Consider the following 112,387-nt stretch of genomic DNA (forward strand, 5'->3'; position numbering starts at 1 on the left):
GGCGCCAGGGTGGCAGACTGGTGATTCGGCAGAGCTGACGCACAAGCGGCTGACATGCAGGCGAGCGGCCGCGCAGGCCCGGGACACCACTCCGGGCCGGGCAGGCAGAGAAAGAGACGCGGGTGAACGAGAAGGACATGGGCACCGACCTTCAGGCGGTGCTCCTCACCAAGGAAGAGATCGACGCAAAGCTCGTCGAGCTGGCCGCGAAGATCGACGCGGAGTACGCGGGCAAGGACCTGCTCATCGTCGGCGTCCTCAAGGGCGCAGTGATGGTGATGGCGGACCTGGCGCGCGCGCTGTCCACCCCCGTCACCATGGACTGGATGGCCGTCTCGTCGTACGGCGCGGGCACCCAGTCGTCCGGTGTCGTCCGGATCCTCAAGGACCTGGACACCGACATCAAGGGCAAGCACGTCCTGATCGTCGAGGACATCATCGACTCGGGTCTGACGCTGTCCTGGCTGATGTCGAACCTGGGCTCGCGTGAGCCCGCCAGCCTGGAGATCTGCACCCTGCTGCGCAAGCCGGACGCGGCGAAGGTCGCGCTCGACTGCAAGTGGGTCGGCTTCGACATCCCCAACGAGTTCGTCGTCGGTTACGGCCTGGACTACGCGGAGAAGTACCGCAACCTGCCGTTCGTCGGGACGCTCGCCCCGCACGTCTACGGCGGCTGACCGGCCGCAACCCCTCCTTCCCGGGCCCGCATCCGACGCGGGCGGGCCGCCGGGGAACGCTTGACCGCCGCTCGGCGTTGAAGACTTCGAAGGCACGTTTGACAGACGTCCTCGGCGGTCACGGGTGACAATGCTGGGGTACCGTCCGAAGAACAGTCTTTTCTCACAGCAGCATTCAGCAGCATTTACCTACGGGCAGGAGGGACGGGGCGACTTCGCTCCGTATGGATGGACGTGAAGCGATACTTCCGTGGGCCGGTCATGTGGATCGTGCTGGCCGTCCTCGCCGTGGTCGTGCTGATGCAGGTCGTCGGCTCGTCGGGCGGCTACAAGACGGTGGACACCGGCAAGGTGATCCAGGCGATCAGCAAGGACCAGGTGGAGCAGGCCAAGCTGACCACCGGTGACGAACAGATCCTCAAGATTGAGCTGAAGGACGGCCAGAAGCTCCCGGGCGAGTCCGGCAGCAAGTTCCAGGCGAGCTACATCGGTGACCAGGGTGTCCAGCTTGCCGACACACTGCAGAAGAAGTTCGAGAGCGGTGACATCGAGAAGGGTTACACCGTCTCGCCGTCGAAGCAGTCGCCGTTCATCTCGATCCTTCTCTCGCTGCTGCCCTTCGTCCTGATCGTGGTCGTCTTCCTGTTCCTGATGAATCAGATGCAGGGTGGCGGCTCCAAGGTCATGCAGTTCGGCAAGTCCAAGGCCAAGCTGATCACCAAGGACACTCCGAAGACGACGTTCGCCGATGTGGCGGGGTCTGACGAGGCGGTCGAGGAACTCCACGAGATCAAGGAGTTCCTCCAGGAGCCGGCGAAGTTCCAGGCAGTCGGGGCCAAGATCCCCAAGGGCGTCCTGCTGTACGGGCCTCCCGGTACGGGCAAGACGCTGCTCGCACGCGCCGTCGCGGGCGAGGCGGGCGTCCCGTTCTACTCGATCTCCGGTTCCGACTTCGTCGAGATGTTCGTCGGTGTCGGTGCCTCCCGGGTACGTGACCTGTTCGAGCAGGCCAAGGCGAACGCCCCGGCGATCGTCTTCGTCGACGAGATCGACGCCGTCGGTCGGCACCGCGGTGCGGGTCTCGGCGGTGGTCACGACGAGCGCGAGCAGACCCTGAACCAGCTGCTCGTCGAGATGGACGGATTCGACGTGAAGGGCGGCGTGATCCTGATCGCCGCCACGAACCGGCCGGACATCCTCGACCCGGCGCTGCTGCGTCCGGGCCGCTTCGACCGGCAGATCGCGGTCGACCGGCCGGACATGCAGGGCCGTCTCGAGATCCTCAAGGTGCACCAGAAGGGCAAGCCGGTCGCCCCGGACGTCGATCTCGGCGCCGTGGCCCGTCGTACGCCCGGCTTCACCGGTGCCGACCTGTCGAACGTGCTGAACGAAGCGGCGCTCCTCACGGCGCGCAGCAACCTGAAGCTGATCGACAACGAAATGCTGGACGAGGCGATCGACCGCGTCGTGGCCGGCCCGCAGAAGCGGACCCGGATCATGTCCGACAAGGAGAAGAAGATCACCGCGTACCACGAGGGCGGACACGCCCTGGTCGCGGCGGCTTCGCCGAACTCGGACCCGGTGCACAAGATCACGATCCTCTCCCGCGGCCGCGCCCTCGGTTACACGATGGTGCTGCCCGAGGAGGACAAGTACTCCACGACGCGCAACGAAATGCTCGACCAGCTTGCCTACATGCTGGGCGGGCGCGCGGCCGAGGAGCTGGTCTTCCACGACCCGACCACCGGCGCTGCGAACGACATCGAGAAGGCCAGTGCCACGGCCCGCGCGATGGTCACGCAGTACGGCATGACGGAGCGGCTCGGCGCGATCAAGTTCGGCGGCGACAACACCGAGCCCTTCCTGGGCCGGGAGATGGGCCACCAGCGCGACTACTCGGAAGAGGTCGCGGCGCTCGTCGACGAAGAGGTCAAGAAGCTCATCGAGACGGCGCACAACGAGGCCTGGGAGATCCTCGTCGAGAACCGCGACGTTCTCGACAACCTGGTCCTCCAGCTGCTGGAGAAGGAGACCCTCGGCAAGGAGCAGATCGCCGAGATCTTCGCCGGGATCGTGAAGCGTCCGGCTCGCCCGGCGTGGACCGGCTCCGCACGGCGTACGCCATCGACGCGGCCTCCGGTGCTCTCGCCGAAGGAGCTCGCTCTCACCAACGGCGTCACCACGGCCAACGGGTCGACGCCGACGGACACCGCCCCGGCCGCCCCGGCAACCGAGGTGATCCCGGAGGAGCGTCCGGAGAGCTAGTACGGACCCGGTGTGGCCCCCGTCACGGGGGTCCACCGACCCGGAATGGATGCCGTGCCCCCCAGGTTTTAGCCTGTGGGGCACGGCTTTTTGGTATGCCCGCGCGATGCCGCGCAGGTGACAGCTGAAGGAACGAGGCACAGATGACCGACCCGGTGACGCTGGACGGCCAGGGTTCGATCGGTGAGTTCGACGAGAAGCGGGCCGAGGCCGCGGTGCGTGAGCTTCTCATCGCCGTCGGGGAGGACCCGGACCGGGAGGGGCTGCGGGAGACGCCGGGACGGGTGGCGCGGGCGTACAAGGAGATATTCGCGGGCCTGCACCAGGCGCCCGAGGACGTCCTGACGACCACGTTCGACCTCGGTCACGACGAGATGGTGCTGGTCAAGGACATCGAAGTGTTCTCGACCTGTGAGCACCACCTGGTGCCGTTCCGGGGAGTCGCGCACGTCGGGTACATCCCGGCGACCACCGGAAAGATCACCGGTCTGTCGAAGCTGGCCCGGCTGGTCGACGTCTACGCCCGGCGCCCGCAGGTCCAGGAGCGGCTCACCACGCAGATCGCCGACTCGCTGATGCGGATCCTGGAGCCGCGCGGAGCCATCGTCGTCGTCGAGTGCGAGCACATGTGCATGTCGATGCGCGGGATCCGCAAGCCGGGCGCGAAGACGCTGACGTCGGCGGTACGCGGCCAGCTGCGCGACCCCGCGACGCGCGCGGAGGCAATGAGCCTGATCATGGCGCGCTGAGGGCCGGTTGCCGGTGCTGCCGTGGATGGTGCCGGTGTGCCGGACGGGCACGGCGCGTCAGGCGGAAGCGGCGCTCTTGTCGTCGTCCTTGTCGTCCGGGAGCTTGCAGACGCGCTCCAGGAACAGGGCGGCGGCAACCACTCCGATGCCCGCCAGCACCGCCAAGCCGGCGTAGATCGCCTGGTCGCGGCGGGCAGGAACGTCGAGCGAGCCGAGCAGGAAGACTCCCACGCCGCCGTACAGGCCGGCGACCAGTGAGACGACCAGAGCACTGGCCTGGCCGAACACCACGGCGCGGGCCGCCATCAGCGGCTCGACGCCCTTCGCGCCCGGGCGGCGCTCACGCTGGGCGCGCAGCCGGGAGCGGATGGAGAGCGCCGTCGCGAGCAGGATGACGGCGATCACCGCGAGCACGACGGGCGCGGCGAGAGGCACGCTCGGCAGTGTGTCGAGCGAGTCCCAGAGGCGGGCACCGCCCCAGGACAGCACGCCTGCCGCGACGAAGATTCCGGCCAGTACCCCGAGCCGTAGTTGCCTCACCGCGAGAGCCGCCCTTCGCCGCCGGTCGACCGATCGTCGGTCTCTGTGTCCGTCTGTCTGTTCTGTGCCGTTGCCGGCCTGCCCTGAGCCTAACGACTACTCGGGCAGGCGGAGTTCCAGATCGGGCCGGGGCTGTATGCCCTCGCGTCCGACGCCGTTGAGCAGGTCGGCGACCGGACCGCGGCCGGGCAGCTGGGCCTCGGGGTCGATGTCGTGCCACGGGGCGAGGACGAAGGCGCGCTCATGGGCCCGGGGGTGGGGGAGGGTGAGGACCGGGTCGTCGGAGACCACGTCCGCGTACGCCACGATGTCGACGTCGATGGTGCGCGGGCCCCAGCGCTCCTCACGGACCCGGTCGAAGGCCTCCTCGATGGCCTGGCCGCGCTCCAGGAGGGAGGACGGGGGAAGCGTCGTCTTCACGACGATCACCGCGTTGAAGTACGACGGCTGGGAGCCGGGGGCGACGCCCCAGGGCTCCGTCTCGTACACCGGGGAGACCGCCTTGACCCGGAGGCCGGGGGTGTCCTCCAGCGCGTCGATGGCGCCCTGCAGGGTCTCCAGCCGGTTGCCGAGGTTGGAGCCGAGGGAGAGCACGGCTCGTTTGGGGTTCGAGAGAGTGATGTCCGCGGCGTCCACCTGCTCGACCACGGAGGCGGGAACCGGCTGTACGGTCGGGTCGCTCTGCCCCTCGGTAGAAAATGCAGTCATGCTCGGCTCCGGGTGATGGTGATGGTCACATCGTCGAACGGAACGGTGATCGGCGCATCCGGCTTGTGGACGACGACCTCCACCTCCTCGACACCTTCGTGCCCCAGGCATTTCTGGGCGATGCGTTCCGCGAGTGTTTCGATCAGATCGACCGGGTCTCCCTGCACGATTTCGACGACTTCCTCCGCGACCACGCCGTAGTGCACGGTCTTCGTCAGGTCGTCGGCGGCTGCCGCGGGACGGGTGTCGAGGCTGAGCACCAGGTCCACGATGAAGGTCTGGCCCTCTTCCCGCTCCCGCGGAAAGACACCATGGTTCCCACGGGCCCTGAGGCCGCGCAGCGCGACACGATCCACGCGAATCACTCCTGCTGTCGTTGGTCGTAGAGGCCCGGGGCCGCGTGCGGGCGGCGAGGTGCCCTCATTCGAATCTACCTGCGAGCACCGACAGTGCTCGCCCGCGGGGCTATGGACAAGGCCGTGCTGGGCTGGTAGCCGCCTCCCCTACCCGTGGTCCCGGATTCCATTCCCTTCGGAGGCATACCCGCTCAGGAGGGCGTGTCCTCGTCGTCGTCTTCATCGGAGTCGGCCAGCACCGGCGACCCGTGGTGGGACCACAGCTTCCAGCCGTCCACGGTGCGGCGGAACACATTGGTGGCGACGACGAGTTGGCCGACCAGCGGCCCGAGCTCGCCGCCGTCCTCCGCCGGGCCGCCGCTGAGGATGTTCTCGGTGCAGGTCACCAGGGCCGTGTCACCGGTCATCGAGACCCCGACATCGGTCAGGAAGAACTGGATGTACTCGGTGTTCGCCATGATCAGCGCATAGCTGCGCAGCACCTCGCCGCGGCCGCTGAGCACCGGCCAGCCGGGGTGGACGCAGGAGATGGTGAGGTCCTCGCCGGGCAGCCAGAGCCCGGAGAGCTCGTCCAGATCGCCGCGTTCCATCGCCTCGTAGAAAGCGGTGTTGGCCTGCTCGACCGCCGCGATGTCGGCGGCGGCCTCCGCCTGGTCGTCGTGGCGCTCGCTCACGCGGCTCCCTCGACGGCGCGGGCGACCCGTACGGCGTCGGCGGTGGCCCGGACCTCGTGGACCCTGACCGCCCAGGCGCCCGCCCGGGCGGACAGGGCGGAGATCGCGGCGGTGGCCGCGTCGCGTTCGCGGGCGGGCGGCGGGGCGGCGCCCTCGCGGGCCAGCACATGGCCGAGGAACCGCTTGCGGGAGGCGGCGACCAGCAGCGGACGGCCGAGGGCGCGCAGCTCGTCGAGGTGGGCGACGAGGGCGAGGTCGTGGGCGGCGTCCTTGGCGAAGCCGAGGCCCGGGTCGACCACGATCCGTTCGGGGGCGACACCGCCCGCGACCACGGCGTCCATCCGCATCCGCAGCTCCGCGACGACCTCGGCGACGACGTCCTCGTACACCGCGCGGCTGTTCATGGACTCGCTGAAGCCGCGCCAGTGCATGACGACGAACGGCGTGCCGGACGCGGCGACGACCGGGATCATGTCCGGGTCGGCGAGCCCGCCGCTCACATCGTTGACCAGGGTCGCACCGGCGGCGACGGCCTGTTCGGCGACGCGCGCCCGCATGGTGTCCACGGAGATCGTGACGCCTTCCCGGGCCAGCTCCCGGACGACCGGGACCACGCGCCGCAGCTCCTCGGACTCGTCCACCCGGCTGGCGCCGGGGCGGGTCGACTCGCCGCCGACATCGACCAGGTCGGCGCCCTCGGCGACCAGGTCGAGGCCGTGCTTGATCGCAGCCGTGGTGTCGAACCAGCGGCCCCCGTCGGAGAAGGAGTCCGGGGTCACATTGACGACGCCCATGACCGCACAGCGGTCCCACTCCGGCAGGCCTTGGACCGTGCCTCGTCCACGCAACGTACTCATGCGACCAGCGTAGGCCCGTACCGAGCGGTGTTATGCCGTGCGGGCACCGTGCTCCTGGCCGACGGCCGGTGCGTGGGCGCAGGGGAGGGGCCGGGCGGACGCGAAGCGGCGGGCGAACGGACGGGGCAGTCCGACGTTGACGAAGCCCTCGGCCTGCATTGCGGCGAACGAGATCCGGGGCAGGTCGCGGCCGGTGCGGTAGACGACGAAGCGGGGCTCCCAGCGGGGCCGGAACTTGGCGTTGAACTTGTACAGCGACTCGATCTGGAACCAGCGCGACAGGAAGATCAGCAGGCCGCGCCAGCCCCGGAGCACCGGGCCCGCACCCAGTCGCTCGCCGCGGGCGAGCGCCGAGCGGAACATCGCGAAGTTCAGCGAGATGCGCTCGATGCCGAGCCGGGGCGCGTCCTGGAGGGAGGCGACGATCAGCAGCTCGTTCATACCGGGGTCGGCGGAGCGGTCGCGGCGCATGAGCTCCAGGGACATGCCGTCCGTACCCCACGGGACGAAGTGGATCACGGCCTTCAGGTCGCCGTACGGGGAGTCGGCGGTGCGCTCGTCGGTCTTGTAAGCGGTGGCGATGACGCAGTCGCCGTCGGCCGGGTCGCCGATCCGGCCGAGCGCCATGGAGAAGCCGCGCTCGGTGTCCGTGCCGCGCCAGTCGGCGGCGGCCCGCCGGATGCGGGCCAGCTCGGTCTCGCCGATGTCGCGGACGCGCCGGACGCGGGTCTCGTAACCGGCCCGCTCAATGCGCTTCACCATCTGGCGCACGTTGCGCATCGCGCGACCGGCGAGGGAGAAATCCGCGACATCCACCACCGCCTCGTCACCGAGCTCCAGCGCGTCGAGCCCGGTCTCGCGGGTCCAGACCTCGCCGCCGGTCTCGCTGCAGCCCATCACCGCGGGTGTCCAGGAGTGCGCCTTGGCCTCGTCCATGAACCGCTCGATGGCGCCCGGCCAGGCCTCCACGTCGCCGATCGGGTCGCCGCTGGCCAGCATCACGCCGGACACGACGCGGTAGCAGACGGCGGCCTTGCCGCTGGGGGAGAAGACGACGCCCTTGTCGCGGCGGAGTGCGAAGTGGCCGAGCGAGTCGCGGCCGCCGTGCTTGTCGAGGAGGGCGCGCAGCCGGACCTCGTCCTCCTCGGTGAGGCGGGCGGCCGGATGTTCGGGGCGGAACGCGAGATAGATGGTGGTGACGGCGGTCAGCAGACCGAGTGCGCCGAGCGAGTACGCCACGGTCCAGGAGGTCACCCCGGCGTACTCGACGGGACCCTCGAAGCCGAACATTCCGTACAGGACGTGCTGGAGCCGGTCGGCGATGGAGGGGTTCCCGACGACCCGGCCGGGGTGGACGGAGACGATGACCAGCCCCAGTCCGAGCGAACCCGCTCCGAGGAGAACGAAGTTGGCCAGTGCCCACCAACGGCTCCGCGGGTCGGGGAGTGCGGTGAATTCATTCCGGTGGCGGACCAGCAGGTAGCACAGCGCCAGTGAGACGACGGTGCCGATGACCGAGTGCCGGTAGGCGAACTGCGCCGCCGCACCGGCCGGCAGGAGGGCCACGGCGGCGCGCCAGGCCCGCCGCTTGCGCCGCTTGAGGCCGTGTGCGAGGAGCAGCAGCAGCACTCCCGCGCTCAGCGACAGCGCGGCGGCGAAGGGGCCGAGGGCCCCGGGGAGCACTTCGGCGAGCGTGTGCATCCGGCTGTGCCTGAAGCGTGGGAACACGCCTGCGGCGACGTCGATCAGGCCGACGAACGTGCAGGCGGTGCCGACGAGTGCCGGAACGGCCTCCGGACGCGGTCCGCGTACGAGCTTGCGTACAGCACGCGGAACCGAACCCGATTTATCCCCATCTAGCGTGACAGACATCGCTTCCCGTGGCTCCGCGAGAGATTCCTGAGTCCGTCGGCCGAAGCGCCCCGGACGATGTGCGACCTCTAGGACGAGGCTTCCGGGCAGCGGGTTCACCCGCATCCCGGAAATTTCCTGACAAGAAAGCTCACCCACTATGGGGCTCACCAGTAAGGCAGTTCTGGCCCTGGCCATCGGGCTGGCTGTCGTCCTGTTCGCCGCCACGGTCTGTTTTTGGCCGCGGCTCGCCCGCCGCAGTGTGTCCGCGGTGTTCGGCCGGGTCGGCCTGTTGCTGGCCACCCAGGTGATGCTCTTCGCCTCGGTTGGCCTGCTGGCAAACAACTCCTTTCAGTTCTACAGCTCCTGGGCCGACTTCTTCGGTCGGCAGCAGGAACCGGGCGTGGTGGCGGACGGTGCCACCGGGGCGTCGGCATCGCAGAACATCGTCCGGATCGGGATGGAACGGCCCGATGTCCGGGGCGAATCGCGGCCCACGGCCGTCGGCCGGATCGACAAGGTGGTCGTCGCGGGACGGCGGTCGGGAATCGAGAGCTCGGCGTATGTGTATCTGCCGCCGGAGTACTTCCAGTCCGAGTACGCCCGCCGGACGTTCCCCGCGGTCGTCGTCCTCACCGGCTACCCGGGTACCTCGGAGAACCTCCTGAAGGGTCTTCAGTACCCGCGGACGGCACTCGATCGGGTGAGAGCCGGCCGGGCGCAACCGATGATTCTGGTGATGCTGAGGCCGACGGTCGCGCCGCCGAGGGACACCGAGTGCGTGAACATAAAGGGTGGTCCCCAGACCGAGACGTTCTTCGCGAAGGACCTGCCGCAGGCGGTCTCGGACGCGTACCGAATCGGGAAGCGGGCGCGGAACTGGGGCATCATCGGCAACTCGACCGGTGGCTACTGCGCGCTGAAGATCGGCCTGCACCACCCGGACAGGTTCTCGGCCAGCGCCGGTCTGTCCGCGTACTACAGGGCGGCCGAGGACCCGACGACCGGTGATCTCTTCCACGGGAGCCGGCAGGCCCGTGAGCGCGCCGATCTGCTGTGGAGCCTGGACCATCTGCCGCAGCCCGACTCGTCCTTCCTGGTGACCACGTCGCGGCACGGCGAGGGGAACTACTGGGGTACGCGGCACTTCATGGCGAAGGTGAAGGCACCCGCGCAGGTGTCGTCGATCGTGCTGGACAGTGGCGGGCACAACTTCAACACGTGGCGGCGGGAGATCCCTTCGGCGCTGGAGTGGATGAGCAGCCGGCTGAGTGAGAACTGAGCGTTCGTCGCCGGCTCAGCGAGTGCCGGTCCTGGCAACGGTCGCCACGGTTTCCACAGCCACCTCGGCGCGGGGCACGTCCTGGGCGTCCGCGTCGATCGAGCGGCGCAGCGCTTCATGGAGACGAGCCGGGGTGAGCACCCCGAGGAACCGGCCGGTGCTCTCCTTGTCGATGACCGCTATCCAGCCCGCGTCGTGCTGGAGCATGGTGGCGAACGCCTGCTTGAGCGGGGCGCCGACGGGGAGCCAGGCCTCCATGCGGCGGGCGTGTTCACGGACCGTGCCCTTGGCCTCGGTGGGGGCGGTGCCCGCCGGGATCCAGCCGTGCAGTTTGTCGTCGCCGTCCAGGACTACGGCCCAGCGCGCACCTTCCGCGCGCAGCCGCTCGGTCGCCCGGGAGAGCGGGTCGTCCAGATGCACGACGGGAGGCTGGTCGAGGTCGCTCTCCTCGATGGGGGTGACGGAGAGCCGCTTGAGACCGCGGTCCGCGCCGACGAAGTCCGCGACGTACGGGGTGGCGGGTGCGCCGAGTACGGTCGCCGGGGAGTCGAACTGCTCGATGGAGCCCTGTCCGTAGACGGCGATCCGGTCGCCGAGCCGGACGGCTTCCTCGATGTCGTGAGTGACGAAAAGAACGGTTTTGCGGACCTGCGCCTGGAGCCTGAGGAATTCGTTCTGCAGGCGTTCACGGACGACCGGGTCGACCGCGCCGAAAGGTTCGTCCATCAGCAGTACCGGCGGATCCGCGGCCAGTGCCCGTGCCACTCCGACGCGTTGGCGCTGACCGCCGGAGAGCTGGTCCGGATATCGGTCACCGTAAACGGACGGATCGAGCCCCACGAGGTCGAGGAGTTCGGCGGCGCGCTCCCGGCCCTTTCCCCGTTTCCAGCCCAGGAGATGGGGAACGGTCGCCGTGTTCTCCAGCACCGTCTTGTGCGGGAAGAGACCGACCTGCTGGATCACGTAGCCGATACGGCGGCGCAGTCGGACGGGGTCGATGGAGGATATGTCGTCCCCGTCGAGGAATATCCGGCCCTCGGTCGGTTCGATCAACCGGTTCACCATCTTCATGGTGGTGGTCTTGCCGCAGCCCGACGGCCCCACGAGCGTGACCAGTTCACCCTCGGCCACGTCGAAGGAGAGATCGTCGACGGCGGTCGTGCCGTCCGCGTACCGCTTGGTGACGTGCTCGAATCGGATCATGGTTCCCCATTGTGGCGCGTGTTCTGTGAAGGACATGTTGCTGGAATACAACGGCCTCGGCGATTGTCAGTGGTCGAGGATAGGGTCGCCAGACATCGGTCCGACACGGCAAACGGGAGGTGGGGGGACGGATGGCCGGACAGAACTGCCTGGTGGCGAACGACTGGATCTGTGGGGAGTATCTCCGCTCCCGCAGCCAGGAGTTGACCGATGCGACCGTCCAGCACATCTGGATCACCGCGGTATCGGTGGTGATCGGACTCCTGGTGGCATTTCCGCTGGCGCTGCTCGCGCGCCGCAGCCGGCGGCTGGCGGGACCGGTGCTCGGACTGACGACGGTGCTCTACACCGTGCCTTCGCTGGCGATGTTCTCGCTGCTGCTGCCGCTGTTCGGACTTTCCGCCGCGCTGGTGGTCACCGGCCTTGTGCTGTATTCGCTGACCATTCTCGTACGGAACATCCTGGCCGGGCTCGAAGCGGTGCCGCAGGAGGCGAAGGAAGCCGCGAAGGGCATGGGGTACGGGCCGGGGAGACTGTTGTGGGAGGTCGAACTCCCGCTGGCGCTGCCCGCGTTGATGGCCGGGGTCCGCATCGCCACGGTCTCCACGATCGCACTGACGACCGTCGGATCGATCGTGGGCCGAGGCGGCCTCGGCAACCTCATCGAGGATGCCCTGCCGAGCTTCTTCAAGGCGCAGGTGCTCACCGCGTCGGTGCTCTGCGTCCTGCTCGCGGTGGTCGCCGACCTGCTGCTGCTCGGGGTGCAGCGGTTGCTGACGCCCTGGACCCGGATACCGAGGGCCCGCGACGCCGTGGGCACGGGCGCTACGGCAGAGGCGGTCTGACGCATGGGAGTTCTCGCAGAGGCCTGGACCTGGCTGACCACCGGCGCCAACTGGTCGGGGGAGAGCGGGGCGGGCCACCGGCTCGGCGAGCATCTGTACGTCAGCGGGGTGTCGCTCGCGCTGGCCTGCGTGATCGCGCTGCCGTTGGCCCTGTATCTGGGGCACATCGGGAAGGGGGGCGCGCTGGCCGTCAACATCTCCAATGTGGGGCGGGCGATCCCGGTCTTCGCGGTGCTGGCCCTGTTCATGGTGTCGCCGCTGCGCAACGCCGGATATGTGCCGACGGTCATCGCGCTGGTGCTGTTCGCCGTGCCGCCGCTGCTGACCAACGCCTATGTCGGGATGGCGGAGGTGGACCGGTCGGTGGCGGAGGCGGCGCGAGGCATGGGGATGTCCGGCGGCCAGCTCTTCGTACGGGTCGAGCTCCCGCTGGCCTATCCGATGATCATGACCGGCCTGCGCTCGGCGGCGGTCCAGGTCGTCGCCACGGCCACGATCGCCGCGATGGTCGGCCAGGGCGGTCTCGGCCGGATCATCACCGCCGGATTCAACACGTACAACACACCGCAGGTGGTCGCGGGCGCGCTGCTCGTCGCCGTGCTCGCCCTGCTCGTCGAGGCGGTGCTGGTGGGGCTGGACCGGGTCCTGTCGCCGCTCCGCCGTCGGCGGACCGCCTGATCAGCTGATCCCATTCATATGCCCAACGCACCTCGCAAACAGCCCTGTTGCTGTGGACGGAGAACAACATGAGCAAGACCTCGCGCATAGCGGGCGCGGTCATCGGCATGGTCGTGCTGGCCGGCTCGCTCGCAGCCTGCGGCGGCGACAGCCTGGAGAAGGACAAGGGCGGTTCCGCCGCGTCCGGTGATTCCGGGAAGAAGGGCTCACTCGTCGTCGGCGCCGCCGCCTTCACCGAGTCCAAGGTGGTCGCCGAGCTGTACGCGCAGATTCTCGGCGACGCCGGATACAGCACCTCGGTCACCACCGTGAAGAACCGGGAACTGTACGAGCCGTCCCTGGAGAAGGGCGAGATCGACGTCGTACCGGAATACGCCGCGACGATCGCCGAATTCCTCAACGCCAAGGTGAACGGGGCGAAGGCGGCCGAGGAGAAGCCGGTTGCCTCCGGGGATGCGGCGGCCACCGTCGCCGCGCTGGAGAAGCTCGCCACCCCGCGCGGATTGAAGGTGCTTCCGGCCGGTGACGCCGTCGACCAGAACGCCTTCGCGGTGACCAAGGAATTCGCCGACAAGAACAAGCTGAAGACTCTTTCGGACCTCGGCGCTTCCAAGCTGAAGGTGAAGATCGCGGCGGGTGACGAGTGCGAGGTGCGGCCGTTCTGCGCACCGGGTCTGAAGAAGACGTACGGCATTGATGTCACCGGTATCGACCCCAAGGGAGTCGGTACCCCGCAGGCCAAGCAGGCCGTGAAGGACGGCAAGGACCAGCTGGTCCTCACCACCACCACGGACGCGGTGCTGGACAGCTACGGCCTGGTGTTCCTGGACGACGACAAGAACCTCCAGAACGCGGACAACGTCCTTCCGGTTCTCAATGCCAAGGACGCCGGCGCACCGGACATTGCCGATGCGCTCGGCAAGCTCACCAAGGTGCTCACCACGGAGGACCTCGCGGAACTGAACCGTAAGGTCGACGCCGAGCGTGCCAAGCCCGCCGATGTGGCCAAGGACTATCTGCAGTCGAAAGGCCTGATCAAGAAGTAGCAGATGACGACTTAGGAGGCCGCCGGTAAGCCCGTCAGGTAACTGCCGGGGAACAGATTGCCGGGCGGCCTCCCAAGTGACCCCTACGCACGGTAAATTTCAGGCCATGCCACGTGGACGTCATCGCCATTCGCCACCTCTGCACAGAATCCTTCCTCCTTCGGTCGTCGCCGGAGCGGCAGTCGTCTGTGCGGCGGGTGCCTGGCTTCTCGCCGAACCCCTGATCCTGCGCGCACTGGTCGCCGCCGCGGCGGCCGCCGCCGTCACCGGGGCGTATCTGATGCGCGCCTGGGACCGGGAAGCGGGCCGCCGCGTCGCGGACCTGACGCGCGCCCGTGCCAGCGACGAATGGAAGACCGAGGAGCGCATAGCGGAGCTCGAGGCCGACCTCGACGAGTCGCGGACGCTGCGCGTCCGGCTCGAGACGAAGCTTCGCCGCAAGCGCGTGGAGCTCGCCGGTCTGCGCGGTGAGCACGCCGCACTGCTGCGCCGGTATGCCAACGCCGAGACCGAGCGGGCCAGCGCGCTGGAGGGTCGCAGGCAGCTCGCGATCGAAGCGGCCGCCACGCCCCGGGAGCTGCCCACCGCCCGCTCCACGCCGACGCCGGCCGCGTATCTGCGCGCCGCCCAGGCCCTGCAGGACCTCAGCCGCAACGCCGCGCTCCAGGAGGCCCGCCGCACCGCCGAGCAGGCCAGGAAGCGCGACCTGGAGGAGCGCGCCCGGGAGGCCGAGGAGCCGCAGGGGAAGCATGCGGCGACCGCGGCACCGGGCACCGAGCAGCGCCGCCCGCAGGCCGCCCTGCCCCCGGCCCGCCGCCCGTCGACGGTGCTCCCGGCGCCGCGCACGGTCCCGGCCGCCAGTGCGGTCGTTCCCTACGCCGCGTCCCGCCGTCATCCGGTGCCGCAGGGAAGCTTCGACTTCTTCGGTACGCAGAAGGCGCACGCCGCGATCGAGTCCGTGCAGAACGAGGACCTCGCGGACGTGGTCGGCGAGGAGGCGCTGGCCGCGCACCGCACGGGCACGGCCGAGAACCGCACGGTCGGCAAGGTCATCGACCTGACGGCGCACGACGAGACCGAACAGCTGGACGTCGCCGGACTGCGCAGTGCCATCTCGTAGCGGGCGGCAGATCTCGTAACGGGTGGGCGGCAGCGGTCCCAGGGCCCTGTCGGCTACTTGTCGATGTCGCCGACCACGAAGAACAGCGAGCCCAGGATCGCCACCATGTCGGCGACGAGCGTCCCCGGCAGCAGCTCGGTGAGCGCCTGGATGTTGTTGTACGAGGCGGAGCGGAGCTTCAGCCGGTACGGGGTCTTCTCGCCCTTGGACACCAGGTAGTAGCCGTTGATGCCGAGCGGGTTCTCGGTCCAGGCGTAGGTGTGGCCCTCGGGGGCCTTGAGCACCTTGGGGAGCCGCTGGTTGATCGGACCGGGCGCCAGGTCGGCCATCCGGTCCAGGCAGGCGTCCGCCAGCTCCAGCGCGTTGTGGGTCTGTTCCAGCAGGCATTCGAACCGGGCCAGGCAGTCGCCCTCGGTGCGGGTGACGACCTTGAGGGTGTCCTGCAGGTCCCCGTACGCGAGGTACGGCTCGTCGCGTCGCAGATCGAAGTCGACCCCGGAGGCGCGGGCGATCGGACCGGACACCCCGTACGCGTGCACGGTCTCGGCGGACAGCACACCGACACCGCGGGTTCGGCCCCGGAAGATCTCGTTGCCGAGCACCAGCCTGTCGTACACGTCCATCCGCGAGCGGACCGACGCGATGGCGTCCCGCGCGCGACCCAGCCAGCCCGCCGGGAGGTCCTCCTTGAGGCCGCCGACCCGGTTGAACATGTAGTGCATCCGGCCGCCGGACACCTCCTCCATCACGGCCTGGAGCTCCTCGCGTTCCCGGAAGGCGTAGAACACCGGGGTGATACCGCCCAGTTCGAGCGGGTACGAACCGAGGAACATCAGATGGTTCAGCACCCGGTTCAGCTCGGCGAGCAGGGTCCGCGTCCAGACCGCGCGCTCCGGGACCTCCATGCCGAGCATCCGCTCGACGGCCATCACGACGCCCAGCTCGTTGGAGAACGCCGACAGCCAGTCGTGGCGGTTGGCGAGCATCACGATCTGCCGGTAGTCGCGGGCCTCGAAGAGCTTCTCCGCGCCGCGGTGCATATATCCGATGACCGGCTCGGCGTGCTGGATCCGCTCGCCGTCGAGGACGATCCGCAGACGGAGCACGCCGTGGGTCGAGGGGTGCTGGGGCCCGATGTTGAGCACCATGTCGGTGCTCTCCGCCGCGCCGCCGATGCCGACTGTCGTCTCCGTCATACGGCCAGTATTCCCTGAGCGCCGGGGGTGGTGCGGGGTGGGGCGCCTGCCGGGGGCCCGTCCCCTACGCGCCCCTTCCCGCGCCGCACCCCGCGCCGCACCCCGGTCCGCAACACCGGGCGGGCCGAAAGATGCACTCAATCGCCGGACGGGCCGGTCGTGCCGGACGAGCCCGCCGGATACGGCCGCCGTGTCACCCGTTGCAGCAGCCAGCCGAAGTCGCCGAGCCCGCCCCGCGCGGTCAGCTCAGCCGCCTCACCCGCCGACGCGAGCGCGCGCACGTATCCCGCCGGATCGGTCGAGGCCAGGGCGAGCGACGGCCGCTCCCCGCTGATACCCAGCCCCCGCAGCGCCTCCCGCTGATCCACCACCTCGGGCTCCTCGCCGTCCACAGTCCCGGCCGCCGCGCACGCGTCCAGCGCCACATGCGAGGTGAGGTCGCAACTGCCGTCCGGCACCGGCCGCACCTCGCGCCCCGCCCGGAAGCCGGTCAGCGTGCCGAACGGCGGCCGCGCCTCCCGTACGTGGGCGTAGTCGACAGCCACCGCGAGCCCTGCGGACAGGGTGGAGACCGCCCGCGCCCACGCCTCGTCGCGCGGTCGGCCGATCTCCGCGCGGCTGCCCGGCCCGGCCGACGGCCACCAGCGCCGCAGCCAGGCGGCGTCCGCCCCGGTCACCGGTTCACCCAGCCGCTCCGCGCCGTCCGCCGTCCTGACGAGGACATAGCGGTCGATGCCGTCCGCATCGGTCTCCGCGACCGGCGTCGGGACGTTGTCCAGCCACTCGTTGGCGAAGAGCAGCCCCCGCGCCCCCGGCGGCGGCTCGGCGCACCACTCGATCCGGGGGTCCAGGCCGGCCGGCCGCCCGGCGATCTCCACGGCGTACGCCCGTACCGAAACCCCCGCCGGGGCGAGGCCGGGCAGCGCCGCGAGCACCCCCGTCACCAGCTCTCCCCGCCCGGCCCCCAGATCCACCAGGTCGACCGCGTCCGTCCCCAGCTCCCGCGCCGTCCTGACCAGCAGCCGGGCCACGGCGGCGGCGAAAAGCGGAGACGCGTGCACGGACGTACGGAAGTGTCCGGCCGGCCCTTCGAAGCTCCGGTAGAACCCCCCGTCCCCGTACAAAGCGGCCTCGGCCGCCTCCTGCCACCCACGCCACTCATCCGTCACGGGGCCAAGTCTCCACCTTGGGGAGTACGGTCCCTGGAACCGGATCGGCCCTCCGGCTGACCCACCCACCTGCCGCCTGTCCCTACGCTGGGTTACGTGCAGCGCCTCTACGACTTCATCCGCAGACACCCGACGGGCGTCGACATCTTCTGGGCTGTCGTCCTCCTCGGGCTCTCCGGCGTGTCCGTCGTGGGCGACCAGGGCCGCGGCACACCGCGGCTGGCTGCCGTGCCGGTCGCCATCGGCCTCTGCCTGGTCGTCGCGCTGCGCCGCAGGGCGCCGGAGAAGATGCTGCTGCTCGCCGTCGCGGCGGGCGTCGCGCAGCTGATGCTCGACGTCAGGCCGAACGTCGCGAACTTCGCCATGCTGGTGATCACCTTCACGGTGGCCACGGTCGGCGAGCGATGGGCCTCACGGCTCGCACTGGTCTGCAGCCTGTGCGCGGCCGGTCTCTCGCAGCTGCGCTGGCCCAACGACACCCGGGGCGGCTGGGTCCAGGAGGTCTTTGTCGTCGTCGTCATGACCGTGCCGTTCGTCCTCGCCTGGGTGCTCGGCGACTCGATGCGGACCCGGCGGGCGTACTTCAGTCAGCTGGAGGAGCGGGCCGCCCGGCTGGAGCGGGAGCGCGAGGCGCAGTCGAAGGTCGCCGTGGCTGCCGAGCGGGCCCGTATCGCCCGCGAACTGCACGATGTCGTCGCGCACAACGTCTCGGTGATGGTGGTGCAGGCCGACGGGGCGGCGTACGTGATGGACGCGGCGCCCGACCAGGCCCGGCAGGCCCTGGAGACCATCTCCAGCACCGGCAGGCAGGCCCTCGCCGAGATGCGCCGGCTGCTCGGCGTGCTGCGCACCGGCGACAGCCAGGAGAGCGGGGAGTACGTCCCGCAGCCCGATGTCGGGCAGATCGAGGACCTGATCGAGCAGGTCCGCCGGACCGGTCTGGCGGTGGACTTCAAGATCGAGGGCACGCCGCGCCCGCTGCCCAGCGGCGTCGAGCTGACGGCGTACCGCATCGTGCAGGAAGCCCTGACCAACACCCGCAAGCACGGCGGCCCGGATGCCGGGGCCAGCGTGCGGCTGGTCTACTTCGACGACGGGCTCGGTCTGCTGGTCGAGGACGACGGCCGGGGCGCGGCGCACGAACTGTACGAGGACGGCGGCGCCGACGGCGCAGGTCACGGGATGATCGGTATGCGCGAGCGGGTCGGCATGGTCGGCGGCACGCTGGACGCCGGGCCGCGGCCCGGTGGCGGCTTCCGGATCAGCGCACTGCTGCCGCTCAAGCCCGCCCACTAGCCCACTGCCCTTGCTGGACAGGAACAGGAGACAAGGACCCTCATGGCGATCCGCGTGATGCTCGTCGACGACCAGGTGCTGCTGCGCACCGGCTTCCGGATGGTGCTCGCGGCGCAGCCGGACATGGAGGTCGTCGCCGAGGCCGGCGACGGCGCGGAGGCGGTCGAGAACCTTCGCTCCACCGCCGTCGACGTGGTGCTGATGGATGTGCGCATGCCGAGGCTGGACGGTGTCGAGGCGACCCGGCGCATCTGCGCCCGGCCCGATGCGCCCAAGGTGCTCATCCTGACCACGTTCGACCTGGACGAATACGCCTTCTCCGGTCTGAAGGCCGGGGCCAGCGGTTTCATGCTCAAGGACGTGCCGCCGGCCGAACTGCTCGGCGCGATCCGTTCGGTGCACAGCGGCGACGCGGTCGTCGCCCCGTCCACCACCCGGCGGCTGCTCGACCGCTTCTCGTCCATGCTGCCGAGCAGCACCGACGAACCCAAGCACAAGGACATCGGCAAGCTCACCGAACGCGAACGCGAAGTGATGCTGCTGGTCGCGCAGGGCATGTCGAACGGCGAGATCGCGGCGCGGCTGGTGCTCTCCGAGGCGACGGTCAAGACGCACGTCGGCCGCATCCTCACCAAGCTGAACCTGCGCGACCGGGTGCAGGTCGTCGTGCTCGCGTACGAGACGGGACTGGTGCGGGCCGGCGGAGGCGGGGCGGGCTGACAGGCGCGCGCCGGTCACCTCACCGCAGCACGCCCTCCAGGAAGTCGCTGCCGAGCCGGGCCACCACCGTCAGGTCCAGCTGGTGCAGTACGTACCGGCCGCGCCGCCGTGTGGTGACCAGACCGGCCTTCTTCAGTACCGAAAGATGCCGGGAGACCTCGGGCGGCGTGATGCTGTGCGAGTCGGCGAGCTCACCGGTCGTGTACGGAGAACGGGCGAGGTTGCGGCACAGCCGCATCCGCATGGGGTGGGCCAGCGCCTCCAGCCGCAACTGGAGTATTTCGACGGAGGCGGGGGAGGGCAGTTCGGGGCGGCGCACCGGATAGTGGATCACCGGGCGCCAGCCCGGCGCGTGCAGCACCATCAGATGCGGCCAGCCGAAGCTGGTCGGGATGAGCGTGAGCCCGGCGCCGACGGCCGGGTCGGTCGCGGTGGTCGAGCCCTCCGTCATCTTGTCGGCGCTGATCCTGCACGCGCCTTCGTCGAGCGAGAGTGCGGCGGACACCGCCCCCAACGCCTCACCGGCTCCCTTGCGCCGCAGCAGATCCGTCTTGTGCCGGGCGTCGGCGACCAGCTGGACCTGGACCCGCCGCCAGGTGTCCGCGAAGAACGCCTCGTCGCAGTCCTCGAAGAGACGCCGGACCCAGCGGCGTACGGGTACGGGGTCGGCCAGCAACTGCCGGGTGAACTCCACCTGCCGCGGACCGCGCGCCGCCGCCATGTCCAGTGCGCGGGCGCGCATCAGCGGGTCGCTGAGCGGGGAGGGTGCGCCGGTCCCGTACAGGCTGGCGCAGGTGAACTCCAGGGCGGCGGCGACGAACCGTTCGTCGTCGAGCCGGTCGAGGATGTCCAGATCCTCGGCGAGCGTCGCCCCGGTCCGGCCGTCGCCGCCGCGCACCCCGGCGAACGGCATGAAGACGTCGGAGAACGTGTTGCGCCACAGGAACTCGGCCTCGTGCAGCCGGTCGGCCAGGTCGGGCTCCAGCGAGGCGGCGGTCGCCGTCGCCCAGCCGTGAAGTCCGGGATGGTGCCCCGGCTCGGAGAGCGCATGCAGAGCCAGCCCCAGCTCGGCGAGGGGCGAGGTCTCGAAGACGATGCGCTCGGGCGGCAGTCCCGCGATGTCGATGTTCACGCTCACCCCTCAATAGTGCGGGGTGCGGCGAAGGCGTCAGGCGCCATTTGACGGTGGCCGTCAATCGTCGCGCGGGACCGCCGGGACCGGCCCACGCTGAGTTCATGGACGCCATTCAGCAGCACATGATCGACAGCTATCGCGCAGCCCAGCACGGGGAACTGCCGCCGCCGCTGCCCGGCCGGCACGACTGGGCGGTGGTACGGGACGTACGCGACCTGCGCCGCTTCGACGCGGTGACAGCGGGCCTCCCGGCACGCCGCCGCCGGCGCACGGCACTACGAGAACTGTTCGCCCACGGTCACCACTCCGCCCCGCCGGACAACTCCACCCCGCCGGACAACTCCAGCCGCTCCGGCGCTTGAGGACAGGGCGGCCGCCGGACGGCCCCGGTGCCCGCCGCTAACCCAGCCGGTTCACGAACTCCCCCACCGCCACCCGCACATCCCGCGCGGTCCACTCCAGCCCCGCCTCCGACACCGTGACCTCCGTGTAGGACACCCCGGGCGGTCCCGCCGAAGCCGGGTGCCACCTGCGGAAGAGCGCCACGCCCGTCTCCTCCGCCTGCCGTACCGCCGCCTCGGTCAGGGCCTCTGCCCCGTACGGCAGCCATACCTGGAACTGGTGCGTGTGCGGCGGTTCCGGATGTACCCGGAACCACGGAACAGCGGACTCCGTAAAGCCCTCGGCCAGGGCGCCGGCCACCACCTGCGCCTGCGCCACGTAGGACGACAGCTTCGGCAGCTCCCGGTCCAGGCCGACCAGCGCCGAGAGCGCCGCCGGGAACTGCTGGTAGAGCTGGCCGCCGTACCGGTGGCGCCAGATGCGGGCCTCCTCGATCAGGGACTCCGGACCGGCGAGCGCGGCTCCGGACAGCCCGCCGAGCGTCTTGTAGAACGACACATACACGCTGTCCGCGAGCGCTGCGATCTCCGGCAGCCCGCGCCCGAAGCGGGGGGCGCACTCCCACAGTCGCGCGCCGTCGAAGTGCACCACTGCATCGCGTTCGCGGGCGGCCGCCACCACGGCCTCCAGCTCCTCCCACTCCGGCAGCACGAAACCGGCGTCGCGCAACGGCAGCTCCAGCATCAGCGTGCCGAAAGGTTCGGCGAAGTCGCGGATCTCCTGCGCGGTGGGCAGCCGCGGCTCGGACGTCGGGTGGACGGTACGCAGCCCGCTCACCGACCCCAGAGCACCGCGCTCGTGCACCTCCGGATGCGAGAGCGGGTGCAGTGCCACGGTCGGGCTGCCGGTGCGCCCCGCCCAGCAGCGCAGCGCGACCTGCTGAGCCATCGTTCCGGTCGGGAAGAAGGCCGCGGACTCCATTCCGAGCAGATCGGCGATGCGCTGCTCCAGTACGGCGACGATCCCGTCGCCGTAGATGTCCGCAGGCCGGTCCAGATCGGCCACGGAACCGGCGTACGCGCCCAGGTCGGCCAGTTGCTCGCCGAGCGTGCGATCGACGGGCGGCCGCCAAAGGCTCCGCTCGGCGCGGCGCCAGGCGGCGATCCGCCGGAACCGTTCAGCCGTTTCGCGGTCCGGCTCTCCGTCCCGTATCCCGTCCCCCGCCCGGTCCCGGACCTCGTCCCGGATCTCGCCCTGCGCCTGCGCTCGTGCCTGCTCGTGCCTGTCTGCCATGGGACGATCATCACGCAGAAGGCGGCCCCCGCCCACACGGTTTCGTGGTCCCCGCCCCGGCGGCCGTCCACGCATTCGTCCACAGCCTGTGGACGGCCAGGAGTCTGCGCGAAACGCTGGCGTAGCATGCAGAGAAATCGTCCGGTACCCCCCGCGGACTGGAACGGAAGGCCATCGCCGCGTGAACGCAACAGCACCCAAGGAGCCCCTCGACGCGAGGGACCGCCCCGCCCGCCTCACCGTGGGTGTCGTGGGCGCGGGCAGGGTAGGCCCTGCCCTTGCCGCGTCCCTGCAGCTTGCCGGGCACCGCCCGGTCGCCGTGTCGGGCGTCTCCGACGCGTCGGTGCGCCGGGCCGCCGCGCTCCTGCCCGACGTGCCCCTCGTATCGCCCGCCGAGGTGCTCGCGCGTGCCGAGCTGGTCCTGCTGACCGTGCCCGACGACGCCCTGCCCGGCCTCGTCGAGGGCCTCGCCGAGACCGGAGCGGTCCGCCCGGGGCAGCTGATCGTCCACACGTCGGGGCGTTACGGGACACGGGTCCTGGACCCCGCCCTGCGGGCCGGTGCGCTGCCGCTCGCCCTGCACCCGGCGATGACGTTCACCGGCACGAGCGTCGACGTCCAGCGGCTGGCCGGCTGCTCCTTCGGCGTCACCGCGCCAGAGGAGCTGCGGCTCGCCGCCGAGGCACTCGTCATCGAGATGGGCGGCGAGCCCGAATGGATCGCGGAGGAGTCCCGTCCGCTCTACCACGCGGCGCTCGCTCTCGGCGCGAACCACCTGGTCACGCTGGTCGCCCAGTCGATGGAGCTGCTGCGCACGGCAGGGGTCGAGGCCCCCGACCGGATGCTCGGCCCGCTCCTCGGCGCCGCTCTCGACAACGCCCTGCGTTCCGGTGACGCCGCGCTGACCGGCCCGGTCGCCCGCGGCGACGCGGGCACGGTCGCCGCTCACATCGGCGAGCTGCGCAGGCACGCCCCGCAGACCGTGGCCGGTTACCTCGCGATGGCCCGCGCCACCGCCGACCGGGCGCTGGCGCACGGTCTGCTCAAGCCGGAGCTCGCGGAGGACCTGCTCGGCGTCCTGGCCGACGGGGCCGCGGGCGCGGGTACCACGGGCAGCACCGGACCGGGAGAGACCCGATGACCGAAACCTCCACCACCCTGCTCGGTACGGCCGCCGAACTGGACGCGTCCGGCGGGCGCAAGGGACCGCGGGCCGTCGTCATGACCATGGGCGCCCTGCACGAGGGGCACGCCGGCCTGGTCCGTGCCGCCCGCGCCGCCGCGGGCCCGGACGGTCAGGTCGTCGTCACCGTCTTCGTCAACCCGCTCCAGTTCGGGGAGGCCGCAGACCTCGAGCGCTACCCCCGTACCCTCGACGCCGATCTCGCCGTCGCGGGCGCGGCCGGTGCCGACGTGGTCTTCGCCCCGTCCGTCGACGAGGTCTACCCCGGCGGTGAGCCGCAGGTCAGGATCGCCGCGGGCCCGATGGGCGAGCGGCTGGAAGGGGCGTTTCGGCCCGGCCATTTCGACGGGATGCTGACCGTCGTCGCCAAGTTCCTGCACCTCACCCGCCCCGATGTCGCGTTCTTCGGGCAGAAGGACGCCCAGCAGCTGGCGCTGATCCGCCGTATGGTGCGCGACCTGAACTTCCCGGTGGAGATCGTCGGCGTGGAGACGGCCCGTGAGCCGGACGGCCTCGCGCTCTCCAGCCGCAACCGTTTCCTCGACGCCCAGGAGCGCCACACCGCCCTGGCCCTGTCCCGGGCCCTGTTCGCGGCCCGCGACAGGCTCGCCGCCCAGCAGGCGCTGCACGCCCGCGCGCAGACCACCCCGGCGACGACGGACCGTGCCGCCGCACTCACCCGGCTCGGCGAGGCCCGCGCGGCCGCCGACACCCAGGCGGTGGCGCGGGCCAGGCCGGACGACGGACCCGCGGCGGTGCGCGCCGCCGCGCGCATGATCCTCGACGACGCGGCCGCCGAACAGCCCCCGCTCGCCCTGGACTATCTGGCGCTCGTGGACCCGGCGGACTTCACCGAGATCCCCGACGACCGGACCACCGGTGACGCGATCCTCGCCGTCGCCGCGCGGGTGGGCGCCACCCGCCTCATCGACAACATCCCGCTGACCTTCGGAGCCGACACGTGACCGGAATACGGCTGACCGCCCCCGCCCCCGGCTGGGCCATCGACGCGGATGTCGTGGTGGTCGGCTCCGGCGTCGCCGGCCTCACCACCGCGCTGCGCTGCGCGGCCGCGGGCCTCGCCACCGTCGTCGTCACCAAGGCCCGGCTCGACGACGGCTCCACCCGCTGGGCGCAGGGCGGTATCGCGGCAGCCCTCGGTGAAGGCGACACCCCGGAACAGCACCTGGCCGACACCCTCGTCGCGGGGGCGGGCCTGTGCGACGAGTCGGCGGTACGGACCCTGGTCACCGAGGGCCCCGACGCCGTACGCCGTCTGATCAAGACCGGCGCGCACTTCGACACCACCGACACCGGCGACATCGCGCTCACCCGCGAGGGCGGCCACCACCGCCGCCGGATCGCGCACGCGGGCGGGGACGCGACGGGCGCCGAGATCTCCCGCGCCCTGGTCGAGGCGGTCCGCTCCGCAGCCCTCCACACCGTGGAGAACGCCCTGGTCCTGGACCTGCTGACGGACGCCGAAGGCCGCACCGCCGGCGTCACCCTGCACGTCATGGGCGAGGGCCAGCACGACGGCGTCGGCGCGGTCCACGCCCCCGCGGTGGTCCTCGCCACCGGCGGCATGGGCCAGGTCTTCTCCGCCACCACCAACCCGCCGGTCTCCACGGGCGACGGCGTCGCCCTCGCGCTGCGGGCCGGCGCGGAGGTCTCCGACCTCGAATTCGTCCAGTTCCACCCGACGGTGCTCTTCCTCGGCGCCGACTCCGAGGGCCAGCAGCCCCTCGTATCGGAAGCGGTACGGGGCGAGGGCGCCCACCTCGTCGACGCGTCCGGAACCCGGTTCATGGTCGGGCAGCACGAACTGGCGGAACTGGCGCCGCGCGACATCGTCGCCAAGGCCATCACCCGCCAGATGCAGCTGCACGGCACCGAGCACATGTACCTCGACGCCCGCCATTTCGGCGCCGAGATGTGGGAACAGCGCTTCCCCACGATCCTGGCGGCCTGCCGCGCCCACGGCATCGACCCGATCACCGAACCGATCCCGGTCGCCCCCGCCGCGCACTACGCCTCCGGCGGCATCCGTACCGATCTGCGCGGCCGGACGACGGTCCCGGGGCTGTACGCGTGCGGCGAGGTCGCCTGCACGGGCGTGCACGGGGCGAACCGGCTGGCGTCCAACTCGCTCCTGGAGGGCCTGGTCTTCGCCGAACGCATCGCGGCGGACATCGTCGAGGACCGGCCGCGCGCGACGGAGGCGGCAGCCCCTGTGACGAAGGCAGCGACCCTGGTGGCGGACCGGGACACCGAACGGGAGACCGACCCCGCCCCCTCGCCGCTGCTCGCCCCCGAGGCGCGGACCACGATTCAGCGGATCATGACCCGGGGCGCCGGCGTCCTGCGTTCCGCCGCCAGTCTCGTCACCGCCGCAGACGATCTCGAGGCCCTGCACAACAGTGCGGCCGCCGACGCCTGGGCGACCGGGCCGAAGCGCGCGGAGCCCGGCGTCGAGGCGTGGGAGGCCACCAACCTGCTCCTCGTCTCGCGCGTCCTGGTCGCCGCCGCCCGGCAGCGCGAGGAGACCCGCGGCTGCCACTGGCGCGAGGACCGGCCCGAGCGGAACGACGAGACCTGGCGCCGCCACCTCGTCGTGCGGCTCACCCCGGACCGCCGGCTCGTCCTCAGCCGTACGGAATCCGAGGCATTCCCGCCCGTACACCCGGCGGGGGCACCAGACTGCGCAGCAGCAACCACGACCCACCCCACCCCCGAGGAGCCGTAACCGTGAGCACGCCCGAAGAGAATCCGCGCCCCACACCCGTGGACGTACCGCTGATCCAGATCGGCGCGCCCGCACCGTCCGCGGGCGGCTGCGGGGACGCCTGCGGCTGCGGCGGGGACGACGGCTACGAGCTGGACCCGCTGGAGTGCGGCCTCGACCCCGACCTCGCCCAGCTCATCGCCGACGCGGGCCTCGACCCCGTTCAGGTCGAGGACATCGCGCACGTCGCCATCGAGGAGGACCTCGACCACGGCGTGGACGTCACAACCGTCGCGACGGTCTCCGAGGAGGCCATGGCCACCGGTGACTTCACCGCCCGCGAAGCCGGTGTCGTCGCCGGTCTGCGGGTCGCCGAGGCCGTCCTCTCCATCGTCTGTACGGCCGAGTTCGAGGTCGAGCGCCATGTCGAGGACGGCGACCGCGTCGTCCCCGGCCAGAAGCTGCTGACGGTCACCACCCGCACCCGCGACCTGCTCACCGGCGAGCGCAGCGCGCTCAACCTGCTCTGCAGGCTCTCCGGCATCGCGACCGCGACCCGCGCCTGGGCCGACGTGCTCGAAGGCACGAAGGCCAAGGTCCGCGACACCCGGAAGACCACTCCGGGACTGCGCGCCCTGGAGAAGTACGCGGTGCGCTGCGGCGGCGGCGTCAACCACCGGATGTCGCTCTCCGACGCCGCGCTGGTCAAGGACAACCATGTCATCGCGGCGGGCGGTGTCGCCGAGGCTTTCAAGCGGGTGCGGGACGAGTTCCCGGACGTCCCGATCGAGGTCGAGGTCGACACCCTGGACCAGGTCCACGAGGTCCTGGCGGCGGGCGCCGACCTGATCCTGCTGGACAACTTCACCCCGGCCGAGACCGAGGAGGCCGTAGCGGTCGTCGGCGGCCGCGCGGCCCTGGAGTCCTCCGGCCGTCTCACCCTCGACAGCGCCCGCGCCTACGCCGACGCGGGCGTCGACTACCTCGCCGTCGGTGCGCTCACCCACTCCTCACCGATCCTCGACATCGGCCTGGACTTCCGCGACACCGACGGGGCCGGCGTCTGATGCTGCTCACCATCGACGTCGGCAACACCCACACCGTCCTGGGCCTGTTCGACGGTGAGGAGATCGTCGAGCACTGGCGGATCTCCACCGACGCCCGGCGCACCGCGGACGAGCTCGCGGTGCTGCTCAACGGCCTGATGGGCATGCACCCGCTGCTCGGCGAGGAGCTGGGCGACGGCATCGAGGGTATAGCGATCTGCGCCACCGTCCCGGCGGTGCTGCACGAGCTGCGCGAGGTCACCCGTCGTTACTACGGGGATGTCCCTGCCGTACTCGTGGAGCCCGGCATCAAGACGGGGGTGCCGATCCTGGTGGACAACCCGAAGGAGGTCGGCGCGGACCGCATCATCAACTCGGTCGCCGCCGTCGAGCTCTACGGCGGTCCGGCGATCGTCGTCGACTTCGGCACCGCCACCACTTTCGATGCGGTCTCCGCCCGTGGCGAGTACGCGGGCGGGGTCATCGCCCCCGGCATCGAGATCTCGGTCGAGGCACTCGGCGTCAAGGGCGCCCAGCTCCGCAAGATCGAGCTGGCCCGGCCGCGCAGCGTGATCGGCAAGAACACGGTCGAGGCCATGCAGTCGGGCATCGTGTACGGCTTCGCGGGCCAGGTCGACGGCGTCGTCGAACGCATGAAGAAGGAGCTGGCGGCCGACCCGGACGACGTCACCGTCATCGCGACCGGCGGGCTTGCTCCGATGGTGTTGGGCGAGTCCTCCGTGATCGACGAGCACGAGCCCTGGCTCACGCTCATCGGCCTGCGTCTGGTGTACGAGCGCAACGTGGCCCGGATGTAGGCGCGGCGCCGGGCACCTGCGGGAACGGTGCGGCGGCGGGGCGACCGCCGCCGCGCCGCCGTCGGCCAGCTAAGCCGATTTTGTCCATTTAGCACGTATTGTCGCGCTATGCCCACGCCTTACGGATCACGCGGCGGTATGGCGTTCAGCGCGGACGAGCTGCGAGTGCTCCGACGCGCCCTCGCCAACGCCCTCCACCCCGCGCCCCTGCCCGACGACGATGTCCAGGACTGCCTGCGGCTTGCGGGCTCCGTCGACGAGGTGGCCGGCGAGGCGGGACGGCTGCGCGCGTTCCTCCTCGCCGACCTCGTCCGCTACCGAGACGCCCTTCCCGGCTCCGCCACCGGCTATCTGGAACTGCTCCAGGACGCCCTGGCCGCCGGTTACGACCCCCGCCCGGAGGATCTGGCCGCACTGCGCCTCCAGCGCGGCAGACCGGTCGCCGCAGCGCTCCTGGAGCGCTGCCAGGTGCTCGCCGAACGGTCGGTACGGGCGCGGCTCGCCGGCCGGGCCGTACCCGCGACGACCCCTGCCCCGCGCAGCCGCCTGCTGGCACTGCCCGGCGGCCGGGCGGCGGCCCCCGAACCCGAACGGCCGAAGGCCCCGCCGGCCCCGGCCCGTCCGGTGCCACAGCCCGAGCGCCCCGCACCGAAGCCCTCGGAGGTCTTCCCGCCCCGCCGCCGCCCGGCCCCGCCGGCCCCGCCTGCGCAGCAGCGCGCCGCGGGGTAGCCACGCCGGACGGCGGAGGGGGCACGCGAAAGCCCGTACCGGGCTCGCTACTCTGGACGCCATGGACTACGTATCCGCGCTCGTGCCCCCCGTGGTAATGGCTGCCTTCTTCATCGGCCTCGTCGTGACGATCGTCAAGAGCCAGGGCGGCCCCAACAAGGCCAAGGAGGACGCGGCCGTGGACTCGGCGATCAGCCGCGCCGAGGCGGTGCGGAAGACCCCGCGGACCGACGGGGTCTGACCGGTACCTCGCGTGCTGCCACTGCACAGCACTGGATCGCACCGCACTGCACTGAGCGAAGGGCGTGCGGCTCATCATGAGCCGTACGCCCTTTTGCTGTGTAAATAACCTGCCATTCCAGACATCTAGCACTATGGTGACGCTGTGCCCCGCCAATTGGGAGAGCTGGAAGACGCCGTGATGACGCGGGTCTGGCAATGGAACCGTCCGGTCACCGTGCGGGAAGTCCTTGAGGACCTTCAGCAGGAACGGTCCATCGCGTACACGACCGTCATGACGGTAATGGACAATCTCCATCAGAAGGGCTGGGTGCGCAGGGAAGTCGAGGGCCGCGCATATCGATATACGGCGGTCTCCACCCGCGCCGCCTACTCGGCCGCACTGATGAACGAAGCCTGGTCGCACAGTGACAACCCGGCCGCCGCTCTTGTCGCCTTCTTCGGCATGATGTCCGCCGAGCAGCGCGACGCTCTCCGCGATGCGATGCGGATCGTATCCCCGGACGCCCCGGACGCCCCGGAGGTCGGGGATCACCCGGCTGATGACGCGGGCCCGGAGACCGGGCGATAGCGTCGGGGCATGTCCTCAGAGCTTCCGCATACAGATTTCCGTACCGAACCGTCGGTTATAAACGCAGCCATCACTGTCCGCCGTGCCAGGACGAGCGATGTGCCCTCGGTCCGCCGTCTCCTCGACGGGTACGTACGCGAAGGCATCCTGCTCGACAAAGCGACGGTGACGCTTTACGAGGACATCCAGGAGTTCTGGATCGCGGAACGCGACGCGGATGCCCGGGTCATCGGCTGCGGTGCACTCCATGTGATGTGGGAAGACCTCGCCGAAGTCCGTACTCTCGCGGTCGATCACAGCATCAAGGGTGTCGGAGTGGGGCATCAAGTACTGGACAAGCTGTTGCAGACCGCCCGTTGGCTGGGTGTGCGCCGGGTTTTCTGTCTCACCTTCGAAGTCGACTTCTTCGCCAAGCACGGCTTCGTGGAGATCGGAGAGACACCGGTCGACACAGATGTCTACAGCGAGCTGCTGCGTTCCTATGACGAGGGCGTAGCGGAGTTCCTCGGTCTCGAACGAGTGAAGCCGAACACCTTGGGCAACAGTCGGATGCTTCTGCACCTGTGACCGCCGGAAGAACCCGGAACCCTATGTCCGAATCGCGCATGTTTCCCGCGTTCTTGCACTCCTGAACCTCTCCCAGGGGTTTGTGTTTTCCGGAGAAAAGCGGTTTCCTTTCCGCGTACTGCATTTTCGATGAAAGGAAATCCGGTGGCACAGAAGGTTCAGGTCCTTCTTGTCGATGACCTCGACGGTGGCGAGGCGGACGAGACAGTGACGTTCGCTCTGGATGGCAAGACGTACGAGATTGACCTCACCACGACCAACGCGGACAAGCTCCGCGGTCTTCTTGAGCCGTACACCAAGGGTGGCCGACGCACCGGTGGCCGTGCCGCGGCCGGCCGTGGCAAGGGTCGCGCCGTTCCCGGTGGCAACAAGGACACCGCCGAGATCCGTAAGTGGGCGCGCGAGAACGGTCACAATGTGAATGACCGCGGTCGTGTTCCGGCAGAGATCCGTGAGGCTTACGAGAAGGCCAACGGCTGAGCCGTCGACTGATCGGCCGCGCATCCCGTTGCCGGCCATCCTGTTCCGGCACGCATCAACCGGGCCCGGTGGCATTCCGTTGCCATCGCGTCCACGAGCCGTACGAGATCGGGAGCATCCCCACCCCTGCTCCCGAGGCCGGCGAGGGCCGGGAGCTCCGCCTCCCCCTCGTGCCGCAGCTCGGGGGGCCGCAGCCATACGGCGGCCCCCGGCGAGCCGGCCGCCCAGCCGGGCGGTGCCGGCGCGATGATCCGCCCGCCCGTACCGACGGCGGTCAACGTGAGGGCCACCCCGCCCCACTCCAGCCAGTCGAGCAGCCCCGGCAGCTCGTCGGCGCTCCCCGGGGCCACCAGTAGCCCCATGGTCTGCCCGGTCAGTGCCACCGGCCCGGTGCGTCCCACCCGCCGCAGTGCGGCGTGACCCGCGACCGCGGGCAGTTCCAGGACGTCGAACCGCAGCCCGGTCAGCAGCCGGACCGGAGCGGTGCCCGTCGTCGCCCAGTCGAGTTCGCGCTCGTACCACTGCGCATGGTCGCCATGGCCGTCGCGGTCGTCGGCGAGCGGCGAGCGCGGGGGCGGGACGGTGAGGGCCATGCCGGAAGAACTGCCGAAAGGCCCCCGGAGTTACGCAGAGTCTTCAATTGCATGCGCAGCGTGTCCGGAATGGAGGCGCACGAGCGCATTTCGCAGCGCAAGGATGTTCGCCCGTAGCGGAGGGAACCGGCGTGCGCCGCATGGACTGTCTGTAATTGCGGGTAAGACATCCCTAGTGGGGAGGGGCGACACGCAGGCCGAGACGTCTCACGTTCGCCGTCGGCGTACTGGCGATAGGGGTATCTGCCTGGCCTGCGGGAACATCGTCTCGCACCATCGGGTTGGAGCAGTTGTCGGCGTTCGGGGCAGGAGGCCAAGGACGGGTGTCGGCAGTTGGAATGAGCGGTCCCCGCTTGCGGGACTAAGCTGCGGAAGGACAGGGAGGGGACCGACCCCTTACTGCCTGACCGCTCTGAGGAGCGATTAACGATGTTCGAGAGGTTCACCGACCGCGCGCGGCGGGTTGTCGTCCTGGCTCAGGAAGAAGCCCGGATGCTCAACCACAACTACATCGGCACCGAGCACATCCTCCTGGGCCTTATCCACGAGGGTGAGGGTGTCGCCGCTAAGGCCCTGGAGAGCCTCGGGATTTCGCTCGAGGCGGTCCGCCAGCAGGTGGAGGAGATCATCGGTCAGGGCCAGCAGGCCCCGTCCGGGCACATCCCCTTCACTCCGCGAGCCAAGAAGGTCCTGGAGCTGTCGCTCCGCGAGGCTCTTCAGCTCGGCCACAACTACATCGGTACCGAGCACATCCTGCTCGGCCTGATCCGCGAGGGCGAGGGCGTCGCCGCCCAGGTACTCGTGAAGCTGGGCGCCGACCTGAACCGCGTGCGGCAGCAGGTCATCCAGCTGCTCTCCGGGTACTCGGGAGGCAAGGAGGCGGCCACTGCAGGCGGCCCCGCGGAGGGCACGCCCTCCACGTCCCTGGTGCTCGACCAGTTCGGCCGGAACCTCACCCAGGCCGCTCGCGAATCCAAGCTCGACCCGGTCATCGGGCGCGAGAAGGAGATCGAGCGGGTCATGCAGGTGCTGTCCCGCCGTACCAAGAACAACCCGGTTCTCATCGGCGAGCCCGGCGTCGGCAAGACGGCGGTCGTCGAGGGCCTGGCGCAGGCCATCGTCAAGGGCGAGGTGCCCGAGACCCTCAAGGACAAGCACCTCTACACCCTCGACCTCGGCGCGCTGGTCGCCGGCTCCCGCTACCGCGGTGACTTCGAGGAGCGCCTGAAGAAGGTCCTCAAGGAGATCCGCACCCGCGGCGACATCATCCTGTTCATCGACGAGCTCCACACCCTGGTGGGTGCGGGCGCCGCCGAGGGCGCGATCGACGCGGCAAGCATCCTCAAGCCCATGCTGGCGCGAGGCGAGCTCCAGACGATCGGTGCGACGACGCTCGACGAGTACCGCAAGCACCTGGAGAAGGACGCGGCCCTCGAGCGCCGCTTCCAGCCCATCCAGGTCGCGGAGCCGTCGCTGCCGCACACCATCGAGATCCTCAAGGGTCTGCGCGACCGCTACGAGGCCCACCACCGCGTCTCCATCACGGACGAGGCTCTGGTCCAGGCCGCGACGCTGGCCGACCGCTACATCTCGGACCGCTTCCTGCCGGACAAGGCGATCGACCTGATCGACGAGGCCGGTTCCCGGATGCGCATCCGCCGGATGACCGCGCCGCCGGACCTCCGCGAGTTCGACGAGAAGATCGCGGGTGTCCGCCGCGACAAGGAGTCGGCCATCGACTCCCAGGACTTCGAGAAGGCGGCGTCTCTCCGCGACAAGGAGAAGCAGCTGCTGGCGGCGAAGACCAAGCGGGAGAAGGAGTGGAAGGCCGGCGACATGGACGTCGTCGCCGAGGTCGACGGCGAGCTGATCGCCGAAGTCCTGGCCACGGCCACCGGTATCCCGGTCTTCAAGCTGACGGAGGAGGAGTCCTCCCGTCTGCTGCGCATGGAGGACGAGCTCCACAAGCGCGTCATCGGCCAGAAGGACGCCATCAAGGCCCTCTCGCAGGCGATCCGCCGTACGCGAGCCGGCCTGAAGGACCCGAAGCGCCCCGGTGGCTCGTTCATCTTCGCCGGCCCGTCCGGTGTCGGTAAGACGGAGCTCTCCAAGACGCTCGCCGAATTCCTCTTCGGTGACGAGGATGCGCTGATCTCCCTCGACATGTCGGAGTTCAGCGAGAAGCACACGGTTTCCCGCCTCTTCGGTTCTCCCCCCGGTTACGTGGGTTACGAAGAGGGCGGCCAGCTCACCGAGAAGGTGCGCCGCAAGCCGTTCTCCGTCGTCCTCTTCGACGAGGTCGAGAAGGCCCACCCCGATATCTTCAATTCCCTGCTCCAGATTCTGGAAGACGGTCGCCTGACCGACTCCCAGGGCCGGGTCGTGGACTTCAAGAACACGGTCATCATCATGACGACCAACCTCGGGACCCGGGACATCTCCAAGGGCTTCAACCTGGGCTTCGCCGCCCAGGGTGACGTCAAGACCGGCTACGAGCGGATGAAGAACAAGGTCAACGAAGAGCTCAAGCAGCACTTCCGGCCCGAGTTCCTCAACCGTGTCGACGACACGGTCGTGTTCCACCAGCTGACCGAGGAAGACATCATCCAGATCGTCGACCTCATGATCGCCAAGGTGGACGAGCGCCTGAAGGACCGCGACATGGGCATCGAGCTCAGCGCGGAGGCCAAGTCGCTCCTGGCGAAGAAGGGCTACGACCCCGTGATGGGCGCCCGGCCGCTGCGCCGGACGATCCAGCGCGAGATCGAAGACATCCTCTCCGAGAAGATCCTCTTCGGTGAGCTGCGGCCCGGTCACATCGTGGTCGTGGGCACCGAGGGCGAGGGTGAGGAGAAGAAGTTCACCTTCCGTGGCGAGGAGAAGTCGGCACTGCCCGACGTCCCGCCGATCGAGCAGGCGGCAGGCGGCGCCGGCCCGAACCTGACGAAGGACGCGTAAGGGCGCATCGAGCGTCTGAGCATGTGAAGGGGCTGCCCCGGACCGTTCCGTACGGTTCCGGGGCAGCCCCTTTTCCTGTGCGGTTCGGGATCAGCGGGTGATGCGAAGGCCGTCGGTGCCGAGGACGTGGACATCGGTGTCCTCGACCTCGACCTCGACATCGAGACCGGGCAGGACCTGGAGCGGCGTGCGGCCTGGCGGCGCCGACGACCGCTTCCTGTCCTGACACCGGTCGCCTCCCTCCCCGGCCTGTGCCAGGTGAAGCTTTCACACGTGCCCGCGTACGGGCTGGACAGCGCCCCCATGTACGCGGAGGTGAGCCGGCTGGGTCCCGGGCCTCACACGACGTCTCAGGGGGCGGCCTCGGCGCCTGGACGGGCCTCACGCCGCTCTGCGTACACACCCTCGCTCTGCCGGCGGCCCTCCTCCCCGTTCTGCGCCGGACGCCGACGCCCGTCGTCGCCGCGCGTTGGCCGGCCGAGCCCGCGCCGTACGGCCTCGCCGCCGAAGCGGCTTCGCCCGCAGGCCCCCGACATCGGGCAGGTCAGCCCCCGTAGACCTGCACCGAGCGGTCTCCGGGAGCTGCTGAAGGTCCGGGTCGGCTCCGACAGGCCGGGCGGCGGGGTCGGCTCGGCGTCGGCGGGTTGCTGCCGAAGGTCCCGAATCGGACAGCCCTTGGTCCCACCGCGGGTGACAAGGCGCACAGCCCTTTCGGGGCCTACTACCAGGCATAGGGGACATGGCCGTGATCGCGGGAGGGGCCTCTGCCCCGGGGGCGACCGGGACCTTCGGGGCGGCAGTGAGGGATGCCTGGAACGCTAGGTAATGTCCGTTTAGGTCGGTTTGGACTGGGGTTAAACCTGCCCAGCCGAAGAGATCCGGCGGGGTGCGGTGCGGGCGGCGCGGGGTCTGCGGGAGTGGGTTCCCGTGGCGTCGGCTACGGCTTTTGTTCGTAGATGGGGTGTTTGGGCATTGACGGGAGTCCGGGTTACCAAGGGATGGCCAGCCCGGCGGACAAGCCGGGACGACTCACCTCCGGAGGATCTCCGCATATGTCGAAGCGCGCTACGTTCCAGCACTCCCGCCGCCCGTCCGTGTCCCGTGTTCGTGGCGCCGTGGTGGCAGCCGGCCTGGGGACGACGATGGTTCTCGGTGCGGGCGCTGCGTTCGCGGCCGGTGCGGCGGCGAGTGCCCCCGACACGGCGAGCCTGGTCAGTACCGCCGCGGCCGAGTCGGTCGCCAAGCAGGCGACCGTGCAGGGCAAGGCGGCCCAGGTCGCCAAGCAGGCGGTGGCCAAGAAGGCTGCCGAGGCGAAGAAGGCCGCGAAGAAGGCCGCGAACCTGGCGACCTCCTGGGAGGCGCCGGTCAGCCACTACCAGCTGAGCGCCAGCTTCGGCAACGACGGCTCGCGCTGGGCCCACAAGCACTCCGGCCAGGACTTCGCCGTGCCGATCGGCACCAGGGTCGAGGCCGCGCACAGCGGTGTTGTCGTGAAGGCCGGCCCGAACGGCGGCGGCGACGGCCCCGCATACGGCAACGCCATCGTGATCAAGCACAGCAACGGCATGTACTCGCAGTACGCCCACCTGTCGCAGATCGACGTGCGCATAGGCCAGGCCGTGCAGACCGGAGAGAAGATCGCACTCTCGGGCAACACCGGTAACTCCAGCGGCCCGCACCTGCACTTCGAGATCCGGACCACCGCGAACTACGGTTCCGCGGTCAACCCGGTCATGTTCCTGCAGAAGGAGGGCGTCACGGTCTGACCCGACCGGACGAACCCGCCACGGCCCGGGATCCCGCTACTTCGCGGGGCCCGGGCTGTGGGCTTGGGTGACCAGATCGACGGCGACTTCGAGGATGGCCTTGCGCTTGTCCTCGATGTCGCCGTCGACGTCTTTGAGGACGAACATCCCGGCGTGCATCGAGAAGAGCGCGCTGACACAGCGGACCTGGTCGGCGAGTGGGGCGTCGGGGTCCTTGAGCAGGTCGAGCAGCTCCAGGAACCGGCTCTTCGAGGTCTGTCCGATGCTGAGGTCGCGCATGGCCGCCTGGTTCTCCTGCATGAAGCGGAACAGCGGGGCGGCGCCGATCAGAGCGTCGCTGTAACGGATCAGGAGCTCCTTCTTCGTCTCCAGGGTGCGCGGCTGCTCCTTGCCCCAGGCGATCAGCTTCTCGACGGGCCGGTTGAGGTCGTCGAAGATGCTGACGAGGATGTCTTCCTTCGTCTTGAAGTGGTAGTACAGCGCCGCCTTGGTGACGTCCAGCTTCTCGGAGATCTCGCGCAGTGAGGTCTTCTCGTAACCCTGCTCGGCGAAGAGCTCCAGGGCGACGTCCTGGATGCGCTGGCGCGTGTTGCCCCGGCGTGGCTGCGGCGTGCTGCCCATGGTGCTCTCCCAAAAACTTACTTGACGCCCGGCTAGTTACGGGTTCTACTGTCCCCAGTGTAGTCAACTAGCCGGGCGGCAAGTAAGTGACCGGTGTACAGGGGATCAGGGAGTTGGGGATCATGGCGGACCTGAAGAAGGCGGCAGACGGGAAGGCGGGCGGGAGAGCAGCCGACAAGGCTGCCGACGAGCCGGCCGTCGCGCCCGGGCCGCGGCAGCGCAGCGTCCGGGTGGTGATGCTCGCCCTGATGATCACGATGCTGCTGGCCATGCTCGACAACCTGATCGTCGGCACCGCCATGCCGACCATCGTCGGTGACCTCGGCGGCCTGGAGCATCTGTCCTGGGTCGTCACCGCGTACACCCTGGCCACCGCCGCCTCCACCCCCATCTGGGGCAAGCTCGGCGACATGTACGGACGCAAGGCCATCTTCCTCACGTCCATCGTGCTCTTCCTGATCGGCTCCGTACTGAGTGGCATGGCCCAGGACATGGGCCAGCTGATCGGTTTCCGGGCGATCCAGGGACTCGGCGCGGGCGGCCTGATGGTCGGCGTCATGGCGATCATCGGTGACTTGGTGCCGCCCCGTGAGCGCGGCAAGTACCAGGGCCTGATGGCCGGTGTCATGGCGATCGCCATGATCGGCGGACCGCTGGTCGGCGGCACCATCACCGACCACCTCGGCTGGCGCTGGAGCTTCTACATCAACCTGCCGCTGGGTGCGGTCGCCCTCGCCATGGTCACCGCCGTGCTGCACCTGCCGAACAAGGAGCGCACCAAGGCGAAGGTCGACTACCTCGGTGCCGGGCTGCTGACTCTCGGCATCACCGCGATCGTGCTGGTCACCACCTGGGGCGGTTCGGAGTACGCCTGGGACTCCGCCGTGATCATGGAGCTCGCCGCGATCGGTGTCGTCTCCCTCGTCGGCTTCCTCTTCGTCGAGACGAAGGCTGCAGAACCGATCATTCCGCTCCACATCTTCCGTAACCGCAACTTCACGCTGATGTCCCTCGTCGGCTTCATGTCCGGCTTCGTGATGTTCGGCGCGGTGCTCTTCCTGCCGCTGTTCCAGCAGTCCGTCCAGGGCGCGTCCGCGACCAACTCCGGGCTCCTGCTGCTGCCGATGCTGCTGTCGATGATGATCGTCTCGCTGATCGCCGGACGGGTCACCACCAGCACCGGAAAGTACAAGATCTTCCCCATCATCGGCTCCGTGCTGATGGTGGCCGGTCTGTTTCTGCTCTCGCAGATGGACACCGACACCACACGCTTCACCTCCGGCGTCTACATGGCGGTGCTCGGCGCGGGCATGGGCTTCCTGATGCAGATCACGATGCTCGTCGCGCAGAACAGTGTCGAGCTGAAGGACATGGGCGTCGCCTCCTCCGCGACCACCCTGTTCCGTACGCTCGGCAGCTCCTTCGGTGTCGCGATCATGGGGGCGCTGTTCACCGGACGGGTGCAGGACGAGATGGCGGCCCGCGGCGGCGGAGCGGCCACCGCTACGTCCGCGCAGCTGGATGCGGCGAGCCTGGCGAAGTTGCCGGACCCGGTGCGTGAGGCGTACCAGTTCGCAGTCTCGTCCGGGACGCACATCGCCTTCATGGTCGGCGCTTCGGTCGGCGTGATCGCGCTGTTGGCGGCGGTGTTCGTCAAGGAGGTGCCGCTGCGCGGAGCCGGCCCGGAGGCCAAGGCGGAGGCCGACGGGGAAGCCCCCGTGGACGCCGTTGCCGACGCCAAGCAGGGCCAGACCGTCTGATCCGGCCGACCCGGCAACAACGCCAAGGCCCCTGGGGTGCGCGGTTCGCGCACCCCAGGGGCCTTGCCCGTCTTCTGGCTCAGCTCAGGCGCTCAGCCCACCTCAGCCGCCGAACTGTGTGCCGTCCGGCGCCGCGTTCGCCCCCCGACTGTCTGTGCCGCCCGGTTCGGCCTTGGCTGCCCTGCGCTGTTCGGCGAGCTGAAGGACGGGGAAGCTGCCCGTGTTCGTCGGGGCGTGCTCCGGCAGCCACAGCACGGCGATCGCCCCGCCGGCCCCCTCCGCCGCGCCCTGCGGCGCCGCGTTCCGGAAGGTCAGCCGGGCGCCAAGGACCCGGGCCTGACCGGCGGCGATGGTCAGTCCCAGACCGTGCCCGTGTCCGGAGCGGTCGCTGCTTCCGGTACGGAACCTGCTCGGGCCCTCACGCAGCAGCGCCTCCGGGAAACCGGGCCCGTGATCGCGGACGCGCACCACCCGACCCTCGACCGTGACCTCCACCGGAGTGGAACCGTGCTTGGCCGCGTTGCCCAGCAGATTGCCGAGAATGCGCTCCAGCCTGCGCGGATCGGTGTTGACCCACGACTCGTGCACCACCTGGACCCGCACGTCCGGGTCCAGCAGAGCGACCCGTCGGCTGACGAACTCGCCGAGCGCGATCTCCTGCAGCTCGGCCCGCTCCGACGCACTGTCCAGCCTGGCCACCTCCAGCACGTCCTCGACGAGCGTGCGCATCGCCTGTGCCCGGTCCCGTACGAGCTCGGTGGGGCGGCCCGGCGGGAGCAGCTCGGCCGCCGTCAGCAGCCCGGTCACGGGGGTGCGCAGCTCGTGCGCGATGTCCGCGGTGACCCGGCGCTCCGCCTCGATCCGTTCGTTCAGCGCGTCCGTGAGGGCGTCCACCGCACGGGCCAGGTCGTCGGTCTCGTCCCGGATGACGCCGCCGATGGCGTCCCTGACCCGCACCTCCGTATTGCCCTGCGCGACCTTCCCGGCCGCGGCTGCCGCCTTGCGCAGCCGGCGCGACAGCTGGCCGCCGATCAGCACACCGAGCGCGCAGCCCCCGAAGACCACCGAGACGGAGCCGATGATCAGCGCGCGGTCGAGATCGCCCATGATCGTGGCGCTGCGGTTGGCGAAGCGGGTGTGCAGCGACAGCACGTCACCGTTGGCCAGCGGCACGGCCGCCCACACATCGGGCACCCCGTTCGCGTACTCGTCGACATGCGTGGCGCGCCGGTTCCTACGGGTCTCCGCGCGCAGGCTCTGCGGCATCGTCGGGTCGTTGAGCTTGGCGCCGAACTTGGGGTCGGCCTTCTTCGTCTTCGTCGCCTCGTACAGCAACTGCGCGTACGTCAGCCGCTCCAGCTGGACCTCACGGGCGTTCTCCAGCATCGAGACGCGGGCGGCGTTGTGGACGACGAGGCTCAGCGCGACCGCGATCAACGCGCCGACCGCCGCGATCGCGATGCTGATCTTCCAGCGGACCCCTGTCCGCAGAGCCGGCCGCATCATGCCTTGAGCTTGTAGCCGAAGCCGCGGACCGTCTCGATCCTGTCCTGTCCGATCTTGGTGCGAAGCCGCTGCACATGGACGTCCACGACCCGGGTGTCGCCGCCCCAGCCGTAGTCCCAGACCCGTTCGAGCAGCTTGTCGCGGGAGAGGACCGTGCCGGGCGCGGACGAGAACTCCAGCAGCAGCCGCATCTCGGTCGGGGTGAGCGCCACCTGCTCGCCGCCCTTGCGCACCTCCATGCCTTCGGTGTCGACCTCCAGATCACCGAAGACCAGCACCCCGCCGACGGGCTGCGACTCCGTCTCCGTACCGCCCGGCTGTCCGCCCGACGCATGACCGAAGCGGCGCAGCACGGCGCGGATCCTGGCGACCAGCACGGCGCCGTCGAAGGGCTTGGTGACGTAGTCGTCGGCGCCGGCCTCCAGGCCGAGCACCACGTCGATCGAGTCGGCGCGGGCCGACAGCATGATCACCGGGACCGTCGACTCGTCCCGGATGCGCCGGCACAGACTGACCCCGTCCAGACCCGGCACCATCACGTCGAGCAGGGCGATGTCCGGCCGGTCGGCCCGGAACGCCTCCAGGCCGGAGAGGCCGTCGGGCATCGCGGTGACCACGAATCCGTCCCGCTCCAGCGCCAGCTGGGTGGCCTCGCGAATGACATCGTCGTCCTCGACGAACAGGACGTGGGTCTCGGCCATCGACTGCTCTCAGCTCTCGCTTCTCGGGTTGGCGGCTCTTCGCCGGCTGGTTCGCGCCGGTCTCGGTCGTTCGGCGGTCTCAGTTCGTCGTCGGCTCGGCGGGCTCCGGGAACTCCGCTTCCCCGTTGCCGACAGCTCTGTTGAAGTCGTTGTGCACCCGGTCGTGCTCGTTGAACCGGTTGCCGGCCCACCGGTACGTGACCACTTCGTCGCCGGACGGGTATGCGACCGCGTCCTTCTTCTCGTACACCTGCGTCGTCACCACCAGGTCACCCCGATCGATGGTGCCGTAGACCGCGGGCTGCTCGGTGGTGAAGACGTTCTGGTACGTGCCGTTGCTCCGCGCCCTGTACACATAGGTGCCGACCCCTACCGAGTCGCCGCAGGTCATCACATTCACCACGACGTCCGCCGACGAGCCGCCGGTCAGCGTGCCGTATGAGGCGTCGACCGGGTACTCGTCCCCCGTGCAGGGCTTCAGGTCCGTCCTGACCCGCTCGCTCACCTTGGGGTCCTGCTTGACCAGCTGGACGGCATCGACCCTCCGGACGGACTTCCCCGTGGGCGGTGTGGTGGCCGACGGTGTGACCTGGGCGACCGGCTGCGTGCCGGCCGGTCCCTCGTCGCGGGTGCCCGTGCCACCGGTGGAGCAGCTGACCGTGAGCAGCCCGAAGGCGGCGAGCCCGGCCATTGCCGTGCTGCCCGCCGCCCACCCGGTGAGACCGCCTCCGCCTCTGCCGGTCGCCCTGCTTCTGCCTGTCAGGCCGCGCACCGCTCCCGCCCCCGTTCCTCATGCCGCCGGTCCGCCTGCCCGCGAAGCTGCGCCGGTACCCGTGCACGCCCCGGAGCACCGGCGGCCGGAGCCCGGTTGCCCGCCGTGCTGCCCTGGGCCTCACGGATCGTGGCTTCCCTGCTCATCGCCTCGCGGCTCTCCAGCTCCTGGCGCAGTCGCGCCAGCGCCCGGTGCAGCGTGCTCTTCACCGTACCGGCCGACATTCCGAGCGCCGCGGCCGTCTCCTCCGTGCTCATCTGCTCCCAGTGTCGCAGCACCACAACGCTGCGCTGCTTGGGAGCCAGCACGCTCAGGACGTCCATCAGCAGAGCACGGTCGGCACGCTGCTCGGTGCCGTCCTCGACGCTGGCGTCGGGCAGCTGCTCGGTGGGAACCTCCTCCAGCTTGCGGGCCCGCCACCACTCCGTACGCGTGTTGATCATGACGCGACGCAGGTAGGCGTCGGCGAGGGACTTGTCGGCGATGCCGTCCCAGCGGCCGTACGTACGGGCCAGGGCGGTCTGCAGCAGGTCCTGCGCGTCCACCGGGTCGGGGACCAGGCGGCGCGCACTGCGCAGCAGGGCCTCCTGCCGGGTGCGTACGTACTCTTCGAATTCGAGCACCTCGCCATGCGCCATTCCAACCGCCTCCGTCCCCGTAGATCCCCGTCTGACCTCTGCCAGCCACAGGTCGCGTGAGCTGACGGTCGGAGACGTTACGGAGCGGTTGTCACGGCGCTGTGCGGAGCAGCCATACGCAGACGCACGGCTGTCCATCGGTTGTGTAACAGCGGGCTGGGAGCCCTCTTGCCTCCTAGCCCAGCGGCAGCTGGTACTGACCGCCCGGAAGTGGTTCGACCAGGCCGTCGGCCACCAGGCCGTCCAGCGCCCGGGCCCGTTGTGCCGGCTCCTCCCATACGGCGTCGAGCGCCGACTGCGGAACCGGGGCCACCGCCTCGCGCAGCACGGCGAGCAGCCGGCCGCGCACCTGCCGGTCGGTACCGGCATAGGCCTGACCGCGGCGCGGGGGCCCCTGATGTTCCGGCTTCCCGGCCAGCCGCCAGGCGCACTGGGTGGCGATCGGGCATCGCGTGCAGTCCTCGTTCTTGGCGGTGCAGACCAGCGCTCCGAGCTCCATCGTCGCGGCCGCCCAGCGGGCCGCCCGTTCGTCCTCGTCGGGCAGGAGCGCGCGGGCGAGCTTCCGCTCGGCGGCGGTGGTCGCATTCGGCGGGTACTGAATGCCGGTCGCGGCCCGGGCGAACACCCGGCGGACGTTCGTGTCGAGTACGGCATGCCGCTGTCCGTACGCGAACGAGGCCACGGCCGCCGCCGTGTACTCACCGATCCCGGGCAGCGCGAGCAGCTGACTGTGCTCACTCGGTACGTCGCCGCCGTGTCGTTCAGTTATTGCCTGCGCGGCTCCGTGCAGGCGCAGCGCTCGCCGCGGGTAGCCGAGCCGGCCCCAGGCGCGGACCGCTTCACCGGGCGGCTCGGCGGCCAGATCGGCGGGGCGCGGCCAGCGGGCCAGCCACTGTTCGTACACCGGGAGGACCCGGCTGACGGGGGTCTGCTGCAGCATGAACTCGCTCACCATCACACCCCAGGCGCCCGCTTCGGGGCGGCGCCAGGGCAGATCGCGGGCGTGCTGGTCGAACCACCCGATGACGGGAGCGTGGAGGGATGTGGGGGGCGTCTGTGTCGCAGTCATGGCAGTCATCGCAAGCCGATCCTGGCATGGAAGGGCAGACAACGGTCATGGCAACGGGGGTGTCGCCCGTCATGGGGGCCCATGGAGTGATAATGCCACCCGTCTGTCCCCACAGTGAGCCTCAGCCGGCGTCTTCATCCGGGCTCGATGCGGGCTCGGCCATCCGCTCCAGGGCCCGGTATCCGGACCGCGAGGGGCACCCGGCCGTTCCTTGCCGTCGGGGTGAGCGACCGCGCGGGGCGGGACAGCGGGACGATCACCGACGCCGCGACCGATCCCCCCGCGAGCAGGGCCACCGCCACGTCGTGCGGGAGGCGGACCCCGACAAAAGCCCGCGGGAACGCCATCAGCAGCGCCGACGGCACCGTGCACCAGGCCGGGCGCGGCCGGGCGAACGCGAGAGCGACGGCGGTCGGGTCGGCTGTCGCAGTGTGGTTGCCGGGAACCGACCAGTGGCCCGTCGGCGGGCACGGCACCGGTGAGGCCGCCACGGCAACGACCGACCGGTATGGACGCTCCTAGTCCAGGACCGACTTGAGAAGCTCACCGGCGACGTGGGCGACGGCTGTCGGGAGTGGCGCGAGCAGAGACAGGGACAGGGCTCCCGCATTCGCGCCGGGCGCACGTGCCGTGTGCGAAATCGGTGATGTCGCTGTGCGGGAAAGAGAAGGGAGTTGAACTCTTCTTGTGACAGACCGTAGGCAACGAGGCGGGGTTGTAACGGTGCGCGATCGTCAGGGGGTACGCCTGACGAAAGTCGGGGTCGGAACAGGCCACTGCATGATGATGATCCGCAAAACTTGGGGATCCGAGCGGCGGGTGGGGCGGGAGTTGGCGCGGATCTCTCGTACAGTTTGGGCCGTGGGATCTCTGCGCAATCCGATCGGGCCGCTTCCCTCCAGCATCTATTGGCGACGGAGGGCCGTAGCGGCGACGCTGATTGTGCTGCTCGCGCTCCTGATCGCATGGGTCGTCACTTCCGGTGGCGGCAAGGGGAACATGGACGACTCCCGGCCCAACGGGTCCGGCCCCGCACACTCGATCACTCCGGGACCCGCCAGTTCCGGCCCGGCCATAAGTCAACAACCGGGCGGGCGCGACGATTCGGACGACTCCGGTGGGGGCGGCGACAGCGGCACGGACGCGGGTTCCGACGGCACCGCCGACGGTGGTTCCGGCACCGATGCCGGATCCGGATCGGGTTCCGGCAGCGCATCCGGTGGCGGAAGCGAGGGTCAGCAGGTTCCGGCCGGCTCCTCGATCCCCGACTGCACATCCTCCGTACTGCAGTTGACCCTGCGCACCAAGCTCAACTACAGCCCCGGCGAGAACCCGAAGTTCGAACTGGTCGCCAAGAACACCTCGTCCACCGCCTGCAAGGCCGACTTCGGGCCGAAGAGTGCGGTGGTGACCATCACCGAAGCCGGTGGCGACGATGACGAGGTGTGGTCCTCCAAGGACTGCCCGCGCGATGCGGGCAGTGTGCTGCTGGAGGTTCCGGCGGGCGCGACCATCGTTCACACCGTGGAGTGGGACCGGAAGAAGAGCGTCCCGCAGTGCGCGACGCCGCCCGCGGGGGCTGCGGGGGCCGGTACGTATCTCGTCGAGGCGAAGGCTCCCGGCGAGCCGGTGCAGCGCGCCTCGTTCGTCCTCGCGAAGGACTGAGCGGGGCCCGCGCGAGCGGTTCCGGACCGGTGCGCGACCACTGTCGGGTTCACGGGCACTGCCGCGATCGCGATCGCGGTCCGAAACGTACTTCGGGGCCCGGTCCACCGACCGGGCCCCGAGACATGTACTGCTCCGCGCAAGCTGCCTACCGCTACACGTATCGCTCAAGAATCGACGACTCGGCCAGTCGCGACAGCCCCTCGCGCACGCTCCGCGCCCGCGCCTCGCCGACTCCGTCCACCGTCTGAAGGTCGTCGACGCTCGCCGCGAGCAGCTTCTGCAGTCCGCCGAAGTACTCCACCAGCCGGTCGATGATCGCCCCGGGGAGCCGCGGCACCTTCGCCAGCAACCGGAAACCGCGGGGCGAGACCGCCGAGTCGAGGGTCTCGGGTGAGCCGCTGTACCCCAGGGCCCGTGCCACCAGCGGGAGTTCGAGCAGCTCGGTGTGGGAGAGCCCGTCCAGCTCGGTCAGCGCCTCCGCGACCGTACGCGACCGCTTGGCGGTCGGCTCCGGCACGTAGTCACGCACGACCAGCTCTCGCTCCGGCTCGACTCCCGCGATCAACTCGTCGAGCTGGAGGGAGAGAAGCCGGCCGTCGGTGCCCAGTTCCACCACATATTCGGCGATTTCGGTCGCGATCCGGCGGACCATCTCCAGACGTTGTGCGACAGCCGTCACGTCCCGCACCGTCACCAGGTCCTCGATCTCCAGCGCGGAGAGCGTGCCCGCGACCTCGTCGAGGCGGAGCTTGTATCGCTCCAGGGTGGCGAGGGCCTGGTTGGCACGGGAGAGGATCGCGGCGGACTCCTCCAGGACCCGGCGCTCCCCGTCCACGTACAGCGCGATCAGACGCATCGACTGCGAGACCGAGACGACCGGGAAGTTGCACTGCCTGGAGACCCGGTCAGCCGTGCGGTGGCGGGTTCCGGTCTCCTCGGTGGGGATGGAGGCGTCCGGGACCAGCTGCACGCCGGCCCGCAGGATCTTCGTCATGTCCTTGTCGAGGATCAGTGCCCCGTCGAGCTTGGCCAGCTCGCGCAGCCGGGTCGCGGTGAACTCCACGTCCAGCACGAAGCCGCCGGTGCACATCGACTCGACGGTCTTGTCCATGCCGAGCACGATCAGCCCGCCGGTGTTGCCACGGAGGATGCGCTCCAGGCCGTCCCGCAGGGCCATTCCGGGCGCGACGGCGCTCAATGAGGCGCGCATCAGCGCCTCATTACCGGTGCCTTGGCCGGACTTTCCGGGCGATGCTGCCCGGTCGCTGGCTGCCACTGCACTCCTCCGGTCACAGGTTTGCGGTGCCCTTATGTCCCTCATACCGTTCGTACGGACGGGCGAGACCAGGGCAAAGTCTACCGGCGTGCGTCGGCCTCCCGTGGGGCCTCTGTACGAGACCGGCGCGGGAGCACTCTGAGCGCGTCGCCCATGTTGGCGACTTCCGTGACCTTCATACCGGATGGAACCCTCCCCGGGTCGGTCGGGACCAGCGCGTGGGTGAAGCCCAGACGGTGTGCTTCGGCCAGTCTCCGCTGCACCCCCGTGACCCTTCTGACCTCGCCCGCGAGGCCCACCTCGCCGATCGCCACCAGGTTCTTGGGCAGCGGTGTGTCGCTTGCCGCGCTGGCCAGCGCAAGCGCGATCGCAAGGTCCGCGGCGGGTTCGGAAAGCTTCACGCCGCCGACCGTGGCGCTGTAGATGTCCCGCTTGCCGAGTGCGCTGATCCGGCCGCGCTGCTCCAGAACCGCCAGCATCATCGAGACCCGGGACGTCTCCAGACCGGAGGTGGTGCGCCGCGGTGAGGGGATCTGCGAATCGACCGTCAGCGCCTGCACTTCGGCGACGAGCGGGCGCCGCCCCTCCAGCGTGACCGTCAGACAGGTGCCCGGCACGGGCTCGTCGCGCCGGGTGAGGAAGAGGCCGGACGGGTCGGCGAGGCCCGTGATGCCCTCGTCGTGCAGTTCGAAACAGCCGACCTCGTCGGTCGCCCCGTACCGGTTCTTCACGCCCCGGACCAGCCGGAGGCGCGCATGCCGGTCACCCTCGAAGGACAGCACCACATCGACGAGGTGCTCCAGCAGCCGTGGTCCGGCGATCGCGCCGTCCTTGGTGACATGACCGACCAGCAGCGTGGACATGCCGCGCTCCTTGGAGGCGCGGATGAGCGCACCGGCCACCTCCCGGACCTGCGCCATCCCGCCGGGTGCGCCCTCGATCTCGGGCGAGGCGACGGTCTGCACGGAGTCGAGGACGAGCAGGGACGGCTTGACCGCGTCCAGATGGCCGAGGACCGCGGAGAGGTCGGTCTCGGCGGCGAGGTAGAGGTGGTCGTTGATCGCCCGGATCCGGTCGGCGCGCAGCCGCACCTGGCTCGCGGACTCCTCGGCGGTGACATAGAGGGTGCGGTGCTCGTCGCTGGCGGACTTGGCGGCCACATCCAGCAGCAGCGTCGACTTGCCGACGCCCGGCTCGCCCGCGACCAGCACCACGGCGCCGGGGACCAGCCCGCCGCCGAGCACCCGGTCCAGCTCGTCGACCCCGGTCGGCCGGGCGGTGGCCTGCCGGCTGTCGACCTGGCCGATGGGGAGTGCGGCCGAGCTGACGCGGCCGGCCGCCGTCGTCCGCACGGCAGGGGCGCCGCCGAACTCCTCGACCGTCCCCCACGCCTGGCATTCGGGGCATCGGCCGAGCCACTTGGCGGTCGTCCAGCCGCACTCGGTGCAGCGGTAGGACGGCCGGTCCTTCGCGGATTTTGTACGGGCAGCCATGGCGCCACCGTATAGGTGAGCACTGACAGCGCCGCCCGGCGCGGGTACGCGGGAGCTCGTGGTGGTGTCTGTGGTGTGTGTGGGCGAAGCGCGGGGGAGTGCGGGGAGAGGGGCGACCGGTCACGAAGTCCGACGGAATTGACGATTCCTGTCCCCTTTCAAGGGATACGTTCACCCGTAAGGGTTAAATGTGCGAAAGGTGGGCCAAGGCCACGCTCTGCCTTGCTTACGGTCGCAAGGTGACGAGCAGCAGGCTGGAGACACCCAGGCACACCACCGGCGCACACCGGGCGCAGCGCCGTGCGCCCCAGGCGTCGCCGAAGCGAACGCCTGCCCGTTGCGACGCGTATCTCGACGGCCTGTTCACCTACTGCCTCTCCGTGCTCTGCGATCACGACGGAGCCATCGAGGCGCTGGGCGCCGTACTCGCCATTGCGGAACGGCAGGACGGGCGGTGCCCCAGGGGGGAGGAGGAACGTAAAACCTGGTTGTACGCGCTGGCCAGGTGGACGTGCCTGCGCAAGCTCACGGAGCAGAAGAACCACAAGCAGAATCGGGGCCGGCAGGCGCACCGCCACCATGTGGCCGGGCCCCCGGGCGGTACGACCGCGGCCGCCCGGGGGGCGCGCTCACAAACCTGTCTGCCCCCCGACGCCACCGCCCTCGCCACTGACGCTACGGACGCCTCCGAGACCGCCGCGGCAGCTGAAGCGCACCGCCGCGAACTCGCGCAGCTCGCCTGGCCCGAGGCCGCCGGCACCACGCCCGAACAGCGCGAGGCGCTCGAACTGGCCGTACGCCACCGCCTCACCCCGCGCGCCGTCGCCTCCGTCCTCGGCCTCGACCCCGCGACCGCCCGTGAGCTCCTGGCCGCCGCCGCCTGCGAAGTGGAACGCACCCGGGCAGCCCTCGCCGTCATCGAGACCGGCAACTGTCCCACCGTCGCCCGGCTCTTCGGCGACCGTCGCGTCCTGTTCTCCGCCGCCCTGCGCAGCGAACTCGTCCGCCACGTCGACGACTGCCCCCGCTGTCGTCACGCCGCCGAGCGGGCGGGCGCCGAAGGCCCCTGGCCGGGCGCGTCGGTCAGCCCGGGTGCCGTACTTCCGGTCGTCGAGGCCCCGCGGCCCTCCGCGTACGTGGCGATGGTGCATGCCCAGAGGAATCGGTCCGCCACTCCGCGCTTCGACCGGACGGGCTTCCCGATGGACCCGAAGGACCACGCCGCGCGGCGGGACCGGCTGCGGGCGAGAGTCGTGACGACGACGTTGGTGGCGACGGTCGTCGCCGCCCCCGTGATCGCACTGTGGTCCGCCTACCGGGGCGCGCCGCTGACCGGCGAGGGGCACGACGGCTCCTCGGTCACCGCGACCGAGACGGACGGCCGGAGCGAGTTCGACGGCGACCCGTACGACCGCTACCAGAACGCCGGCAATGCCAGCCCCGATCCCGGCTCCCGTTTCAAGGACGGCAGTGGTACGCCGGATGTCTCCGCCGAAGTCATCAGCTCCGGGACGGGGCAACACGGCCCCGGCCGGTTCGCCGTCACGGCCCGCTCGTCCGGCGGCACCACGCTGATCACACTGACCGCCTCAGGCGGTGCACCCGTGGCCTGGTCGGCACGGACGGATGCGCCCTGGCTCCGTCTCAGCAGGCACTCAGGAACCCTCGCAGCGGGGCAGAGCGTCACGATCCGCGCCTACGTGGACCATGCGCGGGAACCGGCCGGGGCCTGGAGTGCGAGCATCCACCTCGCCCCGTCGAGCTCGACAGTGCTGGTCCGCGGGCACAGAGCGACGCCGGCACCGTCCGGCGGCCCGACCGCGCCGTCCCACCCGAGCCATCCGTCCGTCCCACCATCGGCCTCGCCCGAGCCGACGGGTCCGACCCACCCGACACACCCCACACCGTCACCGACGGACCCGGCACCGTCCCCGGACCCGTCGAATCCGTCCACCCCCTCCGACCCGTCCCCCGACCCCTCCGATCCGGGGACAAGCCCGAGCGACCCGGCGTCGACGGGCTGAAGGACGGCTTCAGCCCGTCGCCCCGGCCGCGTCAGGAGCCCGCAGGCCCGGATGGCTGCACCGGAGGATCCGCAGGATGCGGGGCCATGGGCAGCAGCGAGGACAGCCGCTCCTCGCACAGCTCGACCAGCCGCTCGTACGCCTCCTTGCCCATGAGCTCGGTGAGCTCGGGCCGGTACGACACATAGACCGGCTCCCCGGCACCGTGCGCCGACGTCGCCGACGTGCACCACCAGTGCAGATCGTGACCGCCCGGACCCCAGCCCCGCCGGTCGTACTCACCGATCGAGACCTGGAGCACGCGCGTGTCGTCGGGCCGGTCGATCCAGTCGTACGTACGCCGGATCGGCAGCTGCCAGCACACGTCCGGCTTGGTCTCCAGGGGCTCCTTGCCCTCCCGGAGCGCCAGGATGTGCAGCGAACAGCCGGCTCCCGCCGCGAACCCGGGCCGGTTCTGGAAGATGCAGGACCCCTTCCAGCGGCGCGTCTGGCGCTCCCCGTCGTCGTCGACCTCGACCCAGCCCGTCTCCGTACCGACGTCATGGAACTGCCACAGCTCCGGGGTCAGCCGGGAGACATGGTCCGCCACCCGCTTCTCGTCGTCCTCGTCCGAGAAGTGCGCGCCCAGCGTGCAGCACCCGTCGTCCGCACGGCCCGCCTGAATGCCCTGACAGCCACTGCCGAAGATGCAGGTCCACCTGGAGGTGAGCCAGGTCAGGTCGCAGCGGAAGATCTGTTCGTCGTCCGCGGGGTCGGGGAACTCGACCCAGGCACGTGCGAAGTCGATCCCCTTCTCGTCTTCGGACCGGTCCGGCCCGTTCACTTCCGGCTGCTGCATCTCCTGCTTCGTTTTCTGCTTCTTGGTGACTTTGCCCGGCTTCGCCTTTTTCGTCTTTGGCACGGGCCAAGAGTAAGTCCGCGGGAGCAGTAGCGTGCCGGGTATGAGACTCGGAGTCCTCGACGTGGGGTCGAACACGGTTCATCTGCTGGTGGTGGACGCGCACCCCGGCGCCCGCCCGCTGCCCGCGCATTCGCACAAGGCGGAGCTGCGCCTCGCCGAACTGCTGGACGCGGACGGGGCGATCGGACCCGCCGGCGTGGACCGGCTTGTCATGACGATCACCGATGCGCTGCAGGCCGCCGAGGACAAGGGCTGCGAGGACGTGCTGCCGTTCGCCACGTCCGCGGTACGCGAAGCGAGCAACGCCGACCAGGTGCTGGCCCGGGTACGGGAAGAGACCGGTGTCGACCTCGCAGTCCTCACCGGCGAGGAGGAGGCACGGCTCACCTTCCTCGCCGCCCGCCGCTGGTTCGGCTGGTCGGCCGGGAGGCTGCTGGTCCTGGACATCGGTGGCGGCTCGCTGGAGATCGGTTTCGGCATCGACGAGGAGCCCGACACCGCGGTGTCGCTGCCGCTCGGGGCCGGACGCCTCACCTCCGGCTGGCTGCCGGGCGATCCGCCGGACCCGGCGGAGGTGAAGGCGCTGCGCCGCCATGTGCGGGCCCAGATCGCCCGTACGGTCGGCGAATTCAGCCGCTTCGGCCGTCCTGACCATGTCGTGGCGACCTCCAAGACGTTCAAGCAGCTCGCCAGGATCGCGGGCGCCGCACGCTCCGCGGATGGCCTGTACGTACAGCGCACCCTGACCCGCAAGGCGCTGGAGGAGTGGGTGCCGAAGCTGGCGGCGATGACCGCCGACCAGCGCGGGCGTCTGCCCGGGGTCTCCGAGGGGCGGGCCGCGCAGCTGCTGGCCGGGGCGCTGGTCGCCGAGGGGACGATGGACCTCTTCGGGGTGGAGGAGTTGGAGATCTGCCCGTGGGCGCTGCGCGAGGGAGTGATCCTGCGCCGCCTGGACCACCTCCCGACGGCGTCCGCCGCCCTGAACTGACCCACGCCACCCACCCCTCACCCCCAGCCCCCTCCCCGCAGACCGGACGACGCGGAGGAGCCGTCAGGAAGCCGTCCGGAAGCCCAGCCGGAAGCGGTCCGGAGCCGCGGAAGCCATCCGCAGCCAACCGGAAACAGGCCGGCGCCGACCGAAACCGTCCGGCGCCGACCGAAAGCCGCCCGTAACCGACCGAAGCCCGGCCGAGGGCCGATCGGAAGCACGTGGAGCCGACCATGGCCCTGCTCACTTTCCGCCTCGGCCCCTCGGTGGCGCGCACAGCCGCCCCGTACCCTGTCTCCGTGGCAGAACCAGTGGTGCGCATCCCGGATGCGAAGGTCGCCCTGTCGACGGCTTCCGTCTATCCGGAGTCGACGGCGACGGCCTTCGAGATCGCCGCGCGTCTGGGCTACGACGGTGTCGAGATCATGGTCTGGACCGACCCCGTCAGCCAGGACATCGAGGCGCTGCGACGGCTCTCGGACTATCACCAGGTGCCGATCCTCGCCGTTCACGCGCCCTGTCTGCTGATCACGCAGCGGGTCTGGTCCACCGATCCATGGGTGAAGCTCCAGCGGGCCCGGGCGGCCGCGGAGAAGCTCGGAGCGTCGACGGTCGTCGTCCATCCGCCGTTCCGCTGGCAGCGGCAGTACGCCCGCGATTTCGTCACCGGTATCTGGCGCATGGCGGACGAGACGGACGTGCGGTTCGCCGTCGAGAACATGTACCCGTGGCGGTACCGGGATCGCGAGATGCTTGCGTACGCCCCCGACTGGGACGTCACCAACGACGACTACCGTCACTTCACCGTCGACCTCTCGCACACCGCGACCGCCCGCACCGACGGCATGGCCATGGTCGAGCGGATGGGTGACCGGCTCGCCCACGTCCACCTGGCCGACGGCAAGGGCTCCAACAAGGACGAGCACCTGGTGCCCGGCCGCGGCGACCAGCCCTGTGCCGAACTGCTGGAACGGCTGGCCCGTACCGGCTTCGACGGCCATGTGGTCATCGAGGTCAATACCCGCCGTGCCATGTCCGCCGCCGAACGTGAGGCCGACCTGGCGGAGGCGCTGGCCTTCACCCGGCTCCACCTGGCGTCCGCGACGGCGCGGGTGCCGCGCCCATGACCACCGACGGGGGCAGTGGCCCTCACGACCCCGCCGAACGCCCCAAACGCCGCGGCCGCCCCGCCCGTACGGCCGGGACCACCGGCCCCGGCGCCCGCGAACGCATCCTGGAGGCGGCCCGTACCGAGTTCGCCGAGCGCGGCTACGACAAGACGTCGATCAGGGGAATCGCCAAGAAGGCCGGGGTCGACGCCGCGCTCGTGCACCACTACTTCGGTACGAAGGACGAGGTCTTCGCAGCGGCGATCGAGGTCTCCTTCGAACCCGCGCTGGTGATCCCGGCCATCCTGAGCGGCGGCACGAACGGCCTGGGGGAACGGCTGGCCCGCTATTTCATCGGCGTGTGGGAGAACCCGGCGTCCAGAGCGCCCTTGCTGGCGATCATGCGGTCGGCGCTGACACACGAGGCGGCGGCCAAGGTGCTGCGCGGCTTTGTGCTGCGACGACTGCTGGAACGGATCGCGGAATCACTGGACGTACCGGACGCGACGTTCCGCGCGGAGCTGGCCGCCTCGCACATGATCGGGATCGCGATGCTGCGGTACGTGATCAAGGCGGAGCCGCTGGCCTCGGCGGAGCCGGAGAAGATCGTCGCGATGGTCGCGCCGACGCTGCAGCGCTATCTGACGCAGGCCTGACCGATCTTCCGGGCATCATCGCCCAGCCCGTCCGGCACTCAGGCACGGGAGCAGGGCGCCCCGCTCGCACAGCGAGCACGCCGTCCCGCATTCCGGACAGAATGTCCAGATCTTGGAGCGAGGCGTACCCTCGGAGGGAGTCATATCTGTCGAAGGAGCGAGCGACGATGCCCCAGCTGAGGTCCCGCACTGTCACCCACGGCCGCAACATGGCGGGCGCCCGCGCCCTTATGCGGGCCTCGGGCGTAGCGAGCGAGGACATCGGCAAGCCGATCATTGCGGTCGCCAACTCCTTCACCGAGTTCGTCCCCGGCCACACCCATCTCGCACCGGTGGGCAGGATCGTCTCCGATGCCATCAAGGCCGCGGGCGCGGTGCCGCGCGAGTTCAACACCATCGCCGTCGACGACGGCATCGCGATGGGCCACGCGGGGATGCTCTACTCGCTCCCCTCCCGCGACCTGATCGCCGACTCCGTCGAGTACATGGTCGAGGCGCACTGCGCGGACGCGCTGATCTGCATCTCCAACTGCGACAAGATCACGCCCGGCATGCTGATGGCCGCGATGCGTCTGAACATCCCGACGGTCTTCGTCTCCGGTGGCCCGATGGAGGCCGGCCGGGCCACCCTGGTCGACGGTACGGTCCGCAAGCTCGACCTGATCAACGCGATCAGCGACGCGGTGAACGAGAACGTCTCGGACGAGGACATCCTCCGTATCGAGGAGAACGCCTGTCCCACCTGCGGCAGCTGTTCCGGCATGTTCACCGCCAACTCGATGAACTGCCTGACCGAGGTCCTCGGCCTCTCCCTCCCCGGCAACGGATCCGTCCTGGCCACGCACACCGCCCGCAAGGCGCTGTACGAGGAGGCCGGCCGTACGGTCGTCGAGATCACCAAGCGCTACTACGAGCAGGACGACGCGACGGTCCTGCCGCGCTCCATCGGCACCCGCGCCGCCTTCGACAACGCCATGGCGCTGGACATCGCCATGGGCGGCTCCACCAACACGATCCTGCACCTGCTCGCCGCCGCTCAGGAGGCCGAGCTGGCCTACGACCTCGACGACATCAACGAGGTCTCCCGCCGTGTCCCCTGCCTGTCGAAGGTCGCGCCGAACGTGGCCCCCGGCGGCACGTACTACATGGAGGACGTCCACCGGGCAGGCGGCATCCCCGCCATCCTCGGTGAGCTCCACCGCGGCGGCCTGCTCAACGAGGACGTGCACTCGGTGCACTCCGCCACCCTCGCCGAGTGGCTGAAGAACTGGGACGTCCGTGGCGGCTCTCCGTCCCCCGAGGCCGTCGAACTGTGGCACGCGGCCCCCGGCTGCGTCCGTTCCGCGACCGCTTTCTCGCAGTCCGAGCGCTGGGAGACCCTCGACCTGGACGCGGCGGGCGGCTGCATCCGCGACATGGAGCACGCGTACTCCAAGGACGGCGGCCTCGCGGTCCTCAAGGGGAATCTCGCCGAGGACGGCTGCGTCGTGAAGACGGCGGGCGTCGACGAGTCGATCTGGACCTTCGAGGGCCCGGCGGTCGTCTGCGAGTCGCAGGAAGAGGCAGTCGACAAGATCCTCCGCAAGGAGATCAAGGAGGGCGACGTGGTCGTCATCCGTTACGAGGGTCCGCGCGGCGGCCCCGGCATGCAGGAGATGCTCTACCCCACCTCCTTCCTCAAGGGCCGTGGCCTCGGCAAGAGCTGTGCCCTGGTGACCGACGGCCGCTTCTCCGGCGGTACGTCGGGTCTGTCGATCGGCCACGCCTCGCCGGAGGCAGCATCGGGCGGCACGATCGCGCTCGTCGCGGACGGCGACCGGATCAGGATCGACATCCCGAACCGGTCGATCGACCTCCTCGTCCCCGAGGCCGAGCTGACCGCCCGGCGTGAGGCGCTGAACGGCGTGTACGCGCCGAAGAGCCGCGAGCGCAAGGTCTCGGCGGCGCTGCGGGCGTACGCGGCGATGGCGACGAGCGCGGACCGCGGCGCGGTGCGCGACGTCTCCAAGCTCGGCTGACGCACACACCCCGACCTCTTTCGGCCCCCGGCGACCCAGTGGTCGCCGGGGGCCGACGCGCACCCGCTGCGGTTCAGGCCGGCCTCGCCCCCGTCCGCCCCGCACGGGGACAGTGCCGCCGCAGCCACCGTCGCCGCCCGGGGATAATCGACCTCGTGAGCGAGAACAGCGAAGCACCCAGCGGCCCGGAGCCCGGATCCACCGCCCCGGGCCCGCAGCCCGAGCCCATCCGCTTCTTCGGTACGTCCTGGGTCGAGCACGACGGTCAGTACGGGCTCCGCCGCGTCGGTGTCGCTTTCGGCTCCCTCGCCGCGGCCGTCGCCTCCTGCTTCGTGCTCCGCTTCGCCTACCAGGGCCTGGAGATCGCCGATGTCGGCAGCCTCGTCGGCATCCTGGTCGTCCTGATGTTCGCCGTCTGCAGCGCCGTCGCCTTCCGCAAGACCTGGGAAGGATTCAGCCACCGCCCCGCCGACCAGGCCCGTGAGGACAACCTGCGCGGTCTCAAGACGATCGGCTTCATCGGCTCGCTGCTTGCGTACTTCGTCCGCTCGTTCCTGGAGGCGCCGGGCGAGAAGCTGCGGCGCGCGGAGTACGAGACGGCCGTCGCCCGGTACGCCAAGCGCCGCACGACGAGGACCGGAAACCCGGCGGGCCGCAAGACGTCCAAGGCCAGGAAACCCCGGCGCAAGTAGTTCCACCCGGGCGACGATGGCCCCATGCCCCACACGGACCCGCCCACCCCCCGTCCCCGCGCCCTCTCCTTCGACCGCGCCGCCGCCCAGTACGCCGCGGCCCGGCCCGGCTACCCGCCCGCTCTCTTCACCTCGGTCGAAGAGCTCACCGGTCGCCCCCTGCGCGGTGCCCGCACGCTCGACGTCGGGGCCGGCACGGGAATCTCCACCCGCCTCCTCCACGACCGGGGCGCCCACGTCACCGCCGTCGAGCCGGGCCCCGGCATGGCGGCGGAACTCCACCGGGCGCACCCGCAGATCCCGATCGTGCGCGGTGACGGCAACCGCCTCCCCTTCGCCACCGCCTCGGCCGATCTGATCACGTATGCCCAGTCCTGGCACTGGACCGACCAGGCCCTCGCCGCGCCCGAGGCCCTCCGCGTGCTGCGCCCGGGCGGCGCCCTTGCGCTCTGGTGGAACGTCTCCGACCACTCCGTCCCCTGGATCGCCGAGCAGGACGCCCGCCTCCGCCGCTTCTTCGGCGCCGACGACAGCGCCCACGGTTCGCCCGTCCACTCCCGCGACCTGCCGGCCGGGCTCCGCTTCGTACACCGCACGGTGCCCTGGACCCGCCGGGTGCCGCTGGACACCCACCTCGCCAACCTCGGCAGCCACTCCGCATTCCTCGTCCTCGGTGAGGAACCCACCCACCGGTTCCTCACCGAGGAGCGCGTCCGCCTCGCGGAGCTCTTCCCTGACGGCACGGTCGAGGAGAGCTACGTGGTCGACCTCAGCGTGGCGACGCGCTGACCGTCATGCCGAAGCGGAGGCTCCACCCGTCCCCGACGGCCCTGCGTCCGTATCGCCGGGTCCCTTGACGCGGGGGCGCCACGGGATCAAAATTCATCGCATGATGAATTCTTCGGGCGTCGCCATCGAGGCCCGCGGCCTCACTGTCGTACGAGGCGATCGAACCGTCCTGCGCGGCCTCGACTTCACCGTCGAACCAGGCAGGATCACCGGCCTCCTCGGCCCCTCGGGCTGCGGCAAAACCACCCTGATGCGAGCTGTCGTCGGCACCCAGGCCAAGGTCACCGGCACACTCGACGTCCTCGGCACTCCTGCGGGCCACCCCACCCTCCGCCCGCGCATCGGGTACGTCACCCAGGCACCGTCGGTCTACACCGACCTCAGCGTCCGGCAGAACCTCGACTACTTCGCGGCCATCCTCCAGCCGGGCCGCAGCCACCGGGACGCCCGCCGGGCCACCGTCGCCCGGGCCATCGCCGATGTGGACCTGACCAGCCACGCGGACGCTCTCGCCGGCACTCTCTCCGGCGGCCAGCTCACCCGCGTCTCCCTCGCTGCCGCCCTGCTCGGCACCCCCGAACTCCTGATCCTCGACGAACCCACGGTCGGGCTCGACCCGGTACTGCGCCGCGATCTGTGGAACCTCTTCCACAGCCTCGCCGCCGACCACGGCACCACGCTCCTCGTCTCGTCCCACGTCATGGACGAGGCCGAGCGCTGCCACCGCCTGCTCCTCATGCGCGAGGGCGAGATCCTCGCCGACGGCACCCCCGAGGCGCTGCGCACCGACGCCCGTACCGCCACCGTCGAAGAAGCCTTCCTCCACCTGGTCGACGAGGCCGCCACCCGTCAGGAGAACGCCCGATGAGCTCGACGAACACGCCGCAGCAAGCCCCCGCCACTCCGCAGGCAACCGCCGGCCCCCACCCCCACGCGCAGCGCGGACCCCAGGCACTCAGCCCCGCCCGCACCCTCGCCACCGCCGCCCGCGTCCTGCGCCAGCTGACCCACGACCCGCGCACCGTCGCGCTGCTGCTCCTCATCCCGGTCGTGATGATCACGCTGCTGCGGTACGTCTTCGACGGCAGCCCGCGCACGTTCGACGCGATCGGCGCCTCGCTGCTCGGTATCTTCCCGCTGATCACGATGTTCCTGGTGACGTCGATCGCCACCCTCCGCGAACGCACCTCGGGGACCCTGGAACGCCTCCTCGCCATGCCGCTGGGCAAGGGTGATCTGATCGCCGGTTACGCCCTCGCGTTCGGCGCCGTCGCGATCCTCCAGTCCCTCCTGGCCACCGCGCTCTCGGTCTGGGTGCTCGGCCTCGACGTGGTCGGCTCGCCCTGGCTGCTGCTCCTCGTCGCCCTGCTCGACGCCCTGCTCGGCACGGCACTCGGCCTGTTCGTCTCCGCCTTCGCCGCATCCGAGTTCCAGGCCGTCCAGTTCATGCCGGCCGTGATCTTCCCGCAGCTCCTGCTCTGCGGCCTGTTCATCGCACGAGACCGGATGGCGCCCGTCCTCGAAGCCATCTCGAACGTCCTGCCCATGTCCTACGCGGTCGACGGCATGAACGAAGTCCTCCACCACACCGACGTCACCGGCAACTTCGTCCGTGACGTCCTGATCGTGGCGGGCTGCGCCCTCCTCGTCCTCACCCTCGGCGCAGCCACCCTCCGCCGCCGCACCGCCTGATGTCCCGGTGCGAGGATGGCGGTGACGACGTACCACCAGAACCGCGTACCACCGCACCGTCCGGAGGGTGAACCGCATGACCCAGACAGTCGCAGTCCTCGGCACCGGCAAGATCGGCGAGGCCCTGCTCAGCGGCATGATCCGGGCGGGCTGGCGCCCCGCCGACCTGCTGGTCACCGCCCGTCGCTCCGAGCGTGCCGAGGAACTCCGTACCCGCTACGGCGTCGAATCCGTCACCAACGCCGAGGCCGCCAAGCGCGCCGACATCCTCATCCTCGCGGTCAAGCCCCAGGACATGGGCCGGCTCCTCGAGGAGCTCACCCCTCACATCACCGCCGACCGCCTGGTCATCAGCGCCGCCGCCGGCATCACGACCGGCTTCATCGAGGACCGCCTCGCTGCGAGGACTCCGGTCGTACGTGTCATGCCGAACACCCCCGTCCTTGTGGACGAGGGCATGTCCGTCATCTCCGCGGGCAGTCACGCCACCACCGACCATCTCGCCGCCACCGAGGCGATCTTCGGCGGCGTGGGCAAGACCCTTCGCGTCCCCGAGTCCCAGCAGGACGCGGCGACCGCGCTCTCCGGCTCGGGACCCGCGTACTTCTACTTCCTTGTCGAGGCGATGACCGACGCGGGCATCCTGCTCGGCCTGCCCCGCGCCCAGGCCCACGACCTGATCGTGCAGGCCGCCATCGGCGCCGCGGTGATGCTCCGCGACAGCGGCGAACACCCGGTCAAGCTGCGCGAAGCCGTCACCAGCCCGGCAGGCACCACCATCAGCGCCATCCGCGAGCTGGAGAACCACGGCGTACGGGCCGCGCTGATCGCCGCCCTCGAAGCAGCCCGCGACCGCAGCCGCGAGCTGGCCTCGGGCAACGGCTGACCCTCACTTCCCCGCGGCCGCCACCAGCTCCGCACTGGCCACGACCTTCGCGAACCCACCGCTGTGCAGCGTCACAGCGGTGGCCCGCGCCAGCTGGTCCGCGCTCAGTTCCCACCCCCAGGGTCCGATCGCGTCGAACGTGTACGTCGCATCGAACGCGAAGAACACCTCGTACCCGAGATTCCCGCCCATTCGCGCCGTCGTCTCCGCGCACATATTGGTCTGGATCCCGGCCACCACGATCTGCCGTACTCCGGCCTCGTTCAGCCACGCCCCCAGATCGGGCGTCCCGTAGAAGGCTGAATTGACCGTCTTCGTCAGGAACAGCTCGGGCCCACTGCCCTTCCCCCGCCGTTCCTCCACGTATCCCTTGAACGCGTTCCCCGAGTACCCGGGTCGCAGCGGCGAATCCGGCTTCGTCGAGTCATGCCGCACGAATACGACGGGGCGCCCGCTCTCCTGCCAGGCATCGATCAGTTCGGCGATGTTCCGATCCGCCTCGGGATTGTTCCGCGGCCCCCAGTACCCCTCCTCCTCAAAGCCCTCCTGCACGTCCACCACGACCAGCGCTGCGTTCTCTGCAATCTCCATGGGAACGATGCTGGTGCCTGGCACCGGTATCGCCCAGAGGTCGAAAAGTCATCGATCGATGTTTTACTGCCACCATGGCGACCGGACCCGCACCCACCCCCGCCCGCATCGCCCTGGTCTCGTTCCCGGGCGTCCGGGCGTTCGACGTCTCGGTCATCACCGAGGTGTGGGGCGTGGACCGCACCGACCGTGGCGTCCCGCCCTTCGACCTGCGCCGCGTCGCCGCCGACCCGGCCCCCATCCCCCTGCGCGGCGGCCTCTCCCTCACCCCTGACCGCACCCTCTCCTGGCTGACCCGCGCCGACCTGATCGTCGTCCCCGGCCTCGACGACCACCTGACACCCGCCCCCGCCCCGGTCCTGGAGGCCCCTCCGCCGCGCACACGCCCGCTCCACTCCGATCGCCGCGCTCTGCGGCGGCGCATTCACCCTGGCCCAGGCAGGCCTCCTCGACGGCCGCCGGGCCGTCACCCACTGGAACCTCACCGACCTCCTCCGCGCCCACCACCCCCGCGTGACCGTCGTCCCGGATGCGCTGTTCCTCCACGACGACAACATCTGGACGTCAGCGGGCACTGCGGCCGGCATCGACCTCTGCCTCCACCTCGTCCGTACGACCCATGGCGCCGAAGCCGCAGCAGCGATCGCCCGTTCGATGGTCACGGCCCCGTTCCGCACCGGAACCCAGGCCCAATTCATCGAGCACCCCACCCCGCACACCGACCGGGATGCCGACACCCTCGCCGCCGTACGGACCTACGCCCTGACCCACCTGGCCGAACCGCACACGGTGGCCGGCCTCGCCGCCCGGGCCGGCATGTCCCCCCGCTCCTTCGCCCGCCACTTCCAGGCGACCACGGGCACCACACCCCTGCGCTGGCTGATCACTCAGCGCATCGCCGCAGCTCAAAAGCTTCTGGAGCGCACCGACCTCCCCCTCCCCGAGGTGGCCCGCCGTACCGGCTTCGGCAGCGAGATCACGATGCGCCAGCACTTCGCCACCCACCTGGCCACCAGCCCCCGCGACTACCGCCTGGCCTTCCGGCACACCCTGGGCCAACCGGAGGTTGACATGGCACGCCCGCATCCGTAATGTGCTCCGAGTTGTCCGACGTGAGTGCCGACCCCGGTCGGTCCCCGGACAGCCATTCCGCAGTAACCACAACAAGCGAGCGACACCTGTCGCCCCGCTTTGCGTGCGCATTTGCGAAATGAAGAATCCGCGTTCGAAGGAGCGTGACCCCGATTAGCGTCGGGGCGCAGGATTCGCTAAAGTCTCACTCGTCGGAACGGCCCAACAGCCGGGAAGACAAATCCCGCTGACTGGGAATCAGGCCCGAAAGGATCTGATAGAGTCGGACTCGCCGGAAAGGGAAACGCGAAAGCGAAAACCTGGAAAGCGGAACCCGCTTCGACCGGGAATCGGACACGAAAGAGTCTGATAGAGTCGGAAACGCAAGACCGAAGGGAAAGCCCGGAGGAAAGCCCGAGAGGGTGAGTACGAAGGAAGCGTCCGTTCCTTGAGAACTCAACAGCGTGCCAAAAGTCAACGCCAGATATGTTGATACCCCGGCCTGTTTCGGCAGGTTGGTGGTTCCTTTGAAAGTCCTGCCGGGCCCTTGTGGTTCCGGTAGGCAATTACACAGCGAGGACGCTGTGGACGGTCGGTCTTATTCCGGCTGATCGTCCCGCTCTCGTGATGTGTCTCCCGATTACGGGAAAACATTCACGGAGAGTTTGATCCTGGCTCAGGACGAACGCTGGCGGCGTGCTTAACACATGCAAGTCGAACGATGAAGCCTTTCGGGGTGGATTAGTGGCGAACGGGTGAGTAACACGTGGGCAATCTGCCCTTCACTCTGGGACAAGCCCTGGAAACGGGGTCTAATACCGGATAACACTCTGTCCCGCATGGGACGGGGTTGAAAGCTCCGGCGGTGAAGGATGAGCCCGCGGCCTATCAGCTTGTTGGTGGGGTGATGGCCTACCAAGGCGACGACGGGTAGCCGGCCTGAGAGGGCGACCGGCCACACTGGGACTGAGACACGGCCCAGACTCCTACGGGAGGCAGCAGTGGGGAATATTGCACAATGGGCGAAAGCCTGATGCAGCGACGCCGCGTGAGGGATGACGGCCTTCGGGTTGTAAACCTCTTTCAGCAGGGAAGAAGCGAGAGTGACGGTACCTGCAGAAGAAGCGCCGGCTAACTACGTGCCAGCAGCCGCGGTAATACGTAGGGCGCAAGCGTTGTCCGGAATTATTGGGCGTAAAGAGCTCGTAGGCGGCTTGTTGCGTCGGTTGTGAAAGCCCGGGGCTTAACCCCGGGTCTGCAGTCGATACGGGCAGGCTAGAGTGTGGTAGGGGAGATCGGAATTCCTGGTGTAGCGGTGAAATGCGCAGATATCAGGAGGAACACCGGTGGCGAAGGCGGATCTCTGGGCCATTACTGACGCTGAGGAGCGAAAGCGTGGGGAGCGAACAGGATTAGATACCCTGGTAGTCCACGCCGTAAACGTTGGGAACTAGGTGTTGGCGACATTCCACGTCGTCGGTGCCGCAGCTAACGCATTAAGTTCCCCGCCTGGGGAGTACGGCCGCAAGGCTAAAACTCAAAGGAATTGACGGGGGCCCGCACAAGCAGCGGAGCATGTGGCTTAATTCGACGCAACGCGAAGAACCTTACCAAGGCTTGACATATACCGGAAAGCATCAGAGATGGTGCCCCCCTTGTGGTCGGTATACAGGTGGTGCATGGCTGTCGTCAGCTCGTGTCGTGAGATGTTGGGTTAAGTCCCGCAACGAGCGCAACCCTTGTTCTGTGTTGCCAGCATGCCCTTCGGGGTGATGGGGACTCACAGGAGACTGCCGGGGTCAACTCGGAGGAAGGTGGGGACGACGTCAAGTCATCATGCCCCTTATGTCTTGGGCTGCACACGTGCTACAATGGCCGGTACAATGAGCTGCGATGCCGCGAGGCGGAGCGAATCTCAAAAAGCCGGTCTCAGTTCGGATTGGGGTCTGCAACTCGACCCCATGAAGTCGGAGTTGCTAGTAATCGCAGATCAGCATTGCTGCGGTGAATACGTTCCCGGGCCTTGTACACACCGCCCGTCACGTCACGAAAGTCGGTAACACCCGAAGCCGGTGGCCCAACCCCTTGTGGGAGGGAGCTGTCGAAGGTGGGACTGGCGATTGGGACGAAGTCGTAACAAGGTAGCCGTACCGGAAGGTGCGGCTGGATCACCTCCTTTCTAAGGAGCACTTCTTACCAAGCTTGCTTGGTCAGAGGCCACTACGTCGGCAAATGTTCGACGGTGGTTGCTCATGGGTGGAACGTTGACTATTCGGCACGACAGGTTGTTTTTCACTAGTACTGCTTCGGCGTGGAACGTGAGAGGTGGTCGGTCGTGTCGGGCACGTTGTTGGGTGTCTGAGGGTATGGCCGCAAGGTTGCCTTCAGTTGCCGGCCCCAGTGAACTCGCCCTTAGGGGTGGGGTGATGGGTGGCTGGTCGTTGTTTGAGAACTGCACAGTGGACGCGAGCATCTGTGGCCAAGTTTTTAAGGGCGCACGGTGGATGCCTTGGCACCAGGAACCGATGAAGGACGTGGGAGGCCACGATAGGCCCCGGGGAGCTGTCAACCGAGCTTTGATCCGGGGGTGTCCGAATGGGGAAACCCGGCAGTCGTCATGGGCTGTCACCCGCTGCTGAACACATAGGCAGTGTGGAGGGAACGAGGGGAAGTGAAACATCTCAGTACCCTCAGGAAGAGAAAACAACCGTGATTCCGGGAGTAGTGGCGAGCGAAACTGGATGAGGCCAAACCGTATGCGTGTGATACCCGGCAGGGGTTGCGCATGCGGGGTTGTGGGATCTCTTTTTCACAGTCTGCCGGCTGTGAGGCGAGTCAGAAACCGTTGATGTAGGCGAAGGACATGCGAAAGGTCCGGCGTAGAGGGTAAGACCCCCGTAGCTGAAACATTAACGGCTCGTTTAAGAGACACCCAAGTAGCACGGGGCCCGAGAAATCCCGTGTGAATCTGGCGGGACCACCCGCTAAGCCTAAATATTCCCTGGTGACCGATAGCGGATAGTACCGTGAGGGAATGGTGAAAAGTACCGCGGGAGCGGAGTGAAATAGTACCTGAAACCGTGTGCCTACAAGCCGTGGGAGCGTCGCTGTTGTTCTTCGGAGCAACAGTCGTGACTGCGTGCCTTTTGAAGAATGAGCCTGCGAGTTTGCGGTGTGTTGCGAGGTTAACCCGTGTGGGGAAGCCGTAGCGAAAGCGAGTCCGAATAGGGCGTTTTAGTAGCGCGCTCAAGACCCGAAGCGGAGTGATCTAGCCATGGGCAGGTTGAAGCGGAGGTAAGACTTCGTGGAGGACCGAACCCACCAGGGTTGAAAACCTGGGGGATGACCTGTGGTTAGGGGTGAAAGGCCAATCAAACTCCGTGATAGCTGGTTCTCCCCGAAATGCATTTAGGTGCAGCGTCGTGTGTTTCTTGCCGGAGGTAGAGCACTGGATAGGCGATGGGCCCTACCGGGTTACTGACCTTAGCCAAACTCCGAATGCCGGTAAGTGAGAGCACGGCAGTGAGACTGTGGGGGATAAGCTCCATGGTCGAGAGGGAAACAGCCCAGAGCATCGACTAAGGCCCCTAAGCGTACGCTAAGTGGGAAAGGATGTGGAGTCGCAGAGACAACCAGGAGGTTGGCTTAGAAGCAGCCACCCTTGAAAGAGTGCGTAATAGCTCACTGGTCAAGTGATTCCGCGCCGACAATGTAGCGGGGCTCAAGCGTACCGCCGAAGTCGTGTCATTCCAGCATTAAGGGCCAACGCCTGCTGGGATGGGTAGGGGAGCGTCGTGTGCCGGGTGAAGCAGCCGCGGAAGCGAGTTGTGGACGGTTCACGAGTGAGAATGCAGGCATGAGTAGCGATACACACGTGAGAAACGTGTGCGCCGATTGACTAAGGGTTCCTGGGTCAAGCTGATCTGCCCAGGGTAAGTCGGGACCTAAGGCGAGGCCGACAGGCGTAGTCGATGGACAACCGGTTGATATTCCGGTACCCGCTTTGAAACGCCCAATACTGAATCAGGCGATGCTAAGTCCGTGAAGCCGGCCCGATCTCTTCGGAGTTGAGGGTAGTGGTGGAGCCGACGAACCAGACTTGTAGTAGGTAAGCGATGGGGTGACGCAGGAAGGTAGTCCAGCCCGGGCGGTGGTAGTCCCGGGGTAAGGGTGTAGGGCGTGTGATAGGCAAATCCGTCACACATTAAGTCTGAGACCTGATGCCGAGCCGATTGTGGTGAAGTGGATGATCCTATGCTGTCGAGAAAAGCCTCTAGCGAGTTTCATGGCGGCCCGTACCCTAAACCGACTCAGGTGGTCAGGTAGAGAATACCGAGGCGTTCGGGTGAACTATGGTTAAGGAACTCGGCAAAATGCCCCCGTAACTTCGGGAGAAGGGGGGCCATCACTGGTGATTGGATTTACTCCATGAGCTGGGGGTGGCCGCAGAGACCAGCGAGAAGCGACTGTTTACTAAAAACACAGGTCCGTGCGAAGCCGTAAGGCGATGTATACGGACTGACGCCTGCCCGGTGCTGGAACGTTAAGGGGACCGGTTAGCTGACTTTCGGGTCGGCGAAGCTGAGAACTTAAGCGCCAGTAAACGGCGGTGGTAACTATAACCATCCTAAGGTAGCGAAATTCCTTGTCGGGTAAGTTCCGACCTGCACGAATGGCGTAACGACTTCTCGACTGTCTCAACCATAGGCCCGGTGAAATTGCACTACGAGTAAAGATGCTCGTTTCGCGCAGCAGGACGGAAAGACCCCGGGACCTTTACTACAGTTTGATATTGGTGTTCGGTTCGGCTTGTGTAGGATAGGTGGGAGACTTTGAAGCAGCCACGCCAGTGGTTGTGGAGTCGCCGTTGAAATACCACTCTGGTCGTGCTGGATGTCTAACCTGGGTCCGTGATCCGGATCAGGGACAGTGTCTGATGGGTAGTTTAACTGGGGCGGTTGCCTCCTAAAGAGTAACGGAGGCGCCCAAAGGTTCCCTCAGCCTGGTTGGCAATCAGGTGTTGAGTGTAAGTGCACAAGGGAGCTTGACTGTGAGACCGACGGGTCGAGCAGGGACGAAAGTCGGGACTAGTGATCCGGCAGTGGCTTGTGGAAGCGCTGTCGCTCAACGGATAAAAGGTACCCCGGGGATAACAGGCTGATCTTCCCCAAGAGTCCATATCGACGGGATGGTTTGGCACCTCGATGTCGGCTCGTCGCATCCTGGGGCTGGAGTCGGTCCCAAGGGTTGGGCTGTTCGCCCATTAAAGCGGTACGCGAGCTGGGTTTAGAACGTCGTGAGACAGTTCGGTCCCTATCCGCTGCGCGCGTAGGAATATTGAGAAGGGCTGTCCCTAGTACGAGAGGACCGGGACGGACGAACCTCTGGTGTGCCAGTTGTCCTGCCAAGGGCATGGCTGGTTGGCTACGTTCGGAAAGGATAACCGCTGAAAGCATCTAAGCGGGAAGCCTGCTTCGAGATGAGTATTCCCACCCCCTTTGAGGGGTTAAGGCTCCCAGTAGACGACTGGGTTGATAGGCCAGATGTGGAAGCCCGGCAACGGGTGGAGCTGACTGGTACTAATAGGCCGAGGGCTTGTCCTCAGTTGCTCGCGTCCACTGTGTTAGTTCTGAAATAACGAACGGCCGTGTTGTTGCCCGGTGTTGGTTAATTTCATAGTGTTTCGGTGGTCATTGCGTTAGGGAAACGCCCGGTTACATTCCGAACCCGGAAGCTAAGCCTTTCAGCGCCGATGGTACTGCAGGGGGGACCCTGTGGGAGAGTAGGACGCCGCCGAACAATTATTCCGGGAAAGCCCCGTGCCCTTGTGGCACGGGGCTTTTCTGCGTTCTGAGCGTCTAGGCTCGAACCATGCGCTACGAACTGGTCATCTTCGACAACGATGGTGTGCTCGTCGACAGTGAGCCGATCTCCAACACCATCCTCTCCGGCTACCTGACCGAGCTCGGTCACCCCACCTCGTACGAGGAATCGCTCCGTGACTACATGGGGTCTGCCGTGCACCGGATCCACGACCTCGTCGAGGAGAGGACCGGGGAGAAGCTGCCCGCGGACTTCGACGAGACGCTCCACTCCCGGATCTTCGCCGCGTTCCAGCAAGAGCTGGAGCCGGTCGAGGGGGTCGCCGACGTGCTGGGAAAGCTCGTCGCCGACGGGGTTCCGTACTGCGTCGCCTCGTCCGGGAACCACGAGCGGATCCGGGTCGGGCACCGAAAGGCCGGGCTCGACCAGTGGTTCGAGGAGGAGTGGATCTTCAGCGCGGAGGACGTGGGTCAGGGCAAGCCGGCGCCCGACCTGTTCCTCCATGCCGCTGAGCGGATGGGCGTTCCGCCCGAGAGGTGTGTCGTCATCGAGGACAGCCCGCTCGGTGTGGAGGCGGCCCGGGCCGCGGGGATGGATGTGTACGGGTTCACGTCGATGATGCCCGCCGACCGGCTCGCCGGGGTGACCGGCTGCTTCTCCGACATGGCTCAACTGCGGGAATTGCTCGCCTGATCCATCTACCCACGGGTAGGCCAGGGCCCTACGCTGCGGCCATGAAGGATGCGCGGTTGCGGCACGGTAGGGCCTCCTTGGCGTTGAGCTTCTTCGTGCAGGGGGTCACCTTTGCCCTGCTCGTGACGCGTATTCCTGCCATTCAGGACCGGTACGGGATATCCGACGGTCTGCTGCCCGTGTTCCTTGCCGCCGTGCCCATCCTGGCCGGCGTGGGCAGCGTGGTCACCGAGAAGGTGGTCGCGCGGGTACGGCCCCGGGTCGTGCTCAGGTGGGCGCAGCCCGTCGTACTGCTGGCGCTGCTCGGTGTCGGGGCCGGCAGCGAACTGTGGCAAGCGGCCGTGGCGCTCGGTGTGTTCGGGCTGTCCGTCGGGGCGCTCGACGCTTCCATGAACATGATGGGGGTCAGCCTCCAGCGGGCGTACGGGCGCAGCATCATGCTCGGGTTCCATGCCGCGTACAGCCTGGGTGGGATCGCCGGGGCGTCGATGGCGTGGGCCGGGGCGCACTGGGATCTGACGCTGCTGGTCTCGTATCTTCCGGCCGTCGTCGTGCTGCTGCCGGCCGCGTTCATCGCGAGCCGGTGGTACGTCGAGGGTGCCGAGGGGAAGGCGGATGGCGACGGGCCGCCGGGAGAGGTCTCCTCGGGGGTCTCGGTCTCGTTCAAGCTGCTGATGCCGCTCTGTCTGGTGATGAGCTTCGCGTACATCGGGGACTCGACGGTCTCCAACTGGAGCGCGAAGTATCTGCAGGACGTGCTGGGGAGCTCCGAGCAGCTGTCGACCGTTCCGTACAACGTCTACATGGTGACGACGCTGCTGGGGCGGGCCGTGGGGGACTTCGGGGTGCGGCGGTTCGGGGCCGTGGCTGTCGTGCGGTTCGGGAGTGTGCTGGCCGCGGCCGGGTTCGGGGTGGTGGCGGTTGCTTCCGGCGCGTGGATCGGGATGCTCGGGTTCACCATGCTGGGGCTGGGGCTCTGTGTGATCGTGCCTCAGACGTTCGCGGCGGCGGGGCGGATGTTCCCCGGTGCGAGCGATACGGCGATCGCGCGGCTGAACGTCTTCAACTATGTGGGGTTCCTGGTGGGGTCGCCGTTGGTCGGGGCGCTGGGGGACGCGTGGAGTTACCGGGGCGCGATGCTCGTCCCGATGGTGCTGGTGCTCGCGACGCTCGTGTACGCCAAGTCGTTCGGTCCGGAGCCTGCCCGATACGGTGGCGGGCATGAGCGGCCGCGCACAGTTGATGTGGGATGACGCAGTAACGGGATACGACTTCGGGAACAGTCATCCGATGGACCCCGTCAGGCTGGCCCTGACGATGGGGCTGGTGCGGGCGTACGGGCTCGACAGTGCGGTGGATGTGGTGGCTGCCAAGCCGGCCGGGGACTCCACGCTGCGGCTCGTGCACCGCGAGGACTACGTGGCGGCCGTGCGCGCGGCCTCGGCGGACCCCAGGGCGGCCGATCAGAACTACGGGCTCGGGACGATGGACGATCCGGCGTTCGCGGGGATGCACGAGGTGTCGGCGCTGATCGCCGGGCAGTCGGTGGCGGCGGCCGAGGCGGTGTGGCGCGGGTCCACGGCGCATGCGGTGAACTTCGCGGGCGGGCTGCACCATGCGATGCCGGGTGGTGCGTCGGGGTTCTGTATCTACAACGACCCGGCGCTGGCGATTGCCCGGCTGCTGGAGCTGGGTGCGGAGCGGGTCGCGTACATCGATGTGGATGTGCACCACGGCGACGGGGTGCAGGCCGCGTTCTGGGAGGACCCGCGGGTTCTGACGGTGTCGCTGCACGAGCATCCGCGGACGCTCTTTCCGCAGACCGGCTGGCCGGAGGAGACCGGTGCCGGTGCGGGGGAGGGGGCCGCGGTGAATGTGGCGCTGCCTGCCGGTACAGGGGACGCGGGGTGGCTGAGGGCGTTCCATGCGGTGGTGCCGGAGCTGCTGGCGGACTTCCGGCCGCAGGTGCTGGTGACCCAGCACGGCGCCGATACGCACTTCGAGGACCCGCTCGCGCATCTGGCGGTGTCGCTGGACGCGCAGCGGTCGGTCATGGAGTCGTGTCACGAGTTCGCCCATGAGTACGTGGCGGGCGGGCGGTGGGTGGCGCTCGGCGGCGGGGGATATGCGGTCGTCGACGTGGTGCCGCGGTCCTGGACGCATCTGGTGGGGATCGCCGCGCATGCGCCGGTGGACCCGGAGTCGGTGATTCCTGCTTCGTGGCGGGACGAGGTCTATGCCCGGACGCGGCAGTTGGGGCCGGGCCGGATGACGGATGGGCGTACGCCTTCGTGGCAGCCGTGGGAGGGCGGGTACGACCCGGCGGACCGGCTCGACCAGGCGGTGCTCGCGACCAGGCGGGCGGCGTTCCCGTTGCGGGGGCTGCTGGCCTGAAACGGGCGGGGACGGTCCCGGTGCGGCCGATTCCGTGCTGACGTGAGGAATGGTTGCGCCAACTGAGGAATGGTTACGCCAACTGTGGGGCGTAGTCGGGCTTCTGTCCCCCCGTCCGGGTGGTTGGGGGAGCATCGGCAGGGTGTTGAGCACCGGAGCGCTGCGTGCGCATCTGCTGGCGGCCCGGCTGGCCGGGCCCGTGGCCACCTCGCGGGAGGTGAGCCTGCGGAGCTATCGGCTGTTCGCGGCGAGGGACCCGCGGGTGCTGCTCGGGCTCAACCCCGAATGGGGGTGGGAGGAGTGCGATCTGCTTCGGTTGATGGCAGACAAGTGCGGAGTCTCGGACGATCCTGCTCATGTTTCGGGTCCCGATGTGATCGATCCGGAGCGCACCTTGGCTGGTCTGGACGCGTTTGCCGAGCGGTTGTCGAATGTGGCCGCCCGGCGGGCACCGGTGCTGTTCGGGACCGGCCATCCGCATCGGCTGCTCGGCTTCTACGCCGCGTTGGCAGACGCTTTGTCGGCGGCCGGCTGCGTCGTACTCACCCCGGCGCAGGGGCGATGTATCGACATAACGACCCGGTTCGGCGTACGCACCTACAACCTTGATTACGTACGGGGAGTCGCCCTGGTGCGCGAACCCGGCGTGCGGGACCGCGGTAGTGAGCCGGGCGCACATACCCACTCGCCGCTCCCGGTTCGGGTGGCGCTGGAGGCCGCGGTGGCTGCCCACGGGCGGCTGCCCGAACTGGTCGTCGGGGACCACGGATGGGTCTGCGGGGCAGGTCAGCTGGGCATTGAGGCGATCGGCCTGGCGGACACGGACGATCCCGCGCTGTTCGTCGGCGAGGCCGAGGGGCAGGTGTCGGTCGCCGTTCCGCTTGATGACGCCGTTCAGTCCGCCTACTACCGGCCGCTCACTCGCTATGTACTCAATCGGGCGTGTCTGTCACAGTAGGCGGCCGATGGTCCCTCCTCTTCCCCACTCGCATCACCCGCCCCTAATCTGGGGAGTGAGCGCACAACGACGAAGAGTCACCGGAGGGGAAGCCGGTGCGCGTCTCGTGCGGAAGGTACAGGTGGGTCATGGCTGCTGGCAGCGAGAGGCCTCTCAACGAGGTCAAGTTTCTGACCGTGGCGGAAGTCGCCTCGGTCATGCGGGTGTCGAAGATGACCGTGTACCGCTTGGTGCACAGTGGTCATCTGCCGGCGATCCGGGTGGGCAGGTCCTTCCGGGTCCCGGAGCAAGCGGTTCACGAGTATCTCCGCGAGTCCTTTGTGGGGGTGGAGTCGGCCTGAGGTTGGCCTCGGATTACGTCCCTCACCCCGTGGCGGGTAGGCTAGGCCGACGTAGGTCGTGTGGGCCCAGACGCCCCGCACCAGTGAAGAGAAGTGAGCGAGGGTAGTCGTGGGCTCTGTTATCAAGAAGCGGCGCAAGCGGATGGCCAAGAAGAAGCACCGCAAGCTGCTCAAGCGCACGCGCGTTCAGCGTCGCAACAAGAAGTAAGCGAACGCAGTTCGTGAATCCGCAGCCCTCCCGCCGACATGGCGGGAGGGCTGCGGTGCGTTGTGCGGGCGGCCTTGCACATATTTGGGCCAAAGACTCGGCAGAACGCCGCCGCGCAGTCATCACAGGGCAACATCCACCCGCTACGGTGACGGCCAGGGGAAACCTCTTCGACGGAAGGCGCTGATCTTGGGGAAGGTCGTGCTCGTCACGGGAGCGGCCCGGCAGCTGGGCGGCCGATTCGTGCGGCGCATCCAGCGTGACCCGGAGGTGGACCGGGTGATCGCCGTCGATGCGATCGCGCCGGGGCACCAATTGGGTGATGCCGACTTCGTCCGCGCGGACATCCGCCAGCCCGCGATCGCCAGAGTCCTCGCCGAGCACACCGTCGACACGGTCGTGCATCTGGACGTCAGCGGCAAGGCGCTCGGGGCCGGTGGCCGCACCACGGTCAAGGAAACCAATGTCATCGGCACCATGCAGCTGCTCGGTGCCTGCCAGAAGTCGCCGACGGTGCGGCGGCTGGTGATCAAGTCCAGTACGGGTGTGTACGGCTCCGCACCGCGCGATCCCGCGGTCTTCACCGAGACCACCCCGCCCAAGTCTCTGCCGAGCGGGGGCTTCGCGAAGGACGCGGTGGAGGTCGAGGGGTACGTACGGGGCTTCGCGCGCCGCAGGCCGGACGTCGCCGTGTGCGTGCTGAGGTTCGCGAACATCCTGGGGCCGGACGCGGACTCGCCGCTCGCCGACTATCTGTCGCTGCCCGTCCTGCCGACCGTGTTCGGGTACGACCCCCGGCTCCAGTTCGTCCACGAGGACGACGTCATCGACGTACTGAGGATCGCCTCGCACGAACCGCGGCGCGGGACGCTCAACAGTGGCACGTTCAATATCGCGGGCGACGGGGTGCTGCTGCTGTCGCAGTGTTCGCGGCGGCTCGGGCGGCCGACGATGCCGGTGCCCCTGCCCGCCGTCACCTGGGTGGGTCAGGCGCTCCGAACCGTCGGCATGACGGACTTCTCACCGGAGCAGATCCGGCTGCTGACGCACGGCAGGGTGGTCTCCACCGTGCAGATGCGCGAGACGCTGGGCTTCCACCCGGGATTCACCACCGCGGAGACGTTCGCGGACTTCGCGCGGAACCAGGCGCCGGGACTGCTGCCGCCCGAGATGGTCGGCAGGGCCGTCGACCGGTTGGCGGCGATGCCGTTCGCCGGTGGGACCGGCGAGGTTCCGGGGATCACCGGGACCGACGACACACAACCGACCCACAGCGCGAGATAGAGGAGCGCACCGACGATGGCGGATGCCAAGGTCATTCCGTTCGACGACGACCGTTCGCGGTCGGGTGGCGCGCCGCGGTCGGCGCGGCGGCGGTCCGGGGCGGGTCCCGCGGTGGGCACTGCGGCCCTGAGCGCCCTGCCCGGGCAGTTGGACGCCGCGCCGGTCCATGAGGCGGTCCAGGGGGGCGGGGAGCCCGTGGAGGGTGTGCAGGACGAGGTGCGGCGCGGCAGCTGGGACCGGCGGATCGCGGGTGGGCTCGCGTTTCTTCGTCGGCGGGTCACCGGTGAGTACGAGGTCGACGAGTTCGGGTACGACAAGGAGCTCACCGACCAGGTTCTGATGTCGATGCTCCGGCCGATGTACGAGAAGTACTTCCGGGTCGAGGTGCGGGGCATCGAGAACATCCCGTCGGACGGCGGGGCGCTGATCGTGGCCAACCACTCGGGGACGTTGCCGCTGGACGGGCTGATGCTCCAGGTTGCCGTGCACGACAACCATCCGGCGGGCCGGCATCTGCGGCTGCTCGCTGCGGATCTGGTCTTCGTGCTGCCGGTGGTGAACGAGCTGGCCAGGAAGGCCGGGCACACACTGGCCTGCGCGGAGGACGCGGAGCGGCTGCTCAGGCAGGGCGAGGTCGTCGGTGTGATGCCGGAGGGCTTCAAGGGCATCGGGAAGCCGTTCGGCGAGCGGTACAAGCTGCAGCGGTTCGGGCGGGGCGGCTTCGTGTCGACGGCGTTGCGGGCCGGGGTGCCGATTGTGCCGTGCTCGATCGTGGGTGCGGAGGAGATCTATCCGATGATCGGCAACGCGAAAACGCTGGCGCGGGTGCTGGGGGTTCCGTACTTCCCGATCACGCCCACGTTTCCTTGGCTGGGGCCGTTGGGGGCGGTGCCGTTGCCGACGAAGTGGACGATTCAGTTCGGGGAGCCGATTCCCACGGAGGGGTATCCGGTGGAGGCGGCGGAGGATCCGATGCTGATGTTCAACCTGACGGATCAGGTGCGGGAGCAGATTCAGCACACGCTGTACAAGCTGTTGGTGCAGCGGAGGTCGGTGTTCTTCTGACGGCGGGTGTCCTCAACCGCCGGAAGGGGTGAGCGACCGGCGGACGGGCTTGGGGGAGTCCGTCCGCCGGTCAGTCACTGGTCTTCGTCCTCGCTGTTGAATCCCAGGCCCGGGAGCAGGCCGGGGAGCAGGGGCGGCAGTGTCACGTCCGGGGTGGGTGGGGTGCTGTCCCTGCCCGTTGTGGGCGGGGTGGTGCCCGGGGACGGTGTGTCCAGGAAGCCGTCCGTGCCGCCTGCGATCAGGTTGTCCTCCGGGGTGGAGGCGGAGCCGGACGGGTCCGGGGTACCGCTGCTGCCTGTCTGGCCCTGTGAGACCTCGGGGGAGGAGGGGGCCGGGTCGTCCGTGCCGGGCGACCCGTCGGTCTGCTGCGAGGAGCCGGACCCCTGGGAGCCGGTGCTCCGGTCCGGGCTGCTGGGGAGCAGGGACTGCAGCGGCGCGACCTCTTCGTCTATGGCCTCGAAGACCGAGCTCACCTCGTCCCCGACATCCGTCAGCTGGACCGGCAGCCGGTCGCGCAGGGTGCTCCAACTTCCGCGATGGGAGCGGGAGAAGGAATCCAGGGTCTGGATGGGTCCGAGTGCTCCGTCGCGCTGGTACGCGGCGTGGAGCAGGCGGTGGCCCTCGGTGGCGTCGTGCGTCATGCCGTTGAGGGTGCGCCTGATCTCGCCGAGTGATTCGTGGTCCAGATCGCCCGCGCGGCGGCGCTCCATCAGCCTGCGGGCTTCGCTCAGCCGGGTCGACGCCTGGTCGAGGTAGACCTCGCCGCGGTCGGCGTCGCCGTCGGCCATGCCGAGGTTGATGTCCTCCATGCCGCGCTTCAGCCCGTACAGCGAATCACCCGGCAGGGCGTCGGAACTGGCAGCGGCCACTCCGCCGAAGGCTCCCGCGGCCACACCGACGGTGAGCCCGCCGGCCGCGATGCCCTTCGTCCAGCGGGAGCGGGGGCGCAACTTCCTGAGCGGGGAGGCTCGGTGAGCCCCCCTGCTCCGTTGTTCGGGCACCGTAGGGCCCGTGGACGCGCCGCCCTCGGCAAACATGGCCTCCATGGCGGCGACGAGCTGGGCTCGCTGCACCACTTTGACCTCGGAATCCAACTTCGGCCTCGGCAGCTCACCGAGGCCGTTCGCCAGGGCCAACAGCGTTCCGTGGTCGGCCGGTTCGGCCGGGTCCTCGGGCTGTACGGCCGCCGCACCCTGGAGCTCCTGCTCCTCCAGGGCCTGGGCGAAGGCGTTCGCCCGCCGGTGTGCCGAAACGTTTGCGATCACTGGCGGCACCTCCTCTCGTCATGACGGTCGACTCCCCTGGGGGTCCGGAAGGTTGCACACCTTGAGCGCTTCCACACGAAAGAGTGAGTGTCGGCGGACATGGAGTGACGACAGGGGGCCTTCAACCGGCACAACGAGTGGCGCGGCACATGGGTTACGCACGAAAGATGATCGGACCAGTGCGTGAGGGGTGTGTCGCAGAGCGTGTTCAGCGGGCATCGTCCGGCAGGAGCCGGGCCAGCGTGCGAACGGCGCGGTACTGCAAGGTTTTGATCGCGCCTTCGTTCTTTCCCATCACGCGGGCCGTCTCGGCGACCGAGAGGCCCTGCAGGAAGCGCAGCGTCACGCACTCCTGCTGCTGGGGGTTGAGTCGGCGCACGGCTTGCAGCAGTGCGGCGTTGGAGAGGGACTCCAGGACAGAGTCCTCGGGGCTGCGCTCGACCTCGTTGGCGTCGAGCATTTCACCGGTGGTCACTTCCAGCCGGAAACGACTGGACTTGAAGTGGTCGGCGACCAGGTTGCGGGCGATCGTGACCAGCCAGGCGCCGAAGTCGCGGCCCTGCCAGGTGAACGTGGAGATGCGGCGCAGGGCGCGCAGGAAGGTCTCGCTGGTGAGGTCCTCCGCCGTCGCCTTGCCGCCCACGCGGTAGTAGATGTATCGGTACACGGTGTCGCTGTACTGGTCGTAGAGACGGCCGAAGGCGTCAGCCTCACCGGCCTGTGCGCGCTCGACGAGATCCATCATGCGCGCGCTGTCGCTGTCGGCGGTCGGCCGACGAACGGTGGACGTGGTCGTTGCGCCGCGGTTGCTGCGTCTTCCGACCGCTGCACCGCGTTCGGCCAGGGCATAGCAAGGGCCGACAGGTGCAGGGGCGGCAAAAGCGGGTACGGCGTACGCGGTGGGGACGAAGCCGCGCAAGCGGTCGGCGACCGTTGCGCGCAGCGTAGCCAGGCCCGAGGCGTCAACCCCGACGTGTGGGTACACGGGACTCCCAGAGGCAGAGCTTCCATCACGTGCAGTGCGAAACCGTCACTCGTCGTAGTGAGTGGTGGGTTCCGGAATGCGTCTGAGGAGAATAACGCTTCGTACAGGCAGTGCTACACCCAGTTGCTCAAATCATCGGTTCCGTCGCTTCTGTAGCGACTATGAGGCGCATCCAGTAGCACATCGTGACCGGTTATTGATCGGATTACTTCGTGATCTGCCTGCGGCCGCAACGGGTTGTGGTCGGGTGCGCGCAATCCGACTGGCGGGAGCGGTCGGCGGGTAGGGGGTCCCGATTGGCGGCAGGGAGCCGGGCGTGGCTCGGCCCCCTGCGCGGGGAAGATCCGCGTGCGGTCAGCGGCGGCGGCGGTGCAGGGCGACGGCGGCCGCGGTGCCGCCCGCGAGGGCGCCGACACCGGCCGCGGCCGGGATGCCGACCTTGGCCGCCTTGCGGCCCGTGCGGTAGTCGCGCAGCCGCCAGTCGAGGGCCCGGGCGTGCTTACGGAGCTTTGTGTCCGGGTTGATCGCGTAGGGGTGACCGACCAGGGACAGCATCGGGATGTCGTTGTGCGAATCGCTGTACGCCGCGCAGCGGGCGAGGTCGAGGCCCTCGGCGGCGGCCAGGGCGCGGACCGCCTCGGCCTTCGCGGGCCCGTGCAGCGGCTCGCCGACCAGGCGGCCGGTGTAGACGCCGTCGACGGACTCGGCGACCGTGCCGAGCGCGCCGGTCAGCCCGAGCCGGCGGGCGATGATCGTGGCGGTCTCCACCGGGGCGGCGGTGACCAGCCAGACCTTCTGTCCGGCGTCGAGGTGGGCCTGGGCGAGGGCGCGGGTGCCCGGCCAGATGCGGTCGGCCATGTACTCGTCGTAGATCTCCTCGCCGATGGACATCAGCTCGGAGACGCGGTGGCCCTTGACGATGGACAGGGCGCTGTCGCGGGCGTCCTGCATGTGCTCCGGGTCCTCCACGCCGGCCAGCCTGAACCAGGCCTGCTGCCAGGCGAACCGGGTCAGTTCGCGGCGCTGGAAGAACTTCCGTTTGTACAGCCCGCGGCCGAAGTGGAAGATCGCCGCGCCCTGCATGACGGTGTTGTCCAGGTCGAAGAAGGCGGCAGCCCGTTCGTCGCCGACGACCGGGAACGCCGGCTCCGGCTCCGCGGTCGTGGCGGGGGTCTCGTCGGTGAATCGTTCGGCGGGCTGTTCGGCGTGGAGTGACGACTTCCGCGCTGCCTCGGCTGCTGCCTCGCCTGCCAGCACGCTCCGTGCTGTCGCGGAACGCCTACGTGGTGTGAGCCATCCAAGAGCGGCCATGTCGTGAGCATAGCCAGTCTGTTGAGCCCTTCCCGACCTGCCGGGATGCGGTGGCGTGAACTCTCGGCGGCCGAATTGTTAAACGGGCGATTCGGGGCGTACCGGATCAGTGCCGGATGAGTTACGGAAAGGGCGGGCGGTCGGCGCAGAATGAAGGCATGAGTGCCTTGCTGCGTCGTACGAAGAAGAAGCCCGTGGACCGGGTGGTGACCCTGGTCGGGAAACCGGGGTGTCACCTCTGTGACGACGCGAGGCTGGTGGTGCGGGAGGTCTGCGAGGAGACCGGCGCGTCCTGGGAGGAGAAGGACATCACTCAGGACGAGGAGCTGTACCGGGAGTACTGGGAGCAGATTCCGGTCGTCCTCATTGATAACGAACAGCACACGTTCTGGCGGGTGGATCCGGCGAGGCTGCGCAGCGCGCTGCTTTCCTGAGTGAAACCCGGTTACCATCGTGGGCGTTTTGAGTGATCTCGGGGGCGTAGTCGTGAGGAGTGTGTACCGCTTTGCCCCCTTCGGGCCTGCAACGGGCTGATGCGATCCAAGGTTCCGGGATCGCGCGACGGATGTGCGTGACCCCGGTCACTTTGACCGGACAAAACGGACACCATCTTTGTGCACGCGTTCACAAAGACATAGCCTGCATTCGACGGGGCGGTCTTGGAACATATGGCCGCCTGCAGCCCCGCTCATCCCGCAGGAGCACCGTGGCAACTGGCCGAACTCACCGACCGGCGACCCGTAGCCGAGGAATTCCCGAGGCCACCGTCGCCCGGCTTCCGCTGTATCTCCGCGCACTGACCGCGCTCTCCGAGCGCTCGGTCCCCACGGTCTCGTCCGAGGAACTCGCCGCGGCGGCGGGAGTCAACTCTGCCAAGCTGCGCAAGGACTTCAGCTACCTCGGCTCCTACGGGACGCGTGGCGTCGGGTACGACGTCGAGTACCTCGTCTACCAGATCTCCCGCGAGCTCGGGCTCACCCAGGACTGGCCGGTCGTCATCGTCGGTATCGGTAATCTCGGCGCCGCGCTCGCCAACTACGGCGGCTTCGCCTCCCGCGGTTTCCGGGTCGCCGCGCTGATCGACGCGGACCCCGCGATGACCGGTACGCCCGTCGCCGGGATTCCCGTCCAGCACGCCGACGAGCTGGAGAAGATCGTCAGCGACAACGGCGTGTCGATCGGTGTCATCTCCACCCCGGCCGGTGCCGCCCAGCAGGTCTGCGACCGCCTCGTCGCCGCGGGCGTCACCTCCATCCTGAACTTCGCGCCGACGGTGCTCTCCGTGCCGGACGGCGTCGACGTCCGCAAGGTCGACCTCTCGATCGAACTCCAGATCCTCGCCTTCCACGAGCAGCGCAAGGCCGGCGAGGAAGCCGCTGCCGGGGGCGACGTCGACCAGGCCGCGCCGCCCGTGCGCGCCGCCACGAGCAGCAGCCGGAAGGGACCCGACGGGGACATGCCCGCCGTGATGCCGGCATGAGTCTCCTTGTCGTAGGGCTGAGCCACCGCAGCGCCCCGGTCTCCGTACTGGAGCGGGCGTCGCTGGCTGCCGAGACGCAGGCCAAGCTGCTGCAGGATTCCCTGGCAGCGGAGCCCGCGGCTGAGGCCGCCGTCCTCGCCACCTGTAACCGCATCGAGCTGTACGCCGACGTGGACAAGTTCCACGCGGGCGTCGCCGAGCTGTCCACGCTCCTCGCGCAGCACAGCGGGGTCGGGCTGGACGAGCTCACTCCGTATCTCTATGTGCACTACGAGGACCGGGCCGTCCACCACCTCTTCTCGGTGGCGTGCGGGCTGGACTCGATGGTCGTCGGCGAGGGCCAGATCCTCGGCCAGATCAAGGACGCGCTGGCGCTGGGGCAGGAGAGCCACACCGCGGGCCGGCTGCTGAACGACCTGTTCCAGCAGTCTTTGCGGGTCGGCAAGCGCGCGCACAGCGAGACCGGGATCGACCGGGCCGGGCAGTCGCTCGTCACCTTCGGCCTGCAGCAGCTCGCGGGCGGCGCCGACACCGCCGACTGGGCCGGCGGCAAGCGTGCTCTGGTGATCGGCGCCGGCTCGATGTCGTCGCTGGCCGCCGCCACGCTGGCCCGTACCGGTGTCGCCGAGATCGTCGTCGCCAACCGGACCCGGGCCCGCGCCGACCGGCTCGTCGAGATCCTGAGCCAGGCCGGTGGCACGGGAGTGACCGCCCGGGCCGTCGAGATGGCCGCGGTCGCCGACGAACTGACACGTGCCGATGTCGTCGTCTCCTGTACCGGTGCGACGGGACTCGTCCTGACCGGTGAGACCGTCGCCGGTGCGCTCGGCCTGCCGTTCGACGCGGCCGCCACCGCCGTCGAGGCGCCCGCCGTGCCCGCCGCCGACCTGGACCAGCACGCCGCGTGGGTGGAGAACGGTTCCGCCGCCACGACCGCGCAGGCACAGGCCGTGCGCCAGGCCACCGTGCCCGCGCAGTCCACCGGCCCCGTCCGGCTCGCCCTGCTCGACCTCGCCATGCCGCGCGACATCGACGGCGCGGCGGCCCGCCTCGCCGGTGTGCGCCTCGTCGACATCGAGTCGCTCGCCGAGGCGTCCGCGGACGCTCCGATGGCCGCCGACGTGGACCAGGTGCGCACCATCGTCGCCGACGAGGTCGCCGCGTTCGGCGCCGCCCAGCGCGCCGCCCACATCACCCCGACCGTGGTCGCCCTGCGCACCATGGCCGCCGATGTGGTGGCCGGCGAGATCGCGCGGCTCGACGGGCGCCTCCCCGACCTGGACGAGAAGCAGCGCGCCGAGATCACGCAGACCGTGCGCCGCGTCGTCGACAAGCTCCTGCACGCGCCCACCGTGCGGGTCAAGCAGCTCGCCAGTGAGCCCGGCGGCGCCGGGTACGCCGACGCGCTGCGGGAACTCTTCGACCTCGACCCGCAGACGGTCGCCGCCGTCTCCCGGGCAGACCTGAACGACCCGAATCGAGGGCGGTCATGACCGACAACTCACCCCGCGCGCAGACCGGCGCGCCGCTCCGGCTGGGCACCCGGCGCAGCAAGCTCGCCATGGCGCAGTCCGGCCTTGTCGCCGACGCGGTCAGCGAGGTGACCGGGCGCGCCGTCGAGCTCGTCGAGGTCACCACGTACGGAGACATCTCCAAGGAGCATCTCGCGCAGATCGGTGGCACCGGCGTGTTCGTCGCGGCGCTGCGTGAGGCGCTGCTGCGAGGCGAGGTGGACTTCGCCGTCCACTCGCTCAAGGACCTGCCGACCGCACAGCCCGAGGGCCTCGTGCTTGCTGCCGTACCGCGGCGCGAGGACCCGCGCGACGTGCTGGTGGCGCGGGACGGGCTGACCTTCGAGCAGCTGCCGTCCGGCGCCCGCATAGGCACCGGCTCGCCGCGCCGCATGGCGCAGCTCAACGCGTACGCCCGCAGCCACGGCCTCGACATCGAGACCGTGCCGATCCGTGGCAACGTCGATACGCGTATCGGATTTGTACGAAGCGGTGAACTGGACGCGGTGGTTCTCGCCGCGGCCGGGCTCAGCCGCCTCGGCCGGACCGGTGAGGTGACCGACTTCCTGCCGGTCGACACCGTTCTGCCCGCTCCCGGTCAGGGAGCACTGGCGATCGAATGCGCTGCAACCAGCGCGGACCTCGCCGCCGCGCTCGCCGAGCTCGACGACCCGTACACCCGGGTCGCCGTGACCGCCGAGCGTTCCCTGCTCGCCGCCCTGGAGGCCGGCTGCTCCGCACCTGTGGGTGCGCTGGCCGACCTCCTGGTCGACGGACAGGCTGTCAACGAACTGCGCCTGCGCGGTGTCGTCGGTTCCACCGACGGCGCCTCGCTGGTACAGATGTCCATCACCGGTCCCGTCCCCACGTCGCACGACGACGCGGCGGCCCTCGGTCGCGAGCTCGCGACCGAGATGCTTGCCAAGGGTGCGGCCGGTCTTATGGGGGAGCGAGCACTTTGAGCCCCACCGGCCCCGCCGTATCCGACTTTCCGGTCCTGTCCGCAGGGCACGTCACCTTCCTCGGCGCCGGTCCCGGCGATCCGGGACTGCTGACTCTGCGCGCTGTCGAGGCGCTCGCGAGCGCGGACGTTCTTGTCGCCGAGCCGGACGTGCTCGGCGTTGTTCGCGGCCATGCGCGGGCAGGCGTAAGCACGCCTGAGCTGGCGGTTGTTGACGTGTCATCAACACCCGCCGGTGTGCCCGTTCTCAGGGACGCGGCCAATCTTGTCATGGAGGCCGCGAAGGGCGGCAGGCGGGTCGTCCGTGCCGTCTCCGGTGACCCCGGCCTGGACGGGTCCGCAGGCGCGGAGATGCTCGCCTGCGCCGCCGCCGGCATCCCCTTCGAGGTCGTCCCCGGTGTCGCGAACGCCGTGGGCGTGCCCGCGTACGCCGGTGTGCCGCTGCGTGACGCGCAGGGCGCCGACGTCCGGTTCGTCGACGCCCGCACCGCCTCGGACCGCTGCTGGACCGAGATCGGCGCGAGCGACGCCACGGCTGTCGTCTCGACGACGCTGGACTCGGTCGCGGCCACCGCGGGCGAGCTGGTCTCGGCGGGCCGCAAGCCTGACACCCCGCTCACCGTCACGGTCGCGGGTACGACGACCCGGCAGCGCACCTGGACGGCGACCCTCGGGACGATCGCCCAGGTTCTCAAGCAGGCGAAGGTGCTGCCGTCGCCGGAGGGGCACCAGCCGGTCATAGCCGTGGTCGGTGAGCGCAGCTCCGCCGCCCAGCGCGACCAGCTCTCGTGGTTCGAGTCCAAGCCGCTCTTCGGTTGGAAGGTGCTCGTGCCGCGTACGAAGGAGCAGGCGGCGTCGCTCTCCGACCAGCTGCGTTCGTACGGCGCCGTGCCGCACGAGGTCCCGACGATCGCCGTCGAGCCGCCGCGCACGCCGCAGCAGATGGAGCGCGCGGTCAAGGGCCTCGTCACGGGCCGCTACGAGTGGATCGCCTTCACCAGCGTCAACGCGGTCAAGGCCGTCCGGGAGAAGTTCGAGGAGTACGGGCTCGACGCCCGTGCCTTCGCCGGGATCAAGGTCGCGGCGGTCGGCGAGCAGACCGCCGCCGCGCTGATCGACTTCGGTGTGAAGCCGGACCTGGTGCCGTCCGGTGAGCAGTCCGCCGCCGGTCTGCTGGAGGACTGGCCGCCCTACGACCCGGTCTTCGACCCGATCGACCGTGTCTTCCTGCCGCGCGCCGACATCGCCACGGAGACGCTGGTCGCCGGGCTCATCGAGCTGGGCTGGGAGGTCGACGACGTCACCGCGTACCGCACGGTCCGCGCCTCGCCGCCGCCGTCCGACACCCGTGAGGCCATCAAGGGCGGCGGTTTCGACGCGGTGCTCTTCACCTCGTCGTCGACCGTCCGGAACCTGGTCGGCATCGCGGGCAAGCCGCACAACGTGACTGTCATCGCGTGCATCGGCCCTGCCACGGCGAAGACCGCCGAGGAGCACGGTCTGCGGGTGGACGTGCTGTCGCCGGAGCCGTCGGTGCACAAGCTGGCCGCGGCGCTCGCCGAGTTCGGCGCGCAGCGCCGGGACGCGGCGAAGGAGGCCGGTGACCCGGTGACGCGGCCGAGCGAGCGGCGTCCTGGGGCGCGGAGGCGTCGTACGACGACCTGACCGGCCCGTTCGGGAGTGTTCAGGAGCCTCAGGGGCCCGGCTGTTTCGGCAGCCGGGCCCCTGCCCGTTCTCCCGTTCATTTTTCCGGCACAGGTGTCGGTAAGACGGTGATGTGTACGGGTCTATCGTCGAAGGATGACTGTGTACGGAAACTTCCCCGGCTCCCGCCCCCGGCGGCTGCGGACGACCCCGGCGATGCGGCGGATGGTCGCCGAGACACGGCTCGACCCGGCGAACCTGATCCTGCCCGCGTTCGTACGCGAGGGCATCACGGCGCCCGTCGCCATCTCGGCCATGCCCGGTGTCCAGCAGCACACCCTGGACACCCTCCGGAAGGCCGCCGTCGACGCGGTCTCGGCCGGGGTCTCCGGGATCATGCTCTTCGGCGTTCCGGCGGACGAGAACAAGGACGCCCGGGGAACCGCGGGCACCGACCCGGACGGCATCCTCCAGGTCGGTCTGCGCGCGGTGCGCGAAGAGGTCGGTGACGATCTCGTCGTCATGTCGGACCTGTGCCTCGACGAGTACACGGACCACGGTCACTGCGGTGTCCTGACCGCCGACGGCCGTGTCGACAACGACGCCACCCTCGAGCGGTACGCCGAGATGGCCCAGGTCCAGGCGGATGCGGGCGCCCATGTGGTCGGCCCCAGCGGCATGATGGACGGCCAGGTCGGCGTGATCCGCGACGCGCTCGATCAGACCGGGCACGAGGACGTGGCGATCCTCGCCTACACGGCGAAGTACTCGTCGGCGTTCTACGGGCCGTTCCGTGAGGCGGTCGGCTCCTCGCTGAAGGGCGACCGCAAGACGTATCAGCAGGACCCGGCGAACGCTCGCGAGTCCCTGCGCGAGCTGGCACTCGATCTCGACGAGGGCGCCGACATGGTCATGGTCAAGCCGGCCGGACCGTACCTGGACATCCTGGCGAAGGTCGCCGACTCGGTGGACGTGCCGGTCGCCGCGTACCAGATCAGCGGCGAGTACGCGATGATCGAGGCCGCCGCCGAGAAGGGCTGGATCGACCGCGACGCGGCGATCATGGAGAGCCTGACCGGGATCCGGCGCGCAGGTGCGCAGATGATCCTGACGTACTGGGCGACGGAGGTCGCCGAGCGGCTGCGCCATTCGTAGCGGCCGGCACCTGGAGCCCGCGTCGCCTCAGGCCGCGGGTTCCAGGCCCCAGGACGAGAGGATGCGGACCGCCTCGTGGCCGAGCGTGGCGTCCGCGGACAGCCGGTGCAGCAGCTCGATCCGCTTGTCGCTGGGGCCCGCCTCGTCGAGCGCCGCCAGGGCGTTGTCCCGGACGAGCCGGTCGAAGTCGTCCATGATGGCGGCGGCCAGCACTTCGTGGACCTCCGGGTCGTCCGCGTAGGGACCGAGCGCCATGGCCGCGTACTGGCGGACCAGATCGTCGTCGGGGCCACGCACCACGGCCACCAGCGCCCGGCCCGCGTGGAGCCGTGACTCGGCCTCGGCCGGTGGCCGCAGGCGCAGGACCGTGGTGGCTTCGACCCGTGCGAGGTCGTACTCCTCCGAGTCGGCGGTCACCGAGGCGAGGAAGGGCACGGCGTCCGGATGGTCCGGGCGGTCCGCGAGTACGTCGCCCATTGCGGCGATGAGTTCGCGCTTTTCGTCGCTTTCGGCAGGCAGTGCACGGAACTGCTCGATGAGGCTGTCTGTCCGGTCCATGAAGTGTGCGCTGCCCTGTGCGCGGTGAAGTATTCCTTCGGCGGAAGTGTCCGGCCCCGGCGGGAGTCGGCCGGGGAACGGACGAGGCGCGTCCTCAGTCCCACCAGAACGACCAGGAATCCTCGCCCAGCACGTACTGGTCCGCGTAGGCGCGCAGGGTGTCCGGGGTGTTGTGGGCGATGTTGTCCGGGCAGAACGCGAAGTGTTCGGCGGCGACCGCCACCGCTTCGTCGACAGTGGTCGGCGGGGTGGCCACCGAGACGATCAGATGGTCGAAGCCGAGCGCCACGACCCGTATGCCGAATCGGTCCTCCCAGGACCGGAGCACCGCGCAGAGCCGTGCCACGTCGTTCTCGTAATTGAGCGGCCCCGTCCAGCCGATCGCCGCCGGTATGTCCGCGCTGCGCCGCGCGGGGACCAGCGCCGCACGGGCTCCCGGCATGCGGCCGTCCGCGTCGGTGAGCCGGGCGGCGATCTCTGCGGCCCGTTCCTCCGCGTCGGCGGGGTCGCTCACGGACGGGGTGGGGGCGAGGCCCGGCCACTCCGGGCCGAACGGCTCGATCGCCGCTCCTTCCAGCTCGTCCTCCGCGTACTCCTCCCAGAGCTCGCCCAGTACGTCCTCCGCGTGGTGGTCACCCGGGTACGACGTCATGCCGGGGCTGAGCTCCCACTTCTCGGGCCACTCGCCGCGTGTCCCGCCGTCGAGGAGGACAGGGAGGAGTCCGACCGCCCTGCCCTCGTCGAGCAGCCGGGGCCAGGTGTCCGGGGTCGCGGATCCGTCCGCGTACCAGAGCAGGGGTTCGTGCCACGGTCCGTCGTGCGTCGCGTCGACCAGCGTGCCGGGCGGGAGTTGGAGCCCGGAAGTGGCCAGTGACGGAAGGGGGTTCGGGAGTGTCGCCATGCGGTGACCTTAGAGGCCGCCACGGACGGTCGACGGTCCGGCCCCAGGCGTCGGCGCGCCCGACGTGACCGGTGAAAGCGGCCCGGGCGGTGGGGGCGACGGCGAGGGCGCGCGGGCCGCCGTGCCGGGCGAGTTCGCGCAGCCACTGGTGGGTGAGGGTGTACGACGGAAGGACGGGGAAGCGGAAGAGGCCCCGCGATCCGTCGCGGCCAGGCCATGGCTGACGGCCCGTATCCCGGAACGTCGGATGCGGGCGGCATTCGCCGTGGGTGTCAGGTGCGGCCGATGCTGGTGCTGTGGCCGCACGGCTCGACCGGGTCCGTCCGGTTGCGGTTGTGTCCTCAATCGCCGGACGGCTTGAAATTCAGGGCCGTCCGGCGAATTGAGGACACGGCGCAGCCGCGCAGGTCCTTACGAGGCAGCCTGTACCGCCTGCCGGGCCGGGTCCGGCGTCCGCTCGCCGGCCGGTGGTGTGCCGAGCCGGCGCAGGCGTGCCGTGCAGACGATGCCGATCGCCGAGATCACCATCAGCATGACGGCCGGCGGCCAGTAGTGGCCGCCCGCGGCCGCCGCGAGGGAGACCGCGGCGAGCGGTGCGAGGCCGCCGAAGACCATGTTGCAGAGTTGGTAGGAGAGGGAGATGCCGGTGTAGCGGACGTGCGTGGAGAAGCCCTCGACGAGGATCGACGCGATGGGTCCGTACAGCGCGGACATCACCAGGCGCATGGCCAGCATCATCAGCCAGATGAGGAAGACGCTGCCGGTGCCCAGCACCATGAACTGCGGTAGGGCGAGGACGATGACGCCCACGAGGCCGGCGATCACGACCTTGTGCGGTCCGACCCGGTCGGCGAGCCAGGACAGCCAGGGGGTGACGAGGAGTTCCAGGAAGGCTGCCAGGGCGAGGCCGTTGAGCAGCATGGACTCCGGCAGGTGGAGGTCCCCGGTGCCGTAGGAGAGCAGGAAGCTGGTGACGACGTAGTAACCGCCGGTCGCGGTGGCCAGCGCGAAGACGCCGATGAGGACCGTTCGCCAGGCCTTCTGGAAGACCTCCACGACAGGCAGCTTGGCCGCCCCTTCCTCCTTCGCCTCCTGTTCCTTGCGCACCTCCTCCATGACCGGGGACTCCTCCAGCTTGACCCGGACGATCAGCCCCACGATCACCAGCACGGCGGAGGCCAGGAAGGGCACGCGCCAGCCCCAGCTCATGAACGCGTCGTCGCCGAAGAGGTTCATCAGGCTGAAGGCGCCGGTCGACAACAACGCGCCGACCGAGGAGCCGAGTTGGGCGAACGAACCGAAGAAGGCGGCCTTGCCGCGCGGGGCGTTCTCCACGGCGATGAGTACCGCGCCGCCCCACTCCCCGCCGATCGCGATGCCCTGGACCAGGCGCAGCACGATCAGCAGGGTCGGGGCGAGCGCGCCGACCTGGGCGTACGTGGGCAGCAGGCCGATGGCGAAGGACGCGACGCCCATCATCACCAGCGTGATGACCAGGGTCTTCTTACGTCCGACGCGGTCACCGATGTGTCCGAAGACGATGCCGCCGAGCGGGCGCAGCAGGAAGCCGATGGCGAAGGTCGCGAAGGCGGACAGGGTCCTGAGGTACGGCGACATGTCTGGCGGGAAGAACACGTCGTTGAAGACGATCGCCGCTGCGGTGGCGAACGCGTAGAAGTCGTACCACTCGATGGAGGTCCCGGCCAGCGCCGCGAAGGCGGCTCTGTACGGGCTCTTTCCGGTGCTGGACTGCGGGGACATGGGGCCTCCGGGGGCGGGAGGGGTGGCGGGGAAGGGGGTGGGGCGAGCGGGAGGGAGTGGGTCAGCGGCCGGGGGCGGACCAGGCGCGGGTGCCACCGATCCAGGTCTCGCGTACGCCGATGGAGGCGAGTCCGGCCGGGTCCGCGGTGAGCGGGTCGCTTTCCAGGACGACGAAGTCGGCGAGCATGCCCGGGGCCAGCGCGCCCACGGCGTGTTCGCGATGCAGGGCGCGGGCGGCCGACTCGGTGTGCGCGCGCAGACCGTCCGCCACGGGCATCCGCAGCGAGGCGTCGCCGAGGACGGTGCCGAGGACGGTGCGCCGGGTCGCGGCGGCGGAGACCGCCTCCAGCGGGGCGGGCGGGGCGACGGGGGCGTCCGAGCTGATGGCGACGGGGACGCCCGCGGTGAGGCAGGCGCCTGCCGGGTTGTAGCGGTGGCCGAGGTCACCGATGGCGGTCAGTGTGCCGTCGCCGGTGCGCAGGTGGTGCTGGGGCTGCATCACCGGGATGACGCCCAGCCGGCCCATGCGGGCGATCTGTTCGTCGGTGGGCAGGCCCGCGTGCTCGATCCGGTGGCGCATGTCGGGGCGCTCCCGGTCGGCCTGTGCCTTCTCGACGGCGTCGAGGACCATACCGATGGCGTACGGGGACTGGGCGTGCGTGGCGGTCTGGAGCCCGGCGCGGTGGGCGCGGGTGACGAGCTCGGCGTACTCCTCCGCCGAGTGGTACAGCTGCCCGTGGTGGCAGCAGTCGGCGGCGTAGCCGTCGGGGAAGTACGCGGTCCAGCCGCCGAGCGTCCCGTCGGCGTAGAACTTGACGCCCTGGACGCGGAACAGGTCGTCACCGAATCCGTTCACCACACCCAGGTCGAGCGCGGTGTCGAGGAGCGCGGAGGTGAGGTACGCGGAGACCCGCATGCGCAGGGAGCCGTCGGCACGGGCCCGCAGATACGTCTCCATCTCGCGGCGGGACGCCTGGGCGTCGCCGACGGTGGTGACTCCGGCGGCGAGGAAGACCTCCTGGGCGCGCTGGAGGTGGTCGGCCATGATGGCGTCCGGCTCGGAGAGGTGGAAGTTCGGACCGTGGTTGCCGATCTTCACTCCGCCGGGGCCGGTGAGCAGGTCGCAGGCGGCGTCCCAGAGTTGGCCGTCGGGCTCGCCGGAGGTGAAGCGGCCGATGCTGCCGCCCTCGGGGTCGGGGGTGCCTGCGGTGACGCCGCAGGTGCGCAGGGTGTGGGAGTTGACGACACCGCCGTGACCGGAGGCGTTCATCACGTACACCTCGCGGTCGGTGGCGACGCGGTCGAGGTCGTGGCAGGTGGGGTGGCGTTGCTCGGCGAGCCTGCGGTGCTCGTAGCCGAAGCCGCGCACCGGGACTCCGGCGGGCAGTTCGCGGGCGGCGTCGGTGAGAACGGTGACGAGCGTCTCGATGTCGGGTACGCGTTCGGGCCGGCAGTCGACCCAGGCGAGCGCCTGTCCGTACATCACCGGGTGGCAGTGGGCGTCGACGAATCCGGGGTGGACGAGGCCGCCGTCGAGGTCGAGGGCCTCGTCGGGCCGGCCGCCGAGCGCGGCGCGGGCGTCTTCGGCGGTGCCGACGTGGATGACCCGGCCGCCACGGACGGCCAGCGCCTCGGCGCGTACGGAGGTGCCGGGTGCGGCGACGGCCGCGCCGGTCACCAGGAGCGTGCGGTCGGCGTCGTCGAGGGGGTGGTGCATGAGGGGGCCTGCTTTCGACCGGGGGACGTCCATGAGAAGCCGTACGCACCGAGAGGTTGCAACGGCTGATTCGTTCGCATGGACGATATGCAGCAGACGATGCCTTGCCTAGACCCCTCGCTCACAAATTTTTCGGAATGTGATGGCGTGTTTGACTTACGTATCGTCCGGCATGGCCGCAGTGGGGCGAAGTTTCTCGTCAGGGCGTGTGGTTGGTCAGGTCGTAGCGCTCCTTGATCAGTTCCAGATGGATCCAGCTCTCCACTGCGCGCACACCCGCACAGGCCCGCATGTCCTCCAGCGTGTCGCGCACCGCCGTGAGGGACTCCGCGCTGATCGTTCCGACGAGCTCCGCGCGCCCCATGCAGGCGGAGAGGAACGAGACCCGGTCCCAGGCGGCCATGCGTCGTGCAACCGCATCCCGCTCGCCGTCCAGCCGTACGGCGAAACCGCACAGAAGACCCAGCCCCAGCAGCTCGGGCCGCACCAGTGCGAGCACCTTGGCGACACCGCCGTCGAGGAGGCGCAGCGTGCGGGCGCGGGCGGCGCCGGGGGAGAGGCCCACGCGCTCGGCGAGTTCTGCGAAGGGCAGCCGCCCGTCGCGTTCCAGCTCGTCCAGGATCAGCCGGTCCGTCTCGTCCAGCTCCGGCACCTCGGGCCGGCCCGCCAGCAGATACGGGTCCTTGAGGTGCTCCAGGGAGATCAGTGGATCCACCACGTCCACACCCTTCAGGGAGCGGATGGACTCCACGGCCCGGTCCAGCTCGGCCAGTCCCTTGGTGCGCAGCTCCGCCATGACTGCGCGGCTGCCCGCGGTGAGCGTGACGAACGGCGCCTGTGGCATGGCGGCGATCGCACGGGCCACCGGCTCGGCCGGGCCGCTCACGCCGATCGACAGGTGGGCCGATGCGGTCAGCTCCCGTACGGCGGGATGCACGACGGCCACCACCCGCACGCCGCCGCCCGCGAGCAGCCGCTGCACCCGGGCGCGGGTGGCGGGCCGGGAGAGGCCGACGCGCTGCGCCAGCGTCTCGTACGTCAGGCGGCCGTCCGTCTGCAGTTCGCGGACGACGGCCAGATCGGTGTGGTCCAGATCCACCTGAGCGCTTCCCCTCGGCTCGACTGCCCGGGCGGGAGCGCCCGGGGTGGGGTCCATTGTCGACCACGGGGGTGCGGGGGCCGGACCCGGATGGTGTGCGTCATCGACGATCGCATCACTATCTCTGGACAATTTTGCCGGATGAAACGTAGGTTCTGTGCGAGTGTTGCGAACGAATCATCATTGCGCGGCGCTCTGAGGAACTTGAGGAGGATGGGATGAGCCGGCCCCTGGTGGTGTTCACGGACCCCGAGGAACTCGACGTCGGTCCGGGCGCACGGATGCTGGCCGACGCGGGATTCGACACGCGCGTCGTCGGCAGTCGCGACCCGGACGCGATCGCCGCCGTCGCGCGTGACGCCGTCGCGCTGATCGTCGGCTACGCGCCCGTGGATGCCGGGCTGCTCGACCGCCTCCCCGGTGTGGGGATGCTGGCCACCATGTCTGCCGGGTACGACATGATCGACACGGCGCAGGCGCGGCGACGCGGACTGTGGGTGAGCAACCTTCCGCATGCCGCGACCGAGGACGTCGCCGTGCATGCGCTCGCCGGCGCGCTCAGCCTGGTGCGCGCGCTGCCCCAGGCCGACGCCACCGTGCGCGGCGGCGGATGGAACACCGAGTTCGCCGAAGTCCCGCGCAGGGCCGGTGAGCTGACGCTCGGACTGCTGGGCTTCGGGCGCATCGCGAGGGCTCTGGCCCGGATCGCGGCCCCCGTCTTCGGCCGCGTCGCCGCGTACGACCCGCACGCCGACGAGGCGGGGTGGCCCGACGGTGTCGAGCGGCTGAGCCTGGGCGAGCTGGTCGCCGCCTCGGACGTGCTCTCCCTGCACACGCCGCTGACTCCGCAGACCCGCGGCATGGTCGACGCGGCGCTGCTCGCCCGGATGCGACCGGGCGCCTTCCTCGTGAACGTCGCCCGCGGCGAACTCGTCGACACCGTGGCCCTGCTGGCCGCCCTGGACAGCGGTCGGCTCGGGGCGGCGGCACTGGACGTGTTCCCGGTCGAACCCCCACCGCTCGACGACCCGTTGCGCAGTCACCCGCGCATCCAGCTGTCGCCGCACAGCGCCTATCTCTCCGACGCGTCGCAGCGGGCCTACGTGTGCGCACCCGCCGAGAACGTCATCGCCTGGCACCGCACCGGACGACCCCTCACCCCGGTGGTCGACCCGACCCTCGAAGGAGCCCCCTCATGACCGACGTGCAGACCGCCGACGCTGTCGACGAGGAGACGCGACTGCGGCGCGAACTCGCCGCCGTATACCGGCTCGTGGCGCACTTCCGGATGACCGACCTGATCTTCACGCACATATCGCTGCGGCTTCCGGGACCCGACCACCACTTCCTCATCAACCCCTACGGCCTCCTCTTCGAGGAGATCACCGCCTCCAACCTGGTCAAGATCGATCTGGCGGGCAACCCGGTCGAGCCCACCCCGTATCCGGTCAACCCCGCGGGCTTCGTCATCCACAGCGCGATCCACGCCGCGCGCGAGGACGCCCACTGCGTGCTGCACACCCACACCAGGGCCGGCTGCGCCGTCGCGGCGCAGAGCGACGGACTGCTGCCGCTGAATCAGATGTCGATGGAGTTCTACAACCGCGTCGGCTACCACGACTACGAGGGGGTCGCCCTCAACCTCGACGAGCAGAAGCGCCTGGTCGACGACATCGGCAGCCACCCGGCGCTGATCCTGCGCAACCACGGTCTGCTGACGGTCGGCGAGAGCGCGGCCCAGACCTTCCTGCGCATGTACTACCTGGAGAAGGCCTGCGAGATCCAGGTCACCGCGCAGGCGGGCGGCGGACCGCTGACCGTCCCCTCCCCCGAGACCTGCGAGTACACCGCCCGTCAGCTCGCGGGCGAGGCGGACGCGGACTTCCAGGACGACGGGGCCTACGAGTTGGCGTGGGCGGCCATGCTGCGCCTGCTGGACCGGGTGGCCCCGGACTACCGGGACTGAGCGGCGCCCAGGGGGTGGCTCAGATGCAACGGCCGTGATGGCGGAGAGACACAGTCGTCGCACAGCTCCGGGCGAGGGGACTGCCAGGTTGACGTCCTACGGTCGGGAACCATGACAGCGAAACACGCGGACAAGACGGTGACCAGGCGCAAGGCGCTGGCCATCGGTGGTGGAGCGGTAGCCGGAGTGGGAGTGGTCACCGCGGTCGGCGTCAACGCCTTCGGCTCGGACGCCACCGGGGCGACGGCGACCACCGCCGGCTCCTCGTCCGCCTCCAGCGGTCAGTGCGTGCTGATGTCCAGTGCCACCGAGGGGCCGTACTACCTGGACGGTGCGCTTGTACGGAAGGACATCACCGAGGGCAAGGGCGGGGTCCCGCTCCACCTGAACATCACCGTCCAGGACACCACCGACTCCTGCAACCCGGTCAAGGGTGCCGCTGTCGAAATCTGGCACTGCGACGCCTGGGGCTATTACTCCGGCTACACCACGGCCAACCCCGGCGGCAGCGCGCCCTCGGAGAGCGAGGACGGCTCCACCGCGAACGACCAGACGTATCTGCGTGGCTACCGGATAGCCGACGGGAACGGTGTCGTGAAGTTCGAGACGATCATGCCCGGCTGGTACACCCCGCGTACCTGTCACATCCACGTCAAGGTACACACCGGTGGTGAGAAGGAGGACGGCACCTACGAGGGCGGCAAGGTGAACTACACCGGCCAGCTCTTCTTCGACGACGAGACCGCCAACTCCGTCTTCGCCCTGGAGCCTTACTCCCAGCACTCCGGCTCGTACACCGCCCTGGACGACGACATGGTGTACGAGGGCAGCGGCGCCGCCGGCGGGCTGCTGACCCTGGAGCCGATCAACAAGAACAAGATCGAGAAGGGCTTCACCGGCACCATCGTCCTCGGTATCGACCCGGACGCCGAGAATGACGGCGCCGGTGGCGGTACGCCCCCGAGCGGCGCGCCCATCGGTACGCCCCCGAGCGGCGCCCCGAGCGGTTCGCCCGAGCCGACCGCGTCCTCGTAACCGATGGGTCGCGAGGAGGAGAGACTTGCACGGACGGCGGTGGACGCACTGCTCGCCGAGGTCGAACTGACCCCTGAGCCCGGCCTCCCGGACGCCCGCAATGCGGACATCAGCGCCCTCCGCTGGTCGGCGCGCTCGCTGGCGCCCGGCCTCGCGGCGATGGCCGCCGCCGCCCGCCGCACCGGTGAGCCCACCCGTACGCTGCGCGAGGAACTCGGCGCGATCGGCCGGTGCACGGAACGGTCCATGACCGTGGCGAACGGCGGCACCCCCCTTCACCATGGGGCCGTCTGGCCGCTCGGCCTGCTCGTCGCCTCCGCCGCCCTGGTCCGCGGAACGGACGTGAAGGACATCACCGCTGTGGCCCGGCAGCTCGCCACGTTCCCCGACCGCCGCGCGCCGCGCCGCCCGACGACCGGATCGGCGGTCGGCACCCGTTACGGCGCGGCGGGCGCGCGGGGCGAAGCCCGAGCCGGCTTTCCGCACGTCCGCAGGGCAACGGATGCCCTCGGCAGGGCCCGCGGTGCCGGGCTGCGCGAGCCGCAGGCGCGGCTCGACGCGCTGCTCACTGTGATGAGCACCCTTCAGGACACCGGACTCCTCCACACCGGGGGCCCGCACGGCCTGCGCGAGGTGCAGAACGGTGCCCGTGCCGTCCTCGACGCGGGTGGTACGGGCACCGAGGCAGGGTGGCGGGCCCTGCGGGACTTCGACCGGCACCTGCGTGGCCGGAACCTGAGCCCCCGGGGTAGCGCCCAGCTCCTGGCGGCCGCCCTCTTCGTCGACTTCCTCACGTGACTCATGCGCCCGATTGCCGGGGTCAGAGTCCTGGCCGCCTGGCCTCGGCCTTGGACACGGCCCAGAGGGGGTGGACGCCGGCTACTGACCGGCCGAGGAGCACATGGAGGAGGCCCGGCACGCATGCGCGCCGGGCCTCCTCCTTCGTGTCGTCCGGCCGTGCTCAGAGACGCTCGGGGGTGCGGATGCCGAGCAGCGCCATGCCCCGGTGCAGGGTGCGGGCGGTCAGGTCGCAGAGGAAGAGCCGGTTCTCGACCACCTCGGCGGGGTTGTCGTCGCTCAGCACGTGGCACTGGTCGTAGAACGTCGTGTAGTGCGAGGCCAGCTGGTAGAGGTACGCGGCCAGCTTGTGCGGCTCGTACGTGGACGCCACCTCGGCGAGGTTCTCGCCGAACTGGTCCAGGTGCAGGCCCAGCGCCCGCTCGGCCGGGGCCAGCTCCAGCTCCGGGTGCGCGACCGGCCGGATCTCGCCCGCCTTGCGCAGGATGGACTTGATACGGGCGTACGCGTACTGGAGGTACACGGACGTGTCGCCGTTCAGCGACACCATCTGGTCCAGGTCGAACTTGTAGTCCCGCACGGCGGACGTGGAGAGGTCGGCGTACTTCACCGCGCCGATACCGACGTACTCGCCGTTCTCGACGATCTCCTGCTCGGTCAGGCCGACCTTCTCGGCCTTCTCGCGCACGACGGCCGTCGCCCGCTCGATCGCCTCGTCCAGCAGGTCGACCAGCCGGACCGTCTCGCCCTCACGGGTCTTGAACGGCTTGCCGTCCTTGCCGAGCACCGTGCCGAACGCCAGCTGGTGCGCCTTCACGTCCTCGTTCAGCCAGCCTGCCCGGCGGGCCGTCTCGAAGACCATCTTGAAGTGGAGCGACTGCCGCGCGTCCACGACGTACAGCAGGGTGCTCGCCTTGAGGTTCTGGACCCGGTCGCGGATCGCGGAGAGGTCGGTCGCCGCGTAGCCGTACCCGCCGTTCGTCTTCTTGACGATCAGCGGGACCGGGTTGCCGTCCGGGCCCTTCACGTCGTCGAAGAACACGCAGAGCGCGCCCTCGGAGCGGACGGCGACGCCCGTCTCCTCCAGGATCCGGCAGGTCTCCTCGAGCATGTCGTTGTAACCGGACTCGCCGACGATGTCGGGGTCGCGGATCTCCATGTCGAGCTTGTTGAAGACCGAGTAGAAGTAGATCTTCGACTCGTCGACGAACCGCTGCCAGAGCGCGACCGTCTCCTCGTCGCCGGCCTGGAGCGCGACGACCCGGTCCCGGGAGCGGGCCTTGAACGCCTCGTCGGAGTCGAAGAGTGCCCGCGACGCCTTGTAGAGCCGGTTCAGCGAGGACATGGCGGCCTCGCCGTCCTGCTCCTCGCCGCCCCGGTGGTCGAGCTCCTGCGGGTGCTCGATCAGGTACTGGATGAGCATGCCGAACTGGGTGCCCCAGTCGCCGATGTGGTGGCGCCGGACCACGGTCTCGCCGGTGAACTCCAGGACCTCCACCATGGCGGCACCGATCACCGCGGACCGGAGGTGGCCGACGTGCATTTCCTTGGCCACGTTCGGCTGCGCGTAGTCGACGACCGTCGTGCCCGCGTTCTGCCCGTACGGCACACCGAGCCGGCCCTCGTCGTCCGCGGCGCGCGCGGCCAGGGTCTCGATGATCGCCCTGTCGCTGAGCGTGATGTTCAGGAAGCCGGGGCCGGAGACCTCGATCTCCTGGATCAGGTCGCCGGCCGGGATCGCGGCCGTGACCTGGGACGCGAGCTCGCGCGGATTGCCCTTCAGCTTCTTGGCGAGGGCCAGGATCCCGTTGGCCTGGAAGTCGGCCCGGTCGCTTCGGCGCAGCAGCGGGTCCGCGGTGCCGGCATCCGGCAGAGCTGCCGTCAGGGCGTCCGCCAGCTGCTGCTGGAGCGTGGAAGCGAGGGAATTGACCGAGGCCATGGGACGGCTGCCGTTTCCGTAGGGGTACAAGGGATCACGCCCAGTATCCCACGCACTGTAAAGCCGTTTTCGCGCTGCCGGTGGGACCTGGGAGAATGGACGGTGCCCCTACGAGCCCTACCAGAGAGAAGGACGTGCCGACCGTGGCTCAGAGTCAGAGCAGCACCGAGGCCGACTGGGTCTCCCGCTTCGCGGACGAGGTCATCGCCGAATCGGAGCGTCGTGCGCCTGGCAAACCGGTCGTCGTCGCGTCCGGTCTTTCGCCGTCGGGCCCGATCCACCTGGGCAACCTCCGCGAGGTCATGACCCCGCACCTGGTCGCGGACGAGATCCGCCGCCGGGGGCACCAGGTCCGGCACCTCATCTCGTGGGACGACTACGACCGCTACCGGAAGGTCCCGGCAGGCGTCCCCGGTGTCGACGAGTCGTGGGCCGAACACATCGGCAAGCCACTGACGTCCGTGCCCGCCCCGGCCGGGTCCGCGTACCCCAACTGGGCGGAGCACTTCAAGGCCGCCATGACGGCTGCGCTGGACGAACTGGGTGTCGAGTACGACGGCATCAGCCAGACGGAGCAGTACACGGCGGGGGCCTACCGCGAGCAGATCCTGCACGCGATGAGGCACCGCGCCGACATCGACGCCGTCCTCGACCGGTACCGCACGAAGAAGGACCCGGCGGCCGCGGGCAAGGGCAAGAAGCCGCAGCAGCAGAAGAAGGTCGACGACGCCGAGCTCGAGGCCGAGGCGGGCTCCGGCGCGGCGAGCGAGGACGACGGCAGCGGTGGCTCCGCCGGCTACTTCCCGTACAAGCCCTACTGCGGCAACTGCGAGAAGGACCTCACGACCGTCACGTCGTACGACGACGAGACGACCGAGCTGAACTACACGTGCGTCGCCTGCGGCTTCGCCGAGACCGTCCGGCTCAGCGAGTTCAACCGCGGCAAGCTGGTCTGGAAGGTCGACTGGCCGATGCGCTGGGCGCACGAAGGCGTGATCTTCGAGCCCAGCGGTGTGGACCACTCGTCGCCCGGCTCGTCGTTCGTCGTCGGCGGCCAGATCGTCCGCGAGGTCTTCGACGGTGTGCAGCCGATCGGCCCGATGTACGCCTTCGTCGGTATCTCCGGCATGGCGAAGATGTCCTCCAGCAAGGGCGGCGTGCCGACCCCGGCCGACGCGCTGAAGATCATGGAGGCGCCGCTGCTGCGCTGGCTGTACGCGCGCCGCAGGCCCAACCAGTCCTTCAAGATCGCCTTCGACCAGGAGATCCAGCGGCTGTACGACGAGTGGGACTCGCTGGCCCGCAAGGTCGCCGAGGGCTCCGTGCTGCCCGCCGACGCCGCTGCGTACGCCCGGGCCATCGGTACGGCCGCCGGTGAACTGCCGCGTACGCCGCGCCCGCTGCCGTACCGCACGCTCGCGTCCGTCGTCGACATCACGGCCGGGCACGACGAGCAGACGCTGCGCATCCTGAGCGACCTGGACCCGGAGAACCCGCTGACCTCGCTCGACGAGGCGCGGCCGCGGCTCGACCGCGCGGAGAACTGGATCACCAGCCAGGTTCCGGCCGAGGCCCGCACCGTCGTCCGCGACGAGCCGGACAAGGAGCTGCTCGGCTCGCTGGACGAGCAGGGTCGCCGGTCGCTGCAGCTGCTCCTGGACGGGCTGGAGTCGCACTGGTCGCTGGACGGGCTGACGACGCTCGTCTACGGCGTACCGAAGATCCTGGCGGGGCTGGAGCCGGACGCCAAGCCGACGCCCGAGCTGAAGACAGCGCAGCGGTCGTTCTTCGCGCTGCTGTACCGGCTGCTCGTCAGCCGGGACACCGGGCCGCGGCTGCCCACGCTGCTGCTGGCCGTGGGTGCGGAGCGGGTGCGGAAGCTGCTGGGCGCGTAGCTGCCCGCTGTACGGAGGGCCGTCACCCGGTGATGCGGGTGACGGCCCTCCGTCCTGCCGGTTCCGGTCCGTCCTCGAGCGGTGACGGGCCCGGATTGCTCACGCGATGTGGTTCTCGGCCATCTCGTTGTCGAAGCGCTGCTTGAAACCCGGCAGCAGACGGCGGAGCAGGGCCGCGCTGCGCGGGTGCCTGACGTTGTGGCCGTCCGAGAGATGTATGTCGAGGACCTCGACGCTCGGGTAGTCGTTGTGCTGGTGCGTGTACGCGCTGAACACCTCGTACGCGATTTCGCCGAACTCCGCGTCCTCCTGTGCCCACTCGACCGGGTCCGCCTCGGGCTCCTGGGGCTGCTGGGGCTGATCCGGCGACCCCGGCAGGGGCTCTTCGCTGCGGGGGTGGGGGACCGCGCCGATCGTGCCCACGTTGCCCAGCGGGCGGGTGCGGCCGCCCGGGCCCGACGGGATCATTACCGGGGTGGGCTCAAGGCCCTCGACGTACGTCGGGTTGTACGTACCCTCGTACGCGCCCTCCGGGACCTGCGGTGCCGCGAACCACGGGCTCTCGTGCGAGCCGGGGCCCTCCTGAGGCCATTCCTCGGCGGCCGGGTCGGAGGGGTGGGCGTGCTGCTGTTGCGGGTGTTGTGGCTCGTGCTGTTGGGGCTCGGCGTGCTGCGGCTGCGGGGCGTACGGCAATTCGGCCTGCTGGTGGACCGTCTCGACGGCGGCCGGGGCCGGCGCCGGGGGCAGCAGCACCGGTTCGATGCCCGCTGCGGCCAGCCCGGCCGGGCCGGTGTCGGCCAGCGGAACGCCGAACTTCGCCAGCCGCAGCGGCATCAGCGACTCGACGGGGGCCTTGCGGCGCCAGTTCCGGCCGAAACGCGCCTGGAGCCGGGCCTGGTAGATCAGCCGGTCCTGTTCGAGCTTGATGACCTGCTCGTACGAACGCAGCTCCCACAGCTTCATCCGGCGCCACAGCTTGAACGTGGGGACGGGGGAGAGCAGCCAGCGGGTGAGCCGGACGCCCTCCATGTGCTTGTCGGCCGTCAGGTCGGCTATCCGGCCGACCGCGTGCCGGGCGGCCTCGACGGCGACCACGAACAGCACCGGGATCACCGCGTGCATACCGACGCCGAGCGGGTCGGGCCAGGCCGCGGCGCCGTTGAAGGCGATCGTCGCGGCGGTCAGCAGCCAGGCCGTCTGGCGCAGCAGCGGGAACGGTATCCGCATCCAGGTCAGGAGCAGGTCCAGCGCCAGCAGTACGCAGATGCCCGCGTCGATGCCGATCGGGAAGACCAGGGAGAAGTTCCCGAAGCCCTTCTGTTCTGCGAGCGCGCGCACCGCGGCGTACGAGCCCGCGAAGCCGATCGCGGCGATGATTGCCGCGCCGGCGACGACGACCCCGATGAGTACCCGGTGCGTGCGTGTCAGCTGCATCGCGGCCACCCGCGATCCCCTCCCTGTGTCCCCTTCTTCGACTTCTGGCGGGCACAGCCTGGCACATGTGTGTGGAGTGCGTTGCGCGGGGAGGGGCGAAGCCCGGTCCTCGGGGCAGGACCGGGCTTCGTAAAACTGCTTCCGGGCAGGGGGGTTGGGGATCGGGGCGGCTGCCGGGCGAGCCGGCGCCGGTCCGTTTCCGGTTCCCTGCGACGCCTAGTTCGACGACGACTTGGCCGACTTCGACGGACTCGCCGACGGGCTCGACTGCTTGTCGTCGGCGTTGGCGTTCGCGTCGGCGACCGCGGTGACGGCTTCCTTGGTGGCCTTCTCGGCGTCCTTGAGGATGTCGGCGCCGGACGGCGTCTTCGCACCCGCGTAACCCGCGCCGTTGTAGGTCAGAGTGACGACGACGTTCCCCGTACGGGCCACGATCGTCGCGTACTTGAAGTCCTCACCGGTCTTGGTGAGGTCGTACGTGACCTTGGTGGCCTGCTCGCCGATGCCGCTGACGGGGGCCTCCACGATCTTCTTCGCGCCCTCGGCCGTCCTGGTCTTGGCGAGCTGCTTCGTGAAGTCGTCCTCGGCACGCTTCGCGCCGCTGCCGAGGGCCTGGTCCGAGTCGAAGCGGGTGAAGCCGACGTCGAGCCAGCGGTACTGCGAGCCCTTGACGCCGTTGTCGTCGAGGCCGTTCCAGGAGCAGCCGGCGCGCGCGGAGGTGTCGCTGGACGTGGCCGGCGAACCGGCCTTGCTCTTGGCCTTGGGGACCAGCGAGGTGATCGTCTTCGTGGAGATCGCCTTGCACGGGTCGGGCAGCTCGGCGAACTTCGCCGGCGCGACCGCCGGCGCCGACTTCTTCGCGCCCGGGGCGGAGGAGGACGAGCCGCCCGACTCCTTCTTGCTGCCGGAGTCCGACGAACAGCCGGCGACGACGAGCATCACCGGGACGGCGGCGCAGGCGAGTATGCGGGTGAGTCGCGAGGCTGATCGGTGCATGGTTCCTTCACTCGGGTGGCGCGGGCGGCGCGGGTGGGCGGTCGGGCGGGTGTTCCGGAGGGCCACGGTACGACGGACGGCGGCCGGATGCCGCCTCGGCCGGGTGGGCCGGCGAGGGCGGCCGGCGCCGGTCCGGGGCGATCGGCGCGGGGCTATTCGCCGAACTTGTCGACCAGCTTCCGGGCCAGCGCCTGGGCTTTCTCCTGCAGTTCCTTGCTGTCGGGGATCTCCGTGGAGAGGGCGGGCTGCTCGGTGTACTGGACGGTCACGATGACGTTCGATGTGCGGAATACCACGCTCACCGTGCGGTGCTGTGCGGTGGAACCTGCCTTGATGAGCAGGTCGTCCAGAAATGCGGCATCTCCGAGGTCGTCGAGGACGCGCGGTTGAAGGTCTTCGGTGGCTCCGGTGGCCCCGTCGCCGCTCTTTCCGTCGGTCTCACCGTCGGTCTCCTCGTCGCTCGGCGTCGAGCCCGACGGGGAGTCCGACGGGGAGTCCGATGCGGAGGACGGCAGATGGGCGGCGGCCTCCTTCTTCCCGTACACCTCGTCGGCGCGGTCGTCGTCGCTCACGGAGGTGTCGTACGAGACGACCCGCTCGAAGTCGAGGGAGAGGCTGCGGGACGAGTCCGGGGCCTCGGCCTTCCATGTGCAGCCGACGCGGCGGTCCGTGTCGTAGGTCACGGAGGCCGTTCCCGCGTACGCCTTCTCCTGCTGGTCCTCCGGCAGTTCGGCGACACCTGGAAGCAGGTCCTTCAGGGTGGAGTGCGCGACCGAGCGGCAGGGGTCGGGAAGTGTGCGGTACTTGCCCGCTGGTGCGGCGGGGGAAGCTGTCGGGCCGCCGGGCCTGCTGTCGGCGGCGGAGCCGTCGGTTCCGGTGCCGGCGCTACAGCCGACGACAAGCGCTGCGAGGAGCGCGGCGCCGGGTACGTACGCCATTCGTCGCACGATCCTGGGCTCCCTTCGTGCGAAAAACGGTTGCCGCTCGATGGCGGCCGGTGGACACAATGTGTATCGCACGCGCCGCTGTGAATGCCGGTCGACCGACTCATTTGCCGACCTTGGCACCGGTTTTGCGCTTTCAGACTTTTCGGGGGAATCGAGGAACTATGTCGTATGTAGAGGTGTCGGGGGCCAAGGTTCCCATCCGGATGTGGGCCGACCCGGCTTCGGTCGAGGGCGGCGCGATGCAGCAGCTGCAGAATGTGTCCACCCTGCCCTGGATCAAGGGGCTCGCCGTCATGCCCGACGTGCATTACGGCAAGGGTGCGACCGTCGGCTCGGTGATCGCGATGCACGGCGCGGTCTGCCCGGCTGCGGTGGGGGTGGACATCGGCTGCGGAATGTCCGCGGTGAAGACCTCCCTGACCGCCAACGACCTGCCGGGAGATCTGTCGCGGCTGCGATCGAAGATCGAGCAGGCCATCCCGGTCGGGCGTGGGATGCACGACGACGTCGTGGACCCCGGGCGGCTGCACGGCTTCCCGACGGCGGGCTGGGACGACTTCTGGGGACGGTTCGAGGGGGTGGCCGATGCGGTCAAGTTCCGTCGGGAGCGTGCCACGAAGCAGATGGGAACGCTTGGGTCGGGCAACCACTTCATCGAGTTCTGCCTCGACGAGTCGGGTTCGGTCTGGCTGATGCTGCACTCCGGATCCCGGAACATCGGCAAGGAGCTCGCCGAGCACCACATCGGGGTGGCACAGAAGCTGACGCACAACCAGGGACTGGTCGACCGCGACCTGGCCGTCTTCATCGCGGACACTCCGCAGATGGCGGCCTACCGCAACGACCTGTTCTGGGCCCAGGAGTACGCGAAGCGCAACCGCGCGATCATGATGGGGCTCTTCCAGGACGTGGTCCGCAAGGAGTTCAAGAAGGCCCGGGTGACCTTCGACCCGGTCATCTCCTGCCACCACAACTATGTGGCGGAGGAGCGGTACGACGGCATGGACCTGCTGGTCACGCGTAAGGGTGCGATCCGGGCCGGGGCGGGGGACCTCGGCATCATCCCCGGATCGATGGGCACCGGCTCGTACATCGTGAAGGGCCTCGGGAACGCGAAGTCGTTCAACTCGGCCTCGCACGGCGCCGGCCGGAAGATGAGCCGCAACGCGGCCAAGCGGCGCTTCTCGACACGGGATCTGGAGGAGCAGACGCGGGGTGTGGAGTGCCGTAAGGACTCCGGCGTCGTGGACGAGATTCCGGGGGCGTACAAGCCGATCGAGCAGGTCATCGAGCAGCAGCGGGACCTCGTGGAGGTCGTCGCGAAGCTGAAGCAGGTGGTGTGCGTGAAGGGCTGAGTGCCTCTCGCGCCGATGAACGGAAGCGCCCCGGACCCTGTGGTGGTGGTCCGGGGCGCTTCTGCGTGTGCGCGTCGCTGTCAGCGGTCAGAGGGTGCGGTGGACCTTGGAGTTGGAGGCCTGGGCGCGGGGGCGGACCACCAGCAGGTCGATGTTGACGTGGCTGGGACGGGTGACGGCCCAGGTGATCGTGTCGGCCACGTCGTCGGCGGTGAGGGGGGCGTCGACGCCCGCGTAGACCTTGGCGGCCTTCTCGGTGTCGCCACGGAAGCGGGTGGTGGCGAACTCCTCCGTCTTGACCATGCCGGGGGCGACCTCGATGACGCGGACCGGGGTGCCGACGATCTCCAGGCGGAGGGTCTCGGCCAGGACGTGCTCGCCGTGCTTGGCGGCCACATAGCCACCGCCGCCCTCGTACGCGGCGAGGGCCGCCGTCGAGGAGAGGACCACGATCGTGCCGTCCCCGCTTGCGGTGAGGGCGGGCAGCAGGGCCTGGGTGACGTTGAGGGTGCCGATGACGTTCGTCTCGTACATCTGGCGCCAGTCGGCCGGGTCGCCGGTGGCGACGGGGTCGGCGCCGAGGGCGCCGCCCGCATTGTTGACGAGGACGGCGAGGGCGCGGAAGGCGGTGGCGAACGTGTCGACCGCCTCGCGGTCCGTGACGTCCAGGGCGTACGCCGTGGCCTCGTGGCCCGCCTCGTTGATCTCGGCGGCGAGTGCCTCGATCCGGTCCTTGCGGCGGGCGGTCAGGACGACGCGGTAGCCGGCGGCGGCCAGTTGGCGGGCAGTCGCGGCGCCGATGCCGCTGCTCGCTCCGGTGATCACGGCGATGGGGGTGGCGGCCATGCGGACTCGACTCCTCGGACAGCTGATCGGTACGGGATCAGGATAGGCAGGCGGAACGATCGGCCGTTGGTCGGCCGACAGCGGGGGCGGCGCGGTGAGCGGTGCGGTCGGTGCGATCAGGTGTGGTCATCGGGGTGGTCGGCGGCGCGGTCAGTGGTTGCGGGGGGCGTACATGATCACGGCCATGCCGGTCAGGCAGATCAGTGCGCCGATCACGTCCCAGCGGCCGGGGCGGTAGCCGTCGGCGATCATGCCCCAGGCGATCGAACCTGCGACGAAGACACCGCCGTACGCGGCGAGGACGCGGCCGAACTCGGCGTCCGGCTGAAGTGTGGCCACGAAGCCGTACGCGCCGAGGGCGATGACTCCGGCGCCGATCCAGATCCAGCCCCGGTGCTCGCGCACGCCCTGCCAGACGAGCCAGGCTCCGCCGATCTCGAAGAGCGCGGCGACGACGAACAGTGCGACTGAGCGGGCGACGACCATGGGAGCAGCGTTTCACGCGGGCGGAGCAGAGCGGGATGAGGCGGGTGGGGAGGCCGGGCGGGGAGGTGAACCGGACGGTGGGGCAGGCGGGTGGAGTTGGTGTGTCGAGCCGGTGTGTAAATAAGGACGATTCGCCGCGATCAGTATCTTCGGGGCATGGTACTGACGCGTAGGGCTCGACTGATGGTCTTCGTCGCGATGGCGACCGCTGCGACGGTGTCGACCGTGATGTGGGGGGCCGGAAAGGCGACCGGGGCGGTCCTGGTGCCCGTGCCGATGGCCGCAGTTGCGGCCATGCCGGTTCCGGCGCACCGGTCGGTTGCACCGGAGGCGGACATCTCCCACCACGGACATGTCTCGCTGTGGGGCGAGGCGCTCGGAGTCTGGCTGCTCAGCGAGAATCATGGGCCGTCGGACGTGATGCGCTCGACCGTGCGGCTGCGCTTCTCGGTGGCCCTCACGGGCCGGCAGGAGATGCCGGGCGCCTGTCTGCAGTCCGACGCCCGCACCGTGCTGTGCCGGACAGGACCGTTGCGTGCGGGCGGGGCGGCGGGGCGGCAGATCGCGCTCGAACTGCAGCTCGCGGGGCGGCCGGACGAAGTGGTCGTACGGATCGACACCGGGTGGGACGGCGGCGTGACCGATCGGAACCCGCAGAACGACCGGCATGAGGTGCTGGCGCCCGCCACCGGGGACGAATACGTCTTCTGACCGCCGGTAGCGCGTGTCCGGCGTGGCCGGACGCGCTGCTGCTGCGGTGGTGGCGGGTGCGCCGGTCATCGAGTGAGGGCGGCCCTGAGTGCCGCGGGGTCGGGCCGGTCGCTCGCCCAGGCGACGTAACCGTCGGGGCGGACGAGCAGCACGGTCGAGCGGTCGTCCGTCCAGTGCGTGTGCGCCAGCGGGGCCGGCGACACCGGCGTGGGCGTGTCGGCAGGAGTCACAAGGACGAACTCGCCGTCGCGCAGTACCTCCTGGAGGCGGCCCTCCACCAGTCCCAGGTCGGGAGCGCGCTTTCCGGTGAGGGGATGCGAGCCGCGCGGCGCCGCGTACGCGATGCCGATGCCGGAGACCATGCCCATCGCCTTGTCGCCGGCCGGCCGCGCCATCGACAGGAGGCGGGTGGCGGCCGCGCGGACCGCTCGCTGCCGCAGGGTGCGGGCCATGGCGAGGCGGACCAGCGCACCGCTGCTGCGCAGCACCTTGGTGCCGACCGGGTGCCTCTCGGTGTGGTAGCTGTCGAGGAGCGCCTCCGGGTCCGTCGCGTATCCCCGGAGCACGGTTGCGAGCTTCCAGGAGAGGTTGGCGGCGTCATGGAGGCCGGTGTTCATGCCCTGGCCGCCCGCGGGGGAGTGGACATGGGCGGCGTCCCCGGCGAGGAAGACCCGGCCCGTGCGGTAGGCGGGCACCTGGCGCTCGTCGCTGTGGAAGCGGGAGATCCAGCGGGCGTCGTGCATGCCGTGGTCGCTGCCCAGGGCGAGACGGACGATCTCGCGCAGCTCGTCGAGCTCGACGGGGTCGGTGTCGTCGGCCTGGTGGTTGCGGTTCCATCCCATGACCCGGTACCAGCCGTCGCCGAACGGGGCGATGAAGGCGAAGGCGTCCCCCACGCCGTTGGCCGTGAGGAGGGCGGCGGGTTCCTCCGTCAGCCGGACGTCGGCCAGGATGATGGACCGGATCACCGACTTGCCGGGGAACGGGAGCCCGAGCGCCTCGCGCACGGCGCTGCGCACCCCGTCGGTGCCGACGGCATAGCGGGCGGAGAGGGTGGTCCGCGTCCCGTCGGCGTCCTGCACCTCGGCGGTGACCTCGTCGGCGGACTGGTGCAGACCGGTCAGCTTCGTGCCGTGACGGAAGTGCACCCCCGCGGACAGTGCGCGGCGCTCCAGCAGATGCTCGATCTCGTACTGCGGGGTGATCAGCACGAACGGGAAGCGGGACCGGAGCCGGGAGAGGTCGAGCGAAAGGTTGCCGAAGAGCCGCAGCCTGGTGAGGCGGGAGCCCGTCTTGAGCAGCTCGTCGGCGAGGCCGCGGGCGTCGAGCACTTCGAGGGTGCGGGCGTGAACGGCGAAGGCACGCGTCATGTTGCTCGCGCTGCGCCGGCGGCGCTCGATGACGGTGACCGACAGGCCGCGCGCGGCGAGGTCGCCCGCGAGCAGCAGCCCGGTGGGCCCTGCACCCACCACGAGGACATCGGCAGTGGTGGCGTCGCGCGGTACGTCGGGGGTGGAGTCGGCGTTCGTACGGGTGCTGGGCTTGCCGGTCATGACGGCCTCCTGGAGCCGGTTGCCAACGAGCGTGGGTCAACGCTTGTTGGCAAACATAGATCCGGCGGATATGGCATGTCAACACTTGTTGGCCTACGATTGTTGGCATGACGACGAAAGCCCCCGGCGCGCCCCGCCGCTCGGACGCCACGAAGGCCGCGATCCTCGAAGCCGCCCGCGAGCGGTTCGCGGCCGACGGCTATGAGCGCGCCACCATCCGGGCCATCGCCCGCGACGCGAACATCGATCCGTCGATGGTGATGCGCTACTACGGCAACAAGGAGGGACTGTTCGCCGCCGCGTCCGTGATCGATCTGCGCCTGCCCGCGCTCGGGGCGCTGCCCGGCAAGCACATCGGTGCCGTACTCGTCGCACACTTCCTGGACCGCTGGGAGGAGGACGACGTGCTGACGGGGCTGCTCAGGGTCGGTGTCACCAATGAGGCGGGGGCCGAGCGCATGCGGGCGGTCTTCGCCGAGCAGCTCGGTCCGATAGCTGCCGGGGTCTGCCCCGACCCCGCCGACGCCCCACGCCGTGCCGCGCTCGCCGCATCCCAGATCCTGGGGATGGCGCTCGCGCGATACGTCCTGCGCATCGCGCCTGCCGCCGCCATGTCCCGCGACGAGGTGATCGCCTGGCTCGCGCCCACCGTCCAGCGCTACTTGACCGCCGAGCGGCCGTAACGGCCCCGCTCACCTCGGCGGGGCTCCGCCGGACACCGTCTACACGAGTGGGTCGGCCTGATCGGAGGCGTCACCGAACTCGTGGACCGCGCCGGCGACGATCTTCTCCAGGTGTGCGTGGTGGGCGCCGCGCCAGTACACCCGGCCGCACTCCACGCACTGCGCGAAGACGTCGTACGACCGCTGCGTACCGTGCTCCAGCTGCCCGCTGACGGAGTCCTTGTCGGCCTCGGTGAGCTGCCCGTTGCATGCGGTGCACCGGCTCCACGGGGCCAGCACCGGTGCGAACCGTTCGAGTACGTCGCGTAGCTGGTCGTCCGGGCGGTCGCTGTAGATGTAGGCACCCGCCCAGATCTCCCGTCGCCGCAGCAGCCCCCGGTCGCGCGAGAGCAGCACCCGTTGCTCCCTCGCCGACAGCGCGGCCAGCGCCGGATCGCCGATGTCCGCGCTCTCGTACGCGGCGTCGACGCCCAGCAGCCGCAGCCGCCGGGCGAGCGTGCCGAGGTGGACGTCGAGGAGGAAACGCAGCGGCGCGCCTTCGATGCGCTGGGGACGTGCCACCGCGCGCACCTCCACGAGTTCGCCCGCGCCGGGGATGTGCGAGACCGGAACGGGGCGGCCGTCGACGAGCAGTTGGCCCGCCTCGGTGAGCGGGACTCCGAGGGACTCCACGACATGGCCGAGTGTCGAGGCGCCGTCGGTGATCACGACCGTGCGCCCGTTGCGGCGCTCGTGCGCGACGAAGAGCCGCAGTTCGGGGTCGACCTCGAGGTGGATCTCCGGTCCGTTCACGTCGCCAGGATGCCATTGAGCGGTCCGCGGCAGCCAGGGGATTCGTGGGGGAGAGGTGGTGGCGCGGACGCGGAACGCGGCAGTGCGTCCGGACAGGTCTGCGCAATATTTAGTTGCAATCTGCAGAAGCTGCGCATTGCAGATGAATTGCCTCGGCAGGGTCCGCCCGGCAGAGGGTTTTCGGGCCCCCGGGCGACCGACCTACAGTTCCCCCATGAAAATTCTCGATCTCGAACCCGGCGATGCCCGACTGGCCGACGACCTGCTTCCCGTCCTGCGTGAACTGCGTCCGCATCTGACGGAGGACCTCTTCCGCGAGGTGTACGGGAAGGGATACGCGCAGGGGCTCCGCTTCACCGCCTGCTACGACGACGGCGTATGCGTGGGCGCGGCCGGATGGCGCATCGTCGACAACACCAGCCAGATCCGCAAGCTGTACGTCGACGATCTGGTCACGGCCGAGCACGCCCGCTCCACCGGCGTCGGCCGCCGGCTTCTGGGTTATCTGGAGCAGCGCGCCCAGGAGTCGGGATGCCTGGAGTTCAGTCTGGACTCGGGGACCCACCGCACGGATGCCCACCGCTTCTATCTGCGGGAACGGCTGGCCATCGTCGCCTTCAGCTTCACCAAGCGGCTGGTCCGGGACCGGGGCTGAGCTCCGGGCCGAGCTACGGGGCGGACTTCGGGGCGAGTTCCAGCCGCCAGTTGTTCGTCAGCAGCACATGGCCGGGCGGGTACTCGAAGTCGCACATGCCGAGCAGGGTGAAGCCCGCCTTGCGGCAGACCGCGTTCGACGCGGCGTTGTCCACGGACGGGTAGGCGTGCAGATGGCGGTGCTTGTGCTCGGCCCGGGCCTGCTCGGCGACGGCCACGGCCGCGGTCGCCGCGATGCCCCGCCCCTGGTATCCCGGGAGGACGGCCCACCCCGTCTCGTACACCTCCTGCCCTCGCCAGGTCCGCTCCCAGAACCCGATGGTCCCCACGGGCTCGTCCCCGGCGCCGTCGGTCAGGGCGATCCGGTACATCCTGCCGCGGCCCGTCCGGTCCTCGCTCAGCGCGACATAGCGGTCGTGGCGCGCCATGAGCTGTTCCTCGGACTCGGGCCCGCCCAGGTGGTCCATGAGCTCCGGCGCATTGGCACGGCGGAGCAGCTCCAGGTCGCCGTCCGACCAGGGCACGATCCGCACGACGGGCGCCGGCGATGACGAGGTGCGTTCCATACCGAAGACAGTAGGCCGCACTACTGACAACCACCGGCACCGACCGTCAACGGGTGGCGAGTGCCGTCGGCGGGGCACCGATCGTCGACGTGAAGTCCCTGGTCAGGTGGGCCTGGTCGCTGTAGCCGAGGTCCGCGGCCAGCTCAGCCCAGTCCACTTCGGGGTCAGACTCGGCGCGTTCCAGCGCCTCGTGGATGCGGTAGCGGAGGATCACCCACTTGGGGCCGACGCCCACGTAGGTGGCGAAGAGCCGCTGCAGCGAGCGTGCCGACAGCCCTTCGGTGCGGGCGAGTTCGTCGACCCGGCGCACCGTGCGGTCGGTGCGGACGCGCTCGACCAGGGCCATCGCGCGCTCGGCCTGCGGGTCCGGTTCCGGGGCGAGTGCCAGCAGGTACGCGTCCAGCGCGGCGACCCGCGCGTCCTCCTGGGCCGGGTCCAGCACGGCCGCCACAGGAGCGGGTACGGCGAGGACCTCGTGCGCCAGGAGCCGTCGGCCCGTCCACTCCGACACGGGGCGGCCCGGTGCGAACGGCCGGAAGCCACCCGGCCGGAACTTCACCGCGCACACCCGTCCCCGGCCCTCCAGTTTCTGGGTGAAGAGTCCGAGTCCGATGCCCGCGACCTCCGCGAAGGCGGCCTCGCCGCTGCTCTCGTGGTGCTGGAAGACCAGGTTCACCGACGGGTGCGGCACCACGTGTGAGGTGTACGGCTCCGGCAGGTCCCAGTCGATCAGCCAGTAGAACGCCACCTGCGTCCGCAGTCCGGGCGCGGGCTCGCGCCGGCGGAAGTGCACATGCGAGAAGAGTTCGCGGGCGTCGACGATGCCCCGGGTATCGCGTCGAGGAGCAGACATGACAGCGATCCTATGGCGAACGTACGTTCGTATCGATGGTGTCGCATTTATTCAAGACACGGGCCGCCGCCGGACGGACGGTCGCAGCATGAAGAAAATCAGTGAACTGCTGGCTGCGGCCGCCGACGGCGCTGCTCCCGTCGTGCGTGGGATCGACGACGGCCGACTGGGCGACCCCACGCCGTGCACGGAGTACGACGTGCGGGCCCTGATCGACCATCTCTTCCAAGTGGTCGTCAACTTCCAGGCCTTGGCGGCCAGAGAGGAGCCGGACTTCGGTGCGAAGCCGACCGCGGTCACCGGGGACTGGCGGGGCCGCTTCGGAGAGGAGACGGCCAAGCTGGTGGCGGCGTGGGACGCGCCGGGTGCGGACGAGGGGACCGCGGGTTCCATGGGGTTCCCCGCCAGAACCGTCGCGCGGATGGTGCTCGGCGACCTGACCGTGCATGCGTGGGACCTGGCACGGGCCACCGGTCAGGAATACGTCCCGGACGAGGCGGTGGTGAGCGAACTCGGTCCCGGGCTTGCCGAGATGGCTCCGAATGCGCGGAAGGCGAAGGTGTTCGGTGAGCCCTTCCCCGTACCGGACGGTGCTAGCCCCTTCGAGCGGATGCTGGCTGTGACCGGGCGCGACCCGGGGTGGCAACCGCCCCGGGCGTGAGCCCCGGGGCACCGGTGGCTCCCGAATCACCCATGACTCCAGTGGCCCCCGTGGCCGGAATCGTCCCTCCTGAGGTGCGGTAGAGCCCCTCCAGCCTCGTGTGCGCCCCGTCGACGATCTCCTCGGCGGCCGCGACCGTCTCGCGCTCGGCGAGGCGCGCCGCCTGATGGGTGTACGGGGACGGCGGCGCCGGATGCCGGCGCCGCCACCACGTCTCGCACCCTGCGTAGATCCCCACGGCGAAGACCAGTACGGGGATGGACAGGGCCAGCAGAATGTCGCCCATGGGCGGGCCTCCTCGATGTCGATGCCTCGCACACCGACCGCACCGGCGGTATCGGCTGTATGGGGTACATCGGCAGGGCCGGCACGTCTGCTGAAGATCATTCTTCGGCCAATGAATGGCCGAATACGGGCGTATTCCGGTCTACGTGTCCAAGGCCCACAGGTGCACGGCGTCGCCACTCCCGGACACCGTGTACCAGGTGCCGTCGCCGAGAGCCGTGGGAGTACCGGAGACCGGGAACGGGTACGCGACCTGACCGGCCGGGCGCATACCCGCCGCGTCCAGCAGCCAGTGGCGCACCGGCCCGTACTCCTCCTCCTGATCCGTGCTGGAGATGGCTGTCTCCTTGTCCACGAACCCGCACTCGTAGTCCCACATCACGTCGTCGGCGTCGAAGTCGTCCGGATCCGCGTCGGGGTGACGGGGCACGGCATCCGCGGCCTCCAGCTCGGCCACCACCGCACCGTCCGAGACCCGGTGCAGAGCCAGGGAGTCCAGATCGTGAGCCACTGTCAGGAAGTGCTCGCCCGTGGGGCTCACGGAGGTCAGGATCCGCTCCTCCTCGCCGAAGTGCTCCACGGACAGCTCCGCCCCGTCCCACCGCCCCCACAGCAGCGGCGCCCCGTCCTGGCCCTCGCCGACGCTCAGCCCCATCTGCGCCGGATCGGGATGCGGTACGTGCTCCGAGCCCGCCGCCACGGTCTCCGCGTCCGCCCGCCCCAGCACCCGCCCGTCGGCGGCATCGATGACCAGCCACTCGTCGAGCGCCTCCGGATCCGGACCGGCCGTCGCCACGGGGCCGCGGATGTGGGCCCACACGAGCGAACCGTCCACCGAGAACACCGCGGAGCCGCTGTCCGCGTACAGATGTGACCGGCTGTCCGCGTACTCCTCGAACGACTCGTGCAGGATGCGGCAACCGCCCTCCCAGCAGCCGTGCCGAACCTCCCAGCGCACCGCCCCCGCCGGATCCACCGCGCGTACCGAGTGCACCCCGGCGAAGACCGCGAGATCCCTGCCCGGCGCCACCGTGAACGTACCGAAGCGGCGCGGCCAGGGGGCCGGGAAGCGGGTCTGCGGGGCGGACGGGTCGTCCAGGTCGACGGCGACCGCCTCGAAGTCGCCGCGCTGAATCAGCAGGCGTCGATCCGGCCACCGCAGGACGGACGGCGCGTACGCGGCGTCACGATCCCGGTCCAGGGGTGCGGTGAGCGTGGCGACGAGGCGAGCGGATGCGGCACTGGTGGTCATGGGTCCCCTCCCGAACGTGCAGCGTGCAGCGTGCACGAGAACAGGGGAGAACCGTAGAGCCCCGGGGTGACAGCCGCGCTACGGGGTGGCGTCGGGACCGGCTCAGGACGGGACCGGGACGAGGGCAGGGCAGGTTCGGGGCCGGATCGGGACCGGCTCAGGGCCGGGTCCGGATCGGCTCAGGGCCACACCAGGCAGTACGCCTGATGTCCCGCGTCATGCAGACGATGGCTGAAATCCTGCCACTCGTGGAGCAGCTGGTAGACGTTGAACGCGTCGCGCGGGCCGCCGCGGTCCGGGACCGTGGACCAGATGAAGGCCGCGGCACCGACCGACTCCTCGCCGACGTCGCGCAGCGGGTCGACGACCGTCATGGGGAGCTTGACCACCGCGTAGTCGGGGTGCAGGACGACCAGTTCCAGCGGGGGGACCTTGTGCAGGGGTATGCCCTGTATGCCGGTGAGCACCATGGCCGCGACCGTCTCCGGCTTGATCTTGCTGAACATGCCGCCCATGCCCAGCTCGTCACCGCCGAGCTCCTCGGGGCGCATCGAAATGGGCACGCGTGCGGCAGTGGCCCCGTCGGGGGCCCCGAAATATTTGTAGGTCACCCCCACTCGACCACCACTCCTGCTTCCGGCCTGTGCACTGCCGGCCTGATGTATGCCCTGCTTACGCTCAGCCCCACGCCGGTGCCGACCTCGCCGGGCAGGCTCGGGCCCCAGGTCGTCGGTCCCTTCGCCCACTCCGCCACCGCGATGCATATCTCATCCACCCGACTACTACTTAGGAGACACAGCCCCCGCCGCGCAACCCGATCATCGTGTCAGTGACCTCCCCCGCGGGCGTGGTGTGAAACACCCGTCCGCAAGACCGTCGGTGGCTCTGACACCATGGCTTGTGTGAGCTTTCCCTATGACGCCCCAGTTTTGCAGACGCGAGAGGGCTGACGCCTTTCGTCATACGA

At 69.6% G+C, this 112,387-nt stretch carries 104 protein-coding genes, 3 rRNA genes and 1 pseudogene (1 of these 108 only partly in view); 64 read left to right on the forward strand and 44 right to left on the reverse strand.

The window, feature by feature from the left end; translation table 11 throughout:
- The 4 genes from tilS to folE all read left to right on the forward strand — a co-directional run.
- Window positions 1-38: the final stretch of a tRNA lysidine(34) synthetase TilS gene (gene tilS, locus OHA03_RS15875; protein ID WP_267004500.1), read on the forward strand. It extends 1,090 nt beyond the left edge of the window; 38 of the gene's 1,128 nt are visible here — the last part of the coding sequence; its start codon lies beyond the left edge, outside the window; it ends in the stop codon at window positions 36-38.
- A gap of 99 nt (window positions 39-137) precedes the next feature.
- A complete protein-coding gene (gene hpt / locus OHA03_RS15880) occupies window positions 138-677 on the forward strand; it encodes a hypoxanthine phosphoribosyltransferase (RefSeq protein WP_030972308.1) in 540 nt (179 codons plus the stop codon).
- Between the two features lie 228 nt (window positions 678-905).
- A complete protein-coding gene (gene ftsH / locus OHA03_RS15885; RefSeq protein ID WP_267004501.1) occupies window positions 906-2,942 on the forward strand; it encodes an ATP-dependent zinc metalloprotease FtsH in 2,037 nt (678 codons plus the stop codon).
- A gap of 143 nt (window positions 2,943-3,085) precedes the next feature.
- A complete protein-coding gene (gene folE / locus OHA03_RS15890; RefSeq protein WP_093777878.1) occupies window positions 3,086-3,691 on the forward strand; it encodes a GTP cyclohydrolase I FolE in 606 nt (201 codons plus the stop codon).
- 57 nt (window positions 3,692-3,748) lie between these two features.
- On the opposite strand, the gene OHA03_RS15895 is transcribed toward folE, so the two are convergent.
- From OHA03_RS15895 to OHA03_RS15920, 6 genes are all read right to left on the reverse strand, one after another.
- Window positions 3,749-4,231: a DUF3180 domain-containing protein gene (locus OHA03_RS15895; protein ID WP_030925266.1), complete on the reverse strand. Its 483-nt coding sequence runs from the start codon at window positions 4,229-4,231 to the stop codon at window positions 3,749-3,751.
- A gap of 96 nt (window positions 4,232-4,327) precedes the next feature.
- Complete coding sequence (folK, locus tag OHA03_RS15900; protein ID WP_267004502.1) at window positions 4,328-4,939, reverse strand: 2-amino-4-hydroxy-6-hydroxymethyldihydropteridine diphosphokinase; 612 nt, start codon at window positions 4,937-4,939, stop codon at window positions 4,328-4,330.
- Window positions 4,936-5,295 (reverse strand): dihydroneopterin aldolase, encoded by a 360-nt coding sequence (folB, locus tag OHA03_RS15905; protein ID WP_030972318.1) that lies wholly within the window; start codon window positions 5,293-5,295, stop codon window positions 4,936-4,938. The genes folK and folB overlap by 4 nt, the downstream gene beginning before the upstream one ends.
- Window positions 5,296-5,486: 191 nt before the next feature.
- A complete protein-coding gene (locus OHA03_RS15910; RefSeq protein ID WP_267004503.1) occupies window positions 5,487-5,969 on the reverse strand; it encodes a nuclear transport factor 2 family protein in 483 nt (160 codons plus the stop codon).
- A complete protein-coding gene (folP, locus tag OHA03_RS15915; RefSeq protein ID WP_267008062.1) occupies window positions 5,966-6,763 on the reverse strand; it encodes a dihydropteroate synthase in 798 nt (265 codons plus the stop codon). The genes OHA03_RS15910 and folP overlap by 4 nt, the downstream gene beginning before the upstream one ends.
- 93 nt (window positions 6,764-6,856) lie before the next feature.
- A complete protein-coding gene (locus OHA03_RS15920) occupies window positions 6,857-8,698 on the reverse strand; it encodes a phosphatidylglycerol lysyltransferase domain-containing protein (protein WP_267004504.1) in 1,842 nt (613 codons plus the stop codon).
- A gap of 139 nt (window positions 8,699-8,837) precedes the next feature.
- Here OHA03_RS15920 and OHA03_RS15925 point away from each other — a divergent pair, with 139 nt between their 5' ends.
- Window positions 8,838-9,959 (forward strand): esterase family protein, encoded by a 1,122-nt coding sequence (locus tag OHA03_RS15925; protein ID WP_267004505.1) that lies wholly within the window; start codon window positions 8,838-8,840, stop codon window positions 9,957-9,959.
- A 15-nt stretch (window positions 9,960-9,974) separates the two neighbouring features.
- Here OHA03_RS15925 and OHA03_RS15930 read toward each other — a convergent pair whose 3' ends face one another.
- Window positions 9,975-11,162: an ABC transporter ATP-binding protein gene (locus OHA03_RS15930; protein ID WP_267004506.1), complete on the reverse strand. Its 1,188-nt coding sequence runs from the start codon at window positions 11,160-11,162 to the stop codon at window positions 9,975-9,977.
- Between the two features lie 131 nt (window positions 11,163-11,293).
- Here OHA03_RS15930 and OHA03_RS15935 point away from each other — a divergent pair, with 131 nt between their 5' ends.
- The 4 genes from OHA03_RS15935 (at window position 11,294) to OHA03_RS15950 (ending at window position 14,851) form a co-directional block, all read left to right on the forward strand.
- Window positions 11,294-12,007, forward strand: a complete 714-nt coding sequence (locus tag OHA03_RS15935) for an ABC transporter permease (RefSeq protein ID WP_267004507.1) — start codon at window positions 11,294-11,296, stop codon at window positions 12,005-12,007.
- A gap of 3 nt (window positions 12,008-12,010) precedes the next feature.
- Window positions 12,011-12,685, forward strand: coding sequence for an ABC transporter permease (locus tag OHA03_RS15940; protein WP_267004508.1), 675 nt, complete (start codon window positions 12,011-12,013; stop codon window positions 12,683-12,685).
- Window positions 12,686-12,753: 68 nt separating this feature from the next.
- The gene (locus tag OHA03_RS15945) at window positions 12,754-13,731 is read left to right on the forward strand and encodes an ABC transporter substrate-binding protein (protein WP_267004509.1); all 978 of its coding nucleotides are present in this window, start codon (window positions 12,754-12,756) and stop codon (window positions 13,729-13,731) included.
- Between the two features lie 106 nt (window positions 13,732-13,837).
- On the forward strand, window positions 13,838-14,851 hold the full coding sequence (locus OHA03_RS15950) for a hypothetical protein (protein WP_267004510.1): 1,014 nt from the start codon (window positions 13,838-13,840) through the stop codon (window positions 14,849-14,851).
- A 53-nt stretch (window positions 14,852-14,904) separates the two neighbouring features.
- Here the strand turns inward: OHA03_RS15950 and OHA03_RS15955 are convergent, their stop codons facing one another.
- Together OHA03_RS15955 and OHA03_RS15960 are read right to left on the reverse strand one after the other, a co-directional pair.
- The gene (locus tag OHA03_RS15955; protein WP_267004511.1) at window positions 14,905-16,047 is read right to left on the reverse strand and encodes an NADH-quinone oxidoreductase subunit D; all 1,143 of its coding nucleotides are present in this window, start codon (window positions 16,045-16,047) and stop codon (window positions 14,905-14,907) included.
- A gap of 137 nt (window positions 16,048-16,184) precedes the next feature.
- Window positions 16,185-17,216 (reverse strand): SAM-dependent methyltransferase, encoded by a 1,032-nt coding sequence (locus OHA03_RS15960; protein WP_267004512.1) that lies wholly within the window; start codon window positions 17,214-17,216, stop codon window positions 16,185-16,187.
- 96 nt (window positions 17,217-17,312) lie between these two features.
- Between OHA03_RS15960 and OHA03_RS15965 the strand changes: the two genes are divergently transcribed.
- Window positions 17,313-18,512: a sensor histidine kinase gene (locus tag OHA03_RS15965; RefSeq protein ID WP_267004513.1), complete on the forward strand. Its 1,200-nt coding sequence runs from the start codon at window positions 17,313-17,315 to the stop codon at window positions 18,510-18,512.
- A 42-nt stretch (window positions 18,513-18,554) separates the two neighbouring features.
- Entirely contained in the window at window positions 18,555-19,232 is a 678-nt protein-coding gene (locus tag OHA03_RS15970) for a response regulator transcription factor (protein ID WP_267004514.1), read from the forward strand.
- A 19-nt stretch (window positions 19,233-19,251) separates the two neighbouring features.
- Here OHA03_RS15970 and OHA03_RS15975 read toward each other — a convergent pair whose 3' ends face one another.
- Window positions 19,252-20,364 carry a DUF5937 family protein gene (locus OHA03_RS15975; RefSeq protein ID WP_267008063.1) on the reverse strand — a complete coding sequence of 371 codons (1,113 nt, stop codon included), beginning with the start codon at window positions 20,362-20,364 and terminating at the stop codon, window positions 19,252-19,254.
- Window positions 20,365-20,468: 104 nt separating this feature from the next.
- On the opposite strand from OHA03_RS15975, the gene OHA03_RS15980 reads away from it, so the two are divergent.
- Window positions 20,469-20,729, forward strand: coding sequence for a hypothetical protein (locus OHA03_RS15980; RefSeq protein ID WP_267004515.1), 261 nt, complete (start codon window positions 20,469-20,471; stop codon window positions 20,727-20,729).
- A 37-nt stretch (window positions 20,730-20,766) separates the two neighbouring features.
- Here OHA03_RS15980 and OHA03_RS15985 read toward each other — a convergent pair whose 3' ends face one another.
- Window positions 20,767-22,002 carry a low specificity L-threonine aldolase gene (locus tag OHA03_RS15985; protein ID WP_267004516.1) on the reverse strand — a complete coding sequence of 412 codons (1,236 nt, stop codon included), beginning with the start codon at window positions 22,000-22,002 and terminating at the stop codon, window positions 20,767-20,769.
- 181 nt (window positions 22,003-22,183) lie between these two features.
- Here OHA03_RS15985 and OHA03_RS15990 point away from each other — a divergent pair, with 181 nt between their 5' ends.
- The 10 genes from OHA03_RS15990 (at window position 22,184) to OHA03_RS16035 (ending at window position 30,361) form a co-directional block, all read left to right on the forward strand.
- Window positions 22,184-23,143: a Rossmann-like and DUF2520 domain-containing protein gene (locus OHA03_RS15990; RefSeq protein ID WP_267004517.1), complete on the forward strand. Its 960-nt coding sequence runs from the start codon at window positions 22,184-22,186 to the stop codon at window positions 23,141-23,143.
- Entirely contained in the window at window positions 23,140-24,150 is a 1,011-nt protein-coding gene (gene panC, locus OHA03_RS15995) for a pantoate--beta-alanine ligase (protein ID WP_267004518.1), read from the forward strand. The genes OHA03_RS15990 and panC overlap by 4 nt, the downstream gene beginning before the upstream one ends.
- The gene (locus OHA03_RS16000) at window positions 24,147-25,931 is read left to right on the forward strand and encodes an L-aspartate oxidase (protein WP_267004519.1); all 1,785 of its coding nucleotides are present in this window, start codon (window positions 24,147-24,149) and stop codon (window positions 25,929-25,931) included. Before panC ends, OHA03_RS16000 begins: the two co-directional genes overlap by 4 nt.
- Before the next feature lie 2 nt (window positions 25,932-25,933).
- Entirely contained in the window at window positions 25,934-26,977 is a 1,044-nt protein-coding gene (nadC, locus tag OHA03_RS16005; protein WP_267004520.1) for a carboxylating nicotinate-nucleotide diphosphorylase, read from the forward strand.
- Window positions 26,977-27,774: a type III pantothenate kinase gene (locus tag OHA03_RS16010; protein ID WP_267004521.1), complete on the forward strand. Its 798-nt coding sequence runs from the start codon at window positions 26,977-26,979 to the stop codon at window positions 27,772-27,774. The genes nadC and OHA03_RS16010 overlap by 1 nt, the downstream gene beginning before the upstream one ends.
- A 138-nt stretch (window positions 27,775-27,912) precedes the next feature.
- Entirely contained in the window at window positions 27,913-28,503 is a 591-nt protein-coding gene (locus OHA03_RS16015) for a hypothetical protein (protein WP_267008064.1), read from the forward strand.
- Window positions 28,504-28,564: 61 nt separating this feature from the next.
- On the forward strand, window positions 28,565-28,744 hold the full coding sequence (locus OHA03_RS16020; protein ID WP_267004522.1) for a hypothetical protein: 180 nt from the start codon (window positions 28,565-28,567) through the stop codon (window positions 28,742-28,744).
- A 144-nt stretch (window positions 28,745-28,888) separates the two neighbouring features.
- Entirely contained in the window at window positions 28,889-29,314 is a 426-nt protein-coding gene (locus OHA03_RS16025; RefSeq protein WP_267004523.1) for a BlaI/MecI/CopY family transcriptional regulator, read from the forward strand.
- A 9-nt stretch (window positions 29,315-29,323) separates the two neighbouring features.
- The gene (locus OHA03_RS16030) at window positions 29,324-29,881 is read left to right on the forward strand and encodes an amino-acid N-acetyltransferase (protein WP_078852725.1); all 558 of its coding nucleotides are present in this window, start codon (window positions 29,324-29,326) and stop codon (window positions 29,879-29,881) included.
- 144 nt (window positions 29,882-30,025) lie between these two features.
- On the forward strand, window positions 30,026-30,361 hold the full coding sequence (locus OHA03_RS16035) for an Lsr2 family protein (protein ID WP_267004524.1): 336 nt from the start codon (window positions 30,026-30,028) through the stop codon (window positions 30,359-30,361).
- On the opposite strand, the gene OHA03_RS16040 is transcribed toward OHA03_RS16035, so the two are convergent.
- Window positions 30,340-30,954 carry an SCO3374 family protein gene (locus OHA03_RS16040; RefSeq protein WP_267004525.1) on the reverse strand — a complete coding sequence of 205 codons (615 nt, stop codon included), beginning with the start codon at window positions 30,952-30,954 and terminating at the stop codon, window positions 30,340-30,342. The genes OHA03_RS16035 and OHA03_RS16040 overlap by 22 nt on opposite strands.
- 429 nt (window positions 30,955-31,383) lie before the next feature.
- Here OHA03_RS16040 and OHA03_RS16045 point away from each other — a divergent pair, with 429 nt between their 5' ends.
- Window positions 31,384-33,912 carry an ATP-dependent Clp protease ATP-binding subunit gene (locus tag OHA03_RS16045; protein ID WP_030925328.1) on the forward strand — a complete coding sequence of 843 codons (2,529 nt, stop codon included), beginning with the start codon at window positions 31,384-31,386 and terminating at the stop codon, window positions 33,910-33,912.
- 1,052 nt (window positions 33,913-34,964) lie between these two features.
- Window positions 34,965-35,678 carry a M23 family metallopeptidase gene (locus OHA03_RS16050; protein WP_267004526.1) on the forward strand — a complete coding sequence of 238 codons (714 nt, stop codon included), beginning with the start codon at window positions 34,965-34,967 and terminating at the stop codon, window positions 35,676-35,678.
- A 36-nt stretch (window positions 35,679-35,714) separates the two neighbouring features.
- On the opposite strand, the gene OHA03_RS16055 is transcribed toward OHA03_RS16050, so the two are convergent.
- Complete coding sequence (locus tag OHA03_RS16055; protein WP_267004527.1) at window positions 35,715-36,299, reverse strand: TetR/AcrR family transcriptional regulator; 585 nt, start codon at window positions 36,297-36,299, stop codon at window positions 35,715-35,717.
- Between the two features lie 122 nt (window positions 36,300-36,421).
- Between OHA03_RS16055 and OHA03_RS16060 the strand changes: the two genes are divergently transcribed.
- Entirely contained in the window at window positions 36,422-38,059 is a 1,638-nt protein-coding gene (locus OHA03_RS16060; RefSeq protein WP_267004528.1) for an MDR family MFS transporter, read from the forward strand.
- Window positions 38,060-38,161: 102 nt separating this feature from the next.
- On the opposite strand, the gene cseC is transcribed toward OHA03_RS16060, so the two are convergent.
- From cseC to OHA03_RS16090, 6 genes are all read right to left on the reverse strand, one after another.
- The gene (cseC, locus tag OHA03_RS16065) at window positions 38,162-39,565 is read right to left on the reverse strand and encodes a two-component system sensor histidine kinase CseC (RefSeq protein ID WP_267004529.1); all 1,404 of its coding nucleotides are present in this window, start codon (window positions 39,563-39,565) and stop codon (window positions 38,162-38,164) included.
- Window positions 39,562-40,266 (reverse strand): two-component system response regulator CseB, encoded by a 705-nt coding sequence (gene cseB / locus OHA03_RS16070; RefSeq protein WP_267004530.1) that lies wholly within the window; start codon window positions 40,264-40,266, stop codon window positions 39,562-39,564. Before cseB ends, cseC begins: the two co-directional genes overlap by 4 nt.
- Window positions 40,267-40,345: 79 nt before the next feature.
- Window positions 40,346-40,957, reverse strand: coding sequence for a hypothetical protein (locus tag OHA03_RS16075; protein ID WP_267004531.1), 612 nt, complete (start codon window positions 40,955-40,957; stop codon window positions 40,346-40,348).
- A gap of 68 nt (window positions 40,958-41,025) precedes the next feature.
- A complete protein-coding gene (locus tag OHA03_RS16080) occupies window positions 41,026-41,676 on the reverse strand; it encodes a SigE family RNA polymerase sigma factor (RefSeq protein ID WP_267004532.1) in 651 nt (216 codons plus the stop codon).
- Window positions 41,677-41,851: 175 nt separating this feature from the next.
- Window positions 41,852-42,754, reverse strand: a complete 903-nt coding sequence (locus OHA03_RS16085) for an A/G-specific adenine glycosylase (RefSeq protein ID WP_267004533.1) — start codon at window positions 42,752-42,754, stop codon at window positions 41,852-41,854.
- Between the two features lie 125 nt (window positions 42,755-42,879).
- The gene (locus OHA03_RS16090; RefSeq protein WP_267004534.1) at window positions 42,880-43,236 is read right to left on the reverse strand and encodes a hypothetical protein; all 357 of its coding nucleotides are present in this window, start codon (window positions 43,234-43,236) and stop codon (window positions 42,880-42,882) included.
- 370 nt (window positions 43,237-43,606) lie between these two features.
- On the opposite strand from OHA03_RS16090, the gene OHA03_RS16095 reads away from it, so the two are divergent.
- Window positions 43,607-44,410 carry a hypothetical protein gene (locus tag OHA03_RS16095; RefSeq protein WP_267004535.1) on the forward strand — a complete coding sequence of 268 codons (804 nt, stop codon included), beginning with the start codon at window positions 43,607-43,609 and terminating at the stop codon, window positions 44,408-44,410.
- A 154-nt stretch (window positions 44,411-44,564) separates the two neighbouring features.
- On the opposite strand, the gene disA is transcribed toward OHA03_RS16095, so the two are convergent.
- Window positions 44,565-45,689: a DNA integrity scanning diadenylate cyclase DisA gene (gene disA, locus OHA03_RS16100; RefSeq protein WP_267004536.1), complete on the reverse strand. Its 1,125-nt coding sequence runs from the start codon at window positions 45,687-45,689 to the stop codon at window positions 44,565-44,567.
- An 80-nt stretch (window positions 45,690-45,769) separates the two neighbouring features.
- Complete coding sequence (gene radA / locus OHA03_RS16105; RefSeq protein WP_267004537.1) at window positions 45,770-47,182, reverse strand: DNA repair protein RadA; 1,413 nt, start codon at window positions 47,180-47,182, stop codon at window positions 45,770-45,772.
- 239 nt (window positions 47,183-47,421) lie between these two features.
- On the opposite strand from radA, the gene OHA03_RS16110 reads away from it, so the two are divergent.
- Window positions 47,422-49,206: a hypothetical protein gene (locus OHA03_RS16110; RefSeq protein WP_267004538.1), complete on the forward strand. Its 1,785-nt coding sequence runs from the start codon at window positions 47,422-47,424 to the stop codon at window positions 49,204-49,206.
- 31 nt (window positions 49,207-49,237) lie between these two features.
- Here the strand turns inward: OHA03_RS16110 and OHA03_RS16115 are convergent, their stop codons facing one another.
- Entirely contained in the window at window positions 49,238-50,107 is an 870-nt protein-coding gene (locus OHA03_RS16115; RefSeq protein WP_267004539.1) for a hypothetical protein, read from the reverse strand.
- Between the two features lie 40 nt (window positions 50,108-50,147).
- On the opposite strand from OHA03_RS16115, the gene OHA03_RS16120 reads away from it, so the two are divergent.
- The 9 genes from OHA03_RS16120 to proC all read left to right on the forward strand — a co-directional run bounded on the left by OHA03_RS16120 (window position 50,148) and on the right by proC (window position 58,937).
- Entirely contained in the window at window positions 50,148-51,095 is a 948-nt protein-coding gene (locus OHA03_RS16120; RefSeq protein ID WP_267004540.1) for a Ppx/GppA phosphatase family protein, read from the forward strand.
- Between the two features lie 299 nt (window positions 51,096-51,394).
- Window positions 51,395-52,222 (forward strand): sugar phosphate isomerase/epimerase, encoded by an 828-nt coding sequence (locus tag OHA03_RS16125; protein ID WP_267004541.1) that lies wholly within the window; start codon window positions 51,395-51,397, stop codon window positions 52,220-52,222.
- Window positions 52,219-52,860: a TetR family transcriptional regulator gene (locus OHA03_RS16130; protein ID WP_267004542.1), complete on the forward strand. Its 642-nt coding sequence runs from the start codon at window positions 52,219-52,221 to the stop codon at window positions 52,858-52,860. The genes OHA03_RS16125 and OHA03_RS16130 overlap by 4 nt, the downstream gene beginning before the upstream one ends.
- 167 nt (window positions 52,861-53,027) lie before the next feature.
- The gene (gene ilvD / locus OHA03_RS16135) at window positions 53,028-54,878 is read left to right on the forward strand and encodes a dihydroxy-acid dehydratase (RefSeq protein WP_267004543.1); all 1,851 of its coding nucleotides are present in this window, start codon (window positions 53,028-53,030) and stop codon (window positions 54,876-54,878) included.
- Window positions 54,879-55,033: 155 nt separating this feature from the next.
- Entirely contained in the window at window positions 55,034-55,570 is a 537-nt protein-coding gene (locus OHA03_RS16140) for a hypothetical protein (RefSeq protein ID WP_267004544.1), read from the forward strand.
- A 24-nt stretch (window positions 55,571-55,594) separates the two neighbouring features.
- A complete protein-coding gene (locus tag OHA03_RS16145; protein ID WP_267004545.1) occupies window positions 55,595-56,359 on the forward strand; it encodes a class I SAM-dependent methyltransferase in 765 nt (254 codons plus the stop codon).
- A gap of 100 nt (window positions 56,360-56,459) precedes the next feature.
- Entirely contained in the window at window positions 56,460-57,227 is a 768-nt protein-coding gene (locus OHA03_RS16150; RefSeq protein WP_030972406.1) for an ABC transporter ATP-binding protein, read from the forward strand.
- Complete coding sequence (locus tag OHA03_RS16155; RefSeq protein WP_267004546.1) at window positions 57,224-58,051, forward strand: ABC transporter permease; 828 nt, start codon at window positions 57,224-57,226, stop codon at window positions 58,049-58,051. Before OHA03_RS16150 ends, OHA03_RS16155 begins: the two co-directional genes overlap by 4 nt.
- A 76-nt stretch (window positions 58,052-58,127) precedes the next feature.
- On the forward strand, window positions 58,128-58,937 hold the full coding sequence (gene proC / locus OHA03_RS16160; protein ID WP_267004547.1) for a pyrroline-5-carboxylate reductase: 810 nt from the start codon (window positions 58,128-58,130) through the stop codon (window positions 58,935-58,937).
- Between the two features lie 3 nt (window positions 58,938-58,940).
- On the opposite strand, the gene OHA03_RS16165 is transcribed toward proC, so the two are convergent.
- Entirely contained in the window at window positions 58,941-59,528 is a 588-nt protein-coding gene (locus OHA03_RS16165) for a cysteine hydrolase family protein (protein ID WP_267004548.1), read from the reverse strand.
- A 74-nt stretch (window positions 59,529-59,602) separates the two neighbouring features.
- On the opposite strand from OHA03_RS16165, the pseudogene OHA03_RS16170 reads away from it, so the two are divergent.
- From OHA03_RS16170 to OHA03_RS16225, 12 genes and pseudogenes are all read left to right on the forward strand, one after another.
- Window positions 59,603-60,620: pseudogene (locus tag OHA03_RS16170) on the forward strand (GlxA family transcriptional regulator).
- 632 nt (window positions 60,621-61,252) lie between these two features.
- A 16S ribosomal RNA gene (locus tag OHA03_RS16175) occupies window positions 61,253-62,778 on the forward strand.
- A gap of 298 nt (window positions 62,779-63,076) precedes the next feature.
- Window positions 63,077-66,202, forward strand: a 23S ribosomal RNA gene (locus OHA03_RS16180).
- Between the two features lie 79 nt (window positions 66,203-66,281).
- Window positions 66,282-66,398: ribosomal RNA gene (rrf, locus tag OHA03_RS16185) — 5S ribosomal RNA — on the forward strand.
- The 16S, 23S and 5S rRNA genes sit together here, the layout of an rRNA operon.
- Window positions 66,399-66,470: 72 nt before the next feature.
- Complete coding sequence (locus OHA03_RS16190; protein WP_267004549.1) at window positions 66,471-67,115, forward strand: HAD family phosphatase; 645 nt, start codon at window positions 66,471-66,473, stop codon at window positions 67,113-67,115.
- Window positions 67,116-67,156: 41 nt separating this feature from the next.
- Complete coding sequence (locus tag OHA03_RS16195) at window positions 67,157-68,368, forward strand: MFS transporter (RefSeq protein WP_267004550.1); 1,212 nt, start codon at window positions 67,157-67,159, stop codon at window positions 68,366-68,368.
- On the forward strand, window positions 68,337-69,509 hold the full coding sequence (locus OHA03_RS16200) for an acetoin utilization protein AcuC (RefSeq protein WP_267004551.1): 1,173 nt from the start codon (window positions 68,337-68,339) through the stop codon (window positions 69,507-69,509). The genes OHA03_RS16195 and OHA03_RS16200 overlap by 32 nt, the downstream gene beginning before the upstream one ends.
- 142 nt (window positions 69,510-69,651) lie before the next feature.
- Window positions 69,652-70,467, forward strand: a complete 816-nt coding sequence (locus OHA03_RS16205) for a phosphatase (protein ID WP_267004552.1) — start codon at window positions 69,652-69,654, stop codon at window positions 70,465-70,467.
- A 128-nt stretch (window positions 70,468-70,595) separates the two neighbouring features.
- Window positions 70,596-70,808: a helix-turn-helix domain-containing protein gene (locus OHA03_RS16210; protein WP_014046653.1), complete on the forward strand. Its 213-nt coding sequence runs from the start codon at window positions 70,596-70,598 to the stop codon at window positions 70,806-70,808.
- A 109-nt stretch (window positions 70,809-70,917) separates the two neighbouring features.
- The gene (locus tag OHA03_RS16215) at window positions 70,918-71,016 is read left to right on the forward strand and encodes an AURKAIP1/COX24 domain-containing protein (protein ID WP_003948845.1); all 99 of its coding nucleotides are present in this window, start codon (window positions 70,918-70,920) and stop codon (window positions 71,014-71,016) included.
- Between the two features lie 189 nt (window positions 71,017-71,205).
- Window positions 71,206-72,300, forward strand: coding sequence for an NAD-dependent epimerase/dehydratase family protein (locus tag OHA03_RS16220; RefSeq protein WP_030974212.1), 1,095 nt, complete (start codon window positions 71,206-71,208; stop codon window positions 72,298-72,300).
- A gap of 15 nt (window positions 72,301-72,315) precedes the next feature.
- The gene (locus OHA03_RS16225; protein ID WP_267004553.1) at window positions 72,316-73,365 is read left to right on the forward strand and encodes a lysophospholipid acyltransferase family protein; all 1,050 of its coding nucleotides are present in this window, start codon (window positions 72,316-72,318) and stop codon (window positions 73,363-73,365) included.
- A 74-nt stretch (window positions 73,366-73,439) separates the two neighbouring features.
- Here the strand turns inward: OHA03_RS16225 and OHA03_RS16230 are convergent, their stop codons facing one another.
- The 3 genes from OHA03_RS16230 to OHA03_RS16240 form a co-directional block, all read right to left on the reverse strand.
- Entirely contained in the window at window positions 73,440-74,630 is a 1,191-nt protein-coding gene (locus tag OHA03_RS16230; RefSeq protein ID WP_267004554.1) for a DUF5667 domain-containing protein, read from the reverse strand.
- Window positions 74,631-74,838: 208 nt separating this feature from the next.
- Window positions 74,839-75,615 carry an ECF subfamily RNA polymerase sigma factor, BldN family gene (locus OHA03_RS16235; protein WP_030974218.1) on the reverse strand — a complete coding sequence of 259 codons (777 nt, stop codon included), beginning with the start codon at window positions 75,613-75,615 and terminating at the stop codon, window positions 74,839-74,841.
- A 354-nt stretch (window positions 75,616-75,969) separates the two neighbouring features.
- The gene (locus OHA03_RS16240) at window positions 75,970-76,926 is read right to left on the reverse strand and encodes an HAD family phosphatase (protein ID WP_267004555.1); all 957 of its coding nucleotides are present in this window, start codon (window positions 76,924-76,926) and stop codon (window positions 75,970-75,972) included.
- 158 nt (window positions 76,927-77,084) lie between these two features.
- Here OHA03_RS16240 and OHA03_RS16245 point away from each other — a divergent pair, with 158 nt between their 5' ends.
- From OHA03_RS16245 to hemB, 6 genes are all read left to right on the forward strand, one after another.
- Window positions 77,085-77,360 (forward strand): glutaredoxin family protein, encoded by a 276-nt coding sequence (locus OHA03_RS16245; protein ID WP_267004556.1) that lies wholly within the window; start codon window positions 77,085-77,087, stop codon window positions 77,358-77,360.
- A 272-nt stretch (window positions 77,361-77,632) separates the two neighbouring features.
- Entirely contained in the window at window positions 77,633-78,406 is a 774-nt protein-coding gene (locus tag OHA03_RS16250) for a redox-sensing transcriptional repressor Rex (protein ID WP_267004557.1), read from the forward strand.
- A complete protein-coding gene (locus OHA03_RS16255; protein WP_267004558.1) occupies window positions 78,403-79,899 on the forward strand; it encodes a glutamyl-tRNA reductase in 1,497 nt (498 codons plus the stop codon). The genes OHA03_RS16250 and OHA03_RS16255 overlap by 4 nt, the downstream gene beginning before the upstream one ends.
- Window positions 79,896-80,879 carry a hydroxymethylbilane synthase gene (hemC, locus tag OHA03_RS16260; protein ID WP_267004559.1) on the forward strand — a complete coding sequence of 328 codons (984 nt, stop codon included), beginning with the start codon at window positions 79,896-79,898 and terminating at the stop codon, window positions 80,877-80,879. Before OHA03_RS16255 ends, hemC begins: the two co-directional genes overlap by 4 nt.
- Window positions 80,876-82,543: a bifunctional uroporphyrinogen-III C-methyltransferase/uroporphyrinogen-III synthase gene (locus OHA03_RS16265; protein ID WP_267004560.1), complete on the forward strand. Its 1,668-nt coding sequence runs from the start codon at window positions 80,876-80,878 to the stop codon at window positions 82,541-82,543. Before hemC ends, OHA03_RS16265 begins: the two co-directional genes overlap by 4 nt.
- Before the next feature lie 135 nt (window positions 82,544-82,678).
- A complete protein-coding gene (gene hemB / locus OHA03_RS16270) occupies window positions 82,679-83,677 on the forward strand; it encodes a porphobilinogen synthase (RefSeq protein ID WP_267004561.1) in 999 nt (332 codons plus the stop codon).
- 27 nt (window positions 83,678-83,704) lie between these two features.
- On the opposite strand, the gene OHA03_RS16275 is transcribed toward hemB, so the two are convergent.
- The 5 genes from OHA03_RS16275 to OHA03_RS16295 all read right to left on the reverse strand — a co-directional run bounded on the left by OHA03_RS16275 (window position 83,705) and on the right by OHA03_RS16295 (window position 89,713).
- Window positions 83,705-84,235, reverse strand: a complete 531-nt coding sequence (locus OHA03_RS16275) for a HEAT repeat domain-containing protein (protein WP_267004562.1) — start codon at window positions 84,233-84,235, stop codon at window positions 83,705-83,707.
- Between the two features lie 94 nt (window positions 84,236-84,329).
- The gene (locus tag OHA03_RS16280; protein ID WP_267004563.1) at window positions 84,330-85,136 is read right to left on the reverse strand and encodes a DUF4253 domain-containing protein; all 807 of its coding nucleotides are present in this window, start codon (window positions 85,134-85,136) and stop codon (window positions 84,330-84,332) included.
- 411 nt (window positions 85,137-85,547) lie between these two features.
- A complete protein-coding gene (locus tag OHA03_RS16285) occupies window positions 85,548-86,897 on the reverse strand; it encodes an MFS transporter (protein ID WP_267004564.1) in 1,350 nt (449 codons plus the stop codon).
- Between the two features lie 61 nt (window positions 86,898-86,958).
- The gene (locus OHA03_RS16290) at window positions 86,959-88,614 is read right to left on the reverse strand and encodes an amidohydrolase (protein ID WP_267004565.1); all 1,656 of its coding nucleotides are present in this window, start codon (window positions 88,612-88,614) and stop codon (window positions 86,959-86,961) included.
- Window positions 88,615-88,813: 199 nt separating this feature from the next.
- Window positions 88,814-89,713: an Lrp/AsnC family transcriptional regulator gene (locus OHA03_RS16295; protein ID WP_267004566.1), complete on the reverse strand. Its 900-nt coding sequence runs from the start codon at window positions 89,711-89,713 to the stop codon at window positions 88,814-88,816.
- 218 nt (window positions 89,714-89,931) lie between these two features.
- Here OHA03_RS16295 and OHA03_RS16300 point away from each other — a divergent pair, with 218 nt between their 5' ends.
- The 4 genes from OHA03_RS16300 (at window position 89,932) to OHA03_RS16315 (ending at window position 93,512) form a co-directional block, all read left to right on the forward strand.
- Window positions 89,932-90,912 (forward strand): C-terminal binding protein, encoded by a 981-nt coding sequence (locus tag OHA03_RS16300; protein ID WP_267004567.1) that lies wholly within the window; start codon window positions 89,932-89,934, stop codon window positions 90,910-90,912.
- Window positions 90,909-91,679, forward strand: coding sequence for a class II aldolase/adducin family protein (locus tag OHA03_RS16305; protein ID WP_267004568.1), 771 nt, complete (start codon window positions 90,909-90,911; stop codon window positions 91,677-91,679). The genes OHA03_RS16300 and OHA03_RS16305 overlap by 4 nt, the downstream gene beginning before the upstream one ends.
- 111 nt (window positions 91,680-91,790) lie before the next feature.
- Entirely contained in the window at window positions 91,791-92,714 is a 924-nt protein-coding gene (locus OHA03_RS16310) for an intradiol ring-cleavage dioxygenase (RefSeq protein ID WP_267004569.1), read from the forward strand.
- A gap of 3 nt (window positions 92,715-92,717) precedes the next feature.
- On the forward strand, window positions 92,718-93,512 hold the full coding sequence (locus OHA03_RS16315; RefSeq protein ID WP_267004570.1) for a triphosphoribosyl-dephospho-CoA synthase: 795 nt from the start codon (window positions 92,718-92,720) through the stop codon (window positions 93,510-93,512).
- 163 nt (window positions 93,513-93,675) lie between these two features.
- Here OHA03_RS16315 and argS read toward each other — a convergent pair whose 3' ends face one another.
- A complete protein-coding gene (argS, locus tag OHA03_RS16320; RefSeq protein ID WP_267004571.1) occupies window positions 93,676-95,451 on the reverse strand; it encodes an arginine--tRNA ligase in 1,776 nt (591 codons plus the stop codon).
- Between the two features lie 134 nt (window positions 95,452-95,585).
- Between argS and lysS the strand changes: the two genes are divergently transcribed.
- On the forward strand, window positions 95,586-97,346 hold the full coding sequence (gene lysS / locus OHA03_RS16325) for a lysine--tRNA ligase (RefSeq protein WP_267004572.1): 1,761 nt from the start codon (window positions 95,586-95,588) through the stop codon (window positions 97,344-97,346).
- A 99-nt stretch (window positions 97,347-97,445) separates the two neighbouring features.
- Here the strand turns inward: lysS and OHA03_RS16330 are convergent, their stop codons facing one another.
- The 3 genes from OHA03_RS16330 to OHA03_RS16340 form a co-directional block, all read right to left on the reverse strand.
- On the reverse strand, window positions 97,446-98,789 hold the full coding sequence (locus tag OHA03_RS16330; protein WP_267004573.1) for a DUF2637 domain-containing protein: 1,344 nt from the start codon (window positions 98,787-98,789) through the stop codon (window positions 97,446-97,448).
- Window positions 98,790-98,996: 207 nt separating this feature from the next.
- Complete coding sequence (locus tag OHA03_RS16335; RefSeq protein WP_267004574.1) at window positions 98,997-99,776, reverse strand: DUF3558 family protein; 780 nt, start codon at window positions 99,774-99,776, stop codon at window positions 98,997-98,999.
- Window positions 99,777-99,928: 152 nt separating this feature from the next.
- The gene (locus tag OHA03_RS16340; protein ID WP_267004575.1) at window positions 99,929-100,714 is read right to left on the reverse strand and encodes a DUF3558 domain-containing protein; all 786 of its coding nucleotides are present in this window, start codon (window positions 100,712-100,714) and stop codon (window positions 99,929-99,931) included.
- Window positions 100,715-100,884: 170 nt separating this feature from the next.
- Between OHA03_RS16340 and OHA03_RS16345 the strand changes: the two genes are divergently transcribed.
- On the forward strand, window positions 100,885-102,078 hold the full coding sequence (locus tag OHA03_RS16345; RefSeq protein ID WP_267004576.1) for an RtcB family protein: 1,194 nt from the start codon (window positions 100,885-100,887) through the stop codon (window positions 102,076-102,078).
- Window positions 102,079-102,165: 87 nt separating this feature from the next.
- Here the strand turns inward: OHA03_RS16345 and OHA03_RS16350 are convergent, their stop codons facing one another.
- Both OHA03_RS16350 and OHA03_RS16355 read right to left on the reverse strand, forming a co-directional pair.
- A complete protein-coding gene (locus tag OHA03_RS16350; RefSeq protein ID WP_267004577.1) occupies window positions 102,166-102,924 on the reverse strand; it encodes an SDR family NAD(P)-dependent oxidoreductase in 759 nt (252 codons plus the stop codon).
- Between the two features lie 150 nt (window positions 102,925-103,074).
- Window positions 103,075-103,410: a YnfA family protein gene (locus OHA03_RS16355; protein ID WP_267004578.1), complete on the reverse strand. Its 336-nt coding sequence runs from the start codon at window positions 103,408-103,410 to the stop codon at window positions 103,075-103,077.
- Between the two features lie 156 nt (window positions 103,411-103,566).
- Here OHA03_RS16355 and OHA03_RS16360 point away from each other — a divergent pair, with 156 nt between their 5' ends.
- The gene (locus OHA03_RS16360; RefSeq protein ID WP_267004579.1) at window positions 103,567-104,121 is read left to right on the forward strand and encodes a hypothetical protein; all 555 of its coding nucleotides are present in this window, start codon (window positions 103,567-103,569) and stop codon (window positions 104,119-104,121) included.
- A 65-nt stretch (window positions 104,122-104,186) separates the two neighbouring features.
- Here OHA03_RS16360 and OHA03_RS16365 read toward each other — a convergent pair whose 3' ends face one another.
- Window positions 104,187-105,674, reverse strand: coding sequence for an FAD-dependent oxidoreductase (locus OHA03_RS16365; RefSeq protein WP_267004580.1), 1,488 nt, complete (start codon window positions 105,672-105,674; stop codon window positions 104,187-104,189).
- Between the two features lie 107 nt (window positions 105,675-105,781).
- Between OHA03_RS16365 and OHA03_RS16370 the strand changes: the two genes are divergently transcribed.
- Window positions 105,782-106,357 (forward strand): TetR/AcrR family transcriptional regulator, encoded by a 576-nt coding sequence (locus OHA03_RS16370; RefSeq protein ID WP_267004581.1) that lies wholly within the window; start codon window positions 105,782-105,784, stop codon window positions 106,355-106,357.
- Window positions 106,358-106,396: 39 nt separating this feature from the next.
- Here the strand turns inward: OHA03_RS16370 and OHA03_RS16375 are convergent, their stop codons facing one another.
- A complete protein-coding gene (locus OHA03_RS16375; protein ID WP_267004582.1) occupies window positions 106,397-107,149 on the reverse strand; it encodes a Mut7-C RNAse domain-containing protein in 753 nt (250 codons plus the stop codon).
- 214 nt (window positions 107,150-107,363) lie between these two features.
- Between OHA03_RS16375 and OHA03_RS16380 the strand changes: the two genes are divergently transcribed.
- Window positions 107,364-107,804: a GNAT family N-acetyltransferase gene (locus OHA03_RS16380; RefSeq protein WP_267004583.1), complete on the forward strand. Its 441-nt coding sequence runs from the start codon at window positions 107,364-107,366 to the stop codon at window positions 107,802-107,804.
- 13 nt (window positions 107,805-107,817) lie between these two features.
- Here OHA03_RS16380 and OHA03_RS16385 read toward each other — a convergent pair whose 3' ends face one another.
- Entirely contained in the window at window positions 107,818-108,369 is a 552-nt protein-coding gene (locus tag OHA03_RS16385) for a GNAT family N-acetyltransferase (protein ID WP_267004584.1), read from the reverse strand.
- Between the two features lie 46 nt (window positions 108,370-108,415).
- Window positions 108,416-109,222 (reverse strand): helix-turn-helix domain-containing protein, encoded by an 807-nt coding sequence (locus OHA03_RS16390; RefSeq protein ID WP_267004585.1) that lies wholly within the window; start codon window positions 109,220-109,222, stop codon window positions 108,416-108,418.
- Between the two features lie 88 nt (window positions 109,223-109,310).
- Here OHA03_RS16390 and OHA03_RS16395 point away from each other — a divergent pair, with 88 nt between their 5' ends.
- Window positions 109,311-109,883 carry a TIGR03086 family metal-binding protein gene (locus tag OHA03_RS16395; protein ID WP_267004586.1) on the forward strand — a complete coding sequence of 191 codons (573 nt, stop codon included), beginning with the start codon at window positions 109,311-109,313 and terminating at the stop codon, window positions 109,881-109,883.
- Here OHA03_RS16395 and OHA03_RS16400 read toward each other — a convergent pair.
- The 3 genes from OHA03_RS16400 to OHA03_RS16410 form a co-directional block, all read right to left on the reverse strand.
- Window positions 109,816-110,169 carry a hypothetical protein gene (locus OHA03_RS16400; protein ID WP_267004587.1) on the reverse strand — a complete coding sequence of 118 codons (354 nt, stop codon included), beginning with the start codon at window positions 110,167-110,169 and terminating at the stop codon, window positions 109,816-109,818. The genes OHA03_RS16395 and OHA03_RS16400 overlap by 68 nt on opposite strands.
- Before the next feature lie 141 nt (window positions 110,170-110,310).
- Window positions 110,311-111,420 carry a hypothetical protein gene (locus tag OHA03_RS16405; RefSeq protein WP_267004588.1) on the reverse strand — a complete coding sequence of 370 codons (1,110 nt, stop codon included), beginning with the start codon at window positions 111,418-111,420 and terminating at the stop codon, window positions 110,311-110,313.
- A 179-nt stretch (window positions 111,421-111,599) separates the two neighbouring features.
- Window positions 111,600-112,184, reverse strand: coding sequence for a hypothetical protein (locus OHA03_RS16410; protein WP_267004589.1), 585 nt, complete (start codon window positions 112,182-112,184; stop codon window positions 111,600-111,602).
- Window positions 112,185-112,387: the final 203 nt, after the last annotated feature.

It is taken from the genome of Streptomyces sp. NBC_00154, assembly GCF_026342835.1.
Taxonomy (GTDB): Bacteria; Actinomycetota; Actinomycetes; order Streptomycetales; family Streptomycetaceae; genus Streptomyces.

What these genes read in the sequence shown, in the direction of transcription:
- ftsH (WP_267004501.1), top strand. Translation starts at nt 906, where the DNA reads ATGGACGTGAAGCGATACTTCCGTGGGCCGGTCATGTGGATCGTGCTG.
- OHA03_RS15955 (WP_267004511.1), bottom strand. Translation starts at nt 16,047, where the DNA reads ATGACGGAGACGACAGTCGGCATCGGCGGCGCGGCGGAGAGCACCGAC.
- cseB (WP_267004530.1), bottom strand. Translation starts at nt 40,266, where the DNA reads ATGGCCGAGACCCACGTCCTGTTCGTCGAGGACGACGATGTCATTCGC.
- argS (WP_267004571.1), bottom strand. Translation starts at nt 95,451, where the DNA reads ATGGCCTCGGTCAATTCCCTCGCTTCCACGCTCCAGCAGCAGCTGGCG.
- folK (WP_267004502.1), bottom strand. Translation starts at nt 4,939, where the DNA reads ATGACTGCATTTTCTACCGAGGGGCAGAGCGACCCGACCGTACAGCCG.
- OHA03_RS15930 (WP_267004506.1), bottom strand. Translation starts at nt 11,162, where the DNA reads ATGATCCGATTCGAGCACGTCACCAAGCGGTACGCGGACGGCACGACC.
- OHA03_RS16055 (WP_267004527.1), bottom strand. Translation starts at nt 36,299, where the DNA reads ATGGGCAGCACGCCGCAGCCACGCCGGGGCAACACGCGCCAGCGCATC.
- OHA03_RS16015 (WP_267008064.1), top strand. Translation starts at nt 27,913, where the DNA reads ATGGCGTTCAGCGCGGACGAGCTGCGAGTGCTCCGACGCGCCCTCGCC.
- OHA03_RS16285 (WP_267004564.1), bottom strand. Translation starts at nt 86,897, where the DNA reads ATGTCCCCGCAGTCCAGCACCGGAAAGAGCCCGTACAGAGCCGCCTTC.
- OHA03_RS15980 (WP_267004515.1), top strand. Translation starts at nt 20,469, where the DNA reads ATGGACGCCATTCAGCAGCACATGATCGACAGCTATCGCGCAGCCCAG.
- OHA03_RS16085 (WP_267004533.1), bottom strand. Translation starts at nt 42,754, where the DNA reads ATGACTGCCATGACTGCGACACAGACGCCCCCCACATCCCTCCACGCT.
- OHA03_RS16335 (WP_267004574.1), bottom strand. Translation starts at nt 99,776, where the DNA reads ATGCACCGATCAGCCTCGCGACTCACCCGCATACTCGCCTGCGCCGCC.
- OHA03_RS16395 (WP_267004586.1), top strand. Translation starts at nt 109,311, where the DNA reads ATGAAGAAAATCAGTGAACTGCTGGCTGCGGCCGCCGACGGCGCTGCT.
- OHA03_RS16255 (WP_267004558.1), top strand. Translation starts at nt 78,403, where the DNA reads ATGAGTCTCCTTGTCGTAGGGCTGAGCCACCGCAGCGCCCCGGTCTCC.
- OHA03_RS15985 (WP_267004516.1), bottom strand. Translation starts at nt 22,002, where the DNA reads ATGGCAGACAGGCACGAGCAGGCACGAGCGCAGGCGCAGGGCGAGATC.
- cseC (WP_267004529.1), bottom strand. Translation starts at nt 39,565, where the DNA reads ATGATGCGGCCGGCTCTGCGGACAGGGGTCCGCTGGAAGATCAGCATC.
- radA (WP_267004537.1), bottom strand. Translation starts at nt 47,182, where the DNA reads ATGGCTGCCCGTACAAAATCCGCGAAGGACCGGCCGTCCTACCGCTGC.
- OHA03_RS16145 (WP_267004545.1), top strand. Translation starts at nt 55,595, where the DNA reads ATGCCCCACACGGACCCGCCCACCCCCCGTCCCCGCGCCCTCTCCTTC.
- OHA03_RS16225 (WP_267004553.1), top strand. Translation starts at nt 72,316, where the DNA reads ATGGCGGATGCCAAGGTCATTCCGTTCGACGACGACCGTTCGCGGTCG.
- OHA03_RS16165 (WP_267004548.1), bottom strand. Translation starts at nt 59,528, where the DNA reads ATGGAGATTGCAGAGAACGCAGCGCTGGTCGTGGTGGACGTGCAGGAG.
- OHA03_RS16300 (WP_267004567.1), top strand. Translation starts at nt 89,932, where the DNA reads ATGAGCCGGCCCCTGGTGGTGTTCACGGACCCCGAGGAACTCGACGTC.
- OHA03_RS16240 (WP_267004555.1), bottom strand. Translation starts at nt 76,926, where the DNA reads ATGGCCGCTCTTGGATGGCTCACACCACGTAGGCGTTCCGCGACAGCA.
- OHA03_RS16355 (WP_267004578.1), bottom strand. Translation starts at nt 103,410, where the DNA reads ATGGTCGTCGCCCGCTCAGTCGCACTGTTCGTCGTCGCCGCGCTCTTC.
- OHA03_RS16410 (WP_267004589.1), bottom strand. Translation starts at nt 112,184, where the DNA reads ATGCATCGCGGTGGCGGAGTGGGCGAAGGGACCGACGACCTGGGGCCC.
- OHA03_RS16305 (WP_267004568.1), top strand. Translation starts at nt 90,909, where the DNA reads ATGACCGACGTGCAGACCGCCGACGCTGTCGACGAGGAGACGCGACTG.
- folP (WP_267008062.1), bottom strand. Translation starts at nt 6,763, where the DNA reads ATGGGCGTCGTCAATGTGACCCCGGACTCCTTCTCCGACGGGGGCCGC.
- OHA03_RS15920 (WP_267004504.1), bottom strand. Translation starts at nt 8,698, where the DNA reads ATGTCTGTCACGCTAGATGGGGATAAATCGGGTTCGGTTCCGCGTGCT.
- panC (WP_267004518.1), top strand. Translation starts at nt 23,140, where the DNA reads ATGACCGAAACCTCCACCACCCTGCTCGGTACGGCCGCCGAACTGGAC.
- OHA03_RS15970 (WP_267004514.1), top strand. Translation starts at nt 18,555, where the DNA reads ATGGCGATCCGCGTGATGCTCGTCGACGACCAGGTGCTGCTGCGCACC.
- OHA03_RS16280 (WP_267004563.1), bottom strand. Translation starts at nt 85,136, where the DNA reads ATGGCGACACTCCCGAACCCCCTTCCGTCACTGGCCACTTCCGGGCTC.
- OHA03_RS16075 (WP_267004531.1), bottom strand. Translation starts at nt 40,957, where the DNA reads ATGGCCGGGCTCGCCGCCTTCGGGCTGCTCACGGTCAGCTGCTCCACC.
- OHA03_RS16370 (WP_267004581.1), top strand. Translation starts at nt 105,782, where the DNA reads ATGACGACGAAAGCCCCCGGCGCGCCCCGCCGCTCGGACGCCACGAAG.
- OHA03_RS16345 (WP_267004576.1), top strand. Translation starts at nt 100,885, where the DNA reads ATGTCGTATGTAGAGGTGTCGGGGGCCAAGGTTCCCATCCGGATGTGG.
- OHA03_RS16210 (WP_014046653.1), top strand. Translation starts at nt 70,596, where the DNA reads ATGGCTGCTGGCAGCGAGAGGCCTCTCAACGAGGTCAAGTTTCTGACC.
- hemB (WP_267004561.1), top strand. Translation starts at nt 82,679, where the DNA reads ATGACTGTGTACGGAAACTTCCCCGGCTCCCGCCCCCGGCGGCTGCGG.
- OHA03_RS16245 (WP_267004556.1), top strand. Translation starts at nt 77,085, where the DNA reads ATGAGTGCCTTGCTGCGTCGTACGAAGAAGAAGCCCGTGGACCGGGTG.
- OHA03_RS16120 (WP_267004540.1), top strand. Translation starts at nt 50,148, where the DNA reads ATGAGACTCGGAGTCCTCGACGTGGGGTCGAACACGGTTCATCTGCTG.
- OHA03_RS16150 (WP_030972406.1), top strand. Translation starts at nt 56,460, where the DNA reads ATGATGAATTCTTCGGGCGTCGCCATCGAGGCCCGCGGCCTCACTGTC.
- OHA03_RS15945 (WP_267004509.1), top strand. Translation starts at nt 12,754, where the DNA reads ATGAGCAAGACCTCGCGCATAGCGGGCGCGGTCATCGGCATGGTCGTG.
- OHA03_RS16050 (WP_267004526.1), top strand. Translation starts at nt 34,965, where the DNA reads ATGTCGAAGCGCGCTACGTTCCAGCACTCCCGCCGCCCGTCCGTGTCC.
- OHA03_RS15925 (WP_267004505.1), top strand. Translation starts at nt 8,838, where the DNA reads ATGGGGCTCACCAGTAAGGCAGTTCTGGCCCTGGCCATCGGGCTGGCT.
- OHA03_RS16045 (WP_030925328.1), top strand. Translation starts at nt 31,384, where the DNA reads ATGTTCGAGAGGTTCACCGACCGCGCGCGGCGGGTTGTCGTCCTGGCT.
- OHA03_RS16040 (WP_267004525.1), bottom strand. Translation starts at nt 30,954, where the DNA reads ATGGCCCTCACCGTCCCGCCCCCGCGCTCGCCGCTCGCCGACGACCGC.
- OHA03_RS16400 (WP_267004587.1), bottom strand. Translation starts at nt 110,169, where the DNA reads ATGGGCGACATTCTGCTGGCCCTGTCCATCCCCGTACTGGTCTTCGCC.
- OHA03_RS16080 (WP_267004532.1), bottom strand. Translation starts at nt 41,676, where the DNA reads ATGGCGCATGGCGAGGTGCTCGAATTCGAAGAGTACGTACGCACCCGG.
- OHA03_RS16310 (WP_267004569.1), top strand. Translation starts at nt 91,791, where the DNA reads ATGACAGCGAAACACGCGGACAAGACGGTGACCAGGCGCAAGGCGCTG.
- OHA03_RS15940 (WP_267004508.1), top strand. Translation starts at nt 12,011, where the DNA reads ATGGGAGTTCTCGCAGAGGCCTGGACCTGGCTGACCACCGGCGCCAAC.
- OHA03_RS16360 (WP_267004579.1), top strand. Translation starts at nt 103,567, where the DNA reads ATGGTACTGACGCGTAGGGCTCGACTGATGGTCTTCGTCGCGATGGCG.
- OHA03_RS15935 (WP_267004507.1), top strand. Translation starts at nt 11,294, where the DNA reads ATGGCCGGACAGAACTGCCTGGTGGCGAACGACTGGATCTGTGGGGAG.
- hpt (WP_030972308.1), top strand. Translation starts at nt 138, where the DNA reads ATGGGCACCGACCTTCAGGCGGTGCTCCTCACCAAGGAAGAGATCGAC.
- OHA03_RS16130 (WP_267004542.1), top strand. Translation starts at nt 52,219, where the DNA reads ATGACCACCGACGGGGGCAGTGGCCCTCACGACCCCGCCGAACGCCCC.
- OHA03_RS16290 (WP_267004565.1), bottom strand. Translation starts at nt 88,614, where the DNA reads ATGCACCACCCCCTCGACGACGCCGACCGCACGCTCCTGGTGACCGGC.
- OHA03_RS16380 (WP_267004583.1), top strand. Translation starts at nt 107,364, where the DNA reads ATGAAAATTCTCGATCTCGAACCCGGCGATGCCCGACTGGCCGACGAC.
- OHA03_RS16315 (WP_267004570.1), top strand. Translation starts at nt 92,718, where the DNA reads ATGGGTCGCGAGGAGGAGAGACTTGCACGGACGGCGGTGGACGCACTG.
- ilvD (WP_267004543.1), top strand. Translation starts at nt 53,028, where the DNA reads ATGCCCCAGCTGAGGTCCCGCACTGTCACCCACGGCCGCAACATGGCG.
- OHA03_RS15950 (WP_267004510.1), top strand. Translation starts at nt 13,838, where the DNA reads ATGCCACGTGGACGTCATCGCCATTCGCCACCTCTGCACAGAATCCTT.
- OHA03_RS16020 (WP_267004522.1), top strand. Translation starts at nt 28,565, where the DNA reads ATGGACTACGTATCCGCGCTCGTGCCCCCCGTGGTAATGGCTGCCTTC.
- OHA03_RS16200 (WP_267004551.1), top strand. Translation starts at nt 68,337, where the DNA reads ATGAGCGGCCGCGCACAGTTGATGTGGGATGACGCAGTAACGGGATAC.
- OHA03_RS16010 (WP_267004521.1), top strand. Translation starts at nt 26,977, where the DNA reads ATGCTGCTCACCATCGACGTCGGCAACACCCACACCGTCCTGGGCCTG.
- OHA03_RS16060 (WP_267004528.1), top strand. Translation starts at nt 36,422, where the DNA reads ATGGCGGACCTGAAGAAGGCGGCAGACGGGAAGGCGGGCGGGAGAGCA.
- OHA03_RS16405 (WP_267004588.1), bottom strand. Translation starts at nt 111,420, where the DNA reads ATGACCACCAGTGCCGCATCCGCTCGCCTCGTCGCCACGCTCACCGCA.
- OHA03_RS16195 (WP_267004550.1), top strand. Translation starts at nt 67,157, where the DNA reads ATGAAGGATGCGCGGTTGCGGCACGGTAGGGCCTCCTTGGCGTTGAGC.
- OHA03_RS16275 (WP_267004562.1), bottom strand. Translation starts at nt 84,235, where the DNA reads ATGGACCGGACAGACAGCCTCATCGAGCAGTTCCGTGCACTGCCTGCC.
- OHA03_RS16190 (WP_267004549.1), top strand. Translation starts at nt 66,471, where the DNA reads ATGCGCTACGAACTGGTCATCTTCGACAACGATGGTGTGCTCGTCGAC.
- folE (WP_093777878.1), top strand. Translation starts at nt 3,086, where the DNA reads ATGACCGACCCGGTGACGCTGGACGGCCAGGGTTCGATCGGTGAGTTC.
- OHA03_RS16030 (WP_078852725.1), top strand. Translation starts at nt 29,324, where the DNA reads ATGTCCTCAGAGCTTCCGCATACAGATTTCCGTACCGAACCGTCGGTT.
- proC (WP_267004547.1), top strand. Translation starts at nt 58,128, where the DNA reads ATGACCCAGACAGTCGCAGTCCTCGGCACCGGCAAGATCGGCGAGGCC.
- OHA03_RS16155 (WP_267004546.1), top strand. Translation starts at nt 57,224, where the DNA reads ATGAGCTCGACGAACACGCCGCAGCAAGCCCCCGCCACTCCGCAGGCA.
- OHA03_RS16340 (WP_267004575.1), bottom strand. Translation starts at nt 100,714, where the DNA reads ATGGCGTACGTACCCGGCGCCGCGCTCCTCGCAGCGCTTGTCGTCGGC.
- OHA03_RS16390 (WP_267004585.1), bottom strand. Translation starts at nt 109,222, where the DNA reads ATGTCTGCTCCTCGACGCGATACCCGGGGCATCGTCGACGCCCGCGAA.
- OHA03_RS16385 (WP_267004584.1), bottom strand. Translation starts at nt 108,369, where the DNA reads ATGGAACGCACCTCGTCATCGCCGGCGCCCGTCGTGCGGATCGTGCCC.
- OHA03_RS16365 (WP_267004580.1), bottom strand. Translation starts at nt 105,674, where the DNA reads ATGACCGGCAAGCCCAGCACCCGTACGAACGCCGACTCCACCCCCGAC.
- OHA03_RS16350 (WP_267004577.1), bottom strand. Translation starts at nt 102,924, where the DNA reads ATGGCCGCCACCCCCATCGCCGTGATCACCGGAGCGAGCAGCGGCATC.
- hemC (WP_267004559.1), top strand. Translation starts at nt 79,896, where the DNA reads ATGACCGACAACTCACCCCGCGCGCAGACCGGCGCGCCGCTCCGGCTG.